Annotated in this window: 83 protein-coding genes and 1 riboswitch; of the genes, 58 read left to right on the top strand and 25 right to left on the bottom strand. The window is 41.7% G+C overall.

All coding sequences use genetic code 11. The features are described 5' to 3' along the window. Positions 1-972 precede the first annotated feature (972 nt). Entirely contained in the window at positions 973-3453 is a 2481-nt protein-coding gene (locus L2672_RS16455) for a bifunctional diguanylate cyclase/phosphodiesterase (RefSeq protein WP_248996938.1), read from the top strand. On the opposite strand, the gene L2672_RS16450 is transcribed toward L2672_RS16455, so the two are convergent. Together L2672_RS16450 and L2672_RS16445 are read right to left on the bottom strand one after the other, a co-directional pair. Further along, complete coding sequence (locus L2672_RS16450; RefSeq protein WP_248996937.1) at positions 3422-4399, bottom strand: alpha/beta fold hydrolase; 978 nt, start codon at positions 4397-4399, stop codon at positions 3422-3424. The genes L2672_RS16455 and L2672_RS16450 overlap by 32 nt on opposite strands. An 89-nt stretch (positions 4400-4488) precedes the next feature. Beyond that, positions 4489-6324: a DUF885 domain-containing protein gene (locus L2672_RS16445; protein WP_248996936.1), complete on the bottom strand. Its 1836-nt coding sequence runs from the start codon at positions 6322-6324 to the stop codon at positions 4489-4491. Positions 6325-6530: 206 nt separating this feature from the next. Here L2672_RS16445 and add point away from each other — a divergent pair, with 206 nt between their 5' ends. After that, entirely contained in the window at positions 6531-7529 is a 999-nt protein-coding gene (gene add, locus L2672_RS16440) for an adenosine deaminase (RefSeq protein WP_248996935.1), read from the top strand. Between the two features lie 60 nt (positions 7530-7589). On the opposite strand, the gene hemN is transcribed toward add, so the two are convergent. The 3 genes from hemN to L2672_RS16425 form a co-directional block, all read right to left on the bottom strand. Next, positions 7590-8966 (bottom strand): oxygen-independent coproporphyrinogen III oxidase, encoded by a 1377-nt coding sequence (hemN, locus tag L2672_RS16435; RefSeq protein WP_275975079.1) that lies wholly within the window; start codon positions 8964-8966, stop codon positions 7590-7592. A gap of 128 nt (positions 8967-9094) precedes the next feature. Further along, positions 9095-9853 (bottom strand): NRDE family protein, encoded by a 759-nt coding sequence (locus L2672_RS16430; RefSeq protein ID WP_248996933.1) that lies wholly within the window; start codon positions 9851-9853, stop codon positions 9095-9097. A 47-nt stretch (positions 9854-9900) separates the two neighbouring features. Then, positions 9901-11433, bottom strand: coding sequence for a metal transporter (locus L2672_RS16425; protein WP_248996932.1), 1533 nt, complete (start codon positions 11431-11433; stop codon positions 9901-9903). A gap of 245 nt (positions 11434-11678) precedes the next feature. Between L2672_RS16425 and L2672_RS16420 the strand changes: the two genes are divergently transcribed. Then, a complete protein-coding gene (locus tag L2672_RS16420; protein WP_248996931.1) occupies positions 11679-12275 on the top strand; it encodes a YhgN family NAAT transporter in 597 nt (198 codons plus the stop codon). 243 nt (positions 12276-12518) lie between these two features. Further along, on the top strand, positions 12519-12908 hold the full coding sequence (locus L2672_RS16415; RefSeq protein ID WP_248996930.1) for a PKD domain-containing protein: 390 nt from the start codon (positions 12519-12521) through the stop codon (positions 12906-12908). Positions 12909-13115: 207 nt separating this feature from the next. On the opposite strand, the gene L2672_RS16410 is transcribed toward L2672_RS16415, so the two are convergent. Continuing rightward, positions 13116-13691, bottom strand: coding sequence for a chorismate--pyruvate lyase family protein (locus L2672_RS16410; protein WP_248996929.1), 576 nt, complete (start codon positions 13689-13691; stop codon positions 13116-13118). Positions 13692-13801: 110 nt separating this feature from the next. Between L2672_RS16410 and L2672_RS16405 the strand changes: the two genes are divergently transcribed. Both L2672_RS16405 and rlmF read left to right on the top strand, forming a co-directional pair. Beyond that, positions 13802-14200: a flagellar basal body-associated protein FliL gene (locus L2672_RS16405; RefSeq protein ID WP_248996928.1), complete on the top strand. Its 399-nt coding sequence runs from the start codon at positions 13802-13804 to the stop codon at positions 14198-14200. Next, positions 14200-15222: a 23S rRNA (adenine(1618)-N(6))-methyltransferase RlmF gene (gene rlmF, locus L2672_RS16400; RefSeq protein ID WP_248996927.1), complete on the top strand. Its 1023-nt coding sequence runs from the start codon at positions 14200-14202 to the stop codon at positions 15220-15222. Before L2672_RS16405 ends, rlmF begins: the two co-directional genes overlap by 1 nt. Positions 15223-15233: 11 nt before the next feature. Here rlmF and L2672_RS16395 read toward each other — a convergent pair whose 3' ends face one another. Then, positions 15234-16085: a formate dehydrogenase accessory sulfurtransferase FdhD gene (locus tag L2672_RS16395; RefSeq protein ID WP_248996926.1), complete on the bottom strand. Its 852-nt coding sequence runs from the start codon at positions 16083-16085 to the stop codon at positions 15234-15236. Between the two features lie 380 nt (positions 16086-16465). Between L2672_RS16395 and L2672_RS16390 the strand changes: the two genes are divergently transcribed. The 12 genes from L2672_RS16390 to L2672_RS16335 all read left to right on the top strand — a co-directional run bounded on the left by L2672_RS16390 (position 16466) and on the right by L2672_RS16335 (position 30063). Next, positions 16466-16933: a DUF3305 domain-containing protein gene (locus L2672_RS16390; protein WP_248996925.1), complete on the top strand. Its 468-nt coding sequence runs from the start codon at positions 16466-16468 to the stop codon at positions 16931-16933. Further along, positions 16930-17610 (top strand): DUF3306 domain-containing protein, encoded by a 681-nt coding sequence (locus L2672_RS16385; RefSeq protein WP_248996924.1) that lies wholly within the window; start codon positions 16930-16932, stop codon positions 17608-17610. The genes L2672_RS16390 and L2672_RS16385 overlap by 4 nt, the downstream gene beginning before the upstream one ends. Before the next feature lie 82 nt (positions 17611-17692). Next, on the top strand, positions 17693-19375 hold the full coding sequence (locus L2672_RS16380) for a 4Fe-4S binding protein (RefSeq protein WP_248996923.1): 1683 nt from the start codon (positions 17693-17695) through the stop codon (positions 19373-19375). Between the two features lie 10 nt (positions 19376-19385). After that, positions 19386-20051, top strand: coding sequence for a TorD/DmsD family molecular chaperone (locus tag L2672_RS16375; protein WP_248996922.1), 666 nt, complete (start codon positions 19386-19388; stop codon positions 20049-20051). 89 nt (positions 20052-20140) lie between these two features. Next, entirely contained in the window at positions 20141-20335 is a 195-nt protein-coding gene (locus L2672_RS16370; protein WP_248996921.1) for a formate dehydrogenase, read from the top strand. Positions 20336-20354: 19 nt separating this feature from the next. Beyond that, positions 20355-23204 (top strand): formate dehydrogenase subunit alpha, encoded by a 2850-nt coding sequence (locus tag L2672_RS16365; RefSeq protein ID WP_248996920.1) that lies wholly within the window; start codon positions 20355-20357, stop codon positions 23202-23204. 27 nt (positions 23205-23231) lie between these two features. Beyond that, positions 23232-23828, top strand: coding sequence for a formate dehydrogenase FDH3 subunit beta (gene fdh3B, locus L2672_RS16360; protein WP_248996919.1), 597 nt, complete (start codon positions 23232-23234; stop codon positions 23826-23828). A 47-nt stretch (positions 23829-23875) separates the two neighbouring features. After that, positions 23876-24892, top strand: coding sequence for a formate dehydrogenase subunit gamma (locus L2672_RS16355; protein WP_248996918.1), 1017 nt, complete (start codon positions 23876-23878; stop codon positions 24890-24892). A 434-nt stretch (positions 24893-25326) separates the two neighbouring features. After that, positions 25327-25524, top strand: coding sequence for a twin-arginine translocation signal domain-containing protein (locus tag L2672_RS16350; protein WP_248996917.1), 198 nt, complete (start codon positions 25327-25329; stop codon positions 25522-25524). 18 nt (positions 25525-25542) lie between these two features. Next, positions 25543-28410, top strand: coding sequence for a formate dehydrogenase subunit alpha (locus L2672_RS16345; RefSeq protein WP_248996916.1), 2868 nt, complete (start codon positions 25543-25545; stop codon positions 28408-28410). Between the two features lie 29 nt (positions 28411-28439). Then, positions 28440-29009: a formate dehydrogenase FDH3 subunit beta gene (gene fdh3B, locus L2672_RS16340; RefSeq protein WP_248996915.1), complete on the top strand. Its 570-nt coding sequence runs from the start codon at positions 28440-28442 to the stop codon at positions 29007-29009. A 76-nt stretch (positions 29010-29085) separates the two neighbouring features. Beyond that, the gene (locus tag L2672_RS16335; protein ID WP_248996914.1) at positions 29086-30063 is read left to right on the top strand and encodes a formate dehydrogenase subunit gamma; all 978 of its coding nucleotides are present in this window, start codon (positions 29086-29088) and stop codon (positions 30061-30063) included. Positions 30064-30135: 72 nt separating this feature from the next. On the opposite strand, the gene L2672_RS16330 is transcribed toward L2672_RS16335, so the two are convergent. Beyond that, positions 30136-31299: an iron-containing alcohol dehydrogenase gene (locus L2672_RS16330; protein ID WP_248996913.1), complete on the bottom strand. Its 1164-nt coding sequence runs from the start codon at positions 31297-31299 to the stop codon at positions 30136-30138. A 275-nt stretch (positions 31300-31574) separates the two neighbouring features. Between L2672_RS16330 and L2672_RS16325 the strand changes: the two genes are divergently transcribed. From L2672_RS16325 to L2672_RS16295, 7 genes are all read left to right on the top strand, one after another. Continuing rightward, positions 31575-32450, top strand: coding sequence for an AraC family transcriptional regulator (locus L2672_RS16325; protein WP_248996912.1), 876 nt, complete (start codon positions 31575-31577; stop codon positions 32448-32450). A gap of 312 nt (positions 32451-32762) precedes the next feature. Beyond that, positions 32763-33323, top strand: a complete 561-nt coding sequence (locus L2672_RS16320) for a CBS domain-containing protein (RefSeq protein ID WP_248996911.1) — start codon at positions 32763-32765, stop codon at positions 33321-33323. Positions 33324-33400: 77 nt separating this feature from the next. Next, a complete protein-coding gene (gene yqfB / locus L2672_RS16315; RefSeq protein ID WP_248996910.1) occupies positions 33401-33766 on the top strand; it encodes a N(4)-acetylcytidine aminohydrolase in 366 nt (121 codons plus the stop codon). 224 nt (positions 33767-33990) lie between these two features. Continuing rightward, on the top strand, positions 33991-35328 hold the full coding sequence (locus L2672_RS16310) for a coproporphyrinogen III oxidase family protein (RefSeq protein ID WP_248996909.1): 1338 nt from the start codon (positions 33991-33993) through the stop codon (positions 35326-35328). Between the two features lie 95 nt (positions 35329-35423). Beyond that, positions 35424-36266: a PfkB family carbohydrate kinase gene (locus tag L2672_RS16305; protein WP_248996908.1), complete on the top strand. Its 843-nt coding sequence runs from the start codon at positions 35424-35426 to the stop codon at positions 36264-36266. A gap of 285 nt (positions 36267-36551) precedes the next feature. Beyond that, on the top strand, positions 36552-37238 hold the full coding sequence (locus L2672_RS16300; protein ID WP_248996907.1) for an MOSC domain-containing protein: 687 nt from the start codon (positions 36552-36554) through the stop codon (positions 37236-37238). A 53-nt stretch (positions 37239-37291) separates the two neighbouring features. Continuing rightward, positions 37292-37669: a DUF4870 domain-containing protein gene (locus L2672_RS16295; RefSeq protein ID WP_248996906.1), complete on the top strand. Its 378-nt coding sequence runs from the start codon at positions 37292-37294 to the stop codon at positions 37667-37669. 90 nt (positions 37670-37759) lie between these two features. Here the strand turns inward: L2672_RS16295 and L2672_RS16290 are convergent, their stop codons facing one another. After that, on the bottom strand, positions 37760-39412 hold the full coding sequence (locus L2672_RS16290; protein WP_248996905.1) for an electron transfer flavoprotein-ubiquinone oxidoreductase: 1653 nt from the start codon (positions 39410-39412) through the stop codon (positions 37760-37762). Positions 39413-39642: 230 nt separating this feature from the next. Then, positions 39643-39778: riboswitch (molybdenum cofactor riboswitch) on the top strand. On the opposite strand from L2672_RS16290, the gene moaA reads away from it, so the two are divergent. From moaA to L2672_RS16235, 11 genes are all read left to right on the top strand, one after another. Next, positions 39766-40746, top strand: a complete 981-nt coding sequence (moaA, locus tag L2672_RS16285) for a GTP 3',8-cyclase MoaA (protein ID WP_248996904.1) — start codon at positions 39766-39768, stop codon at positions 40744-40746. Its footprint overlaps the riboswitch before it by 13 nt. 36 nt (positions 40747-40782) lie before the next feature. Further along, positions 40783-41259 carry a cyclic pyranopterin monophosphate synthase MoaC gene (gene moaC / locus L2672_RS16280; RefSeq protein ID WP_248996903.1) on the top strand — a complete coding sequence of 159 codons (477 nt, stop codon included), beginning with the start codon at positions 40783-40785 and terminating at the stop codon, positions 41257-41259. Between the two features lie 28 nt (positions 41260-41287). Further along, positions 41288-41536 carry a molybdopterin synthase sulfur carrier subunit gene (gene moaD / locus L2672_RS16275; RefSeq protein WP_248996902.1) on the top strand — a complete coding sequence of 83 codons (249 nt, stop codon included), beginning with the start codon at positions 41288-41290 and terminating at the stop codon, positions 41534-41536. Positions 41537-41540: 4 nt separating this feature from the next. Beyond that, a complete protein-coding gene (moaE, locus tag L2672_RS16270) occupies positions 41541-42005 on the top strand; it encodes a molybdopterin synthase catalytic subunit MoaE (RefSeq protein ID WP_248996901.1) in 465 nt (154 codons plus the stop codon). An 8-nt stretch (positions 42006-42013) separates the two neighbouring features. After that, a complete protein-coding gene (gene modA / locus L2672_RS16265; protein WP_248996900.1) occupies positions 42014-42859 on the top strand; it encodes a molybdate ABC transporter substrate-binding protein in 846 nt (281 codons plus the stop codon). Between the two features lies 1 nt (position 42860). Beyond that, positions 42861-43541: a molybdate ABC transporter permease subunit gene (gene modB / locus L2672_RS16260; RefSeq protein ID WP_248996899.1), complete on the top strand. Its 681-nt coding sequence runs from the start codon at positions 42861-42863 to the stop codon at positions 43539-43541. Beyond that, positions 43522-44631: an ABC transporter ATP-binding protein gene (locus L2672_RS16255; protein ID WP_248996898.1), complete on the top strand. Its 1110-nt coding sequence runs from the start codon at positions 43522-43524 to the stop codon at positions 44629-44631. The genes modB and L2672_RS16255 overlap by 20 nt, the downstream gene beginning before the upstream one ends. A gap of 283 nt (positions 44632-44914) precedes the next feature. Then, positions 44915-45436 (top strand): hypothetical protein, encoded by a 522-nt coding sequence (locus L2672_RS16250; RefSeq protein WP_248996897.1) that lies wholly within the window; start codon positions 44915-44917, stop codon positions 45434-45436. Positions 45437-45450: 14 nt separating this feature from the next. Further along, on the top strand, positions 45451-46128 hold the full coding sequence (locus tag L2672_RS16245) for a response regulator transcription factor (protein ID WP_248996941.1): 678 nt from the start codon (positions 45451-45453) through the stop codon (positions 46126-46128). Between the two features lie 67 nt (positions 46129-46195). After that, positions 46196-47437 carry a sensor histidine kinase gene (locus L2672_RS16240; protein WP_275975081.1) on the top strand — a complete coding sequence of 414 codons (1242 nt, stop codon included), beginning with the start codon at positions 46196-46198 and terminating at the stop codon, positions 47435-47437. A gap of 11 nt (positions 47438-47448) precedes the next feature. Beyond that, positions 47449-48132, top strand: coding sequence for a TIGR01621 family pseudouridine synthase (locus L2672_RS16235; RefSeq protein ID WP_248996896.1), 684 nt, complete (start codon positions 47449-47451; stop codon positions 48130-48132). A gap of 9 nt (positions 48133-48141) precedes the next feature. Here the strand turns inward: L2672_RS16235 and L2672_RS16230 are convergent, their stop codons facing one another. Further along, the gene (locus tag L2672_RS16230; protein WP_248996895.1) at positions 48142-49365 is read right to left on the bottom strand and encodes a dicarboxylate/amino acid:cation symporter; all 1224 of its coding nucleotides are present in this window, start codon (positions 49363-49365) and stop codon (positions 48142-48144) included. A gap of 227 nt (positions 49366-49592) precedes the next feature. Between L2672_RS16230 and L2672_RS16225 the strand changes: the two genes are divergently transcribed. Then, positions 49593-50525 (top strand): dihydroorotate oxidase, encoded by a 933-nt coding sequence (locus tag L2672_RS16225; RefSeq protein WP_275975078.1) that lies wholly within the window; start codon positions 49593-49595, stop codon positions 50523-50525. Between the two features lie 91 nt (positions 50526-50616). On the opposite strand, the gene menE is transcribed toward L2672_RS16225, so the two are convergent. Genes menE through menD form a run of 4 tightly spaced genes read right to left on the bottom strand, consistent with a single transcriptional unit; the run spans position 50617 to position 55664 of the window. Next, positions 50617-52080 carry an o-succinylbenzoate--CoA ligase gene (gene menE, locus L2672_RS16220; protein WP_248996893.1) on the bottom strand — a complete coding sequence of 488 codons (1464 nt, stop codon included), beginning with the start codon at positions 52078-52080 and terminating at the stop codon, positions 50617-50619. After that, positions 52077-53114 (bottom strand): o-succinylbenzoate synthase, encoded by a 1038-nt coding sequence (gene menC / locus L2672_RS16215; protein ID WP_248996892.1) that lies wholly within the window; start codon positions 53112-53114, stop codon positions 52077-52079. The genes menE and menC overlap by 4 nt, the downstream gene beginning before the upstream one ends. A gap of 10 nt (positions 53115-53124) precedes the next feature. Further along, a complete protein-coding gene (gene menH, locus L2672_RS16210) occupies positions 53125-53925 on the bottom strand; it encodes a 2-succinyl-6-hydroxy-2,4-cyclohexadiene-1-carboxylate synthase (RefSeq protein ID WP_248996891.1) in 801 nt (266 codons plus the stop codon). Further along, a complete protein-coding gene (menD, locus tag L2672_RS16205; protein ID WP_248996890.1) occupies positions 53925-55664 on the bottom strand; it encodes a 2-succinyl-5-enolpyruvyl-6-hydroxy-3-cyclohexene-1-carboxylic-acid synthase in 1740 nt (579 codons plus the stop codon). Before menD ends, menH begins: the two co-directional genes overlap by 1 nt. 386 nt (positions 55665-56050) lie before the next feature. On the opposite strand from menD, the gene L2672_RS16200 reads away from it, so the two are divergent. Next, positions 56051-56881: an HDOD domain-containing protein gene (locus L2672_RS16200; RefSeq protein ID WP_248996889.1), complete on the top strand. Its 831-nt coding sequence runs from the start codon at positions 56051-56053 to the stop codon at positions 56879-56881. 58 nt (positions 56882-56939) lie between these two features. On the opposite strand, the gene L2672_RS16195 is transcribed toward L2672_RS16200, so the two are convergent. Continuing rightward, the gene (locus tag L2672_RS16195; protein ID WP_248996888.1) at positions 56940-58124 is read right to left on the bottom strand and encodes a GGDEF domain-containing protein; all 1185 of its coding nucleotides are present in this window, start codon (positions 58122-58124) and stop codon (positions 56940-56942) included. A gap of 149 nt (positions 58125-58273) precedes the next feature. On the opposite strand from L2672_RS16195, the gene L2672_RS16190 reads away from it, so the two are divergent. After that, the gene (locus L2672_RS16190) at positions 58274-58441 is read left to right on the top strand and encodes a YqaE/Pmp3 family membrane protein (protein ID WP_248996887.1); all 168 of its coding nucleotides are present in this window, start codon (positions 58274-58276) and stop codon (positions 58439-58441) included. A 152-nt stretch (positions 58442-58593) separates the two neighbouring features. Beyond that, positions 58594-58773, top strand: a complete 180-nt coding sequence (locus tag L2672_RS16185; protein ID WP_248996886.1) for a DUF2986 domain-containing protein — start codon at positions 58594-58596, stop codon at positions 58771-58773. A 16-nt stretch (positions 58774-58789) separates the two neighbouring features. Here L2672_RS16185 and moeB read toward each other — a convergent pair whose 3' ends face one another. Continuing rightward, positions 58790-59575: a molybdopterin-synthase adenylyltransferase MoeB gene (moeB, locus tag L2672_RS16180; protein WP_248996885.1), complete on the bottom strand. Its 786-nt coding sequence runs from the start codon at positions 59573-59575 to the stop codon at positions 58790-58792. 8 nt (positions 59576-59583) lie between these two features. Further along, positions 59584-60837 (bottom strand): molybdopterin molybdotransferase MoeA, encoded by a 1254-nt coding sequence (moeA, locus tag L2672_RS16175; RefSeq protein WP_248996884.1) that lies wholly within the window; start codon positions 60835-60837, stop codon positions 59584-59586. A gap of 108 nt (positions 60838-60945) precedes the next feature. On the opposite strand from moeA, the gene L2672_RS16170 reads away from it, so the two are divergent. Together L2672_RS16170 and L2672_RS16165 are read left to right on the top strand one after the other, a co-directional pair. Next, positions 60946-61236: a GIY-YIG nuclease family protein gene (locus tag L2672_RS16170; protein ID WP_248996883.1), complete on the top strand. Its 291-nt coding sequence runs from the start codon at positions 60946-60948 to the stop codon at positions 61234-61236. A 60-nt stretch (positions 61237-61296) separates the two neighbouring features. After that, the gene (locus L2672_RS16165; RefSeq protein ID WP_248996882.1) at positions 61297-62166 is read left to right on the top strand and encodes a type 2 periplasmic-binding domain-containing protein; all 870 of its coding nucleotides are present in this window, start codon (positions 61297-61299) and stop codon (positions 62164-62166) included. Positions 62167-62494: 328 nt separating this feature from the next. On the opposite strand, the gene L2672_RS16160 is transcribed toward L2672_RS16165, so the two are convergent. The 4 genes from L2672_RS16160 to hslR all read right to left on the bottom strand — a co-directional run bounded on the left by L2672_RS16160 (position 62495) and on the right by hslR (position 67599). Further along, positions 62495-64303 (bottom strand): M14 family metallopeptidase, encoded by a 1809-nt coding sequence (locus L2672_RS16160; protein ID WP_248996881.1) that lies wholly within the window; start codon positions 64301-64303, stop codon positions 62495-62497. 216 nt (positions 64304-64519) lie between these two features. Next, a complete protein-coding gene (locus L2672_RS16155; protein WP_338055600.1) occupies positions 64520-66097 on the bottom strand; it encodes a phosphoenolpyruvate carboxykinase in 1578 nt (525 codons plus the stop codon). Positions 66098-66321: 224 nt separating this feature from the next. After that, positions 66322-67182 carry an Hsp33 family molecular chaperone HslO gene (hslO, locus tag L2672_RS16150; protein WP_248996879.1) on the bottom strand — a complete coding sequence of 287 codons (861 nt, stop codon included), beginning with the start codon at positions 67180-67182 and terminating at the stop codon, positions 66322-66324. Between the two features lie 42 nt (positions 67183-67224). Further along, positions 67225-67599 (bottom strand): ribosome-associated heat shock protein Hsp15, encoded by a 375-nt coding sequence (gene hslR, locus L2672_RS16145; protein ID WP_248996939.1) that lies wholly within the window; start codon positions 67597-67599, stop codon positions 67225-67227. 277 nt (positions 67600-67876) lie between these two features. Between hslR and gspC the strand changes: the two genes are divergently transcribed. The 12 genes from gspC (at position 67877) to L2672_RS16085 (ending at position 79415) form a co-directional block, all read left to right on the top strand. Then, complete coding sequence (gene gspC / locus L2672_RS16140) at positions 67877-68791, top strand: type II secretion system protein GspC (protein WP_248996878.1); 915 nt, start codon at positions 67877-67879, stop codon at positions 68789-68791. Positions 68792-68818: 27 nt separating this feature from the next. Continuing rightward, entirely contained in the window at positions 68819-70951 is a 2133-nt protein-coding gene (gspD, locus tag L2672_RS16135) for a type II secretion system secretin GspD (RefSeq protein WP_248996877.1), read from the top strand. After that, complete coding sequence (gene gspE, locus L2672_RS16130) at positions 70944-72497, top strand: type II secretion system ATPase GspE (RefSeq protein WP_248996876.1); 1554 nt, start codon at positions 70944-70946, stop codon at positions 72495-72497. The genes gspD and gspE overlap by 8 nt, the downstream gene beginning before the upstream one ends. Positions 72498-72500: 3 nt before the next feature. Then, on the top strand, positions 72501-73733 hold the full coding sequence (gene gspF / locus L2672_RS16125) for a type II secretion system inner membrane protein GspF (protein WP_248996875.1): 1233 nt from the start codon (positions 72501-72503) through the stop codon (positions 73731-73733). A gap of 76 nt (positions 73734-73809) precedes the next feature. Beyond that, positions 73810-74244, top strand: a complete 435-nt coding sequence (gene gspG / locus L2672_RS16120) for a type II secretion system major pseudopilin GspG (protein WP_248996874.1) — start codon at positions 73810-73812, stop codon at positions 74242-74244. A gap of 3 nt (positions 74245-74247) precedes the next feature. Next, positions 74248-74820, top strand: coding sequence for a type II secretion system minor pseudopilin GspH (gene gspH, locus L2672_RS16115; RefSeq protein ID WP_248996873.1), 573 nt, complete (start codon positions 74248-74250; stop codon positions 74818-74820). Beyond that, positions 74813-75181 (top strand): type II secretion system minor pseudopilin GspI, encoded by a 369-nt coding sequence (gene gspI, locus L2672_RS16110; protein WP_248996872.1) that lies wholly within the window; start codon positions 74813-74815, stop codon positions 75179-75181. Before gspH ends, gspI begins: the two co-directional genes overlap by 8 nt. Next, positions 75162-75899, top strand: a complete 738-nt coding sequence (gene gspJ / locus L2672_RS16105) for a type II secretion system minor pseudopilin GspJ (RefSeq protein WP_248996871.1) — start codon at positions 75162-75164, stop codon at positions 75897-75899. The genes gspI and gspJ overlap by 20 nt, the downstream gene beginning before the upstream one ends. Next, a complete protein-coding gene (gene gspK, locus L2672_RS16100) occupies positions 75899-76888 on the top strand; it encodes a type II secretion system minor pseudopilin GspK (RefSeq protein WP_248996870.1) in 990 nt (329 codons plus the stop codon). Before gspJ ends, gspK begins: the two co-directional genes overlap by 1 nt. 45 nt (positions 76889-76933) lie before the next feature. Continuing rightward, positions 76934-78166: a type II secretion system protein GspL gene (gene gspL, locus L2672_RS16095; RefSeq protein WP_248996869.1), complete on the top strand. Its 1233-nt coding sequence runs from the start codon at positions 76934-76936 to the stop codon at positions 78164-78166. A gap of 1 nt (position 78167) precedes the next feature. After that, positions 78168-78644, top strand: coding sequence for a type II secretion system protein M (locus L2672_RS16090; protein WP_248996868.1), 477 nt, complete (start codon positions 78168-78170; stop codon positions 78642-78644). A gap of 9 nt (positions 78645-78653) precedes the next feature. Then, positions 78654-79415, top strand: coding sequence for a type II secretion system protein N (locus L2672_RS16085; protein WP_248996867.1), 762 nt, complete (start codon positions 78654-78656; stop codon positions 79413-79415). Between the two features lie 93 nt (positions 79416-79508). Here L2672_RS16085 and yrfG read toward each other — a convergent pair whose 3' ends face one another. Further along, on the bottom strand, positions 79509-80177 hold the full coding sequence (gene yrfG, locus L2672_RS16080) for a GMP/IMP nucleotidase (protein ID WP_248996866.1): 669 nt from the start codon (positions 80175-80177) through the stop codon (positions 79509-79511). A 77-nt stretch (positions 80178-80254) separates the two neighbouring features. On the opposite strand from yrfG, the gene nudE reads away from it, so the two are divergent. Then, the gene (nudE, locus tag L2672_RS16075; RefSeq protein WP_248996865.1) at positions 80255-80803 is read left to right on the top strand and encodes an ADP compounds hydrolase NudE; all 549 of its coding nucleotides are present in this window, start codon (positions 80255-80257) and stop codon (positions 80801-80803) included. 92 nt (positions 80804-80895) lie between these two features. Beyond that, positions 80896-81705, top strand: coding sequence for a 3'(2'),5'-bisphosphate nucleotidase CysQ (gene cysQ, locus L2672_RS16070; RefSeq protein ID WP_248996864.1), 810 nt, complete (start codon positions 80896-80898; stop codon positions 81703-81705). A 99-nt stretch (positions 81706-81804) separates the two neighbouring features. Here cysQ and L2672_RS16065 read toward each other — a convergent pair whose 3' ends face one another. Further along, complete coding sequence (locus tag L2672_RS16065) at positions 81805-82911, bottom strand: fatty acid desaturase (protein ID WP_248996863.1); 1107 nt, start codon at positions 82909-82911, stop codon at positions 81805-81807. A 166-nt stretch (positions 82912-83077) separates the two neighbouring features. Between L2672_RS16065 and fabR the strand changes: the two genes are divergently transcribed. Beyond that, positions 83078-83701, top strand: a complete 624-nt coding sequence (gene fabR / locus L2672_RS16060; RefSeq protein WP_248996862.1) for an HTH-type transcriptional repressor FabR — start codon at positions 83078-83080, stop codon at positions 83699-83701. 102 nt (positions 83702-83803) lie between these two features. Here fabR and trmA read toward each other — a convergent pair whose 3' ends face one another. Then, entirely contained in the window at positions 83804-84901 is a 1098-nt protein-coding gene (gene trmA, locus L2672_RS16055) for a tRNA (uridine(54)-C5)-methyltransferase TrmA (protein ID WP_248996861.1), read from the bottom strand. Positions 84902-84985: 84 nt separating this feature from the next. On the opposite strand from trmA, the gene murI reads away from it, so the two are divergent. Further along, a complete protein-coding gene (gene murI / locus L2672_RS16050) occupies positions 84986-85759 on the top strand; it encodes a glutamate racemase (protein ID WP_248996860.1) in 774 nt (257 codons plus the stop codon). 20 nt (positions 85760-85779) lie between these two features. On the opposite strand, the gene L2672_RS16045 is transcribed toward murI, so the two are convergent. Next, positions 85780-86229: an RNA recognition motif domain-containing protein gene (locus L2672_RS16045; RefSeq protein WP_248996859.1), complete on the bottom strand. Its 450-nt coding sequence runs from the start codon at positions 86227-86229 to the stop codon at positions 85780-85782. Positions 86230-86911 lie beyond the last annotated feature (682 nt).

Genomic DNA, 86911 nt, shown 5'->3' with positions numbered 1-86911 from the left:
GGCCTGTCACGCCGGGGGTCGCGGGTTCGAGTCCCGTCCGCTCCGCCAACATTAAGATGAAAGCCCACAGCTAACGCTGTGGGCTTTTTTCGTTTGGGTCATTTCACCATTCGTCATCCTCGAGATCTGTTATCGAGGATCTGCTGTTGCTTAATGCAGATTCCGGCCCAAAGGCGTCGCCGGAATGACGTTGGTTGAGTGCGCCGTAATGACGTGGCTTGAGTGTTGTCACAATGGTGAGGCTTGAGTGCTTTCGTAATGATGTTGGCTTTGTGTTGTCAGAATGATGGGGTTGAATGTAGCCTAATGATGATAAGCTGCTTTAAGAGTTAACGGTTGATATGAGCGTTGCTGTGATCATACGGCGGGGTTTAATGTTCCTAATTCGTCATCCTCGAGCGCTATGGGCTTTTTTCGTTTGGGGCATTTCAAAATTCGTCATCCTCGAGATCTGTTATCGAGGATCAGCTGTTGCTTAATGCAGATCCCGCCCCAAAAGCACAGCCGAAATAATGTGGGTTTAGTATTGTCGTAATGACACAGGGTCTGTACTGCTGGAATGGCGCGGTTTGAGTACTGTCAGTATCAGGCTGGTTGAGCGTTACCGGAATGAAGTAGCTAAACTTTACTAATACCAAGCTTGATACATAATTACTCACCCTAACTTGTTAAAATACTCGATAACAGCGTTAGATTTTTTGTTGTAGAATAACTACTTACCGAAAAAATCTGCCTTGTTCTCAAGTATTTTTCCTACGCTAATTATGATCACTTACTAATCGTGATTGGTATAAATGAGCGTTTAAGGCAAACATTTAGCGGGGACTTGTTTATCTGATTTTAGAAGCTTATTTATTTCTATTTGTTTGGTCTTTTTCACTTAAATGAACCTTATAGTCTGAAAACTATTTGCTTTACTTGGTATTACGTTTACCGCTAGCATATAGTTTACGGTCATAGTTTGAGTTTATTTTGAATTTTTTTCGCAATTTGTCTCTCATTTTTATTATTCCTTTCTGCTTAATCTCTATTTACTTAGCGATGGCATTTGGTGGATATTATTACGACTCAATCGAGTTGAAACAGCAACTTGCTGAACAAAAAGTTCAACAGTTCCGCAAAGACCTTTTTCGAATGCGATATGTTGTAGAGTCTGCAGTTAAAGAGCAGGATTACGACAGAATTCAAAAAGAATTAGCATTGATTTCCACTGATATGAATATGATGGCTTACGTCATATTAGATTCAAGTAAATCGATTCATTTTGCCAATCATATTATTTGGCAAAATAGTGATGCTATGAATGTTTTGGAAGGTTATTCTGATGAGGTTCATAAATTTGTTGTTGAGTCCAGTGAACCTCAAATTTCTATCAACTTTGAACGATTATCTATCCAGGGGTATTACCCCATTTCAGAACAGCACTTTGCTTACTCTCCCTCGCTAGAATTAATCTATTTTGAATATGATATATCACACCTCATGTCTAAGGCATCAAAGTTATTATTAGCTAAGTTGTATAAGGTTTCTGGTATCGGGGTGATAATTTTAGTGCTTTTCTGTGTTGTGCTTTACTGGTTCTGGTTGTTACCAATTAACCGGTTAAGTTTGGTTGCTAAACATATCGATGATGCAGATTTTCATGCAGGTATTTATTGCTTTGCTGCTGAAATTACTAAGCTTCGTGATTATTTAGCTCAAGTGAGTAACAAACTTAAACGTAATCAAAAAAGGTTAAATGATGCGGAGCAGCGCTGGCTGTTTAGTGTTGAGGGGTTGAAAAATGGCCTCTGGGATTGGAATTTATCCAACGGTGATGTATTTGTTTCAGATCGCTGGAAAGAGATTTTAGGCTATCAGTCATATGAGTTAGATAGTGTTTATTCGATTTGGGAATCTTGTTTACATCGTGAAGAAAAAGCAGATGTTTTGAATACCCTTCAACAATGTATTGATGGTGAGACGGAGGAATATGAAAGCGTTCACCGTTTACGTCATAAAGATGGTCATTACGTTTGGGTATTGGATAAAGGCAAAATAGTTGAGTGGGATGAGCTTGGTAATCCCGTTCGTATTATTGGCAGTATTACAGATGTTTCGGTTGATGTTAAGAATCAGCATTTTGAGACTGAAAATGACCATGCCCAAGTATCTATTACAGATTTAATGAGCCGAGATACGCTAGCAGACTCTCTTTATGATTTGCAGGTGTTTAGTCGAAAGGTTAATCAGTATTCTGCCATTTTAATTATCAACTTAGATAATTATAAACTTGTGAGTGATGCATTGGGTCAAGAGTGTTGTGATAGGCTGTTGATGAAGATAGCGGCAAGATTGTCGGGGGCATTTTCTTCATCTGGGCTTGTCGCTCGTTTAGGAACTGATGAATTTATCATGTTTGCCAAAAGTTTGGGTAATGAATTAACTCATGCTAATAAAAGGGCGCTAGCACTAGCGAGTGAGGTTCGTCAGCTTATTGGTAAAAGTGTTGATATTGCAGAACAGCATATTTTAATTTCTGCACGTGTTGGTGTGGTTCTTTGTGATGGGGGAGAGTCATTAACTCCGCAAACTTTATTAGCAAGAGCCGATAATGCGCTAGAACTTGCTAAAGAGGCTAAGTTTAATGGCTGTGCCATTTTTGATCCGAAGACGGATGAAAATAGCATTCAACCTTTTAAGCTTAATCATGAGTTAGCGCTAGCGGCATCTCAGGATCAAATTCAATTAGTTTATCAACCGGTAGTGGATAAAAGCGGTAACCTTATCAGCGTTGAAGTTTTACCTCGATGGTGCCATGAACAGCACGGTTTTATTAGCCCTAAAAAGTTCATCGCTGCTGCTGAATCATCAGATTATATTTTTGAGTTAGAGTTATGGATTATTGATAAAGTATGCCATGTGTTATTACAACTCGCTGCTTCAGATGTTGATACCCCTATTATGTCGATTAATATATCTTCCCGACATTTTCATCAAGAGCACTTCTTAAACACGGTATTAAACAAAGTTGAATCGTTGAATATTTTACCTAGTAAAATTCAATTTGAGCTAAATGAAGATATATTTTATGTCAATCAGGATGCTGTAAAGTCAAAAATAAATGCGTTACAACACGCTGGTTTTCATGTTGCATTAGATAATTTTGGTGCAGGCCAGTGTGCGTTACATCAATTACAAGGCGTTAGATTCTCTCAGGTTAAATTAGCTGGTAGTTATATTGAAGAAGCACAATTTGACAATAATAGGCAAACATTATTGTGTGCCATTGTCGAATTAGCGAGTCGTCTTAATTACAGTGTGATTGCGAAACAAGTTGAAACTAAATCTCAGTTGAATCATTTGATTCATGCTAAATGTAGCGGGTATCAAGGTTACCTTTTTTCTCGACCGCTAAGCCAAGAAGATTTAGTGCAACTGGTTAAGTCGCCATTGCCGTTGAGTGTTGTTTAATAAAGTTAATTAAATGGCTCAATGCTTTGTCTCTTAGTTTATCACTTTCAATAAATACCTCATGGTAGGCACCTTCTATAATCACTTTATGACATTTTGTGCTTAAGGCTTGGTCATGCGCTTGATTTACTACAATTTCATCGTCACTTGCTTGCAAAATTAGCATTGGGGTTTGCGTATTTTTAGCATAATGAACACTTTGCTCTGCCGCGGCTATTGCTTCAATTAACCAACGATTAGTGGGTGAGCCTAATTGAACTTGAGCTTCCTTCTTGTAGATTTCCCGAAAGTGCTCATACCTTAGTTTGCTGTGAGTTAAATGATTACTAATAAAAGGCTCTACTTGGTAATCGGTGCCACCCAACACATAGTTACTGGTTACTTTACCTGTTGTGCTTACGGTAGTTTTATCTAATTTTTTGGCTAACCATTTTACAATATTCACATTGAAGGGAAGTAAAATGCCGAACATGGGTGCAGACATCACAGCGCAATCAAAATACTGTGGATGTTTGGCAAGGTAATGTGTGGCAATTGCACCGCCCATAGAGTGGGCCACTAATGACACCGAATCATGTTGATTTGGTTTGACGATCTCATCAATAAAATGTTCAAAGTCATCTACATAGTCTGTAAATTTCATCACATGACCTTGGTGGCTATTGACGGTTAACCTGTCAGAAAGCCCTTGCCCCCGATGGTCTAATGCATAAACGCTAAAACCTTGTTGGAATAAATCAAATATCAGTTCTTGATACTTTAAATAAGTCTCGACTCTACCGTTACTGATGACAATGGCTTGGTTTGAGTCAGGATTAATGATCTGGCAGTAAGCTATTTTTAGCCCGTCACCAGTGGTGAAATGTGTTTGGCTAACGGCTTGCCAAAAACGTTGCTGTTCTGGTGTGTTTAATTGTTTTTCAGAAGAGAACTTTTTATAAATCATAGAATCCAATGGGGTTATTTTATTAATTCAACGTCGGCCAAGAGTGAATCGAGGTTTAACCCCGCGTTTATAGCGGGGCTATGCATGAGTTAGCTTAACTCTTGGTTTATATAGGTGTCTATTATTTGTTCTAGTATAGGCATGGGAACAGAGCCATTTTCTAACACTTTATCGTGGAATTTTCTGATATCAAATTTTTCACCTAATGCCTCCTCAGCTTTGGCGCGTAATCGCTTTATGGTGAGTTCACCAATTTTGTATGATAACGCTTGTCCTGGCCATGAAATATAGCGGTCTATTTCCGTGTTGACATTATGCATTGATAAAGCGGTATTGCTGGCCATAAAGTCAATGGCTTGCTGTCTACTCCAACCTTTGGCGTGCATGCCTGTATCGACCACCAACCTTGCCGCTCTCCACATTTCATAGGTTAAGCGGCCAAAGTTACTGTATGGGTCTTGGTAAAACCCAGCCTCTAATCCTAAATATTCAGAATACAATCCCCAACCTTCTCCAAATGCAGAGATATAACTGTATCGTCTAAAGTTAGGTAAAGTGGTTAGCTCTTTTGTGAGTGAACTTTGTAAGTGATGCCCAGGGACCGCTTCATGTAACGTTAGCGCTTCAAGCGCATATAAGGGGCGCTTATCAAGTGCGTAGGTATTGACCCAATAATAACCCGGTTGGTCATCTCTATTTGAGCCAGAATATCTACCTGTGGTGTATTTAGGGGCGATTTCTGCCGGAACAGGTGCAATGCCGTATGGGGTTCTTGGGAGCTTACCAAAGTATTTGGGCAGCATAGCATCGGCTTTTTTAGCAATATAAGAAGCTTCCTTTAAAAGCTCTTCTGCCGTTTGGGGGTAAAACTGTGGATCGGTACGTAGGAATTGTAAGAAATCAGCAAATGAACCTTCAAAGCCTAAATCTTCAATGATTTGCTGCATTTCATTTCTAATTCTAGCCACTTCTTTTAAGCCTAACTGATGCACTTCTTCAGCTGTCATGGGTAAAGTGGTGTAATACTCAACTCTGTTTTGATAAAAGGCATCGCCATCTGGCAGTGCTGAAGCGGCAATTTGTTCGCGAGCGTTGGGAATATACTCTTCAGTCATAAAGTCATAAAACGCTTGATACAAGGGTATTACTTTATCTGCAATAATTTGTTTTCCCTGTGCTGTAAGCTGTTGTTTTTGGGCTTGGGTAAAATGTTCAGGATATTGGGTGAAAGGCGCAAAATAGCCACTTTGCTCCACTGGAACGATAAAAGCACTAATACTGTCTTCAAAACCCGTTAAGGTTACTTTAGCTGGGGTAATTCCTGCAGCTAAGCCTTGTTTTAACCAAAATGTTTGCTGGCCAAAGTAGGTTGGCAATGCGTTAAGTTTGGCTAAATAGTTCTGGTAATCAGCTGTTGTTCTCAAGGGGATTTTGGCAATACTGGCGATATAGGCATGAAAGCCGCTTTCAGCGGTAATAGGCAGATAATGATCTTTAAAACGATACATATCGAGTGTATTTTGTAGCTGATCTTGCAGTATTTTTGCATTGATTTGGTCATCTACTGAAAACTGACTTTTATCGAGCTGTTTTAAAGCGTTAAGTAGTTGTTGGGTTTTAAAGTTTTGCTCTGCTAATGATTCAGGAGATAAATCAGCTAACTGTCCAGCGGCTTGTTGATTACCTAAACTTGCGGCGAGTTCAGGAGAATAAGCCAGCTTTTGCGCCCAATCTTTGTCTATTATTGTTTGTAAGTTGTGGGCTATCGGCTTAATTTCTTCAACGGTTTTTTTTGTATCTGCAATGGAAGTGGGCTTTGGCTTTTTTGCATCATAAGCATATCGTTGTGCATCTGTTACTGTGGTGTTTAAACTACAGCCCGTTATGCTAATGGCAATCAGAGTAGGTAAGAGCAAAGCTCGCATGACAAGGTTCCTTTTATTTTCTAAGGGATTTTTTAGTCAGTATGCCGTATTTTTTTATTAAAATCAGGCATGATTGGTTGCTTGAATGAATAAAATTAGTATCTTTATGTTATTTTAAGAACGGTATGTTTGTTATTTTGTGTTAATATCATTCAAACGCCGACGATTATTACAGCTCACTGGCGGGCAACAGAAAAGGGATAAATATGATTGATTCAACCATTCCGTTAGTGGATTTACATCGACACTTAGATGGAAATGTACGTGTTCAGACTATTTGGGAGTTAGGTCAACAGCATGGTATAGCTTTGCCTGCGGACTCTCTAGAATCATTAGCGCCATTTGTACAAGTTCAGGGGAAAGAAAGTAGTCTAGTTGCTTTCTTGAAAAAGCTTGATTGGATGGTTGCAGTTCTTGCTGATCTCGATGCAGTTAAACGTGTTGCCTACGAAAATGTCGTTGATGCAAAAGTTTCAGGGCTAGACTATGCCGAATTACGTTTTAGTCCTTATTACATGGCGATGAATCATCACTTACCTATTGAAGGTGTTGTAGAAGCGGTGATTGATGGCGTGAATGCTGGCACTAAAGAGCATGATATTGATATTAATCTTATTGGCATTATGTCGCGTTCATTTGGCCAAGAAAAATGCCGTTTAGAACTTGAAGGCTTACTGGCTCATAAAGATAAATTAGTCGGTATGGATTTAGCGGGCGATGAACTCGGCTTCCCTGGAGACTTATTTACTGAGCACTTTAAACGAGTACGTGATGCTGGTTTAGCCATTACTGCTCATGCTGGTGAAGCGGCTGGCCCTGAAAGTATGTGGCAAGCGATTGAAGTATTAGGTGCCACACGTATTGGTCATGGTGTGAATGCGATTCGTGATCCAAAATTGATGGAGTACCTCGCTAAAAATAAAATTGGTATTGAGTCGTGTCCAACCAGTAACTTACATACTTCAACCGTTGCAGACTACGATACTCATCCGTTTAAGCAATTTTTAGCCGCCGATATTTTAATTGGCTTGAATACCGATGACCCTGGGGTAAGTGCCATTGATATTCAACACGAATATCAAATTGCTCAGTCCGAACTTAAGTTGACTAATGAGCAAATAAGCCAAGTGCAAAAAAATGGCGTTGAAATGGCGTTTTTATCTGATTCTGCACGTAAAGCGCTTTATGCCAAAAAGCGTGGATAATTGAATTATAGTTAAACAAAAAAGCCAGCAAATGCTGGCTTTTTACTTTATCTGTAATCACTAGATTACTCTTGAGAACTGTTGTTGTCTGGCTTTTTGGCGATAATACACATCGAAGCACATACAAATATTACGGATTAACAGGTGGCCTGTTGGGCTAATGGTTAATCTTCTATCAGTAATATCCACTAACTTATCGTCTAAGAAGGTTTGTAGTAAGGCTAAATCTTCAGCGAAATAATCTTCAAAAACAATATTAAACTTCTGGTCAATTTTGGCCATATCAAGGTCAAAGTGACAAATGATTTGTTTAATCACTGCACGACGAATTTCATCATCTTCATTTAAGCTACAGCCTTTCCATAAAGCATGACCTTTTTCATCAATCGCTTCATAGTATGGTCGAATATCTTTTTGGTTTTGAGCATAGCAGTCACCAATTTGGCTAATTGACGAAACGCCTAACCCTAATAAGTCACATTCTTCTTGGGTGGTATAACCTTGGAAGTTTCGGTGTAATTTTCCGGCACGTTGTAATTTAGCCAGTTCATCATCAGGTTTAGCAAAGTGATCCATGCCAATGAATTGATAACCAGCACCGGTTAAGGTTTCAATAGTTTGATGCAGCATATCTAATTTTTGCTGTGGTGATGGCATGTCAGCATCTTTAATTTTGCGTTGTGCCGCAAAACGAGAGGGTAAATGCGCATAGTTAAATACTGATAAACGATCAGGAGATAACTCAATAATACGTTCAATAGTTTGGGCAAATGTTTCAGGCGTTTGCAGTGGTAAGCCGTAAATTAAATCTACGTTAGTTGATACAAAGCCTAACTCTTTAGCCTTGGCGATAAAGTCAAAGATAAACTGCTCATCTTGCTCGCGATTCACGGCAACTTGAACGTCCTTATTAAAATCTTGTACCCCAATTGATACACGGTTAAAGCCAGCTTCTTTTAAGGTATCAAGCATGCTGAGTTCAATTTCGCGAGGGTCTACCTCAATAGAAAACTCACCTTCATCTGCAAAGTTGAAGTGTTGTTTGATTAATGAGGTCAAATGTAAAATTTGCTCTGGTTGCAAGAAGGTTGGCGTGCCACCACCCCAGTGCATTTGGGTCACTGTGTAATGCTTGAATAACGGCGCGCGTTTAATAATTTCCGCTGCTAAGTATTCAATGTATTGATCGGCTTTGTGAGAGTGACGAGTAATAACTTTATTACATCCGCAGTAGTAACAAAGTTTTGCACAAAACGGGATATGAACATAAAGAGAAAGTCGATCGCTTTTGCTGCCCTCGATAGCTGATAACAAGTTTTGCTCAGTGAAAGTATCATCAAACTCTAATGCTGTCGGATAAGACGTATAACGAGGACCGCTGTAGTTATATTTCTCGATCATTGACTGATCCCAACTTATTTTTGTGGGCTGCTCCAAGACGTGTACTCCGATGGTAAATTAGCAATAGACGAATTATGCAGTCAAAAGCGTTAAATAACCTTGATCTAGGTTGTAAATTTGATAATTGTACGTGACAGCCGTTGCAATATTGAGAGGGATTTCTATTAGACACTTGCTGGAATTTGAAAGTGCTGCTGGCCTAAGTGTCTTGCTTTACCATCAAACCGAGACTCATAAAAGTCGATTTGGCCATGATGGTTTTTTAGAATAATACTAGTGGAACGTGTACCGTATTGTGGGTGCTTGATAAAAATGGCCGACAAGTTACGTTCCCATTCTAACTCTAATCCTGTATTGGGTAATAACGGGTCGTCAGGTATAGAGGCGTCTTGCATGAAAGTATTTAATTGAGAAACATCTATATCAACAGCATTAGAAATGTACTGTTGAATTAACTGTTGCCCTAATGCCATCTTAGGCCAAATATCATCCATATTACCGTTGCAAATAGCATGAAATCCGTTATCTAACGGCTGGGTTACTTTGCTATGACTATTGAAGCACTGCAAAGTCTGATTATGTTCAAATATGAGGTTAAACGGATTGTAGTTTTCAGCGTTTTTATGAAGCCATTCAGGGGTAATCAAATTTGAGGTCAGTGATTTGGTGACTAATTCACCTCTAGAGCGTACACCATCGGTTTCATTGGGTAGGCGAAGGTTAGTGATACCGGCGAATTGTCCTGCCCGATTAACGCCTAACCATGTGCCGCCTGCTTGTAAGTCTTTACCTGCGAGTAAATTAACATTATCAAGCCAAAAGTGTGCGGGCTGGGTAGCCCTATGATGAAACTCGTCCCGGTTGGCGCAAATAATGAGCGGATATTTAGGGTGCTGATTTATTGCAATAAATAAAATACACATAAACTCATCCTATGTTTTGTGCTACACCCTATTTGCGTTGTTACAAACTAATGGTGATGATGCCCATGGTCATGCTTGTGCTCAGATTCTAAGGTTATCATGCGGCTTAAAAATTTACGTGGACCTAAGCGCAGTAAACTTGAACCAAACAATAAACTAATCATAGCTAACCCGATATAATTTACCGATTCAGGCAACTGAAGAGTATAGCTAGACGTGAGGGGAACTAAATCCGCCACAATAAATGCCATTAATAATACTCCACCTAATATTAATCCTTGCTGCCAAGACATGAGCTTTAACTGTGAAATATTGATGACCGGAGCTGCAAGTAAACTGAATGCCACAGCCACTTGATTCCAGCCACTATAAAATAATGCCAGTGCTAATACCGCAGCACCTAAGTTACAAAATCGCATTGGAATGAACACTAGCAATAATATCAATACTTGTAATGCTGGGTTTTCAAGAGGGACTGATGGGTGACCAATGAGGTTCGCCAATAATAAACTAAATATAATCCACGGGGCACTTCTATCAACAAGATGAGCAAAACCAAAGCGAGCAGCAGACTCAGGCATATTGGTATGTGGGTCAGTTAATTTAGTGTTATTCCACGTTAATAGGCCGGCAATAATGGCAATACCAATAACCTGATAAAGTGCAAACCAAGGGCCAAGTAAAGCTAGCGTGATAATTAAAGACTCTGGGCCTATAAGTCGTTGAAGCCAGCGTAGTGCAAGGTTTGGATGTTGTGGTTGTAACCCTAATTTAAATCGAATTGCGGCGAGTACATAACTTAAAAGTAATATCGGAGAGATAGTTAGTAACCAACCAACAAACTGCTCAACACCATGGGCGTGATCATGATGCGCATGAGCATGCCCACCTGTATCCATAAGTAATAGCAAGGCTAATAACCCTAAGCCCAATAAACTGCCTATGCCAGCTTGATATTGATACTTACCTTGTTTGTCGGTTTCATGCTCACCATGAGGTTGATGCAATACTACATGCAGAATTGAGCCGGTTACAAAAGCTTGTAAGTAAACCGTATTTTCAATACTTAATTGGTGAATCAGTTGCTCTCCAGCAAAATATCCGACAGCCGTTAAGGCCATCATGGTGACTAACACAACACTTGCCCAGAGAGTGCCGACTTGAGGCTTAAGTAACCACCAAATGGCTAAACCTACAGGTAAGCGGTGTAAAATAATGCCTAGTGCCAATATGGGAGAGTTATCTTGTTGCGATATCACCATGGCGCCGCCATCGGTAATGGTGTGCAACAATAATCCACCAATACCTAAAATTAAGGTGATGTTGTGGGTGAGGTCAGAATAGCGATGAAAAACCCGTTCACTTGCTGTAGGCCCCCATAAACCGAGGATGACAAACAATAAGGTAATAAACCCACCATGCTCTAGCAGCTCTGGCAGAATATGCACTAGCACAAGGCCGCCTAAAGAGACGAAAATAAAGCCATCTAACCCTTTTTGTAATCCGCTACCTGAAGAAAAGTAACGATAGAACAAAGGGCCAAAAAGTAAGGCTATGCAACTGGCGAATAAATAAAGCATGTGATCCAAAAAGTCATTCAACAAAAACGCCGCAGTATAACATTTTTGTTAGGTTGTGTAGTCAAAGATACTGCTGTAAATGATGTAAATTTCTAATGTTGAAATCAGCCTGATTTACGCCATGATTACACCTTAGAAAAACTAATCTGAAAACATAAAATAAAGCGCGTGTTAGTTCACCTAAAAAAGATATTTACGTATACAATATAGTGCATTGTTATTGATTGATAAAAACTTTGTAACTTATGGATACTTTTTCTGCTGCGGTAATGTTGTTTTTGATTATGGACCCATTAGGGAACCTACCCATTTTTGCTTCAATATTGCGGCATATTGACCCCAAAAAACGTCGTATGGTGCTAATGCGCGAACTTATCTTTGCACTCATTATTATGTTGTTATTTTTATTTGCCGGTGAATCCATTCTGAACTTTCTGAATTTGCGCTCAGAGTCGGTCAGCATTGCGGGTGGCATTATTTTATTTCTTATTGCTATTAAAATGATCTTCCCACAACCTGGCGGCGTGGCAGGGCTTGCGGCAGGTGAAGAACCGTTTATTGTGCCAATGGCCATTCCGCTTATGGCTGGGCCTTCAATTTTAGCTGCACTGATACTATTGGCTCATACAGATAGTAGCCGAATGACTGATTGGACTATTGCGTTGGTTTCGGCGTGGGGTGTTAGCGCGGTTATTTTAATGTTTTATAAAGTGTTCACGCGAGTACTGGGTGAAAAAGGTTTAACAGCCGTTGAGCGTCTAATGGGGATGGTGCTAGTGATGATTTCTGTGCAAATGTTTTTGGATGGTATTTCAAATTACTTGAACCCCGTTAGCCAATAACGACTTATATACACTAGTGATACGTGGAGTTTGAAAACTAGAATAATACGTTTTGTTGTAAACCTCACCATTAAAGGCGACCGCAAGGTCGCTTTTTTTATTATTTTTCATTCGATTAGCCGAATATTCACTCTTGATTGTTTAATTATCGTTAATAATCACTAATAAATAACAAGTCACCAGATTATGCCCTTTAATAAGCCTTTGTCGATATTGCTGGAAATAAGTCGAAGGAGTTTATTGATGAGTAAAGTGTTATATTTATCAAAGGGTTTTATTAATATTGCGGTGATTATTTGCTGCGTGATGAATACAGGATTAGCTTCATCACCAACCGATACGATACCCGCAATAATCAATTTTGATGCGAGTAGTGAAGGGTTAAGTGTTAGTTTTGCCAATAAATCAAAGCAGCAATCCAGTAAATTAACTTATCGCTGGCAATTCGGTGATGGTGCATCTAGTACACTGCAAAACCCAAGTCATATCTATGCAGTAGAGGGGAAGTATCGAGTTTCTTTAATGGCCATCGATGAGCAAGGCAATACTGAAGTTGTCAGTAAAAGTATCACGCTTATAGAAAGTACGTTGCAAGAGCTTGTCATTGTGCAAGGCGCTCATGGTACAAATTGAATGGGAAATTTCGATTGGGTAAAGCCTCGTTTTCGTGGCGGTTTTAAAGCACGAGAGTGTTTGCGCTTGTCTCCACTCAGTCACTCAAGCAAGCATTTATCATTCCCTCGGTGATAAAAGCTTTTATCACTAAATCAGTCATCATTAAGTTATTAATCGCTAAGCCATTCATAACGACATCATTCATCACCATTTAACACTTACCACTTAAACCAAGCGGTATTTCTTTATGTTCTCGACCGCTTTCGGTAAAAATATTTCGCTCACGATTATGTCTTGGCTGCCGATATGAAAATAACGGCGACGTCCCCAAAGTTTATCTAATACCGGTTGAGATAAGCTGGTGGCCAAAGCCGCTAGTTGCCCGCAGGTATCAAATGCTGCGACTTCAATTTTACCCGGAACAATGTCGTTACTGGTAAATAACAGTTCACCTAAGGGTTTATCGCCTAAGTGTAGAAAGTCGTATTGATGATTGTTGAGCAATGTTTGCGGAATTAAGGTGCGTGCAAATACCCAAGGAGTGCCGTCTAAGCTTAATAGTACTTCTCTTACCCAAAATGGCTCAGTTTGTTGTGGTACTTCATGGGGTAAGGGTGATAATAAGTGCTCACCCAATACGGTAACTTTAAAGCTGTCGCAGTGTTTTTTAAGTTTTTCAGTTAAACTGCCTTTAGCAAGTAACCAATTTTTTAGTGGCGTGATAGGGAGGTTAGCTGCGGCTTCTGGAGAAAACCATTGAATTGATTCGCCGTATGGGAAGCTATTTCTGGTCACATTCATTAAAAACTCGTTACAATATACCTAGACCCAAGCAGTTTACCATGCTCAATAAAATGAGACACATAAAAGCGGTTAACTGCTCAACATTGATTCAAGGAGAGCATCACACTATGAAAAAATTTGCTTCAGCATGCATGATATTGCTGTTAGTTGCTTTTAATGTCCACAGTGCTGATGAAGCATTAGAAGAGTACGCCTATTATGGCTTTGAGCCCGAAATCGTCACTAACTATATTGCTAATCGTAAAAAACTCGGCTTCGTGAGAATTAGTGTTGAGTTAATGGTTAAAAACCCTGACGACTTAATGAGTGTTGAACGACACGATCCACTTTTGCGAGCCGCAATTGTTGAAATATTAGGTAACCAAACAGAAGATAAAGTGAAGTCTTTATCTGGTCGGGAGGAAATTCGTCGCGAATGCTATGAAGTGGTTAATCGCTTATTAGAGAACGAAACGGGTAAGCCTTTAGTGGTTAATTTGTTATTTACTAAGTACCTATACGACTAATGCCTGAAAAAAAGCCTGTGCAGGGTAAGCTACGCCCTGCCAAAAAATCTCCAGCGGGTATCAAGCCAACAAAATCACTTCATCCTCGCAATAAGCATAATCAAGGTTATGATTTTGCCGTGTTGATTAAAGCATTACCCAAATTGTCGCAGTTTGTTCGCCCGAATCCCTATGGCAACTTATCGATTGATTTTTCTTGTGCTGATGCTGTTAAAACCCTTAATGCCGCTTTGCTTAAAAGTGATTACCAAATAGATGGTTGGGATATTCCTAAAGGGTTTCTATGTCCACCCATTCCTGGCCGAGTTGACTATTTACACTATATAGCTGATTTATTAGCGGATAAAGGTAAGGTGCCCACTGGTCAAAAAGTGTGTGCGTTAGATATTGGTACAGGTGCCAATGGCGTGTATTCATTACTGGGCATTCAATGTTATGGATGGCGTTTCATTGCCTCAGATATTGACTCTTTATCTATTGAAAATGTAAATAAAATAGCCAGCGAAAACCCTAAGTTAGCCAGCAAGTTAGCGCTGGTGCATCAAACCGATGCTAAGCATATTTTTACTGGCGTGATCCAGCCTAACCAACGTATTGATGTCACCTTATGTAACCCGCCGTTTCACGAATCTTTAGCTGATGCCATGAAAGGTAGCCAGCGAAAAGTGGCAAACTTAGCGGCTAATCGGGTGAAGAAACAACATGGCAATGTGCAGAACAATAAGCCTTCTGAGTTAAATTTTGGTGGCCAAAAAGCCGAGTTGTGGTGCGAAGGCGGCGAGATTCAGTTTTTACGGAATATGATCACCGAAAGCGTGCAGTTTAAGCACCAAGTATTGTGGTTTACCACACTAGTGTCTAAGTCTGAAAACCTAAAGCCTTGCTATGCACTACTCGAAAAGTGCGCCGCCAAAACAGTGAAAACGATTGAAATGCATCAAGGTAATAAACAAACCCGCATTTTAGTGTGGAGTTTTTTAGCCCAAGACATGAGAGCGCAATGGGCTAAACTGCGAATTTAACTTAAGAAACGCTACTTTTTTGCATCAAAGTCGATATTTTCAACGCCGTTGTAAACTAAAAAGTGGCGACCTTTGGCGCGGGCAATAAGCGTAATGCCAAGTTGCTGCGCTAACTCTAGCCCCATTTGAGTCACACCGCTACGTGACAGCAATACTGGAATGCCCATTTTAGCGACTTTGATGATCATTTCTGACGTTAAGCGCCCCGTGGTGTAGAAAATTTTATCTTCGCCACCTTGTTGTTCCATCCACATATCGCCCGCTAAAGTGTCTACCGCGTTATGGCGCCCAACATCTTCGACAAATGCCAATATATTATCGGCTTGGCAGATACCACACCCGTGAACCGCACCAGCATTTTTGTAGGTGTCGTTATAAGCATTGATATTCTTTAAAAGACTATAAATAACGGATTGCTTCAAGGTGACTTGCGCTAAGTTAATTTCATCTAAGCCTTGTAGAAAACTGCCGTAAACCGTGCCTTGCCCACAACCTGAAGTCACTGTTTTTTCAGCTAATTTATCATTTAATCCGTCAATACTTTCTTTGGTAATCACCGCGGCAGAATTCACATCCCAATCAACAATAACCGACTCTAACTGATTAATATCACTAATAAAGCCTTGGTTCTTCAGGTAGCCTAAAGTTAATGATTCAGGTTTAGCGCCTAAGGTCATTAACGTCACAATGGGTTGCCAGTTTAAATAAACCGTCAGTGGACGCTCACAGGCAACAAATTTTTCTAGTGCTTGCCCATTTTCATCATATGCCGTTACAGGCAAAGTAAGCGGAACCTCAGTTTGAGTTTTTACAAACTTCACTTTCGGTTGAAGTAATGGGGTACTGGTTGTGGTATCAGTCATTAGCCAATTTTACCTTTTGAGAGAGTAACCGTCCCCGCTTTAAAGCGTTAAACGGGATGCATCAATGGCAATCTTTTAAATTGATACTAGCAAGAATAACAATTTTTGTTTTTTCAGCATGAACCTGTTGTGTGATGCGTGATCTAGCGCATGTTTTACTTATTCGAGTTATCAAATCGCGTACTTATGTCCTACTTTTAAATACGCTTAAGACAAATTGTCCACATATAGAGAGGCTTTTGCGATCCACCTCAAAAATATCCCTCTTAACTATGTTGGCATTATTATTGCAGTCACTAGATAACTGTAGGGTATTTACAATTCAATACACGCGTTACGTCATTGTTGAATTGTTTAGCGAAATGAAGGTAACACACCGCATGCAACATACCGAAAGCGTTTGGCCAATGTATGTCTCTTTAAAAAAAGTGACCAAGCAAGTAGGCCGCTGGACCACTACAAGCTGGGAGATGGACCAAATGGTTCCTGCTACCCAGCCCGCCCCGGAAGGCGCACAATTAATTTTACTTGAGCTCCATCGTGACCAACGTGGCAGTTATCGCATCAATTTAGATATGGATAATGCCATGTTATATATCGTGTGTGATGAGTTGTCTGACGGAACATGGATTCCAGCCGCAATTTCAGCTGACCAAAATGTCGGTGCAGCTTGCTTAGAGTCCGATACGCCAGTATTTAATGTATTAATGCCAAAAGCGGTAGCGTGCTGGATTGAAGCATTTATCACCCGTCATGGCGAAGTTGAAATTAGTGCTCACCGTCGTCGCCACGTTAATCGAAGAACCAACGAAGGTCCGAGTGCTAATCGTCCTGGGAGAATGCAATGAGTGGTTTGTTAAGTCGTTGGAATCAACGTCGAGAACAAGTTGCCAAGGAAGCTGAACTTGAGGCTAAAGAAACACCCAACACATTAGCAATTGATGACGCTAATGTGACCGAAACAACCGTTAACGGTGCAGAAGTGGCATCGAATGAGGCGGGTGCAGTCACTGACACCCCCGATGCTGAAGAGGCATTGTTAACGGCAGAAGATTTACCGGACCCAGAAAACATTGAAGTGGGTGGCAGTTTTGCCAGCTTTATGGCTAAAAATGTTGATCCAGCGGCTAAAGCCGCAGCATTACGTGCATTGTGGAAACAGCCACAGTATGGCCATATCGATGGGCTATTAGAGTATGCGTTAGATTATTCAAACCAGCCCAAGCTGTCGGCTGATGTGTCAGCGGAGTTGGCCAAAAAAGTCTTCAAACATGTTATTGAAAAAGAAGACAAAGAGCAGCAAGAGAGCGAACAAGGCCACACTGAACCTGCGTTGGCGAACGATACCGTATTGCCAGATGAGCAAGCTGATAATGTTGAAGATAATGCCAGTGATGCGGCGGAATCTGAAGTGGCTCAACTTGAAAATGATTCACACGATAATGGCGTTAATGAGTTTGTGCCGTCTGATGAACTGTCTGCTCAAATAGCCGCCAGTGATGAGGCTGTGCCAGTTAAAGTTTAAGCGTCAAAAAGTATTAAATCGCAGATAAGATTTTAAAAATTATAGAGGGTGATGCCTCTATACATAAGAGTTTAGGAACGCAATGAGTATGAGACAATCCCAGCCAGAGCTTAAACAAGCTCGGCAGCAAGTGATGGCGAGTACCCAAATTCTTCAGAATTTGATCCCGCCCACCGTCAGTTATACCACTCAAGGCCATGTATTAATTATTGGCCCAGAAGATTTAGCCCGTTTAGCGGCTGATTCACTTCCAACCATGGCCAGTCGTGTCATTTTGGCGAATGAAACGATTACTAGCCAAGATGAAGCTCACCTTGAAAAAGTGATCAACGCAGCCGAAGGTGTTGAAAGCTTTTACAACAAGCTTAAAGGCATAAAAGGTTTTCTAGGTCAGTTTCAGGTGAATGTTGATGCTGATGAAGGTGGTGTCGCCGAGTTAAGCAAAGTGGCCATTAGGCAAGCTCATTTTGATATTATTTTAGACTTAAGCACTTCCCCTTGCATTAACCTAGAAATGCTCCCTGTTGGCTATCTTTATGTGGGCCAAGATGAAGCGAAATTAGCCGATGCTATTGCTCAAATACCTGACTTAGTGGGTGAGTTTGATAAGCCTCGCTACGTTAAAGTGAATGCTGAGGTATGTGCCCATAACCGTAACGGCTTAAATGGGTGTAATCGTTGTTTAAATTTCTGCCCTGCTGATGCGATTAGTAGCATTGAGCAAAAAATTGAAATTGACCCATATCTGTGTCACGGCGCAGGTAGTTGTACTAATTTATGCCCAACAGGGGCAATTAGTTATGACTTACCTACACCTGCTTCATTACATTCATATCTTGAAAAGCTCATTAGTCGTTATCGTAAAGAGGCACAAGTTGCCCCAGTGATTTTATTCCACGACAACATGAATGGCAGCGAGCTTATCACTGAGCAATTATCAGGTGATGTTCTTCCTATTGCGTTGGAAGAAATTACCGTTGCCAGTATTGATCATTGGCTAGCAGCATTAGCGCACGGTGCGCGTGAAGTTTTGATTTTAAATACAGACTCAAGCGCACCTACACTTGTACAAATGCTACAAGGCGAGTTGAGCTTAGCAAACCGTATTTTAGATGAAATGGGTCAACCACAGCGTTTACGTTTAATCAACGAAACCGATTTAGCAAACCTAGCAGAGCCTTTGGCTATTAGCACAACTTGGCCGGTAATTGTGCCAATGGTACATACAGCAACGCCAAATGTGACCAATGCTAAGCGCGACATGTTGTATCAAGCCATTGATCACCTCAATAGCCAAGCCGCTTCTATTCAAACTCAAGTTGCTATCGCCAATGTTCCTTATGGGCAAGTTAAGGTCGATGTCGATAAATGTACTTTGTGTATGTCGTGTGTGTCGACCTGTCCAACCCAAGCATTAAAAGACGGTGGCGACAAACCTGCACTACACTTTGTAGAGCAAGATTGTGTGCAGTGTGGCTTGTGTGAAAGTGCTTGCCCTGAAAAAGTTATCAGCCTTGTGGCACAGGTTAACTTTGATAAAGAAAGTCGTCAGGCGTTAACCACCTTGAAAGAAGAAGCACCTTTTGAATGTATTAGATGTGGTAGCGAGTTTGCTACTCAGTCAATGGTACACAAAATGGTGGAAATGGTCGGCGCGCATAGTGCCTTTAGTGCCAATGTAGAACGCTTGAAAATGTGCGGTGACTGCCGCGTAAAAGACATGTTTGAAGACATCCTTCAAGATCCAGAAAAGCAATTGCGATAAGAGATCTGCTATGACAGAAACAGTAAGAGAAATCAGCGAAAACGATCAACTAAGAGCCGATATTTATCAGCTATTAGCCGCATTACTACGTCGTCACCCAAGCCAAGAATTACTTCAGTTCTTGACTGAGTTAGACGTAGAAGCCGATGAAGGCAATGCAATGAGTCAAGCATGGATAGCATTAAAGCAAGCAGCAGCAAAAACCGACACCAATACCGTAGAAGATGAATATTTTAATATTTTCTTAGGAGTAGGCAGTGGTGAAATTTTGCCGTATGGCAGCTGGTTTATGACCGGTTCCCTTATGGATAAACCATTAGCTGTTTTACGTAATGACCTGATGCAAATGGGGTTTGAGCGTGAAGAAAACGTTAAAGAGCCAGAAGATCATGTCGCTGCATTATGCGAAGTGATGGGTATTTTAATTCTTGAAGCGCCGGGTTATCGCCAATTAGCGTTTTATCAACGTCATTTAGGCTCTTGGATTGCCCGTTTTTGCGAGGCCTTAGCGAAAACCCCAAGTGCTGACTTTTATGCTGCGGTTGCACAGCTTGCCAGTGCGTTTTTTGCCGCAGAAGTAAACGAATTTGAACAACTGAGTTTAGATATTCCGGTTAACTGCCCAGGCAGTGAAGAGTTAGACCCAATTGACAAACAAGCTGTACAAGTAAACTGATGATTTGGGCATGCCTAATGAATTTTAGGCATGCCCCGTAGTAAGTCATTTATGCCCTTATTAAGGGTGATTTTAATTAAGGAGAAACTATGAAGAAGCAAGCTTCCGACATGGGACGCCGTCAAGTGCTAAAAACATTAGCATTAGGTAGCGCCGCAGGTGCCGTTGCTAGCGTAAGTGCACCAGCATTAGCTGCGGCACCTAAAGCCGCTGACGCCCCACAAAGCAGCAACTATCGTGAAACAGAGCATATTCGTAATTACTATGCTTCGTTAAGTAAATAACCTTATAGGAGAGGGTGAAATGCAATTAACCCGTAAATCTGACACAGCCGTTAAGGCTGAAAAGCCAGGACTAGGTCTAAATCGACGCCAGTTCCTTAAGTCAGCAAGTTTAGCAACAGGCGGCATTGCTGCAGCATCAATGTTAGGTGCAGGCATGATGCGTAAAGCAGAAGCTAAAGACGTACCTCATGATGCACCAACTGAAGTTGTTCGTACTATTTGTTCACATTGTTCAGTGGGCTGTGGTATCTATGCTGAAGTTCAAAATGGTGTTTGGACAGGTCAAGAGCCTGCATTCGACCATCCATTTAACCAAGGTGGTCACTGTGCTAAAGGCGCATCATTACGTGAACATGGTCATGGTGAAAAACGCTTAAAATATCCAATGAAGCTAGAAGGCGGAAAATGGAAGCGTTTATCTTGGGATCAAGCGATTGAAGAAGTGGGTCAAAAAGCCCTCGATATTCGTGGTGAATCAGGTCCTGACTCTATCTACTTCATGGGTAGTGCGAAATTTTCAAACGAGCAAGCTTATCTATATCGCAAATTCGCGGCAATGTGGGGCACGAATAACGTCGACCACTCAGCTCGTATTTGTCACTCTACCACGGTAGCCGGTGTTGCTAACACTTGGGGCTACGGTGCGCAAACTAACTCGTTTAACGATATCCGCAACTCAAAATGCATGATGTTCATCGGTTCTAACCCATGTGAAGCTCACCCAGTGGCGATGCAACACATTCTAACGGGTAAAGAACGCGGTGCAAAAATCATTGTTGTTGATCCACGTTTCACACGTACAGCAGCTAAGTCTGATGAGTATGTTCATATTCGTCCTGGTACTGACATTCCGTTTATTTATGGTTTGTTATGGCACATCTTCGAAAACGGTTGGCAAGATGAAAGCTTCATCTCGCAACGTGTATACGGCATGGAACGTATTCAAGAAGAAGTGAAAAAGTACACGCCAGAAGAAGTTGAGCACGTAGTCGGTGTGCCTAAAGCGCAAATGTACCGTGTTGCAAAAATGATGGCTGAAACTAAGCCTGGCACCATTGTATGGTGTATGGGGGGTACTCAGCATCACGTGGGTAATGCGAATACCCGTGCATACTGTATTTTACAGTTAGCACTCGGCAATATGGGCGTTGAAGGCGGCGGAACAAACATCTTCCGTGGTCACGATAACGTACAGGGCGCAACTGACTTTGGTTTGTTATTCGATAACTTACCAGGTTACTACGGCTTAACATCAGGTGCTTGGGGCCATTGGTCAAATGTATGGGACTTAGACCCTAACTGGGTTAAAGACCGTTTTGACCAAGGTGAATATTTAGGTCAGTCGCCGCAAACTTCTGCAGGTATTCCTTGTTCTCGTTGGCATGATGGTGTGTTAGAAGACAAAAACAAGATTGCTCAAAAAGACAATATTCGTTTAGCGTTTTTCTGGGGCCAGTCTGTTAACACCGAAACCCGTGGTCGTGAAGTGCGTGAAGCATTGAACAAAATGGACACGGTTGTGGTTGTGGATCCATTCCCAACTATGGCAGGTGTAATGCATCAACGTACCGATGGTGTTTATCTATTACCTGCGGCAACTCAGTTTGAAACGTATGGTTCAGTATCTGCATCAAACCGTTCACTACAGTGGCGTGACCAAGTTATCGAACCATTATTTGAGTCATTACCTGATCACGTGATCATGTATAAATTGGCTAAAAAATGGGGTATTGCAGAGCAGTTCTGTAAGCACATTGAAGTTAAAAATGATGAGCCAGTGGTTGAAGATGTCACTCGTGAGTTTAACAAAGGGATGTGGACAATTGGTTATACAGGCCAAAGCCCTGAACGTTTGAAAATGCACCAGAAAAACTGGGGTACTTTCGATGTTGACTCATTAGAAGCGCCTGGCGGCCCAGCGAAAGGTGAAACTTATGGTTTACCTTGGCCTTGTTGGGGTACACCAGAACAGAAGCATCCAGGTACGCAAATTTTATATCGTACTGGACGTGAAGTGAAAGACGGTGGCGGTAACTTCCGTGCCCGTTATGGTGTTGAGCACAACGGTAACAACATTCTTGCCGAAGGTTCATTCTCTAAAGGTGCTGAAATTCAAGACGGTTACCCAGAGTTTACTGCTGACATGCTGAAACAGCTTGGCTGGTGGGACGACTTAACCGCTGAAGAAAAAGTACATGCTGAAGGTAAAAACTGGAAAACCGATATTTCTGGTGGTATTCAGCGCGTGGCAATTAAGCATGGCTGTATTCCTTACGGTAATGCAAAAGCACGTTGTATTGTATGGAACTTCCCAGATGATATTCCATTACACCGTGAGCCGTTATACACCCCTCGTCGTGACTTAGTGTCTAAGTACCCAACTTACGATGACCGTATGGTTGCACGTCTTCCAACACTTTATAAATCGATTCAAGACAAAGACTTTGCTAAAGATTACCCATTAGCACTGACTTCTGGTCGTTTAGTAGAGTATGAAGGTGGTGGTGAAGAAACGCGTTCTAACCCATGGCTTGCAGAACTTCAGCAAGAGATGTTTATCGAAATGAACCCTGCAGATGCAGCTGATCGTGGTATTCGCGATGGCGATGATGTGTATGTTCACGGTCCAGAGGGTGCGAAAATCACTGTGAAAGCAATGGTAACACCTCGTGTTATTGCTGGTGAGTGTTTCATGCCTTATCACTTTGCTGGTGTATTTGAAGGTGAAAGCCTAGAGAAAAACTATCCGGAAGGCACAGTGCCTTACGTGATTGGTGAATCTGCAAATACGGTATTAACTTATGGTTATGACGTTGTGACTCAGATGCAAGAAACTAAGTCCAGCTTATGCCAGATCAGCAAAGCATAATTCAACTTGATGAGGAGATAAGCCATTATGGCAGTCATGAAATTTTTGTGTGACACCAAGCGCTGCATCGAGTGTAACGGTTGCGTCACAGCTTGTAAAAACGAAAACGATGCCGCACTTGAGTGGGGTATTCAACGTCGCCGCGTAGTCACCATTAAAGATGGTGAGCCAGGTGAAGCATCCATTTCTGTTGCTTGTATGCATTGTACCGATGCGCCTTGTATGGCAGTTTGTCCGGCAGATTGTTTCTACCGTACAGAAGACGGCATTGTATTACACGACAAAGATACGTGTATCGGTTGTGGTTACTGCTTCTATGCTTGCCCATTTGGTGCGCCACAGTTCCCTAAAAAGACCGCATTTGGTAGTCGCGGTAAAATGGACAAGTGTACTTTCTGTGCTGGTGGCCCTGAAGATGATCATTCAGATGCCGAGCGTCAAAAGTACGGTGCAAACCGTATTGCAGAAGGTAAGTTGCCAATGTGTGCTGAACTTTGTGCAACAAAAGCTCTGCTAGCGGGTGATGCGGGTGTGGTATCTGACATTTATCGTCAGCGTATGGCACAGCGTGGTAATCCGAATGTGATTTGGGGTTACAACCCAAAAACAGGCGAGATGATCTAAACCCACTGGATGGGCTGTAATTTATTACAGCCCAATGAGGAGTGACAATGTTAAACACATCGTTAAACAAATCACTGCGAATGATGTTTGCGCTTGTAGCTTTGATTATTGGTTTGGGGTTGGTTATGCCAACAGCCCATGCCGCAGATGATCAATCTAGCCAACAACAAGCAACCACCAGAACCAGTGATGCGGATCTTTGGCGCGCAGTTAAAGCAGGTGAGTCGGGATACTCGACTGACAAAGCCTTAGAAGCAAATGTGTTAATCAACAAAGCCGGTAATGAAGGTAAAGAAATACGTAACACTTACTTAAAACCTGCCATTGTGTTGGCAGTGTTTGGCGTATTTGGTGCGTTTTTACTGTTTTTCTTAGTCAATGGGCCCTCTAAATTATCCCATGGTTTTTCAGGAAAAATGGTACTTCGCTGGACAAGTGCAGATGTATGGCTGCATTGGATTATGGCTATAGCATGCTTAATCTTAATGTTAACTGGCATATTTATTATGCTGGGACGCCATTTCATTGCACCATACGTAGGGGAAGGACTATGGGCAGGCATTATTTCTGCTAGTAAGTTCATCCATGATTGGTCTGGCCCTGTATTTATTGTGTCTTGGTTGATTTGTGTAATCAAATGGATGCCACTACAACTCTTTAAGCTTTACGACTTAAAGTGGTTTTTAGTGGTCGGTGGTTATATTAATTTCGGACCGTTTAAAGGTAAGCATCCTGACAGTGGATTTGCCAATGCCGGTGAGAAAATGTGGTTTTGGACCTTAGTGATATTTGGTCTATTTATCAGCATTACCGGATTAATGTTAGTCTTACCAAACCTTGATTTACCACGTGAAGCGTCAATTGCTGCTTTGTTGGTTCATGGTATCAGCGCAGTTATTTTGATTGCGTTCACCATTGTCCACATTTGGATGGCAACTGTGCTCAGTGAAGGTGGTATGGAGTGTATGGTGTCAGGCTACTGTGATGAAAACTGGGCAATCCAGCATCACAACCTATGGTATGACGAAATTAAAGAAAATGGCTCTTTAAAATACAAGAGTTAACTTAATCGTAATTACTTGTTTGAGAATAATAAACACCCCGCGGTTTAACACTTCGGGGTGTTTTTATATCTGCGTTTTCCAGTTCACAATTGCCAACAATTTTTTAATAAATGCGTTAACCGAAAAGTAAAAAACAACAATAAAACAACCTGCATGCCAATGTGGCTTAACAATGTAGTATCTATGTTTTTACCTTTGTTTTTCAGTGGCTTCTGCAAGTGTGATCTACATAGTATTTTTGTTTATTTATAATGATAAGGCTCCCATATAAGGGGCTAGATCAACAAATACGTATTCTTCCATCCCTAATATACTCCCCGAAAATTCCATAGCGAGCAGATATGCAAGTTACTCGGTTTTTACAACACAATTTGTTAGCACCATTAAGGGTGCATATGTATACCAGGAAGTGAATACTTTCAATGGGAGATTAAATGAGTAAGCAACAAACTGATCTGAATCGCAGATCTTTGCTGAAAGCCTTAACCATTGGCGGAACAGCAAGTGTCGCCATAGCAGCGACAGGCATCAAGGTTGCTCATGCAACTGAGCAAAGTGCCACGAAATCGAATGCAAATGGCTATCAAGAAACAGCCCACATTCGTAGTTACTATGATAGCTTACGCGGCTAGTTTAGGAGAATTACAGCGATGAAATTAACTCGCAAGTCAACCACGACACCACAAGCAGGAAAAACTGAGCTTGGCATTAACCGTCGTCAATTTATGAAACAGATGAGTGTGGCAACTGGCGGTATCGCGGCAGCTTCTATGCTTGGTACTGGAATGATCCGTAAAGCCGAGGCTAAAGATATTCCTCATTCTTCACCAACTGAAGTAAAACGCACTATTTGTTCTCACTGTGCAGTAGGTTGTGGTATTTACGCTGAAGTACAAAATGGTGTGTGGACAGGCCAAGAACCTGCGTTTGACCATCCATTTAACCAAGGTGGTCACTGTGCTAAAGGCGCATCATTACGTTATCACACGCATTCTCATAAACGTGTAAAATATCCAATGAAGCTGGAAAGCGGTAAATGGAAGCGTGTATCTTGGGATGATGCTATCAATGAGATTGGCGACAAGATGTTAGATATTAAACAAACATCTGGCCCAGACTCTGTTTACTTTATGGGTAGTGCTAAGTTCTCTAACGAAGGCGCATACTTGTACCGTAAGCTTGCAGCAATGTGGGGCACAAACAACGTCGACCACTCTGCTCGTATTTGTCACTCTACCACTGTAGCCGGTGTTGCTAACACTTGGGGTTATGGTGCGCAAACTAACTCATTCAATGATATTCGTAATGCGAAAAACATTTTTATCATTGGAGCGAACCCAGCTGAAGCTCACCCAGTTGCTATGCAGCACATTTTGACAGCCAAAGAGCGCGGCGCAACTATTACTGTTGCTGATCCTCGTTACTCTCGTACTATGGCTCATGCAGATGTGCACTTACCATTACGTCCAGGTACTGACATTCCGTTAGTGTATGGCTTAATGTGGCATATTTTTGAAAATGGCTGGGAAGATAAAGACTTCATTCGTACTCGCGCTTGGGGCATGGACAAGATCCGTGAAGAAGCAAAGCGTTGGACTCCTGAAGAAGTTGAAAACGTCACCGGTGTTTCTCGTGAAGCCGTTTATGCTGCAGCGAAGCACATGGCGCATCACCGTCCAGGGACTGTAATTTGGTGTATGGGTGGTACTCAGCATCACGTTGGTAACGGCAACACTCGTATCTACTCAATCCTTCAGCTAGTGTTAGGTAACATGGGCATACAAGGTGGCGGTACCAACATTTTCCGTGGTCACGATAACGTTCAAGGCGCAACAGACATGGGCTTGTTATTTGATAACTTGCCTGGTTATTACGGTGTAACAACCGGTGCTTGGGAACACTGGGCTCGTGTATGGGACTTACCATTTGATCAAGTTCAGGGTCGTTTCGATGCATCACCTTACTTAGGTCGTGATCCTATGACCACTCCAGGTATTCCGTGTTCACGTTGGCACGACGGTGTATTAGAAGACAAAGAAAAGTTAGCGCAAAAAGATAACGTACGTTTAGCTTTCTTCTGGGGGCAATCAGTTAACACTGAAACTCGTCAGATGGAAGTACGTGATGCGTTAGATAAGCTAGAAACTATCGTTGTTGTTGATCCTTATCCAACAATGGCTGCAGTGATGCATCGTCGTAAAGATAATGTATATATATTACCTGCGGCAACTCAGTTTGAATGTGAAGGGTCATTGAATAACTCTGGCCGTTCGGCTCAGTGGCGTCAACAAGTGGTTGAGCCTGTGTTCGAGTCTAAAAACGACTTAGAAATTATGTATCGTTTGGCGGCTAAAGTCGGTATCGCTGATACATTAACTAAACACATCAAAGTGGAAGGCAATACGCCAAGCCCTGATGACATCATGCGTGAATATGCTAAAGGCATGCGTTCAATCGGTTATACAGGCTGGAGCCCAGAGCGAATTAAAGCTCACACGATGAACTGGGGTGATTTCTCTGCTGAAACATTAGAAGCACCTGGTGGCGTGAATAAAGGCGAAACCTACGGTTTACCTTGGCCTTGTTGGGGTACGCCAGAGCAGAAGCATCCTGGTACGCAAATCCTTTACCGAACAGACCGTAATGTTAACCAAGGTGGTGGTAACTTCCGTGCACGTTTTGGTGTTGAATTTGAAGGTGAGAGCATTCTTGCTGACAACTCTGCTTCTGTTGGCGCTGAAATTCAAGACGGTTACCCACAATTTGACGACGTCATGCTTAAACAGCTTGGTTGGTGGGATGAACTGACTGCAGAAGAGAAAGTATTAGCGGAAAACCGCACTTGGGCAACAGATTTAGGTGGCGGTATCGTACGTGTGGCACTGGCTCACAACATGATCCCTTATGGTAATGCTAAAGCACGTTGTCGCGTTTGGACTTTCCCTGATGAAATCCCGCTGCACCGTGAGCCGTTATACACACCGCGTCGTGACTTAATTGCTAAGTATCCAACTCATGATGACATGCAAGTACATCGTCTACCGACTCTGTATAAGACATTACAAGACAAGGTTATCAGTGACAACTTAGATAAGAAGTACCCATTAGTGGTGTCTTCTGGTCGTTTAGTTGAGTACGAAGGTGGTGGTGAAGAATCTCGTTCTAACCCTTGGCTTGCTGAACTTCAACAAGAAATGTTCATTGAAATGAACCCTGCTGATGCAACAGATCGTGGCATTCGTGATGGTGACAATGTGCGTGTTGAAGGGGCAGAAGGTGGTTACATCTTCATTAAGGCTATGGTCACTAACCGTGTTAAGCCTGGTCAAACTTGGATGCCATATCACTTTGCCGGTGTAATGCATGGTGAAGAGTTAGTGTACCCAGAGTCAGGTGGTGACAGCACTAAACCTTATGTTGTGGGTGAATCGGCAAACACAGTACTGACTTACGGCTATGATCCTGTGACACAAATGCAAGAAACCAAAGTGTCACTATGTCAGGTCGAAAAAGCCTAATTGCAGTTTAAGCGAGGAGAAATGCCAATATGGCTACAATGAAATTTTTATGTGATACCAAGCGCTGCATCGAATGTAACGGCTGTGTCACAGCATGTAAAAACGAAAACGACTCTGCTTTAGAGTGGGGTATTCAACGTCGTCGCGTAGTGACGATTAATGATGGTGTTCCAGGTGAAGCGTCTATTTCAGTGGCATGTATGCACTGCAGCGATGCCCCTTGTATGGCAGTATGCCCAGCAGATTGTTTTTACAAAACTGAAGACGGCATCGTGCTACATGACAAAGACACCTGTATTGGTTGTGGTTACTGTTTTTATGCTTGCCCATTCGGCGCGCCACAGTTCCCACAAAAGTCAGTGTTTGGCGGTCGTGGCAAAATGGATAAATGTACTTTCTGTGCCGGTGGTGCTGAAGAGAACCATTCAGAAGCAGAGCGCAAGAAATATGGTGCAAACCGTATTGCAGAAGGTAAGTTACCAATGTGTGCTGAACTTTGTGCAACAAAAGCATTGCTTGCCGGTGATGCGTCTGTGGTTTCTGACATTTACCGTGAGCGTGTTGCTTCTCGTGGGTCTAACAAAGCAATTTGGGGATAACCTAAGTTGTTGAGTTAGTCCGTAGCGTGTCTAGGTGCTTGGCGTACAAGCACCTAGTGACTCAAAAGGATGTAACATGAAAAAAATACTGATGGCTTTGGCCGTTGCAGTTACCTTGTTTTTCAGTGTCACAGCATTAGCTAATACTGACGCTAGTGTTGAGCAAGGTGCAACAGAAGGGCAAATTTGGGCGCAGGTGAAAGAGGGCGCTCAAGGTGTGACCACTTCGACTGGAGAAGCACATAACCAATTAATTAATACCTATGACCTGCGTGTATTTGAATTACGTAGTGATATTTTAGCGCCAGCATTAATGGCTGCGCTATTCGGTATGATTATTGTGTTTATTCTGTTCATTAAAATTAATGGCATTTCTAAGTTGCATGGTGGTTTTTCGGGCAAGATGGTGTATCGCTGGTCAAAGTTTGACGTGTCGATTCACTGGTTAGGCGCGATTCCATGTATGTTGCTTATTTTGACAGGCTTAGTGCTGATTGCTGGTCGTTTTTTCTTCCAGCCTTATATCGGTGAAGGTGTGTGGGCTACTTTAGTTAATGCATCTAAGCTGATCCATGATTACATGGCTATTCCATTCATGCTTGGCTGGTTGTTAATGACGGTACTTTGGGCTAAAAACCAAATGCCTAAAATGTATGATCTTAAATGGATGATGGTTGTCGGTGGTTACATCAACTTTGGTCCATTTAAAGGTAAGCACCCTGATGCTGGTTTTGCTAACGCTGGTGAAAAAATGTGGTTTTGGGCCTTTGCGTTATTTGGCCTAGTGATTTCAGCATCGGGAATGCTGTTATTATTCCCTAACGTATTTGAACCTAGCCGCACCGTTAGCTTAATTGCGTTAGTGCTTCATTCCGTTAGTGCCATTATTATTACTGCATTCTCAATCGTACATATCTTCATGGCAACAGTGATGTCTGAAGGGGGTATGGAGTGTATGGTATCGGGCTATTGTGATGAAAATTGGGCTACCCAGCATCACAACCTTTGGTTTGATGAAATTAAAGAAAACGGTACCCTCAAGTATAAAGAGTAAGCCTAAGCTTATATTGGCTTAGTTATTACAAATGATTAAACGCCTTATGGTTTTCCACAAGGCGTTTTTTTATTACCAAGCCATTTCTAGAATTTGTCGACTTATGGCCAGATCTACTTTACCCGTTTCAGATAGGGCCGTCATGCCATGCGCCTCAAGCGCTTTAATCACATCATCAAGTTGAGACTTTTCGATACCGTGATCACGTAAGCACGTTTTTAGCCCTACTTGCTGGAAAAATGCTTCGGTTTTAGCAATTGCTTGCTCAACGCGTTCGTCGTCACTGCCTTCGGTAATATCCCAAACACGCTCAGCGTACTGTAATAACTTCGCGTGTTTTTGTGGAGTGAGTACGCGCCAAACTGACGGTAATACCGCCGCTAAGGTTTGAGCATGGTCAATATTAAATAACGCAGTTAATTCATGGCCAATCATATGGGTAGTCCAATCAAATGGTACGCCCACACCAATCATGCCATTTAAGGCTGAAGTGGCACTCCACATTAAGTTTGCTCGGGCTTCATAATTGGTTGGCTCGGCAACAGTAATTGGGCCAATTTCAATTAAGGTACGCATAATGCCTTCAGCCATTCTATCTTGAACGCGCGCATCTACTGGGTAAGTTGCATATTGCTCGAGTACATGAACAAAAGCATCCACTACACCATTAGCCACTTGAATACTCGGTAAGCTAAAGGTTAATTTAGGGTCAAGAAATGCAAATGTTGGGTAAATGGCCGGATGATTTACAGGAAACTTGCCCCCTTGATAACTAACCACGGCGAAGGCGTTCATTTCTGAACCGGTTGCCGGTAAGGTTGCAATGACGCCTAGCGGAATAACCTTATCTGACTCTACAGGTACTGGTGTAAAGCCGTACTTTAATAAATTCGCTTCATCTTGGTCGTATTGAATGGCTAATGAGATAAATTTAGTCCCATCCATTACTGAGCCACCGCCTACTGCAAGTAAGAAGTCGACTTGGTTGTCTCTAGCAACGCTTACCGCTTGCATTAATGTATCAAACTTGGGGTTAGCTTCTATACCGCCAAATTCGAATACGGTGCGATCACCTAAAGCCGCTTTAACTTTGTCTAAGGTGCCAAAACGAACGACGCTGCCTCCGCCATAAGTAATGAGTACCCGAGCATTTGCAGGAATAAGTGTGGCTAGCTCTTCAATTCTATCTTGACCAAACACAATATGGGTCGGGTTACGGTAATTAAAGTTTTGCATAATTTCACCTTGGGTTAAGTCAATAAACGTCGTTATTGGTTATATCAATTGGAACGCCATAAAAAGCAGTAATGGCCGATAGAGCTATGATAAACCTCTATCATTAAATAAACATACCTATAACTACTTGCTTGATGCCTATTCCTGCTTTATTTTGTTTTTTTTAAAATGTTTATGGATTTATCTATGCTTTTTTCTGCTTTTTGTGTGTTATTGTTCTATTTGCTGAATTGATTGCTGTATCAATTATTACCGCTAAATCGAAGAGTATTACTATGTCAGAAATTGCAAGTTTAATGGCTCAACTCGCCCCTAAAGAAGGCATGAATAACACCTTTTTGCCTGGAGTAAATGTATTTAAAGGTTCGCAATATGGTGCTCGTGGGCCGATGTGTTATTCCCAAGGGGTGTTGTTTGTGGGGCAAGGTAAAAAACGTCTGTATTTAGACAATCAAACATTTGATTATGATAGGCAAAATGCACTGGTGATGACCGTGCCGCTTCCTGTGGAGTGTGAAACCTTTGCATCCCCAGAAGAGCCCGTTCTCGTTATGATGGTGGATATTAATTTAGTGCAATTGAACCACTTAGTGCGCGTACTGGATGAGCATCATAAATTGCCAAACGATGTTAACGACTCAAGACAAGCAGGCTATTTTATTACCCCGACAACCAGTGATTTAGATTGCAGTGTGATTCGACTTTTGCAAGCCCTACAGACACCGTTGGAAGCAAAAGTTATGGGGGAGGCTTTGGTGCTTGAAATTTTATACCGTTTACTTGATAGCCCAAATGCCGCACCGTTATTTGCTTTATCATTAAGCCATACACGTTTATCAAGAATTGAAAAAGCATTGAGCTTTATTCATAAAAACTACTCTGAATCAATTGAAGTCGATGGATTGGCTAGCTTGGTTAATATGAGCCCTTCAGCGTTTCATCGTTGTTTCAAAGAAGTTACCGCTTCTTCACCGATTCAATATCTTAAGAAAATTCGCTTAACTCGAGCGAAAGAGTTATTGCAAGCTCAGCGTCTTAAAGTCAAAGAAGTGGCGACCGTTGTGGGTTATGAAAGTAGCGCTCAATTTAGTCGAGAATTTAAACGTTACTTCAACCAAAACCCTGCAGAGTGCGCCAAACAATTCATGTAACACCGGTTCATTGCTTTGATTTTATTGGGTTTATGCTCGCTTTGACTGAGGCGTGCAAGGTAAGGTTTTCACCGTGAGGTTACAAAAAAACAACACTAGCGCTTAAAAATTTACCATAATTAATTAAGGTTTAATTAAGGAATAAGTCGTTGCAATCGTGTTGAGGGAGGCGCAAAGTGAACTCATCAGGTTATGGTTTTGATGCAGATAGCCCCCTATCAAGGCACCATTTCTGAAAGTAAGTCTTACCCACAAACGAGTCTTAGTTAAATTCAGTGCCCTAATCTCTTAGTTAATTTATTGGAGATAATCATGCGTAATTTAGAACTTTTTAGCACCGCCCCAGTGGATCACCTTTTATGGTCTAGTAAACCTTGTCAGTCTTATTTAGATGCTAGTGCATTAGAGCTATTCACTGACTTTGATACCTCAAGACCGATTGTTGTTGATACCTCTACTACGGCAGTTGGAACGCTAAAAATAATGGAGCATACTCACTCAGACATGAGACTCGTGGTTGATAAAAATGATCAATTTGTTGGTGTCATTACTGAACAAGAACTTTTGCAGCGTAAACTGCTTGTTAAAGCGAAAGAAAACCATGTCACCATTAATGAGTTGTTAGTGACGGAAGTGATGATACCTAGAGAGTCATTATTAGCATTAGATTATAAGCAACTGGAAAAAGCCAAGGTGCGTGATATTGTGGCAACGTTACAAGAAAGTGGCTTGCAACATGTGTTAGTGGTTGATCGTGATACTCACCATATCAGAGGACTTATTGCAGCAAATGATGTTCAACGTAAGCTTTATGTGTCGGTTGAAATTAATCAGCAACCCTCGTTTGGCAAGCTTTACTCAGCATCACACTAAGATTCTTTTGCTATTGGCCAGTATAATATTGACTGGCCAAGGCAATATTATACTGGCCAATAATGAATGAGGCGAGCATGCACACCACTCCAAAAACTCCCATATCGCCAATATCAAATTCTACAGTACCCACCACCATTACCTTTTTTGAGTTTTTAACACCATTAATTAAATCGGCTAAAAAAACCATTACCATTCGTGATGAATCAGAGAGCCATTATCAACCCGGTACACAGGTTGAAGTGTTCACGCTTGAGACCAACCAAAAAGTCTGCGATATTCGCATATTATCGGTTGAACCGTTGGCGTTTGACGACATAAATGAATACCATGCTGAGCAAGAAAGTTTACCTTTAAATGAGCTCAAGCAATTAATCAATAAGGTTTATCCTAATCAGCCACCACTTTTTATGATCCGTTTTGAGTTGGTGTCGGCTCGTTAACAGGTTTAACTAAAAATGAGCTAGGATTACATTATTAATTGCTAAAGTATGATCTGTTTAACAATTGAACGGTGATTTTTTTGTTAGATTGCGTATCCATTGTTGAGCTCACACTTTATTTATATTTAAAGTGGTACTTTCACATTTCTGCTTTTTAGTTAAGCCTCTTTTTATTGCTTTGTAATCAATGATTTTACTATCAAGGCCTCGTTATAGGATTATTTATGTCTTCAATTATTCAACCTACCACTGATGCATTGATTGAACCTTATCAATCAAATATTACTGTCCCAAATTGGATGGTAAGCTCAATGGAAAAGGTGATGCAGTTTTATGTAGATAAAAACCTCCGCCTAGATACTATTTCTACAGATCGAATGCCAAAACCTGTTGAAGGGCGTAAGTACATGCTTTATGCCCACATTCCGTTTTGTCACACCTTGTGTTCATTCTGTACTTTCCACCGATTTTTATTCCGTGAAGATAAAGCCCGCGAGTATTTTGTTGCTTTGCGTAAAGAAATGCAGATGGCCAAAGATTTAGGCTATCAGTTTGACTCAATGTATATCGGCGGTGGCACCACGACGGTGTTAGAAGATGAGTTAGCTCGCACAATTGAACATGCTAAAACCTTATTTCCAGATATTAAAGAAGTCTCTTGTGAGTCTGATCCTCAACATTTGGCTAACCCTGAATTTAAGCAATTAAAAGGCTTGGTAGATAGAATGTCTATCGGCGTTCAAAGTTTTGATGACGGCATTTTAAAAATGACCGATCGTTTAGACAAGTTTGGTACTGGCCAACAAACCTTCGACCGCATCATGGCGGCTAAAGAGTTATTTCCAATCATCAATGTCGATTTGATTTTTGGTTTCAAAGGACAAACTGAAGACGTTATTCAGGCTGATCTTGAAATGGCCTCAAAGCTCGACCCAAGACAAATTACCACTTACCCGTTAATGATTACTCATCAAACACGAAAAAGTGTTAAAGGCACTTTAGCAGCACCCCACGGTGAAATGATTAATCAGTATCGTCAGATTTTGAATAAGTTAACCGGCCAATATACGCAATTGTCGGCTTGGGCTTTTGGCAAAACCAATGATGAAGGATTTGATGAATACGTTATTGATCATGATGAATATCTTGGTGTTGGCTCAGGTTCATTTAGTTTTTTAAACGACACCTTATACGTGAATACTTTCTCATTGAAGAAGTACCAAGAGCGTATCGCGCAAGGCCGTATGGCGGTTGAGCAGCAAAAGCTTTATCAAAAGAAAGAAGTGATGCAGTATCGCTTTTTATTGGGGATGTTTTCGGGGCGCTTGTCTCGTAAGTATTTTCGCGATGAGTTTGGGGTGAACCTTGACACCGCATTGTTTAAAGAAATGAGTTCAATGAAAGCCATTGGCGCTATCAAGAATGACCCGGTTAACCCAGACCGATTGATCATCACTGACAACGGCAAAATGATGGGACTGTTAATGATGAAAGAGTTCTATTCCGGAATGGATAATGTGCGTGCGCAATTACGTAAGCCGCTTACTGATACAGATATGTAAACATCATAAAAAATGGAAAAAACGGTAACTAAGGTTGCCGTTTTTTTTATAAAGCGTAATCTTAAATCATCAAATAAAAAGACTATAGATTCATTATGGCGAATATATTATTACTGGCGAATATCAATTGTGATCGTATTTTTCAGCTTGATAAACCGTTGCATTCAGGTGGACGCTTTCATTATCAAGACGGCGGTTTGCGTTTAGGAGGCGGTGGAGCCAATACCGGATTAGGTTTAGTTTGGGCAGGGCATCAAGTGTCGTTAGTGAGTCAAGTCGGCACTGATGACATTGGCGACTGGATTGTGGCTCAAGCCAGTACCCAAGGATTAGATTGCCGCATGGTGCAACGATTTGAGGGCAACACTTGTGAAATGCTACTTGTGATGACCCCCGATGGTGAACGCACTATTATTCGACCTCAAAGACCCCTATTCACCTTGCAACAACAACCACAATGGCAAAAGTGGGATGCCTTTTACATTAATACCTCGGCACAAGGCGCTGATGAGTGGGCATTAGCGGCCATGAGCCAATCAGAAACCTTAGTGGTAGCCCAATTAGCGAAAGACGAACGCCCAAGACCCTGCCATATATTAATTGCTTCAAAAACAGATATGCAGGGACGGTGTAACCAAGCGCCGTGGCAATTTGCTCAATCTATAGCAGGGGATAATTTACAGGCATTTATTGTGACAGATGGTGAGCATGGCTCTACCGTTTATCAATCCAGCAGTGAACAACATGTTTTAGCTGAGACAACTGAAGTCGTTGATACTACTGGTGCGGGCGATAACTATGCCGCAGGCGTTATTCATGGGCTTTGCAATGGATTTACAATTACCCAAGCGATGAAAGAAGGCGCGAAGTGGGCAGCTTTTGCTGTGGCAACTCCAAGTTCGGTGCCGGGCGATAAGTTAAAACAGTATTTATCCTGAATTCAGACTATTTAGCTTGAATTGTCATTTCATTGTCATAGTGTGGCGTTATTATTTTTGCGGTAGATGATTGCTCCCCAGCTTTCATTGAGCGTTAATGCGTTATCCGTTCGACTCTATGCAATTTAGCTTGAACTCCCCGTTTATATTTTGGCCTTACTGCTCCCCCAGTAAGGCTTTCTTTTTGGTTTTAATTTAGGTAACTTGATTCATCTAAGCCTTTAAAAGTATTCCGGTTAACCCTAAACCCGAACAAGAATGCTCATGTTTTCAAGGATGTAATTAATGAACCACTGTGTAGTAAATCAAATTTCGGGATTGTACTTGGGTGATGAAGTGCAAATGCACAATCAAGTTGCCAGCAGCATTAATCAAAAGCATCAAACAGATAAACTAACGGTGCAATTTGACCGTATTATTGGTAATGCAGAGGCAGATCCTAAGCATCATGGTGGCTTAGATAGAGTGATTCATCATTTTCCACGTGAGCACTATGGTCAGTATCGTCGTTGGGATTTAATGTCCTCATTTAAAGATGCTCCTGCCATGGGGGAAAACATCAGCACCGTTGGTTTAAATGAGTCTCAGGTCAATATTGGCGATATCTATCAAATTGGTGATGTTACTGTTCAAGTCACCCAGCCTCGCTCTCCTTGTTTTAAGCTTAATTTACAGTTTGGCCACCCAGAGTTTGCCTTAGCCATGCAACAAAGCAAAATGTGTGGCTGGTTTTATAAGGTGTTGTCTGAAGGTGATATTCATCAGCAAGATAGTCTATTTTTAATTGAGCGTTCATCTGACATCAGCATCGCCAAGGCGATGGAAATTTATTTTTTAGCAGAATTCGATGCACAACAATACCAATATTTACTCAATTGCCCCGGGCTGGCTCAATCTTGGGTTAACTCATTAACTCGTCGTCTTCAATTTAATGTGATTGAAGATTGGCAAATGCGCTTATATGGTAAATAACCGCTGTCATACATGACGATATAAACTTTAATAATAATCAAAAAGGAACTCGAATGGAGCCGACTTCAACCCCTGAAACTGTTGATGATACACCCAGTAAAGAAGCGCGTAATATGGGCGTGTTAATTTACGCCTCAAGTTTTGCTGGGTACATTATTCCTATGGGCAGTATTCTAGGACCACTAATTGTGTGGTTAATGAAACGAGATGAATTTGAATTTGCCAATGAGTGCGGTAAAAATTGCGTAAACTTTAAAATCAGCTTGTTTATTTATGCCTGTATTTCATTTTTACTGATGTTCGTTGGTATTGGATTTATATTGGTAGGCGTCATTGCCTTGGTGGATATTATTTGTACCATTATTGCAATTATTAAGGCATCAGAAGGCACGGCCTACAAATACCCGCTGACGATCAGGTTTATAAAGTAGTGGGCTAAAAATGGTTTCCAAGTTAAATTAACCTTGAACCAACAACAAAAAAACGCACCTATCAAATAGGTGCGTTTTTATTGGGTTAAGCTACATATTAGGGTAGTTAGGGCCGCCGCCACCTTCAGGGGTTACCCAAGTAATATTTTGGCTTGGGTCTTTAATGTCGCATGTTTTACAGTGGATACAGTTTTGACCATTAATCACAAACTTTTTCTCACCGGCCTCTTCAACAACTTCATAAACACCTGCAGGGCAGTAACGCTGCGCGGGTTCATCAAACTTAGTTAAATTAACAGAAATAGGAATACTATTATCTGTTAAGCGAAGATGGCATAGCTGATCTTCTTCATGGTAGGTATTCGATAAGTAAACCGAAGATAGCTTGTCAAAACTGAGTTTTCCATCAGGCTTAGGGTAGTCAATTTTGTTAAAGTCGCTTGCTAAGCCCATGTTGGCGTAGTCTGGGGTGCTATCTCTAAACGTGACAGGGAATTTACCGCCAAACCAGTTTTGGTCAATAAAGTTAAAAGCGCCACCCAGAAGAGTGCCAAACTTGTGTAGTGCAGGACCAAAGTTACGTGACTGATAAAGCTCTTCATAAAGCCAGCTTTGTTCAAACCGAGTTTGAAAACAGTCAAGATCTTTACCGCCAGTGACCCCGGCAATCAGCCCTTCTCCTAGTGTTTTTGCCGCAATAATACCGCTTTTTATGGCGGTATGAGTGCCTTTAATTTTGGCAAAATTCAGCGTACCTGCATTACAACCAATAATTAACCCACCAGGAAAACTCATTTTAGGTAACGAGTTTAAGCCGCCTTTAGTAATAGCACGGGCGCCATAAGTAATGCGTTCACCACCGGTTAAATACTGTGAAATGACCGGGTGAGTTTTATAACGTTGAAATTCGTCAAACGGGCTTAAATGAGGATTTTTATAATTAAGATCAACAATTAACCCAACAGCAACTTGGTTGTCTTCCATATGATATAAGAAACCACCACCAGATGAGCCGTTATTGAGTGGCCAACCGCCAGTGTGAACCACTTTACCTTCGTGGTGTTGCTCTGGTGGGATTTTCCAAATCTCTTTGAATCCTAAGCCGTAATGTTGTGGAGTTTTGCCATTATCTAAATGGTATTTTTGTATAAGTTGTTTGCCTAAATGACCTCGGCAACCTTCAGAAAATACCGTGTATTTGGCGTGAAGCTCCATTCCTGGCATATAGCTGTCTTTAGGCTGACCATCTTCGCCTACACCCATATCGCCTATAAGAATGCCTTTTACACTGTTATCTTCATTGAATAACAGTTCGCTGGCAGCAAAGCCTGGAAAAATCTCAACGCCCATTGCCTCTGCACGTTCAGCAAGCCAGCGAGATAAATTGCCCACGCTAATAATGTAATTACCTTCATTGTGCATGGTTTTAGGCACTAAGCTATTTGGCATTAAACGGGATTGGGTGTCAGAATTAAGTAGATAGATGTCGTCGTGAGTGACTTTGGTTTTAATTGGAGAGTCATCGGCGGTGCGCCAATCATCGAATAGTTCGTCAAGAACATCAGCTTGAAATACCGCACCTGACAAAATGTGTGCACCGACTTCTGAGCCCTTTTCAACGACACATACTGATATGTCTTGCTCGGCATCTTTTGATATTTGCATTAAACGGCATGCAGTGGCTAATCCTGCAGGGCCAGCTCCGACGATAACTACGTCGAACTCCATTGATTCGCGTTCCATCATATCACCTTTAATTTGCCCGTTTACCCCGGGTTTATTGTTTTTATTACGACAACTAAACGATCGTTTTATCTTATTGCTTAACCTTACCGCAAAATTATCGGGTAGCCCAGTATTTCTATCGATTAAACAGAAGTGAGCAGTGTCACAAATTGTAAATGTTGCGCTTATTGAGGAGAAGAAATTATTTAATTTAAGGTGCGCTGAAAGCCACTTTAGGCCTATAATGAAGCTTGACGGTTCTCCGAGCTTTTTATCCTACGTCACCAAAGATATGGGTATTTAGCCGTGGTAATAATGCCACCGGGGTTGGTAAAGAAATGCACCAACCTCCCACACTTGGAAAGGTTAACATGTCCCAACTACAAGACAACTTTGGTCGAAAATTTCATTATTTGCGCATGTCAGTCACTGACGTATGCAACTTCAAATGTACTTATTGTTTACCTGACGGCTATCGTCCTGATGGCAAACCTAGCTTCTTGACGTTACCAGAAATTGAAAATCTTGTGGCCGCCTTTGCTGAGGTTGGCACGCAAAAGATTCGTATTACCGGTGGCGAGCCAACATTACGCAAAGACTTTACTGATATTGTGCGAATTGTTGCGGATAATCCCAACATTAAAACCGTGGCAACCACCACCAACGGCTATCGATTAGAAAAAAACGCCAAAGCGTGGTACGAAGCCGGGTTGCGACGTATTAATGTGTCGGTAGATAGCCTTGACCCGCGGATGTTTTATCAAATTACCGGTGAAAATAAATTTGATGAAGTTATGCGTGGTATTGATGCCGCATTGGATGCTGGCTTTGAGCGAGTAAAAGTCAATGCCGTGTTGCTTAAAGGTTTAAATGATAAAGACTTACCGCGTTTTTTACATTGGATAAAAAACACCCCCATTGATTTGCGTTTTATTGAGTTAATGGAAACAGGCTTAGGCCGTGAGTATTTTAAAGCCCATCATTTAGCGGGTGCAGATATTAAAGCGCGCTTAATGGCTGAAGGTTGGTTGCACGATCGCGCCAATGTTGATGACGGCCCTGCACAAAACTTCAGTCGCCCAGATTATAAAGGTCGTATCGGGCTGATTATGCCTTATGCCAAAGACTTTTGTGCCAGTTGTAATCGATTGCGTGTGTCGGCAAAAGGTAAGCTGCACTTATGTTTATTTACTGAAAATGGTTTGGATTTACGGGACTTGCTTCAACATCCAAATCAACGCGCTGAACTTATTGAGCGTCTTCATGGTCAATTAGCACAAAAAGAGCAAACCCATTATCTTCACCAAGGAATTACTGGGGTGACAAAACATTTAGCCTCAATTGGCGGATAATCTTCCCACTCAATATTTATAGGACGGCATTCATTAATGAGTAATGCATTTACCCATATCAATGCAGATGGCAACGCCCACATGGTCGATGTCACTGACAAAGCGTTAACCGAACGTGAAGCACGAGCTGAAGCTTTTATTGAAATGGCACCAGCCACCCTTGAGATGATCATGAGCGGCAGCCACCACAAAGGTGATGTGTTTGCTACGGCTCGTATTGCGGGTATTCAAGCCGCGAAAAAAACATCAGATTTGATTCCATTATGTCATCCGTTAATGCTCACTAAGGTGGAAGTTGATTTAGTGGCAGAGCCTGAGTTTAACCGTGTTCGCATTAATAGTTTGTGTAAATTATCGGGTAAAACCGGTGTAGAAATGGAAGCATTAACCGCCGCGTCAGTCGCGGCGTTAACCATTTATGACATGTGTAAAGCTGTGCAGAAAGATATGATTATTTCACAAGTGAAATTGCTGGAAAAGCGCGGTGGAAAATCAGGTCACTTCAAAGCATAAAGCCAATTGATTATTTTACGAGACAATTATGATTCAAGTATTATTTTTTGCCCAAGTTCGCGAACTATTAGGCACTGCCAAACTAGAATTATCTGCTGAAGGCATTACCACTGCCGAGTCTTTACGTGCTGCATTAGCTGCTAAAGATGACAAATGGGCTAAAGTGATGTCATCAGACAAACTGTTAGTGGCTATTAACCAAACCATGAGCCAGTGGGATGCATCAGTGGTTGACGGTGATGAAGTGGCATTCTTTCCACCGGTCACTGGAGGTTAACAATATGGTTGAAAAAACCAAGGTTGTCGTGCAAACCGCTGACTTTGACGTTACTGAAGAGTATCGCCAGTTAGCCAGTGATAATAGTGACGGTGCCGTAGTAACGTTTGTGGGTAAGGTGCGCGATTTTAATGACGGCAATCCGGTAACAGACCTAACCTTAGAACACTACCCCGGTATGACCGAAGCGGTATTAACGCAACTTGCTCAGCAAGCAAATGAGAGATGGCCGCTGAATTATGTCACTATTATTCATCGTGTAGGTACCATGTCACTGGGTGAACAAATCGTGTTTATTGGCGTAACCAGTGCTCATCGTAAAGCCGCTTTTGCAGCTTGTGAATTCTTAATCGACTTCCTTAAAACCAAAGCACCATTTTGGAAACTAGAAGCTGGAACCGAAGGTAGCCATTGGGTCGATGCCAGAGACAGCGACGAGCAAGCGGCTAAAATGTGGCAAAAAGATTAACTTAGCCCATGAAGCGACTATTTGGCCTTATTAAAACTAACATTATGCAACTTGTTCAAGTATGGCTTGCGGTGTTTTTGCTTTGTAGTGGTTCAGCCTTTGCTTCAAACAGCCCTGCAATAGCCGTTGCCGCTAATGTAAAGTTTGCTGTTGATGATATTGCTCAGCAATTTAAGCAAGACACAGGTTTGTCGGTCAGATTAAGTTATGGGTCTTCAGGTAATTTTGTTTCTCAAATTCAGCATGGCGCTCCATTTGAATTACTGATCAGTGCCGATGAGTTTTACCCTCAGCAATTACATCAAGCAAAATTAACCCCTGATGAAGGCCTTGTTTATGCATTAGGACGAGTGGCCATTGCGGCGCCTAAGCGCTCGTCGTTGAAGTTAGACAGCCAGCTACAAGGGCTAGCAGACCTTGCTAATACAGGGGCGTTAACCCGCTTTGCCATTGCTAATCCCGCCCATGCGCCATACGGCGAGGTAGCCAAACAAATTTTGCAGCAAAAACAACTTTGGCAAGCTATTGAAACCAAAGTTATTATGGGCGAAAACGCCTCTCAAGCTACGCAATTTGCGGTGAGCGGTTCAACCCAAGGTGGCATTGTGCCTTTGTCGTTGGCGTTAGCCCCTAACTTTTCCCGCATGGGACAATATGTGGAAGTTGACCCTGATTTATATCAACCGATTAAACAGCGGATGATATTAACCAACAAAGCCACTGACACCAGTATTCAGTTTTATCAATATATGCAGTCTGAGTTTGCAAAAGCGGTTTTGAAAAAATATGGTTTTAGTGTGCCAGCAACACCCCACACAGCATCTGCTTCAGATCTTTCCATAAGAGCGCAGTAATATGGACTGGCAGGCACTATTACTCTCTATAAAGTTAAGTACTGTCACAGTGTTATTACTCATTCCTTTAGCACTTGTTGTTGGCCGCTGGTTGGCTTACAAACAATTTAAAGGTAAGTCATGGGTTGAAGCATTGATTATGGTGCCGTTAGTTTTACCGCCAACGGTAGTGGGTTATTACTTATTAGTTGGTATGGGTAGCCAGAGCTGGTTAGGTCAGTGGGTTGAGCAGCTAACAGGGCAACAGTTGGTGTTTAATTTTACTGGTTTAGTCATTGCCTCAATTTTGGTTAATATTCCTTTTGCCGTTCAACCCATACAGCGTGCTTTTGAAACCATTCCTGAAGATATACGAGATGCAGCAGCCTGTTGTGGTATGAGCCGGCTCACACTGTTTTTTAAAGTTGAATTGCCCATGGTATGGCCAGGCGTGCTTACTGCACTGGTGTTGTGTTTTTCACATGTGTTAGGTGAGTTTGGCGTGGTGTTAATGCTGGGCGGCAATATTGCGGGTGAAACCAAAACCATTTCCATTGCCATATACGATAGCGTACAAGCCTTCGATTTTGATGGTGCAGGCACTATGTCGTTAGTGCTACTTATTTTTGCCATTACCGCATTGGCACTTACAACCAGCTTATCAAGACGATTAGGAGGGCAGTTTGGCCACCGAAATCGCTGATTTATTTTGTGATATTTCACAACAAGCCCCAATACCACTGCAAGCAAAATTTCATTGCCATGCAGGAGAGCTATTGGCCGTTGTTGGCCCGTCTGGGGGCGGGAAAACCACCTTGTTACGCATGATTGCTGGGCTCAGTCAGCCTCAGCTTGGCACCATTACCTATGGTGAGCAAACGTGGTTTGATGCACAGCAAAAACTCAATCAAACGCCACAAAAACGCCATATAGGTTACGTGCCACAACACTTTGGGTTGTTTCCTAACTTAACCGTACTGCAAAATGTGATGTCGGGTTTGGACCATTTACCTAAGTCGCAACGCAAACAGCGGGCTTTAGATTGGTTAGAGCGAGTTAATCTTAATGGTTTGCCTGATCGTTTACCCAATAACCTGTCTGGAGGCCAGCGTCAGCGGGTGGCTTTAGCAAGGGCGCTTGCGCGAGAGCCCGCAGTATTATTACTGGATGAACCCTTTTCCGCGGTTGATAGGGAAACCCGTGAGCGCTTATATATCGAGCTGGCTCGGTTAAAGTCGCAATTGTCGATACCGGTGATTATGGTGACGCATGACATTCATGAAGCGCAGTTATTGGCTGATAAAATGATCTTGATAAGCCAAGGGGTGATGTTGCAACAAGGCAAACCCTTTGAAGTGCTTTCACGTCCCAATAATGAGGCCGTTGCTAAACAAATGGGCTTACGCAATATTTTTGATGCCACAGTGGTGTCACAAAACCCTCAACATGAACTCACATGGTTGTCTTTTGGTGAGCATCAAATTGCCACTGAAAACGCGCCCGCGTTAAATGTAGGTGAGCAAGTTCGTTGGGTGGTGCCTAATCAAGGAATTCGTTTTAATGCCATTACCAGTGGACGCTTGTGTCGCAGTATTAACAAGCTAGATGTTGAAATTGAGTCATTATTAGTGATGGGAGAAACCGTACGAGTCATCGCTAGCGTGGCAGGTGTAGAGCACATTTTAAATACTGAAATCCCCATGCATTTATGCCAAAAGCTAGGGTTAGCCAAAGGGCAAAAAACCACCGTTGCTATAAAGTCTGATCAAATTCATATTTTATACCAATCGTGATAAATAATTGCTCACCCTAGCTTGTTAAAATGCTCGATAACAGCGTTAAATTTTTTGATTGTAGAATAACTACTTATCGAAAAAATCTACCTTGTTCTCAAGTATTTTTCCTACGCTAATTATAATCACTTACTTATCGTGATTGGTATTACAGCAGTAACAATGTCTTTTATTTCGGCTACAATTGGCCGCATGATCAATTATTAATCTTAGATTTCTTGGGTCTTTAGGAGTACTTAGGTAAAGTATCTGGGTACACATAATTTTTTATTTGAGGCTTAAAATGGTTCGGTTGCTCGTATCGCTGTGCTTCTTCCCTTTTATGGCGATGGCTGCGCCATCTATTCACTCCTTGCTGGCGCAAGACGGTTTAGTGAACCCGGTTTCAGTTATGGAGCAATGGGAACAACAGCAAAAAGGCACTCTTTGTGGCTTCGGACTAGACATTGAAAACGAACAACTAGTCTATCTTCTCTCTGCTATTAATATTGACTCTAAAGAAGTGTATCAACTTGAGTTTAATGCTCAAGATGGTGCGTTACTGGATGAAACCAGTAAACCTTACGAAGGAAAGGAAATTGAGCAATTACATGCTGTGAGTTTAATGCGTGATAAGAATATTTCTTTTTCATCCCTAGTCACCATGGCAATTCATAACCAAAGCGGCTATTTATTACAGGCTGACTTAGACCATGACCTGTCAATTAGCTACCTAGAATTACAAATGCTCAATAATGAGGCGAAAAATGTCATTGCTTTTGATATTGAAAACCTCCGTCCATTACCACTTTTAAAATGGGATTAATTGCGACTATGACTATGCGTATTTTGATCGTTGAAGATGATGCCACTACCTTAAAATATGTGGCTGAAGGATTTACCGCGCAACAGTACAGTGTTGATAGCGCAACCGATGGCCAAGAAGGGCTGACATTGGCAAAACATAATCAATATGACTTGATTGTGTTAGATCGTATGTTACCTAAGCTTGATGGCTTAACTTTGTTATCAGCATTACGAACCAGTGGAAACCAAACTCCAGTGCTTATTTTATCTGCGTTAAGCCATGTGGATGAGCGGGTAAAAGGGCTTCGTGCTGGTGGTGATGACTACATGACCAAGCCGTTTGCGTTTGACGAATTATTAGTGCGCGCAGAAAAGCTAGCACAACGTAACGTACCTGAACCTACGTCGACAGATATTGAGGTGGGCTCGTTAAAAATGGAACTACTGACTCGTATTGTCACTTTAGACGGTCAGGAGCTTATGCTTCAGCCTAAAGAGTTCCAGTTGCTTAAATATTTGATGGAACACCCCAATCAAGTTATTAGCCGCACCTTGTTGTTTGAAGCGGTTTGGGACTATCACTTTGACCCTCGCACCAACGTGATTGATGTTCACATTGCAAAGTTACGCCGTAAGTTTGAAGAGCTAGGCCACGGCGAGTTAATTGAAACTGTACGAGGTGCTGGATATCGTCTTTGCAAAGGGCATTAAGCCTTACCAAAGTAGTGCTTGGCGCATCACATTAATTTTCTCCACCTTGGTGACTATTTTAATCGTGATGCTAGTTTCTAGCTTGTATAGACAATTAATTATTGAGCAAGAAAATCAAGTAGATACCCACTTACATGCTGAGATGCAGCGCTATCAACAGTTAGCGCTAACGGTTAATCGTCGCAGTTTTGCGGCGCAAATTAAGGCCGCTGACCCTAAAACAGCGTTGATTGCTTGGAAAAACAGTGTCGACATGGTCGGCGCGTTAACGTTTTTACCTGACGATATGCCTTTTTTACCGGAAACCCGTGAGTTTCCTATTTTTACTGGCGGCCCAGATAAGCTACATATTTTAACTGGCGGCTTAGCTATGACCAATTACGGGCCAGTATTAATTGCCACTCGTACCGACCAACTGGCCATTCTTATCGATAAATTTGTTAACGCTGCATTTTGGGCGGTCGCGTTTACTTTAGGGCTGACTTTAGCGTTGGGCTATATTTTTTCCAAAGCCATTTTGCGCCGTTTAGTACAATACAATCAGCTAAGTGAGCAAATTGAAGCAGGGCACTACAACACACGCTTACCGGTGACTCATCAGCAAGATGAGTTTGATATGTTGGCGCAGCAATTTAATCGAGTATTAGATACCTTAGAGCAGAATTTACGTGCCGTGCGCGGTGTAACAGATAATATTGCCCACGATTTACGTACTCCTTTATCGCATTTACGCATTGGCATTGAGCAATTATCGCAAAAACCCATTGAAGAGTTAGCAGATGCACGGGCTGAATTACTGGAAGAGTTAGATGATTGTCTAGCGACATTTGATGCCATGTTGTCGTTAACCCGCATTGAAGAAGGTCAGCAACAGCTGGATGTTCAGCCGATTCATTTAACTGAATTGTGCCAAGATTTATACGACATGGCTGATGTGCTTGCCGAAGCCAAAGAGCAGAAATTTGTGTTGCACACCCCCAATGATGCGGTTATTCAAGGGGATAAGTATTTACTGTTTCAAGCATTGTTTAACTTAGTTGATAACGCTATAAAATATTCACCTGAAGGCTCAAGTATTGAGATCACCCAAGACGCCAAATGCATTACCATTGCAGACAACGGTCCGGGTATTGATGATGAAGATAAAGAGCGTGTATTTGAACGCCTTGTGCGACTTGACCCCAGCCGGCACTTTAAAGGAACAGGCTTAGGCTTATCGATGGTGAAAGCGATTTTATCCCGCCATAAAGCCACCATTGAGCTAAGTGATAATCACCCGGGTTTAGTCGTTAAAATACATTTTAAGTAGCAGACAGGTTTATGGCTTCATACCAAATAGTCAGTCAACACCCCGACTTTATTGTGATAAATAAAGCCGCAAATGTGCATTTTCATAGCCAAGATGGCAGTGCTGGAGTGGTGGCACAGGTAGAGCGTGAGCTAAATATTAAATTATTTGCCGTACACCGTTTAGACACTCCAACATCAGGACTGATTATTCTGGCTAAGTCGGCGCAAGCGGCTAATCGTTTTACTCAAATGTTTACCCAGCATCAGGTGCAAAAATACTATCTTGCGCTGGCATCTGGTAAGCCTAAAAAGAAACAAGGTTGGGTAATTGGTGATATGGCCAAGTCGCGCCGAAGTATGTATAAATTATTGCGAACCAAAGAAAACCCAGCCATAACCCAGTTTTTTTCATTGTCGGTAGGTGAAGGGCTGCGGGCTTATTTACTGAAACCTCTCAGTGGTAAAACTCATCAACTACGTGTTGCACTTGCTAGTATCGGGGTGCCTATTTTGGGTGATGAGCTATATGGCAAGCACCCCAGTGATCGCTGTTACTTACATGCTTATCAATTGATATTTAATTATCAAGATACTGAGTATCAATTTAGCCAACCTCCCGTACAAGGGGAGCATTTTAGCTTGGGGAAATTACCACACATTTTGCAGCAGCAATGGCTAGCACCCAATGACTTACCCTGGCCGTCTAAATCTTAAACGGCCTGCTTAGTGGTTTTCTATTGACTCAGGTTTTGCGTAATGGCGACCATTAATACGCTGAATAATTTGCGTGGCATTTAGGTCGTGCACCACGTTAACCACGGTTGATGCCGCATCAGTAATGGCACCTAATACCACCAAAATCGGAATAACCTCTAAAGGTAAACCTAGTGTGGTGACAATAAATATCTCACCTAAAAATGCCCCTCCGGGTACACCGCCAATAATAAAGGCTGATAACACCGATATTAATATGGTTAGCATGAAAATATCGACATTAAAATCTAGCCCAAGTAGCGAGTAAATAAACACAATTTTAAGTGCGGTGATCATAGCCGCACCGCCTTTGTTCAAGTTCACTAGCAGCGGTAAACTGATTTCAGCTATTTGCTCGTTGAGCTGCATTTTTGCTGCACAGCGAATGGTTACCGGTAGAGTGGCCAATGATGAACTGGTGCCTAATGCCGTTATAGCGGGTTCAAGCATGCATGCCCAAAATCGCTTTACGCCAAGCCAACCACCGCCTAACCATGCATAAATACTTGACCCTAGTGTTAAATACACAACCGTGGCCACTAAATACAGTCCCACAGCGCGAGCAAATGTGATGACTAATTCTGTATCTTGACTTGCCATGGTTGCCGCAAAATAAGCGCCTAAACCTATGGGGGCGATGGTCATTAACAGAGAAATTATTTTCATAATGACGGTGTTTAAACTGTCTAGCAGATCAGCAACTTTGCGGCCATCTTCACCTGACTGACCAATGGCAATACCTGCAATAACCGACATAATGATCAACGCTAAAATATTCGACTTTGACAATAATCCCACAAAGTCATTGGTGGTCAATAAGCTAACAAAATCCATGCTTGCGCCAGTATTTTCAACAGATTCAGCAAGATCTAAGGTTACCCCTTGGGCGGGATCGAAGCTTAATGCTAACAAGGTGATCCCTACTGCAGGAATAATGGCCATTAAAATGGACACTACCATGATGGATACTAGAATGGCGCCGAGCTTTTTTAAGTCAGTCATTCTGGCAATAGATGACATCACACTGATCGCCACCAGTGGCACAATAATCATAAATAATAGGTTAAGAAAAATTTGCCCGATTGGCTTTAACGATAAGGCAAAATCCGGCAAGCCAAACCCTAAGACGCCACCTAATATCAGTGCCAGTAATAAGATAATTGATGAACGGTAAGCGCCAAGTGCGTTCCACATAGCGATCTCCAAAAAGAGTCATATGAATACTACGTTAAGGTAGTTTTAACAAATGTACAATGGGTGGTAGGCAAAGCTTGTTATTACTGCGCCAGTTAACAAAATTGCATTTCTGCGGCTGAAATTTCTTTGATCATTGTTCTGAATCAATACCTCTTTTGTAGTACAAAATAGAATCTTGCAAATTTTGCTTTTTAATCACAGAAATCACAGATAAGGGCGCGCTGATGAATATCGATTTATCAACCAACATAGCAGGAATTAAACTAAAGAGTTATTTAATGAATGCATCAGGACCACGATGTACCAGCTATGATGAATTGAAGGTGATTGCTAAATCCGCTTCAGCAGCGATTGTGACTAAATCTTGCACCATTGAATCTAGAGAAGGCAACCCAGAGCCTAGATATCAAAACCTGCCTTTAGGCTCAATTCAATCAATGGGCTTGCCCAATTTAGGCTATCAAGCGTATTTGGCTATGGTGCCAGAACTTAAAGCACTCGGTAAGCCTGTTATCGTCAGTATTTCAGGTTTTAGTATTGAAGATAATATTGAAATGGTTAGCGCATTTCAAAACAGTGATGTTGACCTAATTGAAGTTAACTTTTCGTGCCCAAATATTCCGGGTAAAGCCCAAGTGGCTTACGATTTTGAGCAAACAGACAGAGCGCTAGCGGCTTTATGTCAATTAGGGGATAAGCCTATTGGCATCAAATTAGCGCCGTATTTTGATATGTCGCACTTTGTGGCGATGGCAAATATCATCAAGCAATATCCGGTTAAATTTATTACCTGTATAAATTCAATTGGCAATACGCTGGTGATTGACCCACATAGCGAGCGCCCAATTATTAAGCCTAAAGGGGGGTTTGGTGGTTTATGTGGCGATTACATTAAACCTGTTGGGTTAGCGAATGTCAGAGCCTTTAGAGAGCTTCTTGGTGATGATGTGCAGATTATTGGGGTCGGTGGTATTAAAAGCGGTACTGATGCGTTTGAGTATTTACTGGCCGGTGCGGATGCGGTGCAAATTGCCACTTGTTTTGAAAAAGAAGGCCCAGAGTGCTTTAGCCGTATTGAGAATGAGCTTAAAGCCTTTATGAAAGCTAAAGGTTACAATAAATTGACTGATGCTAAAGGCAAATTAAAGCCATTATAAGCGTCGGCTTATTTTTTCTTAGCGGCGCATAATCAGCAGCTTATTATGATTGACGAATACAAACGGTGTGGCTTAAGTAGCACACCGTTTTTTATTGGCTGTTAACCGCCAAAATAATCTGCTTTCTATTCACCTTTAAACCAGATTGCTCTACTTCAGGCCAAGTGTACCAATGTCTTGGGCGTTTAAATCTTGCCAGTTGATTGGTGACTAAATTAGCCAATTGCTGGTGGATATCTTCTGGGAGTTGCTTTGTGGTGTAATCAATAATGGCTGCGGGTAATAAGCCAAACTCAGCATCTGGTTGGCCAAATACAATCGCTTTGGACACTAATGGGTGTTGCAATAATACTGATTCAATTTCTTCAGGTTGAATATTTTCACCGCCGCAAATAAACATATTATCGGCTCGGCCCAGTAACAGTAGTTGGCCTTTGTCGTTAAACTTTCCTCGGTCATGGGTACAAAACCAGCCTTGGTCGTCAACGGGTAATGACAGAGTAAACCCTTGTTGTGGGTCAAGTTCTAAATACCCTTGAAACAGGCATTCACCTTTTACCCAAATAATATCATCCACTAATTTTAACTGGCGTAATGGCAGCGCACGTCCATGATGGCCAAACTCGTTGGCTTTGGCCGTGGTAATTTGCGAGCTCATTTCAGTCATGCCGTAACTGGTGAAAGCCGGAATTTTTTGCTGTGTAAGCCGTTCAATAAGCGATGCCTCAATCACTCCGCCACCTAATAATAACGCTTTAACCTTATGCAGTGCCTGAGGGTGTTGATTTAGCATTTGAATCGCTTGGGTTGGCACCATAGAAACATGGCTAATAGCATCATCAATAAGCTGTTTATCTAAAGAGGTTTTGGTAGATTTTATGACAATACATGCGCCTGCATTAGCACAACGGTTAACAATCGCCAGCCCGCCAACATGGAACAGAGGAAGTGATAATAACCATTTATCATTCGGGTTAAGTGCAATATAACGGCTTGCCCCTTGAGCACTGGCTAAGTGATTCATTAATGAGTGAACCGCAGCTTTAGGCGTGCCACTAGAGCCTGAGGTTAATATGATATTAGCAGGGCGGTGCGGATTCACTTTTGTTGGCTGGTGAGGTGTTTCTATTTTAGCGGTTGACAGTGGTTGCTTATTGTCATCATAAAGCCAGTTAATCGACTGTGGCAGGGTGGTTTGGCGTGCCGTATTATGCCAAACATGATGAATGTTAAATCGGCCAATTAATTGATTAATTTGTTGGGTTGAAAAGCGTCCATTAATAGGAAAATACACTGCGCCGATTTCAATACAAGCCCAATAAAAGTTAATCGCTTCTAATGTATGTATTGCGTTGTTATTAGTACCAATATGGCTTGCGGGTTCAATAATAATAGCGCCAATATCACCTTGTTTAAGCCCTTGCGCTTTAAGTGAGTCTGCTAGACGGCTAATACGCTGTGCCCATTGTTGATAAGACACGGTTTGCCCGTCAAGCAACACCGCAGGCTGCTGCGGGTGTTGAATAGCTGCTTGTTGAACTGGCGAAAGCATCATAAGGCAGTCGATGCCTCTAGTGGTGTGAGTTGACTGTAATCTACGCTGCCATCTGGGCTAATTAGCTTTTGACTAAATGCACTTAATGTATCAAGCCCCGGCGGGTTGTCTGGGGTTAGTGCTTGGCTAATTAAGGCTAAATCATTAATGCCAATATCAGACTCTAAACTAGAACTTAAAATGCAGCGCACGCCATACTGCTCGGCCAAAGTGACGATTTCTTGTAAGCGAGTTAACGACCCTAATAGCATAGGTTTAAGTATTAATGCGCCGATACCCGGTTGCTGCTCTAGTAGTTGAGTAAAGTCTATGGGTTGCTGCAATAAGCTTTCATCTAATGCGTATTTTATGCCTAACTGCTGGTAAACGGTGGCGTTGTCACTCAGTTGTTGGCAGGGCTCTTCAATGTAATCAATTTGCGCTTTAGGGATACAGGCTAAAAAATCAATGGCTTGATCGAGTGTAAAGCCGCCATTGGCATCTAGTCTTAATGTTAGCTTGGGTTTGTAAGCAAGAATTTGGTGAACAAAGGCAATTTCTTCAGCCATATCGGTTTGGGCAACTTTGATTTTGACCGTATTAATATCCGCTATGGGCGTTAGTTTTTCTGCAATGCTAGATGTGGAGAGCCCATGATATAACAGTGGAATCTTGTGTTGTTCAAGCTGTCTTATGGGGAGTCGCTGCTGCAGTTTTGCCACCAAAACACTTAAACCAAACTGCACCGAAGCCAGCGAACATTGTTCAGTCAGCAGGGCTAATTTGTTCACCCCTTCACCCATCACTTGCTGCTGAATATCAAACAGCGCTGCGGTAACTTGCTCAAGATTTTCCTGACTAAAACCTTGTAACGGCAGTCCTTCAATATCAATGCCTGAAAGTGGGGCTACTTCAGCAACACTTGATTGTCCATCAGATAATGTCACGGTCACAATGAGCCCGACTCGATGATCTATTCTTTGCTTGGCGACGGGTAAGGTGGTCGATAAGTCGATTTGATATTGGTGAATTTCAAACGCAGTAATATGACACATAGTAGGGCTCTTATTCTGACAGAAGGTGATGATTATCCACAAAAGCTAATAGCACATCGCAAAATATTTGCGGTAGCATTGAGTGAATATTATGGCCCACATTAGGGATAACCGTGAGTTGTAGTAAGGTGGCATTTGCCAGTTCTGCTTGCCATTGGCGGGCAAGGTGAGTGAACTTGTGGTCTTGCTCGCCAACCACAATCTGACAAGGGGCATTAAGTTGCTTAATAACTTGGCGACAGTCTGCTTGCAGCCCTAATGAGGTGGCTTGATAACATTGGTGAAGGTGTTGTGGGTTATTCCAAGCGCGTTTTTCAATTAACCATTGGCGCTGTTGTTCGGTTAAATCAGCAAAAACAGCCTGTTGATACCATAGCTGTAAAAATTGCTTAAATGGTAAATTGAGCAGCTTTTCTGCCCAACGGTTATCATGGGCGAGTCTTTGTTGCTTTTCTGCTTCGGTTAATAACCCTGGGTTGGCTGACTCAAGGGTTAGGCTCAACAATGCCTCTGGCTGTAACTGAGCAATATGTAAAGCAATTCGGCCACCTAATGAATAACCGACTAAATGAAACTGCTGATAACCCAAGTTATTCACTTTTTGTAAAACATGCGCAGCAGCCTCAGTAAGCCCAGGTGTAGATAATGCATATTGATTAGTACCATGGCCGGGTAAATCGATAACAATACAATGAAACCGTTGGCTTAATTTGGGCATTAATGCTTGCCAATCTTCTTTGGCGCCCATAAAGCCATGTAATAAAACCAACGCGGGTAATGTGGGGTCGCCATATCGATTAATAAATGCCATTAGTATTGTTTAATCCATTGGCTGATTTGCGCAATTTGATCACTGGCTTGATTCGGGCTTACATTCACTTCTATCACACTAGCGCACTGAAACTCCATAGCCTCATTGTAGGCCTCTGCGAGTGAGGTTAAGTCATCAACTTGACGATATGCCAAGCCGAACATTGCCGCACCATAGCCAAACTCCAGCCCATGAGAAAGGCGGTAATAGTCATTTCTCAGTTGTTCAGTGGGCACAGGTAAAATATTAAAAATATTGCCGCCATCATTATTTAAAATAATCATCACATAAGGGGTAGTGACTTGCTTTAATAACGCCAGTGAATTGAGGTCATGTAAACAGGATATATCACCAATAATCATGGTGGTGGGCTGCTGTTTATTGACAGCAATACCCACGCTGGTGGCAATAAGACCATCAATACCTGATGCGCCTCTGTTGGTGTATATAGATGGGGTTTCAGCTGTTATTGGGGCATACATATCGTATAGACGAATCGGTAAGCTATTACCAATAAACAGGGCATTATTACTACCTTGCTGTTGAGTAATCCAACGAATCGCTTGTGCTTCACCAAAACTGGTTTGATCAATGTGCTGGCTAAGCATGTCAGCGATAGCGTCATTGTGTTTAACTAATTCTAGCCCCCAGTTTGCACTGGATGACCTTGGCCAATTGAGCTGACAAAAGTCATCAATGCGTGTTTGCCATATTTGTTTGCTTTGATGATTAGGGTCTAGGCGGCTAGCATCTGGTAATACTTGCCAATAGCTTTGCCACATTTGGCTGGCTAAAAACTGTATTAAGCGTTTAGAAATAAAACGTCCACCGAATACTAATACCCGTTCAGCTTGTTGCAATATTTTACTGGTTTTAGGGCTGAGTAATAGTTGATCAACATAGCCAAGTACGGCTGGGTGCTGGCGCAATTGAGACTGAGCATCTACCACAATCGGCCAGGCGAGCTTTTGGGCCAGACTTATAATTAATTCAGGCTTGTCTTCCGGTGCCAATGTACCCACTACAATAACCCCTTTGCCATGAGCAAAACGCAGCATACTGTCTTGGGTGGGTAATTGTGCCCCTTGGCGCGGTGCGTATTGGCTAAAAGGTCGTTTGTGGCCTAACCAATGAGCTAAGGGCTGTAGGTATTTTTGTAATGTGACTCCAGCATTTTTTACTCGATCACTGAGCGAATTGACTTCATCTGGGTAAAAGGGCTCACGGTACATACAATTAATATGTACCGGTTGGCTTGTTTGACTTATGGCTTGATCTAACGTGGTGAGCAACCCATTGGCTGGGAAATTAATATCCGGCGTAGGTAAATTTACTTGGGTGGCATAGTTCGCAAAAATCGCCGGTTGAATAATGGCTTGATTAGCGCCACAGTCGATAAGCTCGTTGGGGCGATCACCAGATAATACAATTAATGGCACATGGGTTAACCACGCTTCAATGATTGCAGGATAGAGGTTAGCAACAGCGGTACCTGATGTGGTAATGATTGCCACTGGTGCGCCACTGGCTTTAGCTAACCCAAGAGCCATAAATGCCAAGCCGCGTTCGTCAAAATGTACATGGGTTTTGATGGCTGTTTGCGCTGCTGCAGCTAAGGTTAACGGGGTTGAGCGAGAACCAGGTGCCATACAAACATGTTGTACGCCAAGTCGGCTTAACTCTTCAAGAATTAATTGACCCCATAATAAATTTAAGTCAGCGCTTGCCTGAGATTGCATATTCAAAACCATCAAGTAAAAAAATAAGTGTAACTGTTCACTAAAGCTATATCTAGCGTCACATTCAACCCGCGTGACCGATGCGGTGCTTAGATAGGCTAATTTAATTATCGTAAAGTTTTATGGCTAAATTTAGGGGTAAAAATCACCAGGATATTTTTGTTGTGCTAATGTTAATTGTGGAGGCGTAAAGTGTTTAATAAGAATGTATTACACGCCTTAACCATAACGTGATTAACAGCAGATAAGACTCGAGTATTTAGCCGAGTACTGTTGAATAAAATAACTAAAGGACAACACATTTACCTAGATAGCGATGTCATTAATTGAGTTTTGCAATGACTTAAATTAATTGGAAATTAGGTAAATCTTAAAGGAGAGTATATATGCAGTCTTCGGCGTTATTACAAAGGGTTGACGAGCTTCCACGATTACCTAAAGCCATTAGTGAATTACTTGATGCGGTGAATAATGACAATAGTTCGGTTAAAAGCATTTCATCTAAAGTGGCGCAAGACCCGTTAATTAGTGCGCGAGTTTTACGTTTAGCCAATTCAGCTCATTTTGGCCGCAGCCGTGAAGTGGGGTCTATTGATGAAGCGGTTATCCGTTTAGGTATGCAAACATTGCGTACTTTAGTTATCGCATCAGCAGTTATTGGCGCGATTCCCAAAGTTGAAGGTGTTGACTTAGCTGAGTTTTGGGGAGAAACCTTTGAGGTGGCATTATATAGTCAAGAATTAGCTAAGCGATGTAATGTTGCGCCTGATGAAGCCTTTACGTGCGGTATTTTGCATCGAATAGGCGAGCTGCTGATTGCCACCGTTGAACCAAGTTTGTCGGCGCAAATTCGTGCAGCAATTAAGGAAGGGGGAGACCCACAAGAACTTGAAACCAAATTGTTAGGGTTTGACTCGCCCTCAATAGGCGCATTGTTAGCTAAAAATTGGAAGTTTGCCCCAAGCTTGGTGGCAGGCATTGAATTTCAACGTGATCCTAAAGCCGCTGACCCTGAGTCCCGATTAGCGATATTAATGTTTTTATCGCATCACATTTATACGCACTGGGATGATGATCGCCCAGATGAAACCTTTACTGCATGGTTGACCGGCTTAGTTAATCAAGCGGGGATCATTAAAATGGATATGTCCGGACTAACTGAAAAGCTTAATGCCGTTAGAGGTAAAGGGCTAGAGATTGGTCAGCAACTCGCTTAAGCCCATTAAACATTTGATAGCCAGTATCCCATTAGGTTTACTGGCTTTTTTAGCTCTGCTATTGAGTGACTGTGGTCGGGGGTAAGGTACTAATCGTATTACGTCCGTGTTGTTTTGCTTGATACATCGCATCGTCTGCGCGTTGTAATAGCTGCTCGACACTGAGATTATCTTCAATGGTGGCATAACCGATACTGAGTTGGATTGTTATCTCATGTAGTTGCCATTTAAGTGTCTTTTGCGCGATTTGTATTTGAATCTTTTCCGCCACTTGGTATGCCTTGTCACTGTCAGTGTTAGGTAAAACGACTAGAAACTCCTCACCGCCATATCGACAAATAAAATCAATTTCTCTTAATGAACTTTTTAGTGAATTAGCAACAAATTGAATGGCTGTATCGCCGGCTAAGTGTCCATAGGTATCATTAATTTTTTTGAAGTAGTCTAGGTCTATGATCAGGATGCTGTATTGCTGCTTGTCGCGTTTCCAAAGAGCATCAACCAATTGCAGGCGTGTCATTAAAGCATGTCGATTCCATAAGCCGGTTAATTGGTCTTTCTTCGCTAATTTATGAATTTTTTGGACTAAGCGGGTTAGGGCATTACCAAACAAAATACAGTTAATACTGAGAATAAAGCTGATGTACAACCATAAAATAATGGGTGATTTTAACGAGGTAAATGCATCGACTAACTCAGCGTTATCGGAGTACATTAAAAGTAATATCGCTCGAATGAAAAAGAACATGGCGGCTAAAAAGAAGGGTACAGACAACAAGACCGAGTAGGTAATTGATAAGCTGGCCCTCATGGCCAGATAGTTATCTTTGACAATCATAATGAATACACACAGCGCCCCTAAACTCGCGATGATCATTAAATACATCGAGTAGGCTTTTTGTGGTGGAAACAATAACATAGTTAAAGTGGTAAGACTGAGGATGATTAAGTTGGATGAAATCGATAGTTTTTGTTTAAAAAGCTGTTGTCCACCCCAGTGCAACAAACAAAACCCGACTAGAAAGATAAAGTCAGCTAAATACCAATGTACATAGCTGATTTCGTCTGAGCGAAAAAAATACAAGCTAATAGCAGTAAACATACAAATATTGGAGATTGAAAACAAGCTGCTGGCTTTGGGAGCAATACGCATTGGTGCTGCCATTAGCCCCCAAGTAAAGGCTCCTGTTAGTGCAATTAATCCAAAAAATTGCAGGTAAATGATACTGATATCTTGGCTCATTCGTTATATCGTATTATTAAACATATAATTTAAGAGTAATCCTGTTTAGCGAATTATGGTAGTTTTTTTAGGTTGGCAAACAAGTGGTCACATATGTAAGCTAGTTGTTGTAGGATGTTATTGTTAATAAAAAATATCGAGGATCGAGTATGGACACCAACAAGTTATTATTAGTTATTATTTCAATATTACTGCCACCGGTAGGGGTTTTTTTGAAGAAAGGGGCAGGTAAAGATCTATTGATCAACATTATATTATGTATTTTCTTTTATGTTCCGGGTGTGATTCACGCACTTTGGGTGGTATTGCAAGACTAGTTATGAGCCCTTTTATAGACGGTTTCAAACGAACTTGATACAGGTTAGTTCAGGTTCGTTTTGAGACCGCCATAAGGGTTAATGTTTTGCTGTAAAACTAGATAACACGATATAATGTGGCTTCTCACTATCGCCTGTAATGACTAGCCACTATGAACCGTAAAAAGAAAATCAATCAAACGCTTAAATCTAAAGCAAAAAAAGCCAATAAAAAACTGCATTCATCAAACAAGCCGCAATATATTTCTAAAGCCCAGCGTGTGTTGATAGAGCAACAAGAACCATCAAGCTCTGACGCCGAAACTGTCGTTGCTACAGCAGAGCTTGACTAACAGTCCGTTTACCGAGTTAGTTCTGGCCTGAACACTGTTTACAGTGAGGTTGTTTAGGAAGTTTCAGTTCACGAAACTCCATGGTCATGGCATCTATCATCAAAATTCTACCCGCCAAGTTTGTGCCCATTTCAGCGATCACTTTTATTGCTTCAGTGGCTTGAATACAACCAACTAATCCCACTACAGGAGCTAAAATACCCGATTCAACACATGTCAGCTGTTGCTCACCAAATAATTGGCTATAACAATGGTAGCACGGTGAATGCTGTTGATAGTCAAATACCGTCACCGTACCTTCCATGCGGATAGCCGCAGCGGAAACCAATGGGGTTTTATGCTCAAAACAACATTGGTTTAGTTGCTCTCGTATTAACACATTATCTGTGCAATCGAGTATTAAGTGATGTTCGGCAACTAAGGTGTTTAACTGGCTTTCATCTAAAAAGGCATTAATGGCATTAATGGTGATTAACGGGTTGAGTTGAGATAAAGCTTGTTTTGCTGAATCGACCTTAGCTTGGCCAACATTGGCATCGTGGTGTAACACTTGGCGCTGTAAGTTGGATAACTCAACCGTATCAAAATCAACAATAGTGATTTCACCTACACCGGCTACTGCAAGATATTGGCTGGCAGCACAACCTAAGCCGCCAGCGCCAATCACCAATACTTTAGCCAGTTTTAACTTTTCTTGCCCTTCAATATCCATGGACTTTATCGATATTTGGCGGCTGTAACGCAGCATCTCGTTGTCGCTAAGAATATCATCGTCCAACGGTGTGCTTGTAGGTTGGCTCATGCTATCTCCTAGCTTAACACGTGGTTAAATGGCTCAACGGTGACCATGTCACCTGCGTCAGTGTCACCTTGAAATTGTTCAAGGTTGATAAAGCAATTTGCTAAGCTCATTGAGGTTAACATGCCAGAGCCTTGGCCTCCGGTCGTGGTCACTTCTAATTCGCCTTGGGCATTTTGGCTTAATACACCGCGTTGGTACTCGACTCGTCCGGGCTGTTTTTTAATAGGGGTAAGCAATTTGGCTTGGTAAGTAATGGCAGCTTTTTGTGGCAGACCTTGCATCTTATTGAGTAATGGCCACACTAATTTATAGAAAGTCACCATTGACGAAACAGGGTTGCCCGGTAAACCACAGAAAATAGCATCACCTAATTTACCAAAGGCAAAAGGTTTACCCGGTTTTATGGCCAGTTTCCAAAAAGAAATAGTGCCCTCTTCAGATAATATCTGCTTGGTGTAGTCAGCATCACCCACTGATACACCGCCAGATGTGACCACCATATCGGCACAATTTGCGGCTTTGATAAAGGCAGCACGAATCGCTTCTTTATCATCTTTTATTACCCCAAGGTCAATCCATTCTACGTTGGCTTGGGTCATTAACCCTTGAATAGAGTAGCGATTCGAGTCATAAATTTGCCCCGGAGCCAGCTCAGATCCTACTGGGCGTAACTCGTCACCTGTAGAGAAAAAGGCAACCTTTATCTTACTGAATACTCGCACCTGACTAATACCAATAGTGGCTAATACGCCCATTTCTGCTGCACGTATTTTAGTGCCTTTATAGAGCACTTTGGTCCCCGCACCTAGTTCTTCACTACGGTGTCTGACATTGGCGCCCAGTTTTGCTGGGTGGCTAATGGTAATTTCTTCGCCATTAGTTAGGGTCTTTTCCTGCATTTGTACGGTGTCATAACCTGCTGGTACAGGTGCGCCTGTCATGATACGAATACAACTATTGGGCTGGGCTTTCCCACTAAAAGGATGGCCAGCAAAAGAAGAACCAATTAAGGTTAATGTTGTTTCAGATGCGGTTGAGTCGAGATCTTGATAGCGAAATGCGTAACCATCCATTGCTGAATTATCAAATGGCGGTAAGTCTATACTTGAGGCCAAATCTTCAGCCAAAACGTAACCAATAGCATGTGAAAGGTCGACAACTTCTGTATTTGTTGTCACATTAACTTGTTCAAGTAATTGTTGAATGGCTTCGTCAGGGTGCAGCAAGCTAGGTTTTGCACAAGGGTCTTGATTTGGATGCATCAGGTCTTCCTTTAACAACGCTCAAAGAGCCGTGATAAAATAAATTGCTGTTAAGTATGCCATGATATTCATTGCATTTTATGATCAACTTAAGATATTTGAAAAATTATGTCACAAACACACAGTGAACAAATATGGTATCTGTATATGATTAAGTGCGCTAATGGGCATTTATATACCGGTATCACTACAGATGTAGCTAGACGATTTGCTGAACATCAATCTAGTGGTGCTAAAGCGGCTAAATATCTTAAGGGAAAAGGGCCGTTGACCTTGGTTTATCAAGAAACATTAATCTGCAGAAGTTCAGCGACTAAACGTGAACTGGCGGTCAAAAAGATGCCCCGACACAAGAAGTTACAGTTGATTGAAAATAATCCACTTATTTGTCAGGCTTGATTGGATAATTAACTAAAAGTAACTACAATAAGACTCTGTGTTAAAAGGAATTATCTTGTTATGAATCCGTTCAAAATTATCGCGCTTATCTGGGCGGTATTCACCATTGAGTCAGCATCGGCTAATCAGGTTGTTCGCATTGAGTCTGCTCAATCGGATGACAATGTTAGTCATGTATATTATCAAGACTTATTGGTTAAGATTCTTCAAAACACAGAAGCCGAATACGGCCCTATGAAAGTCGAAACATTCGATATGAATGTGTCGCAGTCGAGGGGGCTACAACTGTTAGACTCTGATGTTTTAGATGTGTTTTGGGCTGGAACAAGTCAAGTTCGTGAACAACAATATGGCGCCATTCCTATTCCGCTTGTTGGCGGCTTATTAGGGTTAAGAGTACCGGTTATTCGTCAGCAAAACCTCGCTTTGTTTGAGTCAATCACTGAAGCAGAACAACTGAAAAAGTTAAAAGCTTGCCAAGGAAGTCAGTGGCCTGACTCAGATATTTTGGCTCATAATGGCTATACGCTAGAGCGAGTGATTAGCTTTAATTTGATGTACTCAATGTTACGCCAAGGGCGTTGCGATTATTTTCCTCGGGGGGTAAATGAGGTTTATGCTGAATTAACCGCTCCCAGCAATCAGTCGCTAATTGCATATGAAGGATTATTACTGCATTATCCTTTACCGATATACTTCTTTGTTAACAAGCAAAAAACAGAACTTCACCAAAGGCTTACCCTGGGTTTAACTCGCCTAGTTGAGCAAGGTGAATTGAAAACATTTATTTTGCAGCATCCTACCACTAAAGATATTTTTCCTTTATCACGCTTCAATCAATCACGTATTTTTGAGCTGACTAATCCTACTTTGCCTGAGCATACGCCCGTGGATAATCGCCAGTTATGGTGGGGAATCGAACCTCAATAACCTTGTGTCTATGAGTGGGTAGTTGAAAAAGCAGTTAGTCAGTGTGTGACTAACTGCTTATGTAGACTGCTAACTAACCTGAGCTGCGTATAAGAGATTAGCTAATATACTGATTCATTTAATTTTTACTTTAAAATACATTTCTAGAGAGGTATTTTTGCTTAGAACAAGGCAAATTTGTGCGTCAATAGCTGGTCTCGGCTTTGGTTCCAACGTCGCTCTACCTCCCCCATCCATGGGGTCGTATTGCAAACAAATTTAACGCAGTTATCAGTAAAAATAGGCTCTAGAAAGCAAGTTGTTATGCGTAGCTCAGGTTAACTAACGACTAAAGCTGCTTTAACACAGGGTAGACCTGATATTGGTTGTCGTAATAAGGGCTACGTTGATAAAACCAACGTAATCTTGCTTTACTGTCATTGGCAAACGACTCATCCTGTAATGCTTTATTAAACTCTGCTTTGAGTTGCGGGTCTTGTGCCAGCATCTTTTGAGCTAAAGGCTCAACGGCATAATCTTCAATATATTCAGTACGGGTAAAAATTGTATTGAAATATCCCCAAAAGAACAGTGAGTCTGCGGCTTCTGGCTCTAGTAATGCTATGGCTAAATCGCCTAAAGGTTGTGCTGTGCTCACTTTAATTGTGCTGGGTGCTAACGTGGTGGTAACGGTGTTTGACGAAGCTTCGGCCTTAACGGTTTGACGTCCTTCATAGTCTTTTGTACCAAACGTCACTTGATTAAATGAAGTTTGTTGCAGGGTTAGCGTAGTTGCTTGTTTTAATGGTTCAACTTCAATCCCATGCAAGGCGAGTTTTTCAATCACTTGAGTCCATTGCGCAGGAATGTAATAGGCTTTAGGGCGTTGAATCTGCTTGTGAATTTTGGTGTTGCCTGTAACCGGAAGTTGAGGATAAAGCTTAGGCTTACCGGTCCAGCGCACCACTTTGTCACCACTAATTTCGCTAGTCTCTACAGTGTATTCAATACCTTTAAAGTCCCATGGCTGCTGATTTTCATTTTGCCACGTCACGGTAATGGGGTTGGCTTGTCTTTGTTGGTCTAAGGTAATGGCTGCCGTTAATGTTTGTTGATGCTTGGCCACAGTCTTTAAGGTTTGTTCTAGCATCACATACGTGCCTAAAACTCGTTGCTTAAAGGGCTTTAGGCTGTGATTTTCAATTAGAATGGTGGGTAAGTGTCGTGCGTCACCGTAACCATTGGAGAACCTTGGGCTTGGGTTCCAATATGACAAGCCTTTGCTCATGTCGCTATTATCGTTGGCAAACACCAGTGGGCCGGGAATATGACCTTGGCTGGTTAGTGCGTTTTCAACTTCTGTTCGATACGTTGTGTCTAACCAGTCAAAAATTCTCGGACTATAGCCTTGTTTAACGTTATAGCCAAAGGTGACATCATATTGATAATCAATGCCATCGGTAACGTGAACATCAATATATAGGCTAGGCTGCCACACATTAATAGCCTTGATTAAATGCTGCATTTCAGCGGCTTCTGCTTTGGCGTAATCACGGTTTAAATTCAAGTTAGTTGCATTTGTGCGCCAGCCCATATTAATTGGACCGCGTTGATTCACTCGATTATATTCGCTGCTTCTTTCATGTCCGTCGACTGACAGAATAGGAATAAACAATAAGTTTACTTGATCTATTAACGCGGATTTATTGCCATGAGCAATGTCTCTTATCAACATCATGCCAGCATCTTTACCATCTATTTCACCAGAATGAATTCCCGCTTGAACCAGAACCGACGGTTTTTTATGTTGCTGTAGTTCGCTAGGGCTATTCGCGCCTTCTTTTGTAGCGACAATCATCCAGATATCTCGACCTTGTGGGCTTTTCCCGAGGCTGACTTTAGAGAGCATTGGGCTGCTGGCAACCAATTTATCCAACCATTGCATGGTGTCATGGTAACTTGGGCTGGTCATCATGCCTTGTTGCTCAAATGGGGTAACCCAAGCATGTTTTGATGACACTACAAGCTGTTCGCTTTGTCCCTGCCATGCCGGTAGTAGAGGCAGAATGTCGTTATTAATATATTGGCTGGCTACTGCGGTAACCGAGGTAGAATATAGCAGGGCGGTAAAGCTACTGGATATGATAAATTTGCGCATCGTCACTCGCTTAACATTTATTGTTGTGGTTTTTATTGGTGGTTATTTTCAGCTGGACTGAGGCTGCATCATATCAATTTGGCTGCGCTAAATATGTGCTTTTAAAGACTTGTTACAAAGTAATATTGTTTATTCAATACTGAAAGCGAGGAAAAAGTAAGCCCTAACAAGGTTAGGGCTTACTGGCGATATAAAATGTGCTAAAGCATCGGGGAGTTATGCTTTAGGTCCGGCATTTTTTATCGCATCTGACACATCATATTGCGCAAAGTTAGCCGCAAACTCTTGGGCAATTTGCTGAGCATATTTGTCATATTCTGATTTATCTGCCCATGTATTTACTGGGTTAAGTAATTGAGGATCTACCCCCGAAACCGCTACAGGAACATTTAGATTCAGCTTGTCGATATGTAAGGTTTCAGTATCTTTAAGCTCGCCACTTACAATGGCATCAACAATGGCGCGAGTGGTTGGAATATCAAAACGTTTACCAACACCATGAGGGCCACCAGTCCAGCCAGTATTAACCAAGTAAACTTTGCTACCAAACGACTCAATTCGTTTCATTAATAACTCAGCGTAAACTCCCGCTGGACGTGGGAAAAACGGTGCGCCAAAACAGGTTGAGAAAGTAGATTGAATTGCCGCTGTTGAGCCCATTTCAGTTGAGCCTACTTTTGCGGTATAACCCGACAAGAAATGGTACGCAGCTTGCTCTTTGCTTAGAATCGACACTGGTGGTAATACCCCAGAAACGTCACAAGTTAAAAACACCACTGCATGAGGCTCTGCGCCACGGTTTTCTTCTTTACGCAGTGCAATGTGCTCAAGTGGATAAGCAGCACGGCTGTTTTCAGTTAGGCTAGTGTCGCTGTAATCGGGCACGCGTTGATTATCTAACATCACATTTTCAAGTACAGTACCAAAACGAATCGCATCCCAAATTACCGGCTCATTCTTTTGGCTTAGGTCGATACATTTAGCGTAGCAACCACCTTCAATGTTAAATACGCCACCAGGAGCCCAACCGTGTTCATCATCACCAATAAGTAAACGTTTAGGATCTGCTGATAGGGTGGTTTTACCGGTGCCTGATAATCCGAAAAATAATGTGGTATCACCATCATGGCCAACATTGGCCGAGCAATGCATTGGCAATACCCCTTTTGCAGGTAGCAAAAAGTTTTGCACTGAAAACATCGATTTTTTCATCTCGCCAGCATATTTCAGACCCGCAAGTAGCACTTTACGTTCAGCAAAATTAATAATAACCGTTGCATCAGAATGAGTGCCGTCACGTTCTGGCTGGCACACAAAACCTGGGGCATTAATAATTTGCCACTCTGGCTTATTGCCACGATTAAATGTGGGCGGTGTGATAAACAGATTACGCGCAAAAATTTGATGCCATGCATACTCGGTGGTAACTCTTACCGGTAAGTAGTGATCATCATCTGCGCCGACTTCAAGTTCAGACATAAAGACTTCTTTGTCTGCTAGGTAGCTTTCAACACGGCTCCATAAAGCATCAAATTTACCCGCATCAAATGGGCGGTTGACTTTGCCCCAATCAATGTCTGCTTCTGAGCTAGGTTCTTTGACAATAAAGCGATCATTAGGAGAGCGTCCTGTTCTCTCGCCAGTTTTTGCCACTAATGCACCGTTTGCGGTTAATTGACCTTCGCCACGCAGAAGCGCGATTTCTACAAGTTGTGCCGTTGTAGGGTTAAGGTGAACGCGGTTTGATACATCCGCCATAGTGTAAATCTCCAAATTTAAGGTCGTTTCCGCTATAAAACATCATAAAGAGGTGTCTGAATGGCTATTATTATTGGTCATGCCTGTGTGCCTTCAGTCACTAGATTGTAACGTAAGTTGCACTCATGATACGAACAGTTTGGTAATTTTTTTGAAAGTTTTTGCGGTTTGTTGCTATTTTTGTTTATTTTAGACGTAAAAAAGGCGCGTTAAGCGCCTTTTTATTGAAAATTATTCAGGGTAGGTGATCACTTTGGTGGTTATTGCTGAGAATCTGAAGCTGGGCTTCCTGCGTAAATAGACGCAATATCGATACCGTCAAAGGTATAAACTGCAGAGCAATATTCACAACCCATTTCTATTTTGCCTTCTTCCGCTAAAATTTGCTCAACTTCTTGTTGGTCAATAGTGCGGATTGCCCCTGCGCTGCGTTCACGAGAACAAGTACATTTAAAGGTGACATCAACAGGGTCAAATAGTCTAACTTCTTCTTGATGATATAAACGATGTAATACTTCTTCTGCCGCTAGAGTGTATAACTCTTCAGGCTTAATCGTTGCTGTAAGCGTTGATAAATGTTCGTACTGTTCGTTTTCATCAGACTCTGACGGCAGAACCTGTAACAACATACCCGCAGCTTGTTGGCCATTTGCAAACAGCTGAATTTGGGTCGGTAACTGTTCTGACTGATTAAAGTACTCTTCTAAACAAGCAGCAAGATTAGCATGTTCTAATGACACAATACCTTGATAACGTTCGCCTTCATCAGGGGTAAGGGTAATGACCATATATCCTTTACCCATTAATTCTTGTAGGCTTGCGTCGTCTTTGATGTCGCCATTCCAGCGAGAAACACCGCGTAATTCTTGTTGGTTATTACCATTAATGACTGCCAGTGATACAGGGCCATCACCTTGTAATTGAATGCTAATATCACCAGTGAACTTAATGGTTGCGGTTAACAATGATGTTGCCGCCATTAACTCACCCAATAAATGCTGGATAGCTTTAGGGTAGTCATTAGCCGCTAATATTTGCTGGTAAGCATCTTGAAGCTGAACCACTTCACCACGCACGTCAGCGTTATCGAATAAGTAGCGGTGTAATATATCGTGAGTCATATCGTATCTCTTGTATTAATCGAATTGGCATGTGTTCGATATTTATAAATCTTTAAAACGCAGTATTTGTCTACGTTGTTTTTTATCCGGTTTATTATCTGGAGCCGGATTGTTGAGGATATTTAATCGCCTAGCTTCTGCGTTGAACTCACGTTTAGTGATGCTTTGCTCGGTCTCTTGATATAGTGTTTGGGCAATAGCTGCGCCTTGGCGTTGCTCAGATAATTTTACAATAACGACTTCTTTGTCATCATGACCTTGGCGTAATCTAATTTTAGCACCAACTTCAGCATTTTTGCTTGATTTGGTACGTTGGCCGTTATAATGCACTTTGCCACCATTGATCATGTCTTTTGCCAGTGCGCGAGTTTTGTAAAAACGAGCCGCCCAAAGCCATTTATCGAGTCTAACCGTCATTTTATCAAGTTTAGTGTCTTTCAACTTGCCTCCAAAACACGACTAAGTTCACAAGCTGAGTCATTTTATCGTCATACCTAAAAAGTATAGTGATAAAAGGTGGCAGCCCTCACAGCCTTTTTAAGCGCGCAAAGTTAGCATATTTAACTGTATTTCGCCAATTGATCTGCTGTGGGCTTGTTGCAAATTGCAGTGTAGGTTAGCATGAGTAGCAAATGCTAAATTAACAACATAAAACAGAGGCCTGTACCGAAGAGGTATAGAGGGTCCAAAACCTATGGATTTACTAGATAAACTGATTGCCAAAGCGGCAGTGGTTCCTCATAAACAAGTGAGTAGTGTTGTTTTTTGGAGTGGCCTAACTGTTGCTCTTTTACTTGCAGCACAAATTACATGGAAGTTAATGCCAACATCTGAAGATCAAGTCAGATGGCAACCTTCCCCAGTAACAGCATCCACGTCTAAACGAGTGGAACTTGATGCTGTGCGCGATCTATTCTTATTCGGTAAAGTTGATAGCGAGGCGTCAACAAAACCTAAAGTCGAAGAAGTGGCGCAAATTACTGATGCGCCAAAAACTAATTTATCAATTCAGCTGACGGGTGTTGTTGCTTCAACCGCGCAACAAAAAGGGTTGGCGATTATCGAGTCAAGCGGTAGTCAAGAAACCTATAGTCTAGGGGATAAAATCAAAGGGACTTCAGCATCATTAAAAGAAGTCTATGCCGACCGAATTATTATCACTAACTCGGGCCGCTATGAAACATTAATGTTAGATGGACTCAAATACACCACAGAAAGTCAGGCGAATCAGCAGTTACAGCAGGCAAAATCTAATCGCAAAGTGAAGAAAGTCGATATGCGAAATACTGAGTTTTCTAATGAGTTAGCAAACTCTCGTGAGGAACTGTTGTCTGACCCAAGTAAGATTACCGATTTTATTGCGATTTCACCGGTTCAAAGTGAAGGTGAGTTATCAGGATATAGACTCAACCCAGGTAAAGACGCGAAACTATTTAAAAGTGCTGGATTTCAACCCAGTGATTTAGCCAAATCAATTAACGGATATGACCTGACTGATATGAGTCAAGCTCTAGAGGTTATGGGCCAATTACAAGAACTGACCGAGATGTCAGTCATGGTTGAGCGTGAAGGTCAATTAGTCGAAATCATGTTTAGCTTGCCAGAATAATGAAGTGGCATTAGGGGAAATAAAATAATGAATAACAAAGGGCTTCGACACAAGATTATTGCGGGTATGCTGGCAAGTGCTGCCATGCTTGCCTCATATGGTGCTTGGTCGGAACAATATGCTGCCAACTTTAAAGGCACAGATATTCAAGAGTTCATTAATATTGTCGGTAAAAACCTCAATAGAACCATTATTGTTGATCCAACTGTTCGTGGAAAAATTAATGTTCGTAGTTATGACTTATTGAATGATGAGCAATACTACCAATTCTTTTTAAACGTATTACAAGTTTATGGTTATGCCGTTGTTGAAATGGAAAACAACGTCATTAAAGTCATTAAAGATAAAGATGCAAAAACGGCGGCTATTCGCGTTGCTGACGACTCTACCCCAGGGTTAGGTGACGAAATGGTGACCCGCATTGTGGCACTTTATAACACTGAAGCTAAGCAACTTGCCCCGCTATTACGTCAATTAAATGATAACGCTGGTGGCGGTAACGTCGTGAACTACGATCCATCTAACGTATTGATGATTTCAGGTCGTGCGGCAGTAGTGAACAAGCTAGTTGATATTGTTCGCCGAGTCGATAAACAGGGCGATACAGCAGTACAAGTGGTGTCGTTAGAGTTTGCTTCAGCGGGTGAAATTGTTCGTATTATTGACACCCTTTATCGCTCAAGTGCAAATCAGGCACAGCTTCCAGGGCAAGCCCCTAAGGTGGTGGCAGATGAACGTATTAATGCTGTTGTGGTTAGTGGTGATGAAAAAAGCCGCCAACGCGTTGTTGAATTAATTAAGCGTTTAGATGCTGAGCAAGCCAATACGGGTAACACCAAAGTAAGATATTTACGTTACGCTAACGCAGAAGATTTAGTGGAAGTGCTAACCGGTTTTGCTGAGCGTCTAGAAGGCGGTCAAGAGTCTGGCCAGCAAAGTAGTGGTGGCAAACGTCGTAATGAAATTAACATTATGGCGCATACCGACACTAATGCCCTTGTGATCAGCGCTGAGCCAGATCAACTACGCACCATTGAAAGCGTGATAAACCAATTAGATATTCGTCGTGCTCAAGTATTAGTTGAAGCGATTATTGTAGAAGTTTCAGAAGGCGATGATGTTGGCTTTGGTATCCAGTGGGCAACAGAAGCCGGTGGTGGTACCCAGTTTAATAACTTAGGTCCAACGATTGGCGAAATTGGTGCGGGTATTTGGAATGCCCAGGGTGAAGAAGGTTCGAAGGTCTGTGATGGCACTATTTGTACCGAAAACCCTGATACTCGTGGTGACATTACCTTACTGGCTCAAGCGCTAGGTAAAGTAAACGGTATGGCATGGGGCGTGGCAATGGGCGACTTTGGTGCGCTTATACAAGCGGTTTCCTCTGACACCAACTCAAACGTACTTGCAACACCTTCTATTACCACCCTAGATAACCAAGAAGCCTCGTTTATTGTGGGTGACGAAGTCCCTATTTTAACCGGTAGCCAAAACTCAAGTAATGGTAACAGCAACCCGTTCCAAACCGTTGAACGTAAAGAAGTGGGTGTTAAATTAAAAGTTGTGCCACAAATTAACGAAGGTACGTCGGTTAAATTAACCATCGAACAAGAAGTATCAGGTATTAATGGTAAAACCGGTGTTGACGTTACTTTTGCAACGCGTCGTTTAACCACTACCGTGATGGCCGACTCAGGCCAGATTGTGGTACTAGGTGGATTAATTAACGAAGAAGTACAAGAAAGTGTCCAAAAAGTACCTTTCTTAGGTGATATTCCGATTATTGGTCATTTATTCAAGTCGTCTTCAAGCGGTAAGAAAAAGAAAAACCTGATGGTATTTATCAAGCCGACCATTATTCGTGACGGTATAACAATGGAAGGTATTGCGGGTAGAAAGTATAACTACTTCCGTGCATTGCAGATTGAACAGCAAGAGCGTGGTGTTAACTTAATGCCTAATACGCAAGTCCCTGTACTTGAAGAGTGGAACCAAGACGAATACGTTCCAGACTCTGTAAATGCCGTATTAGAGCGTTACAAAAGTGGTAAAGGATTAGAAACACAAATGCGTGAAACTGATTCAACCTTAAAAACCATTAGCGAAAGCAAAGAAAAAGATCGTCAAGGTGCGGAAGTAAGCGAGAATACCGATGACTGATTTAACCGCTGAACCTTTAACGCAGGTATCACAAGAGTTGGCGATGGAAGTGGAAGGCGATGAAGTTTTCCACTCCAACAGTAAAGAGCGCCTGCCTTTTACTTTTTCACACCGCTACCAGCTAGTATTAGCGATGCAAGATGACCAGCTTGCGTTGTTTTATACCGATACGACACCGCTGGCGGCAATGTTAGAGGCTCGACGTTATACCGGCCAAGATTTACCGTTATTTAAATTAGAACCCGCTGCTTTTGAGGCTAAATTAACCCAAGCTTACCAAGCAAATTCATCAGAGGCGCAGCAGCTGATGGAAGATATTGGTAATGAAATGGACTTGTTTACCTTGGCTGAAGAGCTTCCTCAAACAGAGGATCTGTTAGAAGGTGATGATGACGCACCTATTATTAAGTTAATTAATGCCTTATTGTCAGAAGCGATTAAAGAAGAAGCGTCAGATATTCACGTTGAAACCTACGAAAAACAATTAGTTGTCCGTTTCAGAATTGATGGCGTGTTAAAAGAAGTTCTTAAACCCAATCGTAAGCTATCGTCTTTGTTAGTTTCGCGTATTAAGGTTATGGCACGATTGGATATTGCTGAAAAACGTGTACCTCAAGACGGTCGTATTTCACTGCGTATTGCGGGTCGTGCTGTTGATGTGCGTGTATCGACCATGCCGTCAAGTCATGGTGAGCGCGTGGTAATGCGTTTGCTTGACAAAAACACCGGTAACTTAGATTTACTGCAATTAGGTATGACACCAAGTATTCAGGAGACATTCGAGCAGCTTATTCGAAAACCTCATGGAATTATCTTGGTTACTGGCCCGACAGGTTCAGGTAAAAGTACCACCCTATATGCCGGCTTAACTGAAATTAATTCAAAAGATACCAATATTCTTACCGTAGAAGATCCTATTGAGTACGAACTTGAAGGTATTGGTCAAACGCAGGTGAACACCAAAGTTGATATGACCTTTGCCCGTGGCTTACGTGCCATTTTACGTCAAGACCCTGACGTAGTCATGATTGGTGAAATCCGTGACTTAGAAACAGCACAAATTGCGGTTCAAGCCTCGTTAACCGGTCACTTAGTGATTTCTACTTTGCATACCAATACCGCATCTGGTGCAATTACACGTTTACAAGATATGGGCGTTGAGCCTTTCTTAGTCTCATCAAGTTTGCTAGGCGTATTAGCACAGCGACTCATTCGTACACTTTGCCCAAGCTGTAAAGAAGCCCATGAGCCGGATGACAGAGAACGTGAGTTGTTAGGTATTACCGTCAACGACACCACGCAAATATATCGTGCTGTAGGCTGTAAAGCTTGTGGTCATAACGGCTATAAAGGCCGAACAGGTATTCATGAGCTATTAGTAGTTGATGACAACGTACGTGAATTGATCCATGGTGGTCGTGGTGAGTTAGCCATTGAAAAGTATGTCCGCAAAACTATTCCAAGTATTCGTCATGATGGGATGAGCAAAGTACTTGCAGGCGTGACCACATTAGAAGAAGTATTACGTGTGACACGCGAGGAATAATCAATGGCAGCGTTTGAATACAAAGCCCTTGATACCAAAGGCAAACAACAAAAAGGCGTGATTGAAGCTGACTCAGCACGTCATGCCCGTAGCCAGTTGCGCGAGCAACGGTTAATGCCGATTGAAATACAACAAGTGAGTGAAAAGGAAGCCCGCGCACAACGTGGCGGCTTCAGTTTGGCTAACTTATTTAAAAAGCGTATTTCAGTTGCTGAGCTTGCGCTTATTACTCGCCAAATTGCCACTTTGGTTGCCGCCGGATTACCCATTGAAGAAGCGCTAAAAGCGGTTGGTCAACAGTCTGAAAAAGCTCGTTTGGGTAATATGGTGATGGCGGTTCGCTCTCGGGTCGTTGAAGGCTATAGCCTTGCTGATTCGATGGCTGAATTCCCCCATGTTTTTGATGACTTATATCGCGCTATGGTGGCGTCGGGCGAAAAGTCTGGCCATTTAGAAGTGGTATTAAATCGTTTAGCAGATTACACCGAACGCCGCCAACAGCTGAAGTCAAAATTGACCCAAGCCATGATTTACCCCGCAGTACTTACCACAGTGGCAATATCGGTTATTGCCGTACTGTTAGCCGCCGTTGTGCCTAAAGTGGTTGGCCAGTTTGAACATATGGGGCAAGAGCTACCGGGCACAACTCAATTTCTAATTGTTGCTTCAGACTTTGTGCAACACTATGGTTTTATTGTTTTAGGGGTGATTTTTGGGTTAATTGTGGTTTTCAAGCGTCTACTTAAAACCCCTTCAGTTCGGATGAAATATGACACGCTGCTACTGCAAATGCCCGTGGTTGGCAATGTGAGTAAAAGTATCAATACCGCTCGATTTGCGCGAACGTTAAGTATTTTATCAGCCAGCTCAGTACCATTATTAGATGGAATGAAAATTTCAAGTGAAGTGCTACAAAACGTAAAGGTGCGTGCCGCTGTTGATGAGGCCACCGCTAGAGTTCGAGAAGGTACCAGTTTAGGCGCCGCATTAACCAATACCAAGTTGTTCCCTGCCATGATGCTTTACATGATTGCCTCGGGTGAGAAAAGTGGCCAGTTGGAAGATATGTTAGAGCGTGCGGCCGATAACCAAGACCGTGAATTTGAATCAAACGTTAATATTGCCCTGGGTGTATTTGAGCCGTTACTTGTTGTGAGCATGGCGGGTGTTGTGCTGTTTATCGTGATGGCAATTTTACAACCAATTTTAGAGTTAAATAATTTAATCAGTGGTTAATGACGATTCGCCCATCGATATCGGCAATCCCATTACTACACCCAAACATCAATCTTGTTTTTAGAGGAAGTATTTAATGCAAAAACAAAATAAACAACGTGGTTTTACCTTACTAGAAGTCATGGTGGTTATTGTGATTTTAGGTATTTTGGCTTCTATGGTCGTACCTAACTTAATGGGCAACAAAGATAAGGCCGATCAACAGAAAGCTGTTTCTGACATTGTGGCATTAGAAAATGCGCTTGATATGTATCGATTAGACAACGGCGTATACCCAACAACAGAACAAGGTTTAGAAGCCTTGGTCCAAAAGCCATCGTCTTCACCTGAGCCTCGTAATTACCGTGACGGTGGCTACGTAAAACGTTTACCACAAGACCCATGGCGCAATGACTATTTATTATTAAGCCCGGGTGAAAACAGTCGATTAGACATCTTTACCGCAGGCCCAGATGGCCAACCAGGTACTGAAGATGATATTGGTAACTGGAATCTACAAGATTTCCAATAAACCATGAATAAACACTGTCAAGCAGGTTTTACTTTATTAGAAGTCTTGCTGGTTGCATTGCTTATGGGGCTTGCTGCATCAGCAGTAACCATTTCTATGAGCAGTGCAGGGCCAGAGCAAACCTTGAATAAACAAGCTAAACGCTTTATTGCCGCAGCTGAGTTAGTGCTTGATGAAACCGTGTTAAGTGGCCAGTTTATTGGCATTGTGGTGGAAGACACCCAATACCAATTTGTGGCCTATGAGGACGGTAAATGGGTGACTATTGAAGACGACAAACATTTGGCCGTACATGAATTAGAGCCGGGAATAAAACTCGATTTGCTCCTTGATGGAATGCCGTTAGACCAAGAAGACGAAGATCAAGACTCTTGGTTTGATGAGCCTTTCATTGATGAAAAAACGGAAGAAGAGAAACGCAAAAATCCAGAGCCGCAAATTTTGCTATTTCCCAGTGGTGAAGTGACGCCATTTGAGTTGACCTTTATGACCGTAAACGAGAATCGTACTCCTATAGATGTTGTGGTGGTGGGTGACGCCATTGGGCGTTTATCATTAGGTTTTATCGATGAATAACGCAAAAGGCATGACCTTACTCGAAGTGATTGTGGCATTAGCCGTTTTTTCTATTGCCGCGGTTTCTGTCACTAAGAGCTTGGGCGAGCAAATGACTAATATGCCCATATTAGAAGAGCGCACGTTAGGACAATGGCTAGCCAGCAATCGTATGGTGGAAGCTAGGTTACCTGAAGCTTTTCCTGAGCTGGGTAATAAAGACGGTGAAGTTGAATTTGCTGGTGAAGATTGGTTTTGGCGGCAAGAGGTGATTAAAACCACTGATGACAATTTTAGAATGATACGTATTAGCGTCAGCAAAGATGAACGCTTTAAAAATATTGTTGCCCAAGTGAGTAGTTATGTTCACAAACGCAACTAAAGCCAATAGCGGCTTCACGCTACTAGAGATGCTAGTGGCCATTGCGATTTTTGCCATGATAGGTCTGGCGGCCAATTCAGTACTATCGACGGTAATGAAAAATGACGAAGCCACTAAAGCTTTTTCGGTTCGATTGAAAGCGTTGCAACAAGGTTTTGGTGCCATTGAGCGTGACTTAGGGCAAATGGTTGCGCGCACTTTTCGTGGGTTTGACGGTGAGCGCAGCAGTAATTATTTTCAAACTGGTGATGACTTACTCGATTCAGAAACTGAAGCACTGATTTTTTATCGTTTGGGGTGGTTAAACCCTGACGGTATTTTACCTAGAGGAAGCATTCAGTCAGTGGCTTACGTGGTTCAGGAAGGACGTTTGGAGCGCTGGTATTATCCGTATCCAGAACCTGTAACCGGTGAGGAACCCTTAAAAACCTTAATTATTGAAAATGTTATTTCGGTTGAGTATTCGTTTTATATTAATGATAAATGGGAACGCAAAACCGATGGTTCTACTATGCCAAGAGGCATAGCTATAGAAATTGAACTTGAAGGATTAGGTAAGATCCAACGACAGTTTTTACTGCCTAAAGGCGCATCAGCACCAACTTCTGACGACCAAAATAGCGGTAATAACGGCAATGGTAATGAAAGCGAAGACGGTAGTGAAGACGAAAATGAGAATACCGGCAACGGTAATAGTGCCACAGGTGGTAATAACTAATGGGGCCGCGTAAACAACAAGGTGTGGCCATGATTGTGGTCATTTTGATTGTTGCTGTGGTGGTGATCATCGCCACTAATATTACTAACCGCAATCAATTATCGATGCGCCGAACGCTGAATTTAGCACAATATGATCAAGCCTATTGGTTTGCGCTTTCAGGCGAAGAGCTTGCTATGAAAGTGTTAAAGCAAGATTTTGAAGATGCCGACGGTAATATTGTTCACCGTCAACAATATTGGGCACTTGCAGATGTGATATTTCCGGTTGATGGTGGTGAAATTGCCGGTGAAATATCAGATATGCGCACGTGCTTTAATGTGAATGCGGTAGGAGAAGAGTCCAAAGAGGTCGAAAATGGTCAACCTAAAATGACCTTAGCGGCTAAGCAGTTTCAAGGGCTTCTAATCGCACTCGGTATGGATGAGTTTAGCGCCGAACGACTCACGCATACTTTGAAAGACTATATTGATGAAGACTCGATTTCTAGCCCATATGGCGCTGAAGATGCAGAGTATGAGTCGCGTAAAATACCTTATCGTGCCGCGAATACACTGATGCAACATCGAAGTGAATTACGCGCAGTGTTAGGCTTTAACCAAGAAATTTATTTGGCATTATTGCCTTATGTTTGTGCGATTCCGGGTGAAACCCGACAATTATTAAACGTCAATACCATCGAAGTGGAGCAGGCAGCATTAATGGTGGGAATGTTGGATAACCAAATTTCTATATCAGATGCTGAAAGTATTATAAATCAGCGGCCTGCAGATGGTTTTGAATCAATTGAAGAGTTTTGGGAAAATTCATCAGTAAGAAGTATTACTGCTGAGGCCAACTTAAAATCTAGCTTTGTGATTACCAGTAACTACTTTTTATTACGATCTGGTGCCAAAGTCGATAATGCAATATTTAGAATGGACAGCGTATTAAAACGCAGTGGTAACAATTTAGATGTGATCACTCGTCAATACGGTGGACAACAATAATAACAAACTCAATGCTCGTTGCGCTGAGATTGGTGGAGAAAAACAGTGTCTGAAAGGCTATTTATCCGATTAGGGAAAACGTCAGAGCACTCATGTTCGTGGCTGGTATGGTCAGAGCAGGAGCAAGAAATTATCGCATCAGGTGAATTACCTGATGCACAAAGTCTTGCCAGTTTATCAGAGCGAGCCGGCAATCGACCTGTTGATGTGTTAGTCCCTGCCGCTAGCATGACCTTAACGCAAATTGCGGTGCCTGAAAGCAACCAACGCCAAGCATTAAAAGCCTTGCCCTTTATGTTAGAAGAGTCCATCGCCAGCGATATTGATGATATGCATTTTGTGGTGGGGACTCGTCAAGGCGAAAATGTCAATGTCATCGCGGTTGAGCATGAGCAAATGCAACAATGGTTGGCGTGGCTAACTGATGCAGGGCTAAAACCTAAGTGTATGGTGCCAGACTGCTTAGCGTTACCACTTGAAGAAGCGCGTTGGGCAATAATGAGTTTTGGGGATGAATTCTTACTCAGAACCGGCAATGGAGCAGGGCTAAGTTTACCCAAAACATGGGCTGATTTAGCCTTACCTAAGTTAGTGGCTGACTCACAGCTTGAGCAACAAGATGAACAACAAGATGAGCAGCAAGCTATTGATGTTGCGTGTTATAGCGATGATATTCAAATTGAAACTGATGATCTTATTCTGACCTCAAAGCCGCTAGATTTACCTATGATGGTATTGGCAAAAGGTATATTAAATGCACCAGTCAATTTATTATCAGGCTTATATAAGCCTAAGCGCGAGTACAGCAAGCATCTGATGTTGTGGCGTAATGCTGCCATTGTATTTGCGGTTGTGATTGTGTTGGCGTTGGTGAATAAAGGTTTGAGTATTTCACAACTTAACAAGCAAACAGCAGCACTTAGCGCTCAAAGTGAATCGATTTTCAAATCGGTTACGCCAGGTGTAAATCGTATTGTGAATATCCGCTCACAAATGGACAGCCATTTACGTAGCTTGCAAGGGCAAGGTGGTGGTGCCGCATTTTTTGAAATGTTAGACACATTGAAAACCTCGTTCCAACAAGTTCCACAATTGAAACCCACAAGTATTCGTTTTGATGCCAATAGAAATGAATTACGTATGCAAGTTGTCGCAGATAATTATGAGCAACTAGATAAGTTTAAAGAGTTGGTTGCCAAAGATTATCAATTAGATGGCGGGGCAATGAACAGTAATGAAGATAATGTAACCAGCACCTTAACGTTGAGGAGCAAATAATATGGAAAACTTACGTATTTGGTGGCAAGGGTTACAGTTCAGAGAGCAGCAACTGGTGGGTTCTTGTGGCATATTTGTGGTTATTGGCATACTTTACTGGGGGATCTGGTCGCCTATATCGGCGGCACAGGAAGAGGCTGAGCGTAACTACAATTCAGCGCAACAAACATTAAGTTATGTTAAAACAACAGCAAACAAAATTGCCGGATTAAAGAGTTCAGGCTCTGCGCCTAAAGCCAGAGGTAGTTTAAGTTCAATCGTAAATCAAACAGCGGGCCAGTATTCGTTAGAAATTACCCGCATGCAACCTCAAGGTAATAAAATTCAGCTTTGGATGGATGATGTGCCTTTTGATGCATTATTAAGCTATTTACATGATCTTGTTGTGCAAAAAGGGTTAACGTTAGAAAGTGTCGATTTGTCAGAATCTGACACCGTCGGTTTTGTTAATGTTCGACGCATTCAGCTTTCTCAGTAAGGAATATTTGTGAAGTTATTTGTAAAAATTGGTATTGCAATTATTTTGTATGTGATCTTCTTAATTGTGTATTTACCTGCAAATTGGCTAGTGAGCATTGCACCATTACCCAATAATATTCAAATTTCTGGCGTAGATGGGACGTTATGGCAAGGCAAAGCGGAACTGGTCAAAATTGATCAACGCCAACTAGAACATGTAAGTTGGTCACTGAGTCCGTGGGGGTTATTATTAGGTAAAGCAAATGTCGATTATCAAATTGGCACACGAGCCACGCCAGTGAATAGTAAAGGCTATATCAGCTATTCATTTTCAGGCTTATATGCAGATAATTTACGCTTTGATGCCCCGAATCAGTTTCTTCTTGGTGGAGCAAGACTGCCATTTAGAACAGAAGTGAATGGCGATGTTAGTTTAATGGTCAGCCAGCTTGAGCAAGGTCAACCTTGGTGTGAGCAATTAGAAGGTAAGTTATTTTTAAATGCCACCCATGTAAAAAACCAGTTTGGTGAATACCCACTGGGTGATATTTCCTTAGGATTAAGCTGCCTTGATGGTCAGGTGGTACTTACTACTGATGAGCAAGCGAATCAATTGGGTTTACAGGGCACCATAACGCTAAGTGAAAACAACACTGTTAAAGTGAGCGCAAAAATTAAGCCGGTAAATACTCAGCCACAAGATTTGCAAAAAGCGTTATCGTTTTTAGGTAAGCAAGATAGCCAAGGGTATTACCCCATTAACTACCAAGGTAAAATACCCGGTATGTAAAGTCCGAGTATGTAAAATCCAGGTATGTAAAAAAGGAGCGAATATCGCTCCTTTTTTATCTTTGTATCGGTGCCTATTGTTCCGCTAATTCACTCACCGGCTGCGGGTTAATTCATCGAGTAAGTGATGATAATCATCAATGGCGGGAAAGTCATAGAAAGTCTTATGTGGTTTTTGGCTATCAGGGTTGTTGATACCTAATTGAAACCCTATTCCTGCTTGCTTTGAAGCTTGGAGGATCACTTCGTTATCATCAATAAATAAACACCTGCTAGGATTTAGATTAAATTTCTCAATGGCTTTTTGCCAAAATAGCGGGTGCTCTTTAGGGTAACCTAGTTGATGGCTAGATAACATCGCGTCTAACCCCGCGCCCAGCTCAGTATGCTCTAGCTTTAATGCTAAGCTTTTAGGGTGAGCATTGGTCAATAAAATACGCTGTTTATTATGTGATTTTAATGCCTGTAAAAATGGCATGCTATCTTGGCGCATTTGAATGCGCTCAACTAACGAATAGTGAAGGGTGAGCAAATCTAACCCTAATTGTTGTTGCCAATAATCAATGCAATACCACTCAAGTTTTCCTTCGACCTTACTATAAGCTTGTTCGACTAATTGTTGCGCTTCTGCAACGCTAATTTGTTTTTGGTGACTTAATTGTTGGGGAACCAGATTCAACCAAAAATGATTGTCAAAGTGTAAGTCTAAAAGGGTGCCATCCATATCCAATAAGACGGTATCTATCTTATGCCAAGGAAACATTAAAATTCCGGTTGTAGATTATAAATAGGGTAGTAAGATTGTAACTTGTCCTTTTATATTCGTCACATGAGGTTTTAATGACACAGCGACACAGCAAGCCAGAGATCTTGCATACAGAAACAGTTGCTAAAAGTCGGTTGTTTCAAATTGAGCAAGTCAACCTTAGGTTTTCTAATGGTGTTGAACGTCAATATGAAAGAATGAAAGGCGGAAGTCGTGGTGCTGTTATGGTAGTACCTGTGCATAATGGGCAGCTTCTATTAGCGAAAGAATATGCCGCAGGAACCGACAATTACGAACTCGGTTTTCCAAAGGGATTAATTGACCCCGGTGAAGAGGCTGTAGAAGCTGCCAATCGTGAACTGCAAGAAGAAATTGGCTTTGCCAGTCACAAACTCACACACCTTAAAACCTTATCATTAGCCCCAGGTTACTTTTCAAGTAAAATGGATATCTTTATCGCTGAGCAACTTTATGCCAGTGAGCTTGAAGGTGATGAACCTGAACCGATTGAAGTGATCCCTTGGGCATTAGAGAATTGGCAAGCATTATTATCTGATGTCGACTTTTCTGAGTCTCGAAGTGTGAGCGCATTATTTTTAGCTATACAATTTTTAGAACAATAGATCATTTGTTTTATTCTTCAGCTAAAATAAATTAAAGTGTTATTGAGACATAAAGATACAAAGTAAGCTTATTTCCAGTTATTGGAGTTGTAATGAAGCCAGATGCCGTTATCGAACAAGCCATAAATATCGCCATAGAAGCGGGTGTCGCCATTCGCAAAATTTACGAACAAGGCGATTTTGAGCGTGAAATTAAATCTGATAATACTCCAGTGACCTCTGCTGATATAGCGGCCCATGAAATCATTTGCGCAAAACTTGCCAAACTTACCCCTGATATTCCTATTCTAAGTGAAGAAGACGCCGATATTCCTCTGTCTGTAAGAGAAACGTGGTCGACCTATTGGTTGGTTGATCCTTTAGATGGCACCGGTGAGTTTATTGCGGGTAGCGGTGATTTCTCAGTTATTATTGCTTTGGTTCAGCATAACCGCCCAATTATGGGAATTGTTTATGCACCAATGAGCGAAGTCTGTTATTACGCAATTGCGGGTTCAGGCGCTTATAAACGCGATGGCATTCAAGAAACCCGTATTACCAGTACGCAACTTGCTGAAAGTGAGCAAAGTCATTTACGTATTGCCGTAAGTCGCCGCCAAGACCCACAAAAAGTATTGAATCTATTCACAGATTCGAAAGATTGTGAATTAGTGATATTAGGTGGAGCAGCACTGAAAAGCTGTCTAGTTGCAGAAGGACAAGCTGACTGCTATGTGCGTTTAGGACCCACAGGGGAATGGGATACTGGCGCAGCACAAATTATTGTTGAAGAGGCTGGCGGTGCATTAATTGATATTGATTTACACCCCTTAACCTACAATGAGCGCGATACCTTAGAAAACCCGAACTTTATTGTTGTTGGTACTGAAAATTTACCGTGGAATGTTTTACTGGGTAAATAACCTGCTTTATACGAGATTTGATATAAAAAACGCCACGCAAATGCGTGGCGTTTTTTAATGTTCACTAGGCTATTAACTTCGCTTAGAGGCTAACTTAGTTTAAGCATAAGCTGCGGTTAAACTCTTCCACTGACGTTGTTGTTCTAAAAAGCGTAAGCGTAATTCTTTTACTTGTTCCGTTAAATGAGCATCAACTAGCTGCTTTCTTTTAGCTTCTATTAAGCTTTTCTTGGCTTGATAATAATCCATCAAATGCTGCTTCATGACATCATATTCAGCTTGGCACTTTTCAATAATTTCGTCACAGTTGGGCAAATGCGCCACCTTATTTTGTACACGAAGAAGCTGCATTTGTAATTTTGCCGCCTCAATGCGTTCTTGAGGTACTTTGCGTAAGTCCGAAGCGAGTCCGGTAAGGCTCATGCCTTTGATTAGCCATTTAGTTGGATCATAGTCCCACCATTTAATACCGTTGCGATAATCATTTTCAAAAATATGATGGAAGTTGTGATAACCCTCTCCGTAAGTTAACAAAGCTAAAAAGGCGTTATCACGGGCAGTGTTCTTATTAGTGTACGGTTGTTTTCCCCAAATATGTGCCAATGAATTGATGAAGAAGGTGCAATGGTGCACAACAACCAAGCGTAATAAACCTGCAATGAGTACCATAGAAATAATATCGCCGTTTAACCAACCTAAAAATGCAGGTAGGCCAATATTCATTAACACGACTAATGCTAAATAATGCTTATGTTGCCACATGACAATGGGATCATTTTGTAAGTCACGAACATTGGTGTAATCACTATAGCGGCTTGCTTGATACTCTCTTAACATCCAGCCTATGTGACTATACCAAAAGCCCATTTTGGCCGAATATGGATCTTTATCATTATTATCAACATGTTTATGATGCACCCTATGGTCACTACACCAATGTAATGCACTATTTTGTAAGGCCAGCGCACCGCCAAGAGCAAATAAAACTCTCATAACAGGATGTGCTTTATATGCCTTATGAGACCATAAACGGTGATAACCCGCGGTAATTGATAAACCACTTGCATAAGCTAAAACAATAAATGCTAGCCATTCAACCCCATCAAATCCGTGAACAATGCCACGCCAGGGTACTAAAACAATGGCACCAATAAAGGTTAAGGCAAACAATAAGGTGTTTAACCAAATAATTGGGGGTTTTTTCATTTAGCTGAATTCCTACTAGCTTGAAGTGTTTAAATAAAAACGTTTCAGAGTACATGTGTAAGCTAATTTAGCTTGTGATAGCATTTTGGTCAAGTTCAATAGGGCTGTGTTTTTTAATTAAAAGGGGTATGATCTGTTCATTAATATTGACTGATCGGGTTAATCAATGGGTGTAAGAGCACAACAAAAAGAAAAGACTCGCCGCGCTTTAGTAGATGCTGCGTTTAATCAATTAAGTGCAGAGCGTAGTTTTTCCAGCTTAAGCTTACGCGAGGTAGCCAGAGAAGCAGGTATTGCACCAACCTCATTTTATCGTCATTTTAAAGATATGAATGAACTAGGCTTAACCATGGTTGACGAAGGTGGACTAACATTAAGACAAATGATGCGTAAAGGCCGTCAACGCGCTGAAGCGGGTGGCAGCGTTATTCGTATCTCGGTAGATACTTTTATGGAAGTGATGGAGTCGAACCCTAACGTATTTCGTATTTTATTGCATGAGCGTTCAGGAACCTCTGCTGCATTTCGTGCCGCAGTAGAGCGAGAGATTGAACACTTTATCTCTGAACTTGCTCATTACACTGAAGCGCATGCAAATAGACACCCTGTTTTAGCTAGGGCTCAAGCGGAGGCGTTAGTGACCTTAGTATTTAATGCAGGGGCGAGTGCTTTAGACTTAAAGCGTAGTGACCGTAAACAGTTAGCCGATCAATTAGTATTGCATTTACGAATGGTTGCCACTGGAGCGGAAGCACTTCAGCAAAAGATGGAACAGAAAATGGGCAGTTAATCGAATTGGTTAATCAGGTTAAATGCTTGCGCTACGCATAAAAATGGGCAGATATTATATCTGCCCATTGTTTTTAGCGACCATTGACTATGCCGCTTTTAGTTACTTGCGCTCTAATAATACACCAGACTCCATATGGTCGGTGTAAGGGAACTGATCAAACAACGCAAAACGACTAATCTTATGGGTACTCGATAAAACGTTTAAATTGTCTTTCAAGGTATTTGGATTACATGAAATATACAGAATTCGGTCATATTTTTGCACCAACTTTAATGTTTCATCATCAATGCCCGCTCTAGGAGGGTCAACAAAAATGGTATTACAGTCATAACTATCAAGATCAATTCCCTCTAATCGACGATAGGTACGCTTTTTAGCCATCGCATCACTAAAATCTTCTGCAGACATACGAATAATTTGCAGGTTATTGACCTTATTGATTTCAATATTATATTGAGCAGCATCAACCGATGGCTTAGCTAATTCTGTCGCTAGTACGCGATTGAAATTTTGCGCCAACGCAATAGAGAAATTGCCATTACCGCAATAAAGTTCTAATAAATCACCTGTGCTGTCTTTAGTGGCGTCAATGGCCCATTCCAACATTTTTACAGATACTTTAGCATTCGGCTGGGTGAAGCTATTTTCAATTTGTTTGTAATGCAGCTGTTTGTCATTGACCGTTAGGGTTTCAGTGACAAAATCTTTGTCTAAATCAATTTTTTGCTTTCTGGCTCTACCAATAAAGTTGACATTAAACTGAGCTGATAACTTGGCTTTTAATTGAGTTGCGTGTTGTTGCCACTCATCGTCTAATTGACGGTGATATAGAAGTGACACTAAAATCTCGCCACTTAATGTTGATAAAAAGTCGATTTGGAACAGTTTATGGCGTAAAGCGGGGTTAGGCTTTAATTCAACAATTAATGCAGCCATCATTTGATTTATTAATTCACCTGCAGGCAAATATTGATCACAACGTACTTTTGCATTCAGCTCTTTGTCAAACATGTAGTAATATAAGTCATCACCATCATGCCACATTCTAAATTCCGCTCTCATTCGGTAATGCGCTGGATCAGAGTTAAATACTTCTAATGCTGGTGGGGTAAACTCAGCAAAGGCATGCTCAAGCTTAATACGCTTTTGCTCAAGTTGTGCATCATAGTTTTTTGGGTCCATGGCTGCTAAATTCATTTTCTCCACCAAAGGCAATAAAAAAGGGCGCAAATTTTATAACAAATAGCGCAGATATCCAATGTATATAAGTAGGAGACCACTTTGACAGGGCCAATTTTAGTTTTCGACTCCGGAATAGGTGGCTTATCAGTCCTTACAGAAATTCGTAAACAATTACCTAATAACCATTATCACTACTTATTTGATAATGCTCGTATGCCATATGGAAATTTGAGCGAGCATGAATTAGTCACTGGTTGCGTCGAGTTAATCATGCAACAAGCTGATGTAATCAAGCCCTCTGTCATTGTTGTGGCGTGTAATACGGCCAGCACATTAGTATTGCCAAAGCTTAGACAGCGACTATCAGTACCAATTGTTGGAGTCGTTCCTGCAATTAAGCCTGCTGCCGCTAAATCAATAAACAAACATATTGGTTTATTAGCTACACCAGGAACCGTCGCAAGAGACTATACCCAAGTGCTAATAAACAACTTTGCTAACGACTGCACTGTTGAGTTATTTGGATCATCTGAGCTAGTTCTGATGGCTGAAGAATATATTGCCAGTGGTGAGATTGATCTAGGTAAACTAGAAAAGGTATTACGGCCTATTACATTGACGGATATTGATGTACTGGTGCTCGGTTGTACTCATTTCCCTATCATTGCACAACATATTAGCTCGATTATAGGCAAGAATGTGCAGTTACTAGATTCCGGAGAAGCAATTGCAAATAGGGTTAGCTCATTAATTACAAAGGAAGAGTATTTGAATAGTAAACTGGATGTGAGTTTTACAAAGAAGATTGCAGAAGGGCTAAATAAAGCCTTAGTCGATTATGGTTTTACTACAATGAAACTCATAACCGACTAAATGCTTAATTAAACGTGCTGTTAGTTAGCAGATTCAGCAGGATCAGATTCCTGTGATTTAGCTTCTCTTACTTTTAGGGTACGTTCTTGGAAAATGTAGTCATTTAATTTGCCCATCGCTTTTTGAGCTCCGGCTTCAGACATCTCAACAAAACCAAAACCTTTACGGCGACCAGTCTTACGGTCACGCACTAAACGTACAGAGTTAACGGGACCATATTCACCAAATAGCTCTTTAACTTCACCTTCATGAACACGGTAAGGCAAGTTACCTACATATAAAGTCATTGTTGGACCCACATAAGGTTCATTTGAAGCATTGGCAGAGCCAGCAGGTAAGAAAGTAAAAATAAGTGTAGCGGTAACAATTCCAGCAATAAATGCTACAGAAGCAGCAGCATTAACAAATTGAAAGAAAATAAAAGCACCAACAAGTGCGGCAATAAGAACAATCACGAATGATTTCTGCATAAAATGATCTCTAATAATAATAAATTGAAAAATAACTGTTAAAAAACCGCTATATGTTAATGAATATTACGCAAATTAACCAGTAGGCTGTAGAAAAAACGACCTTAAAATTAGCTTAAATATTAAAAATTAGCGTTTTGAATGTCGTATTGTATGTAAAACAGACGAAGAAAGCGAAATAAAACAGCGATCAGCACAAAAGATCGTCGGTCAGAAAAAAAGATCGTGATCAGGTATTGCACTAAAATTATATCTGCCTATAATGCGCATCCACTGACACGGCACAGCAGCAAACACAAGGTGTATGCGGTAAGCCAGACAGGCCGTTTGAATAGTAAATAACCATTCAAATTGGCGGCGAAAATAAGTTTGAAAAAACACTTGACGCCAACAACTCAATGCGTAAAATACGCAGCCCAAGCCAACGACCAAGCGTCAAATGGCGATGTTTGAAAAATTAACATCAACGCTCTTTAACAATCTATCAAGTAATCTGTGTGGACATTCACAGGTATTGAGTTATTCGAAATGACTTCTTTTGAAGTCATCAAAAATTTAAATCTCAATGCTAAATCTTCGGATTTAGAATGTTCATACTTGACAAGTTAACTCTTTAACTAGAGTTAGCGCATGACAGTAGAATTCATTGAGTCGAACATTGTTCGAAAAAACTTTTAATTGA

Source organism: Shewanella gaetbuli (assembly GCF_023284065.1).
GTDB classification, from domain to species: domain Bacteria; phylum Pseudomonadota; class Gammaproteobacteria; order Enterobacterales; family Shewanellaceae; genus Shewanella; species Shewanella gaetbuli.
Note: the sequence above shows the minus strand (reverse complement) of the source record. Positions and strands in the feature narration are given on the sequence as shown.

What these genes read in the sequence shown, in the direction of transcription:
- L2672_RS16450 (WP_248996937.1), bottom strand. Translation starts at nt 4,399, where the DNA reads ATGATTTATAAAAAGTTCTCTTCTGAAAAACAATTAAACACACCAGAA.
- L2672_RS16445 (WP_248996936.1), bottom strand. Translation starts at nt 6,324, where the DNA reads ATGCGAGCTTTGCTCTTACCTACTCTGATTGCCATTAGCATAACGGGC.
- add (WP_248996935.1), top strand. Translation starts at nt 6,531, where the DNA reads ATGATTGATTCAACCATTCCGTTAGTGGATTTACATCGACACTTAGAT.
- L2672_RS16430 (WP_248996933.1), bottom strand. Translation starts at nt 9,853, where the DNA reads ATGTGTATTTTATTTATTGCAATAAATCAGCACCCTAAATATCCGCTC.
- L2672_RS16425 (WP_248996932.1), bottom strand. Translation starts at nt 11,433, where the DNA reads ATGCTTTATTTATTCGCCAGTTGCATAGCCTTACTTTTTGGCCCTTTG.
- L2672_RS16420 (WP_248996931.1), top strand. Translation starts at nt 11,679, where the DNA reads ATGGATACTTTTTCTGCTGCGGTAATGTTGTTTTTGATTATGGACCCA.
- L2672_RS16415 (WP_248996930.1), top strand. Translation starts at nt 12,519, where the DNA reads ATGAGTAAAGTGTTATATTTATCAAAGGGTTTTATTAATATTGCGGTG.
- L2672_RS16410 (WP_248996929.1), bottom strand. Translation starts at nt 13,691, where the DNA reads ATGAATGTGACCAGAAATAGCTTCCCATACGGCGAATCAATTCAATGG.
- L2672_RS16405 (WP_248996928.1), top strand. Translation starts at nt 13,802, where the DNA reads ATGAAAAAATTTGCTTCAGCATGCATGATATTGCTGTTAGTTGCTTTT.
- rlmF (WP_248996927.1), top strand. Translation starts at nt 14,200, where the DNA reads ATGCCTGAAAAAAAGCCTGTGCAGGGTAAGCTACGCCCTGCCAAAAAA.
- L2672_RS16395 (WP_248996926.1), bottom strand. Translation starts at nt 16,085, where the DNA reads ATGACTGATACCACAACCAGTACCCCATTACTTCAACCGAAAGTGAAG.
- L2672_RS16390 (WP_248996925.1), top strand. Translation starts at nt 16,466, where the DNA reads ATGCAACATACCGAAAGCGTTTGGCCAATGTATGTCTCTTTAAAAAAA.
- L2672_RS16385 (WP_248996924.1), top strand. Translation starts at nt 16,930, where the DNA reads ATGAGTGGTTTGTTAAGTCGTTGGAATCAACGTCGAGAACAAGTTGCC.
- L2672_RS16380 (WP_248996923.1), top strand. Translation starts at nt 17,693, where the DNA reads ATGAGTATGAGACAATCCCAGCCAGAGCTTAAACAAGCTCGGCAGCAA.
- L2672_RS16375 (WP_248996922.1), top strand. Translation starts at nt 19,386, where the DNA reads ATGACAGAAACAGTAAGAGAAATCAGCGAAAACGATCAACTAAGAGCC.
- L2672_RS16370 (WP_248996921.1), top strand. Translation starts at nt 20,141, where the DNA reads ATGAAGAAGCAAGCTTCCGACATGGGACGCCGTCAAGTGCTAAAAACA.
- L2672_RS16365 (WP_248996920.1), top strand. Translation starts at nt 20,355, where the DNA reads ATGCAATTAACCCGTAAATCTGACACAGCCGTTAAGGCTGAAAAGCCA.
- fdh3B (WP_248996919.1), top strand. Translation starts at nt 23,232, where the DNA reads ATGGCAGTCATGAAATTTTTGTGTGACACCAAGCGCTGCATCGAGTGT.
- L2672_RS16355 (WP_248996918.1), top strand. Translation starts at nt 23,876, where the DNA reads ATGTTAAACACATCGTTAAACAAATCACTGCGAATGATGTTTGCGCTT.
- L2672_RS16350 (WP_248996917.1), top strand. Translation starts at nt 25,327, where the DNA reads ATGAGTAAGCAACAAACTGATCTGAATCGCAGATCTTTGCTGAAAGCC.
- L2672_RS16345 (WP_248996916.1), top strand. Translation starts at nt 25,543, where the DNA reads ATGAAATTAACTCGCAAGTCAACCACGACACCACAAGCAGGAAAAACT.
- fdh3B (WP_248996915.1), top strand. Translation starts at nt 28,440, where the DNA reads ATGGCTACAATGAAATTTTTATGTGATACCAAGCGCTGCATCGAATGT.
- L2672_RS16335 (WP_248996914.1), top strand. Translation starts at nt 29,086, where the DNA reads ATGAAAAAAATACTGATGGCTTTGGCCGTTGCAGTTACCTTGTTTTTC.
- L2672_RS16330 (WP_248996913.1), bottom strand. Translation starts at nt 31,299, where the DNA reads ATGCAAAACTTTAATTACCGTAACCCGACCCATATTGTGTTTGGTCAA.
- L2672_RS16325 (WP_248996912.1), top strand. Translation starts at nt 31,575, where the DNA reads ATGTCAGAAATTGCAAGTTTAATGGCTCAACTCGCCCCTAAAGAAGGC.
- L2672_RS16320 (WP_248996911.1), top strand. Translation starts at nt 32,763, where the DNA reads ATGCGTAATTTAGAACTTTTTAGCACCGCCCCAGTGGATCACCTTTTA.
- yqfB (WP_248996910.1), top strand. Translation starts at nt 33,401, where the DNA reads ATGCACACCACTCCAAAAACTCCCATATCGCCAATATCAAATTCTACA.
- L2672_RS16310 (WP_248996909.1), top strand. Translation starts at nt 33,991, where the DNA reads ATGTCTTCAATTATTCAACCTACCACTGATGCATTGATTGAACCTTAT.
- L2672_RS16305 (WP_248996908.1), top strand. Translation starts at nt 35,424, where the DNA reads ATGGCGAATATATTATTACTGGCGAATATCAATTGTGATCGTATTTTT.
- L2672_RS16300 (WP_248996907.1), top strand. Translation starts at nt 36,552, where the DNA reads ATGAACCACTGTGTAGTAAATCAAATTTCGGGATTGTACTTGGGTGAT.
- L2672_RS16295 (WP_248996906.1), top strand. Translation starts at nt 37,292, where the DNA reads ATGGAGCCGACTTCAACCCCTGAAACTGTTGATGATACACCCAGTAAA.
- L2672_RS16290 (WP_248996905.1), bottom strand. Translation starts at nt 39,412, where the DNA reads ATGGAACGCGAATCAATGGAGTTCGACGTAGTTATCGTCGGAGCTGGC.
- moaA (WP_248996904.1), top strand. Translation starts at nt 39,766, where the DNA reads ATGTCCCAACTACAAGACAACTTTGGTCGAAAATTTCATTATTTGCGC.
- moaC (WP_248996903.1), top strand. Translation starts at nt 40,783, where the DNA reads ATGAGTAATGCATTTACCCATATCAATGCAGATGGCAACGCCCACATG.
- moaD (WP_248996902.1), top strand. Translation starts at nt 41,288, where the DNA reads ATGATTCAAGTATTATTTTTTGCCCAAGTTCGCGAACTATTAGGCACT.
- moaE (WP_248996901.1), top strand. Translation starts at nt 41,541, where the DNA reads ATGGTTGAAAAAACCAAGGTTGTCGTGCAAACCGCTGACTTTGACGTT.
- modA (WP_248996900.1), top strand. Translation starts at nt 42,014, where the DNA reads ATGAAGCGACTATTTGGCCTTATTAAAACTAACATTATGCAACTTGTT.
- modB (WP_248996899.1), top strand. Translation starts at nt 42,861, where the DNA reads ATGGACTGGCAGGCACTATTACTCTCTATAAAGTTAAGTACTGTCACA.
- L2672_RS16250 (WP_248996897.1), top strand. Translation starts at nt 44,915, where the DNA reads ATGGTTCGGTTGCTCGTATCGCTGTGCTTCTTCCCTTTTATGGCGATG.
- L2672_RS16245 (WP_248996941.1), top strand. Translation starts at nt 45,451, where the DNA reads ATGCGTATTTTGATCGTTGAAGATGATGCCACTACCTTAAAATATGTG.
- L2672_RS16240 (WP_275975081.1), top strand. Translation starts at nt 46,196, where the DNA reads ATGCTAGTTTCTAGCTTGTATAGACAATTAATTATTGAGCAAGAAAAT.
- L2672_RS16235 (WP_248996896.1), top strand. Translation starts at nt 47,449, where the DNA reads ATGGCTTCATACCAAATAGTCAGTCAACACCCCGACTTTATTGTGATA.
- L2672_RS16230 (WP_248996895.1), bottom strand. Translation starts at nt 49,365, where the DNA reads ATGTGGAACGCACTTGGCGCTTACCGTTCATCAATTATCTTATTACTG.
- L2672_RS16225 (WP_275975078.1), top strand. Translation starts at nt 49,593, where the DNA reads ATGAATATCGATTTATCAACCAACATAGCAGGAATTAAACTAAAGAGT.
- menE (WP_248996893.1), bottom strand. Translation starts at nt 52,080, where the DNA reads ATGATGCTTTCGCCAGTTCAACAAGCAGCTATTCAACACCCGCAGCAG.
- menC (WP_248996892.1), bottom strand. Translation starts at nt 53,114, where the DNA reads ATGTGTCATATTACTGCGTTTGAAATTCACCAATATCAAATCGACTTA.
- menH (WP_248996891.1), bottom strand. Translation starts at nt 53,925, where the DNA reads ATGGCATTTATTAATCGATATGGCGACCCCACATTACCCGCGTTGGTT.
- menD (WP_248996890.1), bottom strand. Translation starts at nt 55,664, where the DNA reads ATGCAATCTCAGGCAAGCGCTGACTTAAATTTATTATGGGGTCAATTA.
- L2672_RS16200 (WP_248996889.1), top strand. Translation starts at nt 56,051, where the DNA reads ATGCAGTCTTCGGCGTTATTACAAAGGGTTGACGAGCTTCCACGATTA.
- L2672_RS16195 (WP_248996888.1), bottom strand. Translation starts at nt 58,124, where the DNA reads ATGAGCCAAGATATCAGTATCATTTACCTGCAATTTTTTGGATTAATT.
- L2672_RS16190 (WP_248996887.1), top strand. Translation starts at nt 58,274, where the DNA reads ATGGACACCAACAAGTTATTATTAGTTATTATTTCAATATTACTGCCA.
- L2672_RS16185 (WP_248996886.1), top strand. Translation starts at nt 58,594, where the DNA reads ATGAACCGTAAAAAGAAAATCAATCAAACGCTTAAATCTAAAGCAAAA.
- moeB (WP_248996885.1), bottom strand. Translation starts at nt 59,575, where the DNA reads ATGAGCCAACCTACAAGCACACCGTTGGACGATGATATTCTTAGCGAC.
- moeA (WP_248996884.1), bottom strand. Translation starts at nt 60,837, where the DNA reads ATGCATCCAAATCAAGACCCTTGTGCAAAACCTAGCTTGCTGCACCCT.
- L2672_RS16170 (WP_248996883.1), top strand. Translation starts at nt 60,946, where the DNA reads ATGTCACAAACACACAGTGAACAAATATGGTATCTGTATATGATTAAG.
- L2672_RS16165 (WP_248996882.1), top strand. Translation starts at nt 61,297, where the DNA reads ATGAATCCGTTCAAAATTATCGCGCTTATCTGGGCGGTATTCACCATT.
- L2672_RS16160 (WP_248996881.1), bottom strand. Translation starts at nt 64,303, where the DNA reads ATGCGCAAATTTATCATATCCAGTAGCTTTACCGCCCTGCTATATTCT.
- hslO (WP_248996879.1), bottom strand. Translation starts at nt 67,182, where the DNA reads ATGACTCACGATATATTACACCGCTACTTATTCGATAACGCTGACGTG.
- hslR (WP_248996939.1), bottom strand. Translation starts at nt 67,599, where the DNA reads ATGACGGTTAGACTCGATAAATGGCTTTGGGCGGCTCGTTTTTACAAA.
- gspC (WP_248996878.1), top strand. Translation starts at nt 67,877, where the DNA reads ATGGATTTACTAGATAAACTGATTGCCAAAGCGGCAGTGGTTCCTCAT.
- gspD (WP_248996877.1), top strand. Translation starts at nt 68,819, where the DNA reads ATGAATAACAAAGGGCTTCGACACAAGATTATTGCGGGTATGCTGGCA.
- gspE (WP_248996876.1), top strand. Translation starts at nt 70,944, where the DNA reads ATGACTGATTTAACCGCTGAACCTTTAACGCAGGTATCACAAGAGTTG.
- gspF (WP_248996875.1), top strand. Translation starts at nt 72,501, where the DNA reads ATGGCAGCGTTTGAATACAAAGCCCTTGATACCAAAGGCAAACAACAA.
- gspG (WP_248996874.1), top strand. Translation starts at nt 73,810, where the DNA reads ATGCAAAAACAAAATAAACAACGTGGTTTTACCTTACTAGAAGTCATG.
- gspH (WP_248996873.1), top strand. Translation starts at nt 74,248, where the DNA reads ATGAATAAACACTGTCAAGCAGGTTTTACTTTATTAGAAGTCTTGCTG.
- gspI (WP_248996872.1), top strand. Translation starts at nt 74,813, where the DNA reads ATGAATAACGCAAAAGGCATGACCTTACTCGAAGTGATTGTGGCATTA.
- gspJ (WP_248996871.1), top strand. Translation starts at nt 75,162, where the DNA reads ATGTTCACAAACGCAACTAAAGCCAATAGCGGCTTCACGCTACTAGAG.
- gspK (WP_248996870.1), top strand. Translation starts at nt 75,899, where the DNA reads ATGGGGCCGCGTAAACAACAAGGTGTGGCCATGATTGTGGTCATTTTG.
- L2672_RS16090 (WP_248996868.1), top strand. Translation starts at nt 78,168, where the DNA reads ATGGAAAACTTACGTATTTGGTGGCAAGGGTTACAGTTCAGAGAGCAG.
- yrfG (WP_248996866.1), bottom strand. Translation starts at nt 80,177, where the DNA reads ATGTTTCCTTGGCATAAGATAGATACCGTCTTATTGGATATGGATGGC.
- nudE (WP_248996865.1), top strand. Translation starts at nt 80,255, where the DNA reads ATGACACAGCGACACAGCAAGCCAGAGATCTTGCATACAGAAACAGTT.
- cysQ (WP_248996864.1), top strand. Translation starts at nt 80,896, where the DNA reads ATGAAGCCAGATGCCGTTATCGAACAAGCCATAAATATCGCCATAGAA.
- L2672_RS16065 (WP_248996863.1), bottom strand. Translation starts at nt 82,911, where the DNA reads ATGAAAAAACCCCCAATTATTTGGTTAAACACCTTATTGTTTGCCTTA.
- fabR (WP_248996862.1), top strand. Translation starts at nt 83,078, where the DNA reads ATGGGTGTAAGAGCACAACAAAAAGAAAAGACTCGCCGCGCTTTAGTA.
- trmA (WP_248996861.1), bottom strand. Translation starts at nt 84,901, where the DNA reads ATGAATTTAGCAGCCATGGACCCAAAAAACTATGATGCACAACTTGAG.
- L2672_RS16045 (WP_248996859.1), bottom strand. Translation starts at nt 86,229, where the DNA reads ATGCAGAAATCATTCGTGATTGTTCTTATTGCCGCACTTGTTGGTGCT.